The organism is Neobacillus piezotolerans (assembly GCF_003362805.1).
Classification (GTDB): domain Bacteria; phylum Bacillota; class Bacilli; order Bacillales; family Cytobacillaceae; genus Bacillus_D; species Bacillus_D piezotolerans.
The window spans coordinates 228,526-343,868 of sequence record NZ_QNQT01000001.1 but is presented as its reverse complement, the minus strand read 5'-3'; the positions used below and the strand labels follow the sequence as shown (position 1 = coordinate 343,868).

General features: G+C 44.3%; 102 protein-coding genes, 2 pseudogenes and 1 riboswitch (2 of these 105 only partly in view). Of the genes and pseudogenes, 29 read left to right on the top strand and 75 right to left on the bottom strand.

All coding sequences use genetic code 11. From position 1 onward, the window contains the following. From DRW41_RS01585 to DRW41_RS01575, 3 genes are all read right to left on the bottom strand, one after another. Positions 1 to 219 carry the start of a GntR family transcriptional regulator gene (locus DRW41_RS01585; RefSeq protein WP_115450212.1) on the bottom strand. It extends 396 nt beyond the left edge of the window, so only the first 219 of its 615 coding nucleotides appear in the window; it begins with the start codon at positions 217 to 219; its stop codon lies off the left edge, out of view. Between the two features lie 344 nt (positions 220 to 563). Continuing rightward, positions 564 to 881, bottom strand: coding sequence for a hypothetical protein (locus DRW41_RS01580; RefSeq protein ID WP_115450211.1), 318 nt, complete (start codon positions 879 to 881; stop codon positions 564 to 566). Between the two features lie 153 nt (positions 882 to 1,034). After that, the gene (locus DRW41_RS01575) at positions 1,035 to 2,246 is read right to left on the bottom strand and encodes an MFS transporter (protein WP_115450210.1); all 1,212 of its coding nucleotides are present in this window, start codon (positions 2,244 to 2,246) and stop codon (positions 1,035 to 1,037) included. A gap of 201 nt (positions 2,247 to 2,447) precedes the next feature. Between DRW41_RS01575 and DRW41_RS01570 the strand changes: the two genes are divergently transcribed. Further along, positions 2,448 to 2,753 carry a BC1872 family protein gene (locus DRW41_RS01570; protein ID WP_115450209.1) on the top strand — a complete coding sequence of 102 codons (306 nt, stop codon included), beginning with the start codon at positions 2,448 to 2,450 and terminating at the stop codon, positions 2,751 to 2,753. 83 nt (positions 2,754 to 2,836) lie between these two features. Here DRW41_RS01570 and DRW41_RS01565 read toward each other — a convergent pair whose 3' ends face one another. The 11 genes from DRW41_RS01565 to DRW41_RS01520 form a co-directional block, all read right to left on the bottom strand. Next, positions 2,837 to 3,547: a response regulator gene (locus DRW41_RS01565; RefSeq protein ID WP_115450208.1), complete on the bottom strand. Its 711-nt coding sequence runs from the start codon at positions 3,545 to 3,547 to the stop codon at positions 2,837 to 2,839. Then, the gene (locus DRW41_RS23320; RefSeq protein WP_245959307.1) at positions 3,525 to 4,106 is read right to left on the bottom strand and encodes a sensor histidine kinase; all 582 of its coding nucleotides are present in this window, start codon (positions 4,104 to 4,106) and stop codon (positions 3,525 to 3,527) included. The genes DRW41_RS01565 and DRW41_RS23320 overlap by 23 nt, the downstream gene beginning before the upstream one ends. Before the next feature lie 33 nt (positions 4,107 to 4,139). Next, the gene (locus DRW41_RS23315; protein ID WP_245959306.1) at positions 4,140 to 5,111 is read right to left on the bottom strand and encodes a PAS domain-containing protein; all 972 of its coding nucleotides are present in this window, start codon (positions 5,109 to 5,111) and stop codon (positions 4,140 to 4,142) included. A 119-nt stretch (positions 5,112 to 5,230) separates the two neighbouring features. After that, on the bottom strand, positions 5,231 to 6,757 hold the full coding sequence (locus tag DRW41_RS01555; RefSeq protein ID WP_115450207.1) for a tripartite tricarboxylate transporter permease: 1,527 nt from the start codon (positions 6,755 to 6,757) through the stop codon (positions 5,231 to 5,233). A gap of 21 nt (positions 6,758 to 6,778) precedes the next feature. Further along, complete coding sequence (locus DRW41_RS01550) at positions 6,779 to 7,231, bottom strand: tripartite tricarboxylate transporter TctB family protein (protein WP_115450206.1); 453 nt, start codon at positions 7,229 to 7,231, stop codon at positions 6,779 to 6,781. A gap of 97 nt (positions 7,232 to 7,328) precedes the next feature. Then, entirely contained in the window at positions 7,329 to 8,354 is a 1,026-nt protein-coding gene (locus DRW41_RS01545; protein ID WP_115450205.1) for a tripartite tricarboxylate transporter substrate binding protein, read from the bottom strand. A 447-nt stretch (positions 8,355 to 8,801) separates the two neighbouring features. After that, positions 8,802 to 10,424 (bottom strand): ATP-binding protein, encoded by a 1,623-nt coding sequence (locus DRW41_RS01540; RefSeq protein WP_115450204.1) that lies wholly within the window; start codon positions 10,422 to 10,424, stop codon positions 8,802 to 8,804. Between the two features lie 179 nt (positions 10,425 to 10,603). Continuing rightward, positions 10,604 to 12,403, bottom strand: a complete 1,800-nt coding sequence (locus DRW41_RS01535) for a S9 family peptidase (protein WP_115450203.1) — start codon at positions 12,401 to 12,403, stop codon at positions 10,604 to 10,606. Positions 12,404 to 12,462: 59 nt separating this feature from the next. Then, complete coding sequence (locus tag DRW41_RS01530; RefSeq protein WP_115450202.1) at positions 12,463 to 13,872, bottom strand: M20/M25/M40 family metallo-hydrolase; 1,410 nt, start codon at positions 13,870 to 13,872, stop codon at positions 12,463 to 12,465. A 167-nt stretch (positions 13,873 to 14,039) separates the two neighbouring features. Continuing rightward, positions 14,040 to 15,314: a M20/M25/M40 family metallo-hydrolase gene (locus DRW41_RS01525; protein WP_115450201.1), complete on the bottom strand. Its 1,275-nt coding sequence runs from the start codon at positions 15,312 to 15,314 to the stop codon at positions 14,040 to 14,042. 309 nt (positions 15,315 to 15,623) lie between these two features. Continuing rightward, on the bottom strand, positions 15,624 to 16,802 hold the full coding sequence (locus DRW41_RS01520; protein ID WP_115450200.1) for a M24 family metallopeptidase: 1,179 nt from the start codon (positions 16,800 to 16,802) through the stop codon (positions 15,624 to 15,626). A gap of 352 nt (positions 16,803 to 17,154) precedes the next feature. Here DRW41_RS01520 and DRW41_RS01515 point away from each other — a divergent pair, with 352 nt between their 5' ends. Continuing rightward, complete coding sequence (locus DRW41_RS01515) at positions 17,155 to 17,793, top strand: helix-turn-helix transcriptional regulator (RefSeq protein WP_115450199.1); 639 nt, start codon at positions 17,155 to 17,157, stop codon at positions 17,791 to 17,793. Positions 17,794 to 17,847: 54 nt separating this feature from the next. On the opposite strand, the gene DRW41_RS01510 is transcribed toward DRW41_RS01515, so the two are convergent. Continuing rightward, positions 17,848 to 18,459 carry a superoxide dismutase gene (locus DRW41_RS01510; RefSeq protein ID WP_115450198.1) on the bottom strand — a complete coding sequence of 204 codons (612 nt, stop codon included), beginning with the start codon at positions 18,457 to 18,459 and terminating at the stop codon, positions 17,848 to 17,850. Positions 18,460 to 18,609: 150 nt separating this feature from the next. Here DRW41_RS01510 and DRW41_RS01505 point away from each other — a divergent pair, with 150 nt between their 5' ends. Next, positions 18,610 to 19,311, top strand: a complete 702-nt coding sequence (locus DRW41_RS01505) for a YetF domain-containing protein (RefSeq protein WP_115450197.1) — start codon at positions 18,610 to 18,612, stop codon at positions 19,309 to 19,311. Between the two features lie 31 nt (positions 19,312 to 19,342). Here DRW41_RS01505 and DRW41_RS01500 read toward each other — a convergent pair whose 3' ends face one another. Further along, positions 19,343 to 20,140 (bottom strand): hypothetical protein, encoded by a 798-nt coding sequence (locus tag DRW41_RS01500; protein ID WP_115450196.1) that lies wholly within the window; start codon positions 20,138 to 20,140, stop codon positions 19,343 to 19,345. Positions 20,141 to 20,197: 57 nt separating this feature from the next. Here DRW41_RS01500 and DRW41_RS01495 point away from each other — a divergent pair, with 57 nt between their 5' ends. Then, positions 20,198 to 20,428: a hypothetical protein gene (locus tag DRW41_RS01495; protein WP_115450195.1), complete on the top strand. Its 231-nt coding sequence runs from the start codon at positions 20,198 to 20,200 to the stop codon at positions 20,426 to 20,428. Between the two features lies 1 nt (position 20,429). Here DRW41_RS01495 and DRW41_RS01490 read toward each other — a convergent pair whose 3' ends face one another. Then, positions 20,430 to 20,900 carry an Hsp20/alpha crystallin family protein gene (locus DRW41_RS01490; RefSeq protein WP_181884370.1) on the bottom strand — a complete coding sequence of 157 codons (471 nt, stop codon included), beginning with the start codon at positions 20,898 to 20,900 and terminating at the stop codon, positions 20,430 to 20,432. A gap of 99 nt (positions 20,901 to 20,999) precedes the next feature. On the opposite strand from DRW41_RS01490, the gene DRW41_RS01485 reads away from it, so the two are divergent. From DRW41_RS01485 to DRW41_RS01470, 4 genes are all read left to right on the top strand, one after another. Then, the gene (locus DRW41_RS01485) at positions 21,000 to 21,230 is read left to right on the top strand and encodes a hypothetical protein (RefSeq protein ID WP_115450867.1); all 231 of its coding nucleotides are present in this window, start codon (positions 21,000 to 21,002) and stop codon (positions 21,228 to 21,230) included. Continuing rightward, positions 21,227 to 21,460 (top strand): hypothetical protein, encoded by a 234-nt coding sequence (locus tag DRW41_RS01480; protein WP_115450193.1) that lies wholly within the window; start codon positions 21,227 to 21,229, stop codon positions 21,458 to 21,460. The genes DRW41_RS01485 and DRW41_RS01480 overlap by 4 nt, the downstream gene beginning before the upstream one ends. Positions 21,461 to 21,570: 110 nt before the next feature. Then, positions 21,571 to 22,329, top strand: coding sequence for a YqcI/YcgG family protein (locus tag DRW41_RS01475; RefSeq protein WP_115450192.1), 759 nt, complete (start codon positions 21,571 to 21,573; stop codon positions 22,327 to 22,329). Between the two features lie 83 nt (positions 22,330 to 22,412). Continuing rightward, a complete protein-coding gene (locus DRW41_RS01470; RefSeq protein ID WP_115450191.1) occupies positions 22,413 to 22,979 on the top strand; it encodes a cysteine hydrolase family protein in 567 nt (188 codons plus the stop codon). Positions 22,980 to 23,048: 69 nt separating this feature from the next. Here DRW41_RS01470 and trhO read toward each other — a convergent pair whose 3' ends face one another. Continuing rightward, entirely contained in the window at positions 23,049 to 24,029 is a 981-nt protein-coding gene (gene trhO, locus DRW41_RS01465; protein WP_115450190.1) for an oxygen-dependent tRNA uridine(34) hydroxylase TrhO, read from the bottom strand. A 188-nt stretch (positions 24,030 to 24,217) separates the two neighbouring features. Then, a complete protein-coding gene (locus DRW41_RS01460; protein WP_115450189.1) occupies positions 24,218 to 24,463 on the bottom strand; it encodes a YuzB family protein in 246 nt (81 codons plus the stop codon). Between the two features lie 247 nt (positions 24,464 to 24,710). On the opposite strand from DRW41_RS01460, the gene DRW41_RS01455 reads away from it, so the two are divergent. Beyond that, positions 24,711 to 26,240, top strand: a complete 1,530-nt coding sequence (locus DRW41_RS01455; RefSeq protein ID WP_115450188.1) for a hypothetical protein — start codon at positions 24,711 to 24,713, stop codon at positions 26,238 to 26,240. 102 nt (positions 26,241 to 26,342) lie between these two features. On the opposite strand, the gene DRW41_RS01450 is transcribed toward DRW41_RS01455, so the two are convergent. Together DRW41_RS01450 and DRW41_RS01445 are read right to left on the bottom strand one after the other, a co-directional pair. Then, positions 26,343 to 27,272, bottom strand: a complete 930-nt coding sequence (locus DRW41_RS01450) for an aldo/keto reductase (protein ID WP_115450187.1) — start codon at positions 27,270 to 27,272, stop codon at positions 26,343 to 26,345. 32 nt (positions 27,273 to 27,304) lie between these two features. Next, positions 27,305 to 27,919 (bottom strand): class I SAM-dependent methyltransferase, encoded by a 615-nt coding sequence (locus DRW41_RS01445; protein WP_142752169.1) that lies wholly within the window; start codon positions 27,917 to 27,919, stop codon positions 27,305 to 27,307. A gap of 344 nt (positions 27,920 to 28,263) precedes the next feature. Here DRW41_RS01445 and DRW41_RS01440 point away from each other — a divergent pair, with 344 nt between their 5' ends. Together DRW41_RS01440 and sstT are read left to right on the top strand one after the other, a co-directional pair. Further along, positions 28,264 to 29,469, top strand: coding sequence for a thermonuclease family protein (locus tag DRW41_RS01440; RefSeq protein WP_245959305.1), 1,206 nt, complete (start codon positions 28,264 to 28,266; stop codon positions 29,467 to 29,469). Positions 29,470 to 29,801: 332 nt separating this feature from the next. After that, entirely contained in the window at positions 29,802 to 31,040 is a 1,239-nt protein-coding gene (gene sstT / locus DRW41_RS01435) for a serine/threonine transporter SstT (RefSeq protein WP_115450185.1), read from the top strand. 84 nt (positions 31,041 to 31,124) lie between these two features. Here the strand turns inward: sstT and mgrA are convergent, their stop codons facing one another. From mgrA to DRW41_RS01340, 19 genes are all read right to left on the bottom strand, one after another. Then, on the bottom strand, positions 31,125 to 32,120 hold the full coding sequence (mgrA, locus tag DRW41_RS01430; protein ID WP_115450184.1) for an L-glyceraldehyde 3-phosphate reductase: 996 nt from the start codon (positions 32,118 to 32,120) through the stop codon (positions 31,125 to 31,127). A 96-nt stretch (positions 32,121 to 32,216) separates the two neighbouring features. Next, a complete protein-coding gene (locus DRW41_RS01425; RefSeq protein ID WP_115450183.1) occupies positions 32,217 to 34,478 on the bottom strand; it encodes an ATP-binding cassette domain-containing protein in 2,262 nt (753 codons plus the stop codon). 143 nt (positions 34,479 to 34,621) lie between these two features. Beyond that, positions 34,622 to 35,017 carry a hypothetical protein gene (locus DRW41_RS01420; RefSeq protein WP_115450182.1) on the bottom strand — a complete coding sequence of 132 codons (396 nt, stop codon included), beginning with the start codon at positions 35,015 to 35,017 and terminating at the stop codon, positions 34,622 to 34,624. A 560-nt stretch (positions 35,018 to 35,577) separates the two neighbouring features. Then, positions 35,578 to 37,491, bottom strand: coding sequence for an alpha/beta hydrolase (locus DRW41_RS01415; RefSeq protein WP_115450181.1), 1,914 nt, complete (start codon positions 37,489 to 37,491; stop codon positions 35,578 to 35,580). An 87-nt stretch (positions 37,492 to 37,578) separates the two neighbouring features. After that, positions 37,579 to 38,610 carry a LacI family DNA-binding transcriptional regulator gene (locus DRW41_RS01410; RefSeq protein WP_115450180.1) on the bottom strand — a complete coding sequence of 344 codons (1,032 nt, stop codon included), beginning with the start codon at positions 38,608 to 38,610 and terminating at the stop codon, positions 37,579 to 37,581. A gap of 85 nt (positions 38,611 to 38,695) precedes the next feature. After that, a complete protein-coding gene (locus DRW41_RS01405) occupies positions 38,696 to 40,810 on the bottom strand; it encodes an ADP-ribosylglycohydrolase family protein (RefSeq protein ID WP_115450179.1) in 2,115 nt (704 codons plus the stop codon). A gap of 9 nt (positions 40,811 to 40,819) precedes the next feature. Further along, the gene (locus DRW41_RS01400; protein ID WP_115450178.1) at positions 40,820 to 41,968 is read right to left on the bottom strand and encodes an ADP-ribosylglycohydrolase family protein; all 1,149 of its coding nucleotides are present in this window, start codon (positions 41,966 to 41,968) and stop codon (positions 40,820 to 40,822) included. A gap of 11 nt (positions 41,969 to 41,979) precedes the next feature. Continuing rightward, entirely contained in the window at positions 41,980 to 43,449 is a 1,470-nt protein-coding gene (locus tag DRW41_RS01395; RefSeq protein WP_115450177.1) for an extracellular solute-binding protein, read from the bottom strand. A gap of 88 nt (positions 43,450 to 43,537) precedes the next feature. Further along, on the bottom strand, positions 43,538 to 44,416 hold the full coding sequence (locus DRW41_RS01390; protein ID WP_115450176.1) for a carbohydrate ABC transporter permease: 879 nt from the start codon (positions 44,414 to 44,416) through the stop codon (positions 43,538 to 43,540). A gap of 10 nt (positions 44,417 to 44,426) precedes the next feature. Then, positions 44,427 to 45,320, bottom strand: a complete 894-nt coding sequence (locus DRW41_RS01385) for an ABC transporter permease (RefSeq protein WP_115450175.1) — start codon at positions 45,318 to 45,320, stop codon at positions 44,427 to 44,429. Between the two features lie 3 nt (positions 45,321 to 45,323). Beyond that, on the bottom strand, positions 45,324 to 46,220 hold the full coding sequence (rbsK, locus tag DRW41_RS01380) for a ribokinase (RefSeq protein ID WP_115450174.1): 897 nt from the start codon (positions 46,218 to 46,220) through the stop codon (positions 45,324 to 45,326). Between the two features lie 9 nt (positions 46,221 to 46,229). After that, a complete protein-coding gene (locus DRW41_RS01375; protein ID WP_115450173.1) occupies positions 46,230 to 46,541 on the bottom strand; it encodes a DUF4387 domain-containing protein in 312 nt (103 codons plus the stop codon). Continuing rightward, positions 46,541 to 47,896 carry an acyclic terpene utilization AtuA family protein gene (locus DRW41_RS01370; RefSeq protein ID WP_115450172.1) on the bottom strand — a complete coding sequence of 452 codons (1,356 nt, stop codon included), beginning with the start codon at positions 47,894 to 47,896 and terminating at the stop codon, positions 46,541 to 46,543. Before DRW41_RS01370 ends, DRW41_RS01375 begins: the two co-directional genes overlap by 1 nt. A gap of 395 nt (positions 47,897 to 48,291) precedes the next feature. Further along, positions 48,292 to 49,020 (bottom strand): gamma-glutamyl-gamma-aminobutyrate hydrolase family protein, encoded by a 729-nt coding sequence (locus DRW41_RS01365; RefSeq protein ID WP_115450171.1) that lies wholly within the window; start codon positions 49,018 to 49,020, stop codon positions 48,292 to 48,294. Positions 49,021 to 49,122: 102 nt separating this feature from the next. After that, a complete protein-coding gene (locus DRW41_RS01360) occupies positions 49,123 to 49,872 on the bottom strand; it encodes a polysaccharide deacetylase family protein (RefSeq protein WP_245959304.1) in 750 nt (249 codons plus the stop codon). A gap of 114 nt (positions 49,873 to 49,986) precedes the next feature. After that, entirely contained in the window at positions 49,987 to 50,772 is a 786-nt protein-coding gene (locus tag DRW41_RS01355; protein ID WP_115450169.1) for an SDR family oxidoreductase, read from the bottom strand. A gap of 165 nt (positions 50,773 to 50,937) precedes the next feature. Continuing rightward, complete coding sequence (locus tag DRW41_RS01350) at positions 50,938 to 52,362, bottom strand: vWA domain-containing protein (RefSeq protein WP_115450168.1); 1,425 nt, start codon at positions 52,360 to 52,362, stop codon at positions 50,938 to 50,940. Positions 52,363 to 52,588: 226 nt separating this feature from the next. Then, on the bottom strand, positions 52,589 to 53,143 hold the full coding sequence (locus DRW41_RS01345) for a GNAT family N-acetyltransferase (protein WP_115450167.1): 555 nt from the start codon (positions 53,141 to 53,143) through the stop codon (positions 52,589 to 52,591). Between the two features lie 95 nt (positions 53,144 to 53,238). After that, complete coding sequence (locus DRW41_RS01340; RefSeq protein WP_115450166.1) at positions 53,239 to 53,547, bottom strand: MTH1187 family thiamine-binding protein; 309 nt, start codon at positions 53,545 to 53,547, stop codon at positions 53,239 to 53,241. Positions 53,548 to 53,793: 246 nt separating this feature from the next. Here DRW41_RS01340 and DRW41_RS22605 point away from each other — a divergent pair, with 246 nt between their 5' ends. Next, the gene (locus DRW41_RS22605) at positions 53,794 to 54,015 is read left to right on the top strand and encodes a hypothetical protein (RefSeq protein WP_142752168.1); all 222 of its coding nucleotides are present in this window, start codon (positions 53,794 to 53,796) and stop codon (positions 54,013 to 54,015) included. A 142-nt stretch (positions 54,016 to 54,157) separates the two neighbouring features. Here the strand turns inward: DRW41_RS22605 and DRW41_RS01335 are convergent, their stop codons facing one another. Both DRW41_RS01335 and DRW41_RS01330 read right to left on the bottom strand, forming a co-directional pair. After that, positions 54,158 to 55,204, bottom strand: a complete 1,047-nt coding sequence (locus DRW41_RS01335) for a P-loop NTPase family protein (RefSeq protein ID WP_115450165.1) — start codon at positions 55,202 to 55,204, stop codon at positions 54,158 to 54,160. Between the two features lie 472 nt (positions 55,205 to 55,676). Next, positions 55,677 to 57,875: a S8 family serine peptidase gene (locus DRW41_RS01330; protein WP_115450164.1), complete on the bottom strand. Its 2,199-nt coding sequence runs from the start codon at positions 57,873 to 57,875 to the stop codon at positions 55,677 to 55,679. 443 nt (positions 57,876 to 58,318) lie between these two features. Between DRW41_RS01330 and DRW41_RS01325 the strand changes: the two genes are divergently transcribed. The 3 genes from DRW41_RS01325 (at position 58,319) to DRW41_RS01320 (ending at position 60,069) form a co-directional block, all read left to right on the top strand. Continuing rightward, positions 58,319 to 58,681, top strand: a complete 363-nt coding sequence (locus DRW41_RS01325; protein ID WP_115450163.1) for a hypothetical protein — start codon at positions 58,319 to 58,321, stop codon at positions 58,679 to 58,681. Between the two features lie 144 nt (positions 58,682 to 58,825). Next, positions 58,826 to 58,975 (top strand): hypothetical protein, encoded by a 150-nt coding sequence (locus DRW41_RS23215; RefSeq protein ID WP_222928831.1) that lies wholly within the window; start codon positions 58,826 to 58,828, stop codon positions 58,973 to 58,975. 350 nt (positions 58,976 to 59,325) lie between these two features. Beyond that, the gene (locus DRW41_RS01320) at positions 59,326 to 60,069 is read left to right on the top strand and encodes a YhcN/YlaJ family sporulation lipoprotein (protein ID WP_115450162.1); all 744 of its coding nucleotides are present in this window, start codon (positions 59,326 to 59,328) and stop codon (positions 60,067 to 60,069) included. A 76-nt stretch (positions 60,070 to 60,145) separates the two neighbouring features. Here the strand turns inward: DRW41_RS01320 and DRW41_RS22600 are convergent, their stop codons facing one another. From DRW41_RS22600 to DRW41_RS01290, 7 genes are all read right to left on the bottom strand, one after another. Continuing rightward, positions 60,146 to 60,307 carry a hypothetical protein gene (locus DRW41_RS22600; RefSeq protein WP_181884369.1) on the bottom strand — a complete coding sequence of 54 codons (162 nt, stop codon included), beginning with the start codon at positions 60,305 to 60,307 and terminating at the stop codon, positions 60,146 to 60,148. A gap of 107 nt (positions 60,308 to 60,414) precedes the next feature. Continuing rightward, positions 60,415 to 61,266 (bottom strand): amidohydrolase family protein, encoded by an 852-nt coding sequence (locus DRW41_RS01315; RefSeq protein WP_115450161.1) that lies wholly within the window; start codon positions 61,264 to 61,266, stop codon positions 60,415 to 60,417. Next, a complete protein-coding gene (locus tag DRW41_RS01310) occupies positions 61,253 to 64,333 on the bottom strand; it encodes a GNAT family N-acetyltransferase (RefSeq protein ID WP_142752166.1) in 3,081 nt (1,026 codons plus the stop codon). Before DRW41_RS01310 ends, DRW41_RS01315 begins: the two co-directional genes overlap by 14 nt. A gap of 315 nt (positions 64,334 to 64,648) precedes the next feature. Next, complete coding sequence (locus DRW41_RS01305; protein ID WP_115450159.1) at positions 64,649 to 65,500, bottom strand: DegV family protein; 852 nt, start codon at positions 65,498 to 65,500, stop codon at positions 64,649 to 64,651. Positions 65,501 to 65,663: 163 nt separating this feature from the next. Then, on the bottom strand, positions 65,664 to 66,236 hold the full coding sequence (locus tag DRW41_RS01300; protein WP_115450158.1) for a hypothetical protein: 573 nt from the start codon (positions 66,234 to 66,236) through the stop codon (positions 65,664 to 65,666). 198 nt (positions 66,237 to 66,434) lie between these two features. After that, positions 66,435 to 67,094, bottom strand: a complete 660-nt coding sequence (locus DRW41_RS01295) for a Dph6-related ATP pyrophosphatase (RefSeq protein WP_181884368.1) — start codon at positions 67,092 to 67,094, stop codon at positions 66,435 to 66,437. A gap of 226 nt (positions 67,095 to 67,320) precedes the next feature. Then, complete coding sequence (locus DRW41_RS01290; protein WP_115450156.1) at positions 67,321 to 68,745, bottom strand: purine-cytosine permease family protein; 1,425 nt, start codon at positions 68,743 to 68,745, stop codon at positions 67,321 to 67,323. 448 nt (positions 68,746 to 69,193) lie between these two features. Between DRW41_RS01290 and DRW41_RS01285 the strand changes: the two are divergent. Then, positions 69,194 to 69,356: pseudogene (locus DRW41_RS01285) on the top strand (SDR family oxidoreductase); the annotation flags it as partial. Between the two features lie 76 nt (positions 69,357 to 69,432). On the opposite strand, the gene arcC reads toward DRW41_RS01285, so the two are convergent. From arcC to DRW41_RS01235, 10 genes are all read right to left on the bottom strand, one after another. After that, the gene (gene arcC, locus DRW41_RS01280) at positions 69,433 to 70,368 is read right to left on the bottom strand and encodes a carbamate kinase (protein ID WP_115450155.1); all 936 of its coding nucleotides are present in this window, start codon (positions 70,366 to 70,368) and stop codon (positions 69,433 to 69,435) included. A gap of 148 nt (positions 70,369 to 70,516) precedes the next feature. Beyond that, entirely contained in the window at positions 70,517 to 71,791 is a 1,275-nt protein-coding gene (locus tag DRW41_RS01275; RefSeq protein ID WP_115450154.1) for a YlbE family protein, read from the bottom strand. A gap of 44 nt (positions 71,792 to 71,835) precedes the next feature. Then, positions 71,836 to 73,581 carry an acyl-CoA synthetase FdrA gene (fdrA, locus tag DRW41_RS01270; RefSeq protein WP_115450153.1) on the bottom strand — a complete coding sequence of 582 codons (1,746 nt, stop codon included), beginning with the start codon at positions 73,579 to 73,581 and terminating at the stop codon, positions 71,836 to 71,838. A gap of 119 nt (positions 73,582 to 73,700) precedes the next feature. Further along, positions 73,701 to 74,750 carry an ureidoglycolate dehydrogenase gene (allD, locus tag DRW41_RS01265; protein WP_115450152.1) on the bottom strand — a complete coding sequence of 350 codons (1,050 nt, stop codon included), beginning with the start codon at positions 74,748 to 74,750 and terminating at the stop codon, positions 73,701 to 73,703. Between the two features lie 60 nt (positions 74,751 to 74,810). After that, complete coding sequence (gene allD / locus DRW41_RS01260; RefSeq protein ID WP_115450151.1) at positions 74,811 to 75,860, bottom strand: ureidoglycolate dehydrogenase; 1,050 nt, start codon at positions 75,858 to 75,860, stop codon at positions 74,811 to 74,813. Positions 75,861 to 75,884: 24 nt separating this feature from the next. Beyond that, positions 75,885 to 76,649: a (S)-ureidoglycine aminohydrolase gene (gene allE, locus DRW41_RS01255; protein WP_115450150.1), complete on the bottom strand. Its 765-nt coding sequence runs from the start codon at positions 76,647 to 76,649 to the stop codon at positions 75,885 to 75,887. A 77-nt stretch (positions 76,650 to 76,726) separates the two neighbouring features. Then, positions 76,727 to 78,010: an allantoate deiminase gene (gene allC, locus DRW41_RS01250; protein ID WP_115450149.1), complete on the bottom strand. Its 1,284-nt coding sequence runs from the start codon at positions 78,008 to 78,010 to the stop codon at positions 76,727 to 76,729. A gap of 394 nt (positions 78,011 to 78,404) precedes the next feature. Next, the gene (locus DRW41_RS01245) at positions 78,405 to 78,653 is read right to left on the bottom strand and encodes a hypothetical protein (RefSeq protein ID WP_115450148.1); all 249 of its coding nucleotides are present in this window, start codon (positions 78,651 to 78,653) and stop codon (positions 78,405 to 78,407) included. An 18-nt stretch (positions 78,654 to 78,671) separates the two neighbouring features. Further along, positions 78,672 to 80,288 carry an L-lactate permease gene (locus DRW41_RS01240; RefSeq protein WP_115450147.1) on the bottom strand — a complete coding sequence of 539 codons (1,617 nt, stop codon included), beginning with the start codon at positions 80,286 to 80,288 and terminating at the stop codon, positions 78,672 to 78,674. A 390-nt stretch (positions 80,289 to 80,678) separates the two neighbouring features. Beyond that, positions 80,679 to 82,340 (bottom strand): PucR family transcriptional regulator, encoded by a 1,662-nt coding sequence (locus DRW41_RS01235; protein ID WP_115450146.1) that lies wholly within the window; start codon positions 82,338 to 82,340, stop codon positions 80,679 to 80,681. 417 nt (positions 82,341 to 82,757) lie between these two features. Here DRW41_RS01235 and DRW41_RS01230 point away from each other — a divergent pair, with 417 nt between their 5' ends. Next, entirely contained in the window at positions 82,758 to 83,612 is an 855-nt protein-coding gene (locus DRW41_RS01230) for an alpha/beta hydrolase (RefSeq protein WP_115450145.1), read from the top strand. Between the two features lie 63 nt (positions 83,613 to 83,675). On the opposite strand, the gene DRW41_RS01225 is transcribed toward DRW41_RS01230, so the two are convergent. Then, positions 83,676 to 84,680 (bottom strand): oxamate carbamoyltransferase subunit AllH family protein, encoded by a 1,005-nt coding sequence (locus DRW41_RS01225; RefSeq protein WP_181884367.1) that lies wholly within the window; start codon positions 84,678 to 84,680, stop codon positions 83,676 to 83,678. A 122-nt stretch (positions 84,681 to 84,802) separates the two neighbouring features. Between DRW41_RS01225 and DRW41_RS01220 the strand changes: the two genes are divergently transcribed. Continuing rightward, entirely contained in the window at positions 84,803 to 86,455 is a 1,653-nt protein-coding gene (locus DRW41_RS01220; RefSeq protein WP_115450143.1) for a PucR family transcriptional regulator, read from the top strand. 141 nt (positions 86,456 to 86,596) lie between these two features. Here DRW41_RS01220 and DRW41_RS01215 read toward each other — a convergent pair whose 3' ends face one another. The 6 genes from DRW41_RS01215 to DRW41_RS01190 all read right to left on the bottom strand — a co-directional run bounded on the left by DRW41_RS01215 (position 86,597) and on the right by DRW41_RS01190 (position 94,576). Further along, complete coding sequence (locus DRW41_RS01215; protein ID WP_115450142.1) at positions 86,597 to 87,949, bottom strand: allantoinase; 1,353 nt, start codon at positions 87,947 to 87,949, stop codon at positions 86,597 to 86,599. An 87-nt stretch (positions 87,950 to 88,036) separates the two neighbouring features. After that, positions 88,037 to 89,392, bottom strand: coding sequence for an allantoinase AllB (gene allB / locus DRW41_RS01210; protein ID WP_115450141.1), 1,356 nt, complete (start codon positions 89,390 to 89,392; stop codon positions 88,037 to 88,039). A 69-nt stretch (positions 89,393 to 89,461) separates the two neighbouring features. Continuing rightward, positions 89,462 to 90,928, bottom strand: coding sequence for an allantoin permease (allW, locus tag DRW41_RS01205; protein ID WP_222928821.1), 1,467 nt, complete (start codon positions 90,926 to 90,928; stop codon positions 89,462 to 89,464). Positions 90,929 to 91,347: 419 nt separating this feature from the next. Next, positions 91,348 to 92,739, bottom strand: coding sequence for an NCS1 family transporter (locus DRW41_RS01200; protein WP_115450139.1), 1,392 nt, complete (start codon positions 92,737 to 92,739; stop codon positions 91,348 to 91,350). A 612-nt stretch (positions 92,740 to 93,351) separates the two neighbouring features. Beyond that, complete coding sequence (locus DRW41_RS01195) at positions 93,352 to 93,732, bottom strand: RidA family protein (protein WP_181884366.1); 381 nt, start codon at positions 93,730 to 93,732, stop codon at positions 93,352 to 93,354. Positions 93,733 to 93,913: 181 nt separating this feature from the next. Continuing rightward, positions 93,914 to 94,576 carry a YczE/YyaS/YitT family protein gene (locus DRW41_RS01190; protein ID WP_115450137.1) on the bottom strand — a complete coding sequence of 221 codons (663 nt, stop codon included), beginning with the start codon at positions 94,574 to 94,576 and terminating at the stop codon, positions 93,914 to 93,916. Positions 94,577 to 94,696: 120 nt separating this feature from the next. Between DRW41_RS01190 and DRW41_RS01185 the strand changes: the two genes are divergently transcribed. Next, positions 94,697 to 95,578, top strand: a complete 882-nt coding sequence (locus DRW41_RS01185; protein ID WP_115450136.1) for a LysR family transcriptional regulator — start codon at positions 94,697 to 94,699, stop codon at positions 95,576 to 95,578. A gap of 125 nt (positions 95,579 to 95,703) precedes the next feature. Here DRW41_RS01185 and DRW41_RS01180 read toward each other — a convergent pair whose 3' ends face one another. Next, on the bottom strand, positions 95,704 to 96,183 hold the full coding sequence (locus DRW41_RS01180) for a DinB family protein (protein WP_115450135.1): 480 nt from the start codon (positions 96,181 to 96,183) through the stop codon (positions 95,704 to 95,706). A gap of 288 nt (positions 96,184 to 96,471) precedes the next feature. On the opposite strand from DRW41_RS01180, the gene DRW41_RS01175 reads away from it, so the two are divergent. Further along, on the top strand, positions 96,472 to 97,251 hold the full coding sequence (locus tag DRW41_RS01175) for a hypothetical protein (protein WP_115450134.1): 780 nt from the start codon (positions 96,472 to 96,474) through the stop codon (positions 97,249 to 97,251). Positions 97,252 to 97,271: 20 nt separating this feature from the next. Here the strand turns inward: DRW41_RS01175 and DRW41_RS01170 are convergent, their stop codons facing one another. From DRW41_RS01170 to DRW41_RS01135, 7 genes are all read right to left on the bottom strand, one after another. Further along, the gene (locus DRW41_RS01170) at positions 97,272 to 98,369 is read right to left on the bottom strand and encodes a 4Fe-4S binding protein (protein WP_115450133.1); all 1,098 of its coding nucleotides are present in this window, start codon (positions 98,367 to 98,369) and stop codon (positions 97,272 to 97,274) included. Positions 98,370 to 98,395: 26 nt separating this feature from the next. Next, entirely contained in the window at positions 98,396 to 99,202 is an 807-nt protein-coding gene (locus tag DRW41_RS01165; protein WP_115450132.1) for a dimethyl sulfoxide reductase anchor subunit family protein, read from the bottom strand. A 2-nt stretch (positions 99,203 to 99,204) separates the two neighbouring features. After that, entirely contained in the window at positions 99,205 to 99,768 is a 564-nt protein-coding gene (locus DRW41_RS01160) for a 4Fe-4S dicluster domain-containing protein (protein WP_115450131.1), read from the bottom strand. A 15-nt stretch (positions 99,769 to 99,783) separates the two neighbouring features. Beyond that, complete coding sequence (locus DRW41_RS01155) at positions 99,784 to 101,985, bottom strand: molybdopterin-dependent oxidoreductase (protein WP_115450130.1); 2,202 nt, start codon at positions 101,983 to 101,985, stop codon at positions 99,784 to 99,786. After that, on the bottom strand, positions 101,979 to 102,596 hold the full coding sequence (locus DRW41_RS01150) for a TorD/DmsD family molecular chaperone (protein WP_115450129.1): 618 nt from the start codon (positions 102,594 to 102,596) through the stop codon (positions 101,979 to 101,981). The genes DRW41_RS01155 and DRW41_RS01150 overlap by 7 nt, the downstream gene beginning before the upstream one ends. A gap of 1 nt (position 102,597) precedes the next feature. After that, the gene (locus DRW41_RS01145) at positions 102,598 to 102,819 is read right to left on the bottom strand and encodes a hypothetical protein (RefSeq protein WP_115450128.1); all 222 of its coding nucleotides are present in this window, start codon (positions 102,817 to 102,819) and stop codon (positions 102,598 to 102,600) included. 965 nt (positions 102,820 to 103,784) lie between these two features. Further along, the gene (locus tag DRW41_RS01135; RefSeq protein ID WP_115450126.1) at positions 103,785 to 104,405 is read right to left on the bottom strand and encodes an SGNH/GDSL hydrolase family protein; all 621 of its coding nucleotides are present in this window, start codon (positions 104,403 to 104,405) and stop codon (positions 103,785 to 103,787) included. A 532-nt stretch (positions 104,406 to 104,937) separates the two neighbouring features. After that, positions 104,938 to 105,045: riboswitch (SAM riboswitch) on the top strand. Positions 105,046 to 105,146: 101 nt separating this feature from the next. On the opposite strand from DRW41_RS01135, the pseudogene DRW41_RS01130 reads away from it, so the two are divergent. The 9 genes and pseudogenes from DRW41_RS01130 to DRW41_RS01090 all read left to right on the top strand — a co-directional run. Then, positions 105,147 to 106,460 (top strand): annotated as a pseudogene (locus DRW41_RS01130) (O-acetylhomoserine aminocarboxypropyltransferase/cysteine synthase family protein); the annotation flags it as partial. 8 nt (positions 106,461 to 106,468) lie between these two features. Then, positions 106,469 to 107,551, top strand: a complete 1,083-nt coding sequence (metX, locus tag DRW41_RS01125) for a homoserine O-acetyltransferase MetX (protein ID WP_115450124.1) — start codon at positions 106,469 to 106,471, stop codon at positions 107,549 to 107,551. Between the two features lie 12 nt (positions 107,552 to 107,563). Further along, complete coding sequence (locus DRW41_RS01120; protein WP_115450123.1) at positions 107,564 to 108,820, top strand: homoserine dehydrogenase; 1,257 nt, start codon at positions 107,564 to 107,566, stop codon at positions 108,818 to 108,820. A gap of 111 nt (positions 108,821 to 108,931) precedes the next feature. Continuing rightward, the gene (locus DRW41_RS01115; protein ID WP_115450122.1) at positions 108,932 to 109,714 is read left to right on the top strand and encodes an arylamine N-acetyltransferase family protein; all 783 of its coding nucleotides are present in this window, start codon (positions 108,932 to 108,934) and stop codon (positions 109,712 to 109,714) included. 293 nt (positions 109,715 to 110,007) lie between these two features. Then, positions 110,008 to 110,877 (top strand): hypothetical protein, encoded by an 870-nt coding sequence (locus tag DRW41_RS01110; RefSeq protein WP_115450121.1) that lies wholly within the window; start codon positions 110,008 to 110,010, stop codon positions 110,875 to 110,877. Between the two features lie 251 nt (positions 110,878 to 111,128). Then, positions 111,129 to 111,803, top strand: coding sequence for a response regulator transcription factor (locus tag DRW41_RS01105; RefSeq protein WP_115450120.1), 675 nt, complete (start codon positions 111,129 to 111,131; stop codon positions 111,801 to 111,803). Beyond that, positions 111,800 to 113,155 carry a HAMP domain-containing sensor histidine kinase gene (locus DRW41_RS01100; RefSeq protein WP_115450119.1) on the top strand — a complete coding sequence of 452 codons (1,356 nt, stop codon included), beginning with the start codon at positions 111,800 to 111,802 and terminating at the stop codon, positions 113,153 to 113,155. The genes DRW41_RS01105 and DRW41_RS01100 overlap by 4 nt, the downstream gene beginning before the upstream one ends. Before the next feature lie 49 nt (positions 113,156 to 113,204). Continuing rightward, a complete protein-coding gene (locus DRW41_RS01095; RefSeq protein ID WP_181884365.1) occupies positions 113,205 to 114,311 on the top strand; it encodes a hypothetical protein in 1,107 nt (368 codons plus the stop codon). Between the two features lie 16 nt (positions 114,312 to 114,327). Beyond that, positions 114,328 to 114,990 (top strand): DUF3995 domain-containing protein, encoded by a 663-nt coding sequence (locus tag DRW41_RS01090; RefSeq protein ID WP_115450117.1) that lies wholly within the window; start codon positions 114,328 to 114,330, stop codon positions 114,988 to 114,990. 78 nt (positions 114,991 to 115,068) lie between these two features. Here the strand turns inward: DRW41_RS01090 and DRW41_RS01085 are convergent, their stop codons facing one another. Then, positions 115,069 to 115,343: the 3' portion of an SRPBCC family protein gene (locus DRW41_RS01085; protein ID WP_115450116.1), read on the bottom strand. It continues 181 nt past the right edge of the window; only the last 275 of its 456 coding nucleotides appear in the window; its start codon lies beyond the right edge, outside the window — the gene reads right to left on this strand; the stop codon is at positions 115,069 to 115,071.

Sequence of the window (115,343 nt, the reverse complement as noted above, 5' to 3'; positions counted from 1 at the left end):
CCTGGAAGAGATAACAACCCCCGCGCCCTTCTCGGATTTTACAATCTCGACATCCTCAAGGATCTTGATGGCTTTCCTGACCGTTTCCGGCGAAACGTTGTATTCGCTCGCCAATGTGGATCGCCCGTGGATCTTTTCGCCGACCTTATACTTTTCATTGTAAATCCGATTCGCAATATCGATAGCTATTTGTTCATATACAGGGATTTTTGTACGCATCAAATTCTTCCTTTATTAGGTGATACTGTTTTCTTTTAAAAAAGCTGGCTCTCTGGCTCCGATTTATGGATGAACCTTCAAAAGAAACATTGCTTATAGTATACCATTTAGAAGTATTGGGGTTTACATCCTATCTTGCAATACATGCCCGGTATATCTCTTTTCTCATAAATTAAAATGAAAGCCGGCACAATACGAAGTGAATAAGCGGCTCTCTCATTAAAGAATGAATGAAATTAAATGTAGGACACACCAGATTAAATCTCCGATTGGCTCGCCTGGATAATAAGCCTGTTCAAAGCCAGATAAGGAAAGTATTTGCGGGAAGCCATCCAGGCCCGCCTTTATAAAAACAAAAACGTCCCCAAGAAGAGGCAGAGCGACCCTACCGGAATCGGGTGCTTCAAAAACGATGTAAAATATTGAAAAAGCGATTCCGTTTCATAGCTTTCCTTCCGAAAAACGCCGAGGGTAACTGCCAGGAAGACTGCAGAGGAAAACAGCAGGATGTATTGAAAAGACATAAAATGTGTGCTGATAGGGATGCGGAATGTGTAAACATAGCCCCTCTCCTGAAGCATGATGTAAACAGTATAAGCAAACAGGACTTCGACACCCAGTGTCAGCACTGCCCAAAGCCAGAATTCGATTTTTTTTCCCATACATAGCTCCTTTTAAATTACTTCACCTTATTATAAAAGGCCTGTTCCATTCCATCAATACGCCAATAATACCAATTAAATCCAACACAAAAAAAGAAGAAAGCCTGCGGGCCATCCCGTTTTCCGGGAATATGCCTGCAGGCTGCTGAAATTCTATTTTCCGTGAGCGAGAGACCTTTGCAATTTTTTGCCTTTTAGCTCTCCAGCGTTTAAATGGACAGTTGCCATTGCCGCCAAAAGCATGATGCCAGTTACAATAAAGACGATCTGTACAGGGAAAATGCCGCCTATGAATCCGCCAATCATCGGCCCAATCATTCCGCCGAGCTGGTTTGCGGTCTGGTTCATGCTGAATGCCCTGCCCCGGAAATCGTCCGGAGTTGATTTTACGACAAGGCCGTTCAATGCTGGATAAACCGCGCAGAAGAAGATGCCAAATATGAACCTGATAATCGAGAATCCCCAAATTTGCGCGAACAAAACCTGTGCCAGCATCCCTAAGCCGCCGCCGAGCAAGCCAATAAAAAGGACGCGCTGGAAACCCACTTTATCGGCCCATTTGCCCCATCGCGGGGCGAACAGGACGCTAGCGATGGCTGGAAGGGAGAAGATGACCCCAGCCAATAGCGCGGCGTTGTCAGCAGACCCGCTTAATTTTACAACATATAAAGGAAGGACAGGTTCGATTGTCATGACCGAACAGCTGACAACGAGCGTAAGGATGAGCACGAGCAGGAAGGTGTGATTATTAAGGGCGACTTTGAAGTCTTTTATGACGGAGCCCTTTTCCTTGCTCGGTTTGAAATTCTCCTCACGCACCCAGAAGATGATGAGCAAAGTCGCAAGGCCGACAATGATTCCCCCTGTCGCGAAAGCCCAACGGTTCCCAACGAGATGGGCAATCACCCCTCCAAACAGCGGGCCGGCAATCTGCCCGGCGGCTGAACCAGATGATATCAGCGAAAGGGCGTATCCCACATGTTTGCCAGGAGTATTCGTCCCCACCAGCGCGATCGCCCCAGGGATGAATCCACTCAACAACCCCTGCAGGATCCTCAATCCGAGGATTTGATATGGGTTCGTAACAAATGCCATAAGCGTATAAATAACAAAAAGGGCAATACCTGCCCTGACAATCATCGGTTTGCGGCCGTATTTATCCGCCACTCTTCCCCAAAAAGGCGAAGCGATGGCACCAGCGAAAAATGCCGAGCCGAAAATAAGCCCCGACCACATCTCTGTGTTCTCGTGAACTCCCAATTGCAGAAGGAATAACGGCAGGAACGGAACGACCATTGAAAAACTAGCGGCAGTAAAAAATACACCAACCCACAGGACCCACAAATTACGTTTCCATATTGCCATGCTATATCCATCTCCAAGCTGAAGAAAATATTGATAGTTTCATATATCGACAATTATAGCATGGAACGAAATTAATTTCACTATCGAAATATTCGATATCCGAAATATTTTATTGAAGTGCTGTAAATTTTCAAAAATTTGAAACAGGTAAGGGTTTTTAAAATGGTAAAATAGGGGCATCAGAGAAAAGGAGCGAAACCGATGGATAAAACCGAAATTATCGCGCGGAGGATTATGGGATGGAAATTAAACAGATGGAATCGCTGGTATGATCCGGAAAGGGGCGTTTTCATCCCTGTCGCTGAATTTCAGCCCGCGGCCAATCTCGGCCATGCCATGGCGATCGTGAAGCGGCTTGAGGAAGCTGGATACAAATATAAAGCCAAAGAAGGCAATGAAGTTTCCTTCAATGGCGCACGTGCGAAAGGGGAGACCTTGGCGGAAGCCATTACGGAAGCCGCCTATGCAATCGCGGACAACAGTTCAGTGGATGATGGCTGGCTTTAGTATTTTCCCGCCAATCGGCAAATCAATTCCCAAATGCCCGGCTTTAACGACGAGCCGGGCAACTCTTTGAATCTATCAGAATCCTATTTTTCCTTTACCAAATAGACTCGTTCCGGCCTGCCAACTGTCCCATACGATAAGTCCGCATCCACTTTTTCCTCGGAAACAAGGTACTCCAAATATCTCCTGCCGGTAGTTCTGCTGACTCCAATTTCCACGGCAACCAATTCAGCTGTAAGGCCGGAATCCGCTTTTGCCAGGACGTCGAGGACTTTTTCGAGTGTAAGCGGGTCAATTCCTTTAGGCAGGTGTGTTTTTTCCGCAACAAGTATGCCCGCCTCTTTCCTTAAAAGCATGTCCACCTGGTGCTGGGTCACACTTGAATACTGCCTGCCAAGATTATGGAGCTGGAAATAATAATCCCGGTACCGGACAAGCGCCTGCTTGAATCTTTCAAAAATGACCGGCTTTATAATAAAATCAAAAACTCCTATCGTGACCGCTTCCTGCACACGGTCAAATTCCTTTGTCGCCGTAATCATGATAATGTCGATTTTCTTTTTTCGCTGCTTTAGCTCCCTTAACAGGTCCATTCCATCCATATCGGGGAAATAAACATCCAACAAGACCAGGTCGGGCTCCATAATGTCGATGTAGCTTTTAGCCTCTTCATAGCTTGCGGCAATCCCGACGGTCGTAAAGCCCCCGACCTGTTCAATGAACTTCGTCTGGATTTCCGCAACCCTTAAATCGTCTTCAACAATGAGTACTTCAATGTTGTTCTGGGTGTCCATTTTTCTTCCCCCTTTTTGGCAGTGCGACGGTGAATAACGTCCCTTCTCCTTCCACAGTTGAAAAGGTAATGGTTCCGCCGAAGCTGTCCACAGCATTCTTCACAAGGCTAAGGCCAATTCCCTGGTTATTTGATGAGGCTTTCGTCGAGAAGCCCTGTTCAAAAATTTTGCAGCAATCTTTATCGCGGATTCCTTTTCCGTTATCTTCGATTTCAATAATCAAATCCTTTCCAAGGTCCGTTAAAAATAAGGAAACCTCCCTTCCCTTTTCATTGTTTTCCTTAACGGCTTCAAATGCGTTATTAATAAGGTTTCCTATGATCGTTATCAAATTGTCCCTGCTGATTGAAGCCGGCACATCCTTAAATGAGCTGGACTGGTCCACGTTGAACTTTATTTTTAATTCGCTTGCCAGGCTTGCTTTGCCGAGAATGAACCCCGCAATGATCGGGTCGGGCACTTCCCTCATTAAAAATTCGATAAAACCCTGGGCATGGTCCATCTCCTTCGAAATAAATTCGATTGCCTCTTTATAGGAACCTAGCTGAATAAGGCCCAATAGTGTGTAAAGCCTGTTGGAGTATTCATGTGTCTACGCCCGAAGCCCTTCGGCATAGGACTTGATATGGGTCAATTCCTGCAGGAGCTTGGATATTTCGGATTTATTTCTTAGGCTCGCAACCGCGCCTATTACGTTATTTTTATGGCTAATGATTGGAACGCGGTTTACAAAGAATGAATTTCCGTTAATGGTGAATTCCTGGTCATATTCAGCTTTTCCGCTTTTGACTACATGAAGGAGCTGGGAATTAGAAATAACCTCTTCGATCCTTTTTCCCCTTAGCAGGACATGGTTTGGAATGTCCAGGATTTTATGGGCAGTTTCATTGACTACCGTAATTTTCCCTTCGGTATCGATGGCGATAATCCCTTCATAGATGGATTCAAGGATTGCATGTTTTTCCTGGTACATCCAAGCAATTTCTTTTGGCTCCAGCCCCAAGATCGCTCTTTTAATATTCAGTGAGATTAATAGCGCGGCTGCCAGGCCGCCAAACAAAATGGCCATGGTCGCAATGAAAATTTTCTTCCGGATTTTCGACACTTCGCTCTCAATATCCGTCTGGAGGTATCCGACAGAAACGACGCCAATTACTTCCCCTTTATGGAAAATAGGCGCTTTCCCGCGAAGTGAAGGGCCAAGGGTTCCTATCGATTCCGAGATGACTGACTCCCCTTCAAAGACTTTGACATTGTCGCCTCCAACCATCTTTTGACCGATTCTCAAAGGATTCGGATGAGAGTAGCGAATTTCCTTCCTATTCCCTACAACAATAAATTCGGCATCGACCTTTTCCCTGATTTGCTCCGCAATAGGCTGGATTATGGCGGAGGGGTTTTCCCTGAAAAAGGCTCTCTGGATTTCCGGCATATTGGCAATGGACTGGGCTACAGAAAGGGCTTTTGTTCCTTTTTCATGTTTTAGGTTCTCTTCCATGATTGTTTTAAACGTATATTCGAATATCCCGCCAATCAGCAGGATGACCAAACTTATGCCAACCATCAACTTTGTATGTAAGCGCATAACAGCCTCCCTCTTCTTATCATAATGAATCATGAATATTCTGCCAACAGGATACTTTTTAAAAAAACAAAAAACTCCCCGAAAGGAGTTTTTGCAAATCATGCTTCTTCATTAATGACAACCGTTTTTCCTTTTAGTTTCATCAATACTGGAACGACCAGCCATAAGATGGTCATCAAGATGAAAACTAGCGAAAGGGGACGGGTAAAAAATGGTGTGAAATCTCCGTTTGAAATGGTCAAGGCCCTCCGTAAATTGTTTTCCAGCATTGGCCCCAAAACAAGTCCAAGGACGAGCGGGGCGATCGGGTAATCATTTTTCCCAAGGAAGTAGCCCGCAAGCCCGCAGAATATTAGAAGCAGCAAATCATTGACCGATACCTGTACCGCGTAAACGCCAAAGATAGATATGGCAATAATGATTGGTATTAGGTACTTCTTTGGGGTCTGGATAATTTTCGCGAATACTCTTACAAGCGGGAGGTTCAGCACCAGAAGCATCACGTTACCAACAAACATGCTCGCGATCAGCCCCCAGGCTACCTGGGGGTGGCTTTCAAAAAGGAGCGGCCCCGGCTGCACATTGTACATCATAAACGCCCCCATCAGGATGGCGGTCGTACCCGAGCCCGGAATTCCGAGTGTCAAGAGAGGAATCATCGCGCCGCCTGATGCCGCATTGTTAGCAGATTCTGGAGCGGCAACCCCCTCAATCGCACCTTTCCCAAATTTTTCAGGATTCTTCGAAATCCTTTTTTCAAAAAGATAGGAGAAAAAGGATGCTAGAGTCGCCCCCGCCCCTGGCAGGATTCCGATAAAAAAGCCAAGCAGTGACCCCCTTGCGATCGGGCCGGCTGATTGCTTCAGCTCTGCTTTCGTCGGATACAGGTTTTTAATGGCGGCGGCTTGGGTATCTTCCGAATCCTTTTCCAAAATTGTCTTAAACACTTCTCCAAGAGCAAAAAGTCCGACAGCGATTGTCAGGAACTCAATTCCTTGATAAAGCCATGGCTGGTTGAATGTAAACCGGGCAATTCCCGACACACTGTCAATCCCGATGGTTCCCAGCAAAAGCCCCATAATCGTCATAATCAAGGCTTTTGTCACTGACTTTCCCGCCAGCCCGCTAACAGCTCCAAGGCCTAGGAGCATCAATGAGAAATACTCGGCGGGCCCAAACTTAAGCGCAACGTTTGACAGTGGTGTTGCCAGCGCAACAAGTGCGATCAAGGTGAATATCCCTGCGACAAACGAGCCTATTGCCGCAATGGACAAAGCGCTCCCGGCTCTGCCCTTTTTGGCCATCTGGTAGCCATCAAGGGTTGTAACGACCGATGAAGATTCTCCAGGGGTATTTAACAAAATCGACGTTGTCGATCCACCGTACATCGCCCCATAATAAACGCCAGCCAAAAGGATAATCGCGCTTGTCGCAGCCTGCTCGGGAGGCAGGTTCCCAGTAATAGAGGCTGTAACCGGAATCAGAAGCGCCACCCCGCTCATAGGCCCGATGCCGGGCAAAACCCCGACGGCCGTGCCAATTAAAACCCCGACAAAAGCAAATATCAGATTGTACCATAATAATGCCGTACCAAATCCATCCAACAAATACTGTATAACGTCCACTTTACCTTCCCCTTCCCTTATCTAAAACCAAACCGGCCAGCCGGGAAGCGTTCCTTTAAGCACTTCGACAAACATAAAATAAACCCCATATGAAAAAATGGCTGAAATGATTAAAGAAGCCACCCATTTGGAACGCTCCATTACCTGGAAGCAAACAAAGAGAAACACAAATGTCGTGATGACATAGCCGACTTTCTCCAAGGTCAATGCGTAAATGATGGTCGCTGCGAAAATGATAAGGAATGGTTTATAGTGGAGTTTTTCCTTTTTATCCCCGCTGCTTTTCCTTTTAAAAGTCTCATAGAAAAGCCGTATGCTCAAAAGGATAAGCAATACGCCCAAAGAGAAAGGAAATATATCGGGGCCAACACTGCTTCCGTAGGCCGTCGCGGAAAGTTTTTTGCTCCCGATCGAAAATGCGAGGCCAACTGCCAGAAAGAGTACCGATGCTGCCCGATCAAACTTGTTATCCATTGCAATTCCCCCTAATGCCCTGAAGTTTTCATATCAACTTCAGATTTGGGCCAAAATTTAAAATCGGGAAGGAGAAGAACCTCCTTCCCTCCTTATCCTATTTTTGCATTCCGAGTGCTTCAAGAAGCTTCTGTACCTGGCCTTCCTGATCCTTCAAAAACTTTTTGAAATCATCGATGTTTTTGTATTCCATTTCCCACCCCTGGGTTTCAACTTCTGATTTCCATTCAGGTGTCTCAACAAGTTTGGCGATTGCATCATCCCAATATGCCTTTGCTTCATCAGACATTTTCTCAGGTCCAAACACGCCGCGCCAAATTGTAAATTCAGCGTTTACACCCTGTTCCTTCGCGGTTGGAACATCCGCATAGTCCCCTCCAAGTCGTTCAGAAGAAGTGACAGCAAGAACCTTTACTTTCCCGGCCTTCACGAATTCCTTAACGCTTGAGGCGTCGGTTCCAATGACGTCGGCATTGCCTCCAAGAAGAGCGGTTATCGCTTCGCCGCCGCCATCATAGGAAACATATTTTACCTTTGTCGGGTCGATTCCATATTCAAATGCAGGCATGATGGAAATCAAGTGGTCCATCGAACCAGGTGCGGAGCCCCCCGCGAATGTCAGCTTGGCAGGGTCCTTTTTCACCTCATCCAACACGGATTTCAAATCAGTAAATTTGGAATCCGCCTTAACGACAATCGCCCCATAATCACGTGTCAATTGCGCCAATGGCGTCGTGTTTGCATACCCGTACGGGCTGTTTCCTTCCTTTTTAAGATTGTTGATGATAATTGGCGGTGAATTAACAAACAGCATTTGGTTGTTTGATGCATGCTGGGTTGCGTACTCAGCCATGAAGACCGCACCGCCGCCGCCAGGCTTATTTTCGACTGTCATTGGCTGCTTGACCAATTTGGTTTCGGCAAGAATCTTTGTAAACGAGCGCGCAGTTAAATCCCATCCACCACCCGCGCCGGATGGAGCAACTACTGTTATAGCTTTGTTTGGATAATCAGAACCGCTTTTTTTCTTTCCCCCCGCAGATTCCTTTTCACTGCATGCCCCCAGACTTAAAGCGAGTACCCCCGCCGCAGCCAGCAGTGTAAATTTCCTTAATGCTTTCATAAAAATCCCCCTCGTCAAAATGAAAACGTTTTCTTAATTTTATTAAAGATTTAGAAAATTGAAATATTATACAATTAAAACACATTAAAAACTTTAACTGATTTTTGTTCATTTTGTTCACAAGCCAGGATCGCCCCTTCAATGAAAAAATTTATTGATCAGAAAAAGCCGCCTGAAAATCAGGCAGCTTTTCTAGTATGCGAATCCTATGGTCCGTTACCTTCTTAAAGGTATTTTCATTTCTTCGCCAACCTCAAGGATTACATCCGAACGGTCCTTCAGTGGCGCGAAGAACATGATGAATCAAGAGGGCCTCGTACCTCGCCTTTGCTGAAGATAGGATCGACCCTTTCGCCGGCGGATTTCAGGAAGACGCATGATTTTCCTTCATCAACAATATAGCCGTATTCCTTGTCAATTTTCCGGATTTTTTTTAAGGCGGCGTTGTCATCCCGCCAGCGGGATCGTGATGGTGATTAGCGTCCCTTCATTCAGACGGCTCTGATAGACAATGCTCCCATGATGCTGCTTAATAATTTTATGGCAAATCATCAAGCCGAGGCCCGTCCCTTTTTCCTTGAGGGTATAAAAAGGCTCGCCAAGCCGGGGAAGGATATCCTCAGGAATGCCGCAGCCCTGGTCCTGTACTGTAATGATACATTCTCCTGCTGGACTTCTTTTAAGGGCGATTTGGATTTCCCCTCCGTCCCCCATCGCTTCCATCGCATTTTTGAATATATTCAGGAACACCTGCTTTATTTGATTCTTTTCACATTTAATCATGTATTCGGGTTCTTCATACAAGAAGGTGAATTGGACGCCTTTCAAATGAGCCTCAGGGGAAAGGATGTCAATTGTATTTTCAATTATGTCCGTTATATTCGCCTGCTCCAGGGTAATTGCCTGGGGTTTGCCGAGGGACAGCATTTCGCTTGTGATTGTTTCGATCCGGTTCAGTTCACCTAAAATCAAATCATTAAACTTGAACTCAGGATTTTCCGCTTTATAAAGCTGGACAAATCCTTTAATTGTCGTCAGGGGATTGCGGATTTCGTGGGCCACACCGGCGGCCAACTCGCCAACAACTGACAGCTTCTCTGTCCGCAAGAGGATTTCCTCAGCTTTTTTCCGTTCGGATATATCCCTGCTCACGATGACAATGTGCTCAAGTGAACCGTTCGATTCCAAAACGGGCATGCAGCGGGATTCAAATTCAATCCACCGGCCATCCTTATGGTGCAATCTCAGTTCAACCGAAATCGTTTCTTTTTTATGAAAAACCTCTTCAATCGCCCTTCGGCAGGGATCAAAATCATCCGGGTGGATTGTACTCAATATTCCCATTTCGTCAATCTCCCGGGAACTGTAGCCAAGAGCGGTTCCATGGGAAGGGGAAATATAGTTGAAGAATCGATCCTTGCCCATAACGGCAATAAGATCGGAAGTATTTTCGGCTATAAGACGGTACTTTCCCTCGCTCTCCGTCAAACTCTCCTTCATAGCGTTCTTTTCCGAAATGGTCCTATGGAGTTTTTCATACGACTCAATAAGGAGGGCGCCAAGCAAGACTCCAAAAAAGATAAAGACCAGGTATTGGATGTGGAATAGAGGATCATTCCTAAAGACGCCGAAGACAAACGGTATCATGACACTGTAAATGACTGAATAGGATCCGTAAAGGATGACGCACATAAGCGCAGGACGCACATGGTTATATTTCCTATGAATTAAAGTAAACGCTGAAATAATCACAAACCAGCCTCCAACGGCTGGAAACCAGTGCGGGCTTTCCAGCAGCCTGGCACTTAGGGCAATGCCCCCTGCAAGCAAACCTGGAAGCGGCCCAAGATAAGCAAAAACGAGGATTAGCACCGCATACCGGATATCGTATAAATATCCCTGCTCGTTAATGGATAGCCGCACGAGTATGGAGGAAACAATTCCGGCATACAGACCGGCAAAAAGGCGAAAATGTTTAATAGGATTAGGTTTCATGAACGAACGAATAACCAACGGAGTATTTACCATCAATGAAAAAATGGATAGGTTCAAAACATAATCCAGTAACATCCCCACACCTCCGGTTAAATAGATAGAAAAGGTATTTCTAATTTGAGTAAACCACAACTTTCACCATTTTTATACATTTTTTTAAAAAATAAACAACCCCGCTCTGCTTGAACGGGGTTTCTTTTCATCGGCAAAGAGCGTTAATCCCTCTCCCTTTTGCCAATATTCACGCGCTTGATCTACAGTACGGCTGTAACGGCTTTTCCGATATGTTCGTCAAGGAAATCGGCGACGCCTGTATAAGCCGTTATGTTGTTTTGCAATTTTACAAAGAAATGACCTTCGTCCTCGAAACGGATGTAATGGACTGGATGGTTCCTGGCTTTCAGGTCGTTGACCATCTGCTCGGTTTCCTCGATTGGCACACGCGGGTCGTTCGCCCCATGCAGCATCATGACAGGGCACTCGATATCCTTCGTCCGGTGAAGCGGGTCAATTTCGTCGAAGAAATCGCCATCCGCTTCGATGCTGCCGTATTCGGCTTCCCTTAGCTTGCGGCGCCAAACACTCGTGTTTTCAAGGAAGGTCTTGAAGCTTGAAATGCCGACGATATCGATTGCGGCAGCCCACAGCTTCGGATAGTGGGTGATGGCGGCAAGAACCATGAATCCGCCATAGCTCCGGCCCATGACCGCGATTTTATCAGGATCGGCGTTTCCGTTCTCCTTCAGCCAATCGACAAGGGACACAAGGTCCTTAACCGAATCCATCCGTTTCCGGACATCATCGAGGTGGGAATAGCTCTTTCCGTATCCCGTGCTCCCCCTCACATTCGGAGTGCACACAGCATAGCCCCTGCTTAGGAAATATTGCAGGAACGGATTATAAACGGCGCGGATTTGCGACTCTGGCCCGCCATGGACAAATACAACAACCGGCAGCTTTCCTTCAGCGTTTTTCGGCCTGTAATAAAAAGCAGGCACCTCAAGTCCGTCAAACGAATTGAAGGTGATCAGTTCCGGTTCAACAAGCTGCTCTTCAACAACCGGCAGGCTCGAAACAAAGGTCAGCCTTTTCGTGTTTTTCGTGGCAACATCAAGCTCCCAAATGTCCGATGGCTGGGTGGAACCATTCAGTACATAAGCCAGCTTTTTGCTGTCAGGGGAGAAAGAAAGTTCGGAAATCACACCGGCAGGCGTCTCCCATGTTTCGATGGAACCATCAGCAAGGTGATAAAGCACGCCTTTTGATATTCCGCCGGCATTGACTGTATAAGCTAGCATGTTCTTATCCTTGCTCATCGCCAGCCCTTCCAGGTCCCATTCCCTTTCATCGAGCCATGCCATTTCCTTCGTTGCAACCGTAATGGCAGCCAAGCCGGAAAACTCACGGCCCTTGTTTGTCAAAACGTAAATTGTGCCCCCATCCTTGCTGAACTCTGGGTCTTCAAACTTGGCTTCCCCCTCATGGAGGGTCAGCCAGGAAACTTCCCCGCTTTCAAGATTGAGCAGGCCGAGGTCGTTATCCAGATTGGTATTCACCCTGTCTACAAGCAAGGTTTGGCCGTCAGGCGACCATTTTCCCGCATGGTACATGCCATCCCCATCGAAAACCTTTTTAAATTCAACCGTTTCGAGGTTTTGGATGTATATATCAAATTGGGCTGCATTCCTCCTGTTGCTCGCCCACGCGATCCATTTGCCATCAGGGGAGCTTCCGCCGTATTGATGGATATGGTCGGGCGAATCGGTAAGCGGAACAAGAGTCCCATCGTCATTCAAAAGGAATAGCTGCTGCTTTTCGTTCACCCCGGCGTCCATTCCGATAATCCGTTTTGATGTACCTGCTATGTAGCTGACGAACATGATTCTTTCTTCGGTAAATGAATTTTGCGCTGGCCAGCCGCCTTTCAGGCTGAGTTCCCACACTTGAGGCAGGCCGGTATAATCGGTGATGAAGCTAATTTTATTGCCGTCTGGATGGTAAATCGGCTTCTTCGCTGTCCGAACATGCAAAAATGGCTGAATTCCTATTGTCATTTTGAGTTGGTCCTTTCTTTTAAAAAATATGCTTAATTAATGTGTTCGAATTTAATAAATCACGCCTCGACTTTTTCTGCGGCGAGTTTAAGGGCTTCAGGGAAACCTGCGAGCATATGGGCCATATGGACAATTCCCTGCTCGAAGTCTTCAAGTCTGATTGATTCATTTGGCGCATGTGCCTTTGATTTTACCCAGCCGACTCCGGTGCTGACGATCGGCAGCTGAAGCAGTTCCCCAAAAATAAACATTGGTCCCGTACCGGCGGAATTCGGTGCCAGCACACATCCGGCTTCGTATACATCATTCGCGGTGGCGACAACGTGTTGGATGAACGGATGGCTGTAATCCGAGCGGTATGCTTTCTGTCCGTTCAACGACGTGGCTTTTACATCATGAAAACCGTGCTTTTCCAAATGCCTTTCAACGCATTGGAGGATATGGTCCGGATCCTGGCCTGGTACTAGCCTGCAATCAATCTTCGCCTTCGCGCTTTTCGGCAGGACGGTTTTCGAACCCTCGCCGGTATATCCGCTGACCATACCGCAAATTGTCATCGTCGGATGGAAGACCATAGCCTCGCGCGGATCCTCACCTTTGGCGGCCGTAATGAGCGGACGCTTCAGGCCATAAAGGGCCGCGGTTCCCTCTTCATTGAATGGGAGCGCACGGACAGCTTCCAATTCTTCTTCCGTTGGCGGAATCATGCCGTCGTAAAAGCCTTCGACTAAAATCTCGTTTCGCTCATTCCTCATTGTGGCAAGAGCCTGAACAAGCCGCCAAGCCGCGTTATCCACATAGGCGCCAACCGAAGAGTGCATATCTATCTCGGCCCCGATGCAGGTAAGTTCGAGGTACGCCATCCCTTTTATGCCGGCGACCATATTAATCCTTTCCTCGGCATCCTTTCCTCCGAACTCCCAAATGCAGGCATCCGCCGCGAACAAGTCCTTGTATTGTTCCAAATAAGGTGCAAGATTCGGGCTGCCGATTTCCTCTTCGCCTTCGATAAGGAATTTGATATTGCATGGCAGGCCGCCTTCCGCTTTTTGAAGCACTTTTATGGCGGCGAGCCTTGCTACAAGGTCTCCCTTATTATCCGCTACCCCGCGTGCAAACAGGATGCCGTCTGTGATGACTGGGTTGAACGGATCCGAATGCCACTCCTCAAGAGGCTCAGGCGGCTGGACATCATAATGGTTATAGAATAATAGTGTCTTTTCCGAATCTCCGCCTTCCCCAGCCGGGAAAAACGAGTAAACGACCGGATTTCCGCCAAGCCCATCGAGAACCTGGGCCTCCCCGCCAGCTTCCCGGACCATGTTCACGACAAAAGCTACTGTTTCCGGAATCGCTGTATTTTGGGCGGAAATCGTCGGCAGCCTTAAATACTCCTTTAAAATCTCGATTGCCCCTGGCATATGCTCCTTCGCATACTGTTTCAAATCTTCCAACTGCAACCTCGCCATAAACCTGCCCCCTTTTTGAAATAAGTCCAGATAATATTTCGACACCCGAAGAACCAATCCCTCCTATTTTCAAAATATTCTTTTAAAAAAGAATTTGTTGGGTGGATGATCCATAGGCTTATGCTGGAAAAAGGAGAGGCGGCAATTAAACCGTCTCCCCCTAAATATCACCGCTTTGGCAAAAGAGGCTGGCTTACCCCTTCGACGCCAACAAGACCGAGCATCGTTAAAAAGATATTTTGCACCCCTTGATATGCGCCGGCTGGGTCGTAATATTCCTCGAGGGTGTGGCAGCCGCCGAACGCTCCTCCCCCGCCAAGTGTAACAGCCGGGATTCCAAGACTTATCGGAACATTGGAATCTGTGCTCACTGGCCCATTCAGTACTGGCTCAAACCCTAATGTTGCGGATGAAGCCATTGCCGCCTGGACGATCATGCTGTCCTCACGCTGGGAGCCCGCGGGCCTGTCCCCGACAAGCTTGATATCCACCTTGATTGCATCCGTGTCCCAACGCTTATTTTCCGAATCGGCCGCTTCACTCATAATGCTCAACGCCTTTTCCTCAAGCTTGGATAAGGCATCCGGTGAAACGGAACGTAAGTCAAGGAGCATTTCGGCACTCGCTGAAATCGTATTGACCGATGTCCCGCCTTTTATCGTCCCGACAGTAAAAGTCGTTTTTGGTTCTGCAGGCGTTTCGATATCACTAATCCCCGCGATCGCCCGGCCCAAGGCATGGATTGCGCTCGGCTTTCCAAAATCCCCGAAGCTGTGTCCGCCCGGACCAGTATAAGTAACATGATACCGCCGGCTTCCAGTGCCAAGATAGGTAATCCGTTCCGGACTGCCCGGTTCGATCGAAATAAAGCCATCAATATCGTTGTTATTTTCAAACAGCGCTTTGACGCCGTTCAGGTCCCCAAGGCCTTCTTCCCCGACGGTGGCGCCGAACAGGATGTCCCCGACTGTATGTATGCCTGATTTTTCAAAAGCACGGAGCAGTGTCAGGACAGCGGCGAGACCGCGTCCATCATCGGCAATGCCTGGCGCATAAATCCTTCCATCCTTCTGTTTTGCCTTCACATCGGTTCCTTCAGGAAAAACAGTGTCAAGATGGGCGCACACAACCAGCGTTGGCCCGTTGCCACTCCCTCTCCTGATTCCAAATACGTTTCCTTGGCGGTCGGCCGTGACATTTTGAAGTCCGTAACCGATTAATCTCCTTTTATAATCCGTTCCACGGACCGATTCATCGTACGTAGGCGCCGGAATCTCGGTGATTGCAATTTGCTCGCTCGTTGTATAATCATTATCCTGCTCCAGGAAATCCAACCCCTGCTGTACGAATGCATCTTTTACAAGTACTTCATAAATACTTTTTACATGTTCGGAAATAAGCGCAACTGGATTTTCCTCGGCCTGCTTCAACTCTTTTGCCATTTTTCCTACCTCCCGTGTTGTCATAGGCTATCAACTTCAACTATACTCCGATAATTCAGAAAATTAAACAACAATGCATTCTGGCACGGTATTGTTTTTATAAACGTCTTATTGTTCAACGTGGTTTGAGTGACTTCCTTTCTGGATTTTCTCTAATCAATGTCACTCAACGGGAAATGGTCCGACCCCCGGGATTTCGACTATTCTTTGTCACTCAGTATTGCGCCTAACTAATTTCAAAAAAGTTTACTAGCCAAAAAGAAAGAGAGTAATCTTCAAGATCGATCCTCTCCTCCACAAAAATATAGTTTAATAGCAGATCATCGATGCGAAGTCCCTCGGATAATACGTCAGCATTTCCATCCCATTTTCCGTTACGAGGACTGTGTCGGAATGCCTGAATCCCCCGAGGCCCCTGACATAAATTCCAGGTTCCACTGTAAACACCATTCCTGGCTGCATAATTGTCTGATCCCCTAGATCGAAAAACGGTGCCTCGTGGCCGAGAAGGCCAATCGCGTGCCCAGTATGGTGCTGGACAAGATGCTCGACTCCCGTTTCCTTCCAGAATCTTTGCACGGCCTGCTCGACAACGGAACACGGTTCGCCAGGCTTGATTGCGGCGAAAGCGGCCTCCTGGGCATCATACATAATATGAAAATACTTTTCCTGTTCCTTACTCGCTTCCTGGACAAACATCGTCCTTTCCAATTCGCTGTGGTAGCCCCATACATCCGCCGCAGCTCCGGTAACGAGTGTATCGCCTTTTTTCAAAATAAGATTTTGGGTCACGGCGTGAGGGAATGCGGACATTTCCCCTATCTGGCCGCGGAAGATTGCATAGGCAGTCCTTCCATGCGGGCGGTAATCTTTCCCTAGCGTTTCAATCATTGCCATAGTTGCTTCGGTGGAGGCCTTGCTCGTAATCTCGATTTCACTCAATCCGGCCTTTGAATATTTTTGGAGAAGGCGGTGGGCGAGATTCCCCCAGCGGCAAGATTCCTTGATCAATTCTATTTCGGCCGGGGACTTGATGAACCTCAATTCTTCCACAAGCCCTTTCAAGGAGACAAATTCCGCTTCGAGGAAATCGCTCACAGCAGGGCCGCGATATCCCATCGATGATCCATAGCCATTCGCATCAAAGCCTACAGTCTTTCCTGAAAAACCAGCTTCTACAAGGGCATCCTTCAAATATTCCATTGGATGCCGAAGACCCGGATATTCCGGATACGAATGGACATGGTCAACGACAGCAAACTCCTCCGCATGCTCATGCTCAAGCGCCGGGACAAACAGATGCGTCTTATGCGACGGATCCACAAAAAAGCCAATCGGCCTCTCGGTTGGGTGGAAATGGAAGTTCGTCAAATAAAAGATATCCGTCACGCTGAACAAGATCGCACAATCCGCTTTCCTTTGGCCAAACTGCGAAATAAACTTCCGTTGCCTTTCAAGAATCTCCGATTTCAAAATGGTTAAAAGCATTCATTCTCATCTCCCTTGTCTTTTTAACAACAGCCTTTTTACATTTACAAAAGGAGTCAGGAATTTTCACACCAACAATGAGCAAATACAAAGAAGCCACCGCGGATAAATTTCCGAATTATTCCCCTTTTCTGAAATTTAATAAACGTTCTTCCATTTGTCAATGATAGTTCGACTGTCTAAACAATTAACTTCCGATAATCAATTACCGTTGGCCTAAAAATGCCCACGATGAAAGACACGCTTAATTTCCCATTCCCTTTCCATTATTTATACTTTATTGTATAATTAGTTGATTTTAACCGAACTCCCCAAGCCGTTCAGCGGGTTTTAACAGGAAGAGGTGATGAGGATGGCGGAGCCAAGAAAACCAACAAAGGAAAGAATTCTTGAATTGTTAAAGAAGGAAGCCAGCGTGACGGTCGCTTCTCTGACAAACCATCTGAATATTACCCATATGGCTATCCGGAAACATTTGAACGCGCTCGAAACAGACGGCCTGGTTGCATCCCGTGAGGCCAGGCAGCCGATGGGGAGGCCGCTGCAAATTTATTCGCTGACTACGAAAGGGGAAGCTTTGTTCCCAAAAAATTATGAAGGAATAACCCTTGAATTCCTTCAGGATATACAGGATTTATACGGCGAAGGAGCGGTCAATGAGCTTTTTCAAAAAAGGGAGAAGCGCCTGACTGAGGAGTATTCGCGGAAAATGGCTGAAAAGCCGAATCAGGATAAAATTGAGGAAATCGTCAGCCTCCAGAACGAAAAGGGCTATATGGCAGCCGCCACGAAAATTGACAATTATACCTATGAACTGGTTGAATACAACTGCCCTATCCTAGCAATTGCCAACCATTACAAAACAGCGTGCAAGTGTGAAACGCAAATGCTGAAAAATGTCCTAAAAACCGAAGACATTAGCCGCGTCAGCTGCAAGGCCGACGAGGATGACCATTGCCGCTTTAGAATCGCATTTAACGCAAATAAATAAAAAAACACTTTTAGCCGGGGATACCCCTTCCTAAAAGTGTTTTTTTGTCGTTATTTATTTCGCCGCTGAATAAAGTTTGTTTACTTCATCCCAGTTGATCACATTGAAGAATGCTCCGATGTAATCAGGGCGCTTGTTTTGATATTTCAGGTAATATGCATGCTCCCAAACGTCAAGGCCAAGGATTGGAGTCTTGCCTTCCATCAGCGGGCTGTCCTGGTTTGGCGTGCTTGTCACCGCCAATTTGCCGTTGTCTACAATTAGCCATGCCCAGCCAGAACCGAATCGGGTTGTTGCAGCTTTCGTGAACTCTTCCTTGAATTTGTCATAGCTTCCGAAAGCTTCGTTGATCGCGTCCGCGACTTCGCCAGTTGGAGCGCCGCCGCCATTTGGCGAAAGAAGTGTCCAGAACAAGCTGTGGTTAGCGTGGCCGCCGCCATTGTTGCGTACAGCCGTGCGGATGTTTTCCGGAATCGCATCAAGGTTCGCGATAAGTTCTTCGATTGTTTTTCCGGAAAGATCGTCATGGCCCTCAAGCGCCGCGTTCAGGTTGTTCACATATGTCGCATGGTGGCGGTCATGATGGATTTCCATTGTTTGCGCGTCGATATGAGGCTCAAGCGCGTCGTTTGCATAAGGCAATGCAGGCAGTTCGTATTTAGCCATTTTTTCTATCCCCTTTTATGTAATTTGAATACGATTTGATTATAAAACTGTCTCCTTACTTTTTCAACTAAAACGTATAAAAACCAGATTAGACACATACCCCCTTACTCAAATGGAATAATACGATTAAAAAAGCAAAGGAGCTCCGGGATGCAACTAACAGACTTGATCGCCCGCCTTGCCTTATCGTATTTTACCCTACTCGTGCTTATGAGAATCACCGGAAGGAAAGAAATTTCCCAAATGACGGTCTTTAATTTTGTTTCAGCAATTTCCATCGGTACAATCGGCGCATCGCTCGCCATCGATTCTTCCATAAGCATTAGGAATGGGCTGATTGCTTTGGCAGCATGGACCCTGTTTACAGTTTTAACTGGATTTCTCGATATTAAATCAAGAACCGCACGAGGCATTGTCACCGGAGAGCCCATCATCGTAATTAAACATGGGAACATAATGGAAGAGGCACTTAGGAAATCCAGGCTGGATGTGGATTCTTTAAGAGCTTTGCTGCGAAAAAAAGACGTATTTTCCTTCTCCGAGGTGGATTATGCGATTTTTGAAAAGGATGGCACCCTGTCTGTTTTAAAAAAGGAAGGCGAACATCCCCTTACAAAAAACGCATTGAAGCAAACCACTGCCGCGCCAAAATTGATTCCGATGCCAACAGCGGTCATTTCCGACGGCCAAATTATCGAGGAAAACTTGCGGAAATACAATTTGGACCTGGAATGGCTGGACAGTGAGCTGCGGTCCTCTGGCGTAAGTGGCCTGGAAGATGTTTTTTACGCGGAAATTGAAACAGATGGAACGCTGTATGTCGATTGGAGGCGTGACCGTCCGCTTCACTGAAAATTGGCGGCGGCACATCTGCTTGGGGCTCTCAAGAAGATTCCCCTGACTCCTCTTCCGTACCTGGATCCATATTTTCCGGGCATTCATCTTTTACTAGAGCGCCCATGCCTCCCATTTCCGGCGGGCGATTGACGCCGTAAGTCGCCCCAATATTCAGTTGCCCGCCAAGTTCCTTGATGCCCAATTGGCCAATCGTATTGTTCAGCTCATATTTATCGACAATTACTTTTTCGATTTTGTATTCCTGGTAAATGACCGGGGGAGGCTGCACGGCGCTTGCCGTTTTTTCTTTGGCGAGGTCTGATTTTAGGCGCTGCTTTTCGGCCTCCTCCAATTCTAAGATCCTTCTACTTTGATTAACCATCACACCTTGCATTTCTGCCATCAGGAGCCCCATTTGCTCGATCTTTAGGAGAAGTTCTGCCGTTTCGCGCGCTTCATTCCGGGCCGGATTTTCCCTTGCAAGCTTCACCCGCTTCGGAATCTCCCTTTTCCTTTCATTCCTCTCCTGGGCCAGGTTATCAATCAGCCCATTCAACCGCCGGAGTTCCGCGAAAAAAGGCTGAAGTTCTCTGGCGACTAGCTGCCTGATCGCCTTTTCGGATTCCTTTCCCTCCCCGGCTTTCCTCTCTTTTACCGGATTGGCAGAAGGGCCGCCTGGCTCCTTCTTTTTTAAAAGCGGGGCCAAATCCCGTTCCCATTGCAAAAACCGTTTAATATGCACATCCAGGGTGTTGATTTTTCTAATGTTTTTCTCCAATTCGGCGAGTCTGCTTTTTATCGCATCATTTTCTTCACCGTTTGTGAATAGTCCTTTAAGAGACATGATTACACCACACTTTACCTGGACATTTTAAAGGACTTTTGAATGGGAGTTGATGGATTGGCAATTGGAAGAATTACAATTAACATTAATGGATGCAAAATCAATTCGATGGAAAATGGTTCGGTCGTTTCGCTAAAAGGGACTGTCCAAAAACGGAAAACGAATTCCTATAAAGAATCATTCGGCTATGGTTATCAAAACGGTGACGGCGTTTTTATACATGGGGAAGCAAGCGCCATACTCGACCAGGACATTGTGGATTCGATCAGGAGGAAAGGAAGCCTTTGATCTATTTGATGGGGATGCTCTCTTCGGGCGTCCCCATAAATTCATACACGATTGTCAGGACTCCGTTTTGGAATGATGCTTCAAGCTTGTTGTCCTTCGCAAGCCTCGGCAGACTGATCACCCTCTCAAACTCACCTGACTTGATTTCCTTTTTAATCTCCTTTAAGCCAATGAACGGGCTGGCGATCCGGCCCCTGATGACAAGCTTGTCTCCCTGCAGCGCCAGAAAAACATCCTCCCTTTGAATGCCCGGCAGCGCGGCTAGCAAGTAAATCCTATCCGCGGATTCAAAAATATCAATTGGGGGGAAAGCGCCTTCCATTCCCGGCCCCATATCATTGAATCCGGAAAAGATCGTATTCGAGTTCATATGCTCTCTCGCGAATTCCTCATCGAAAATCTGCCCCCAAAAGTTTCCGCCCTGTACTTTTTGCGCTATCTCCATCCATTTCTTTAACTTGTCCATATCCATCGAATCACCCTCCAACTCATATAGATAGCTTCTTAAGCATATATTTTTCCAAAAGGGGGGAGACATTTGGCTGTACCAGCTATTAATATAAATATTTTTATGATAAAAATTAATTCCTTTGAAAACGCGTCGGCCGTAAATATCGGACAAAATCTCCTTGCCGAATGGCAGAATTCGGACAAAAGGAACCAGGGCTACGGCCAAAATTATGGGGACGACGCCGCCTTTGTCGGAAACAGGAATATGGTTGACGATAGGGACGCGATCGACTCGCCGGCATCCTTTGACTCGTGCCTGCCTGGAAACATTAATGGGGGATTGGTTCCATGATCTTTCTGCCCTCCATCGCGAATGTCCTCAACTTCAAAGTTAACGTCCTTGACCGCCATTCCCAAATCGCGTTCGGATCCATTCAGCAGGCGGACGTCTTCCTCTCGACAAAAAGGAATATGGGCTTCGGTGAACAAAATGGGGACATCTCCCTCATCAACATCCCGATTAACTTCATTAACGACTCCGATGTGACAGATGGAAATTCAATTAAAAACAGCGTGATATAATCCCACAGAGCTATCTCCGTTTTTAGGGGAAGGCTCTTTTTTTGAAAAAATACTGCCGACTCACCCGGGAACGGTCCTTGAATACTCTAATGGGGAGAGGAGGACCGTGTATGGTTTTGTATAAAGAGGAAGAAGTTGCCCAACAGGACCTTGAAGAGTGGAAAAAAGACGCAGTGCGAAATTTTTCGGAAAAGCTGAGGGACAGGGAAAAGCCGTTTCCCTGCATACCGGCAACGATTGGCCGCCAGCTAGGGCACTTCAGGTTTGCTTTCCTCCCGCACCCATCAGACGCCGATTCAGCGGTACAGCTTGCTGGCGCGCTTGATGAATATGCAAAGAATTACAGGGGGTATGGAAACTATACTTCGCTTGTTCTTTTTTATGATGATACCGGCCGGGACCGTTTAAGTGTGGTACAGTATGAGGAACTCTTTTGGTCACAGTTGAAAGCGTGCGCCAGCCTTGACCCCGCCAAATGGCCGGGCCATATACCTGGGGATGCGGACAATCCACTATGGGAATACTGTTTCAGTGCGGAGCAGTTTTTCGTATACTGCGGAACGCCAGTGCATGAACGGAGGCAAAGCCGGCATTTTCCATATCTGATGCTTGCCATCACTCCAAGGTCCGTTCTTGTGGAATTTAATTCAACGGAGGCCCGAGCCGGGAAAATCAAGGCGGATATCCGTAAACGGCTTGCAGCCTATGATTCAGCACCAATCCATCCGGATTTAAATACGTACGGAAATGAAGACAATTACGAATGGAAACAATATTTCCTAAGGGATGACGAAACAAGTAGGGGCTGCTGTCCGTTCCATCGTTTTATTAGAAGCGGCGGCAGAGCGAAGAATGAAGATGAGGAGTAAAGTTCAGCATGCCTTATTGGCATGTTTTTTTAAGGTCGGAGGAAACCTATATTCAAGAGAACCATCAATAAGGAGGAACTTTTTTGCCACAACTATTCGATAAACCGGGACTCCTCATCCTGGACGTCCAAAAAGGTTTTGACGACCCATATTGGGGTGCGCGAAACAACCCGGAAGCGGAGGACAACATTTATAAGCTTCTGGAGGAATGGAGGAAGCGGGAATGGATTGTCGTTTACTCGCAGCACCTCTCCCTGCTTCCCGACTCGCCGCTGAACTACAAAAATGGGGTTAATATTGAAATCAAAGATCCCTTACGCCCGCTTGCCGGGGAATCTGTCTTTACGAAAAATGTCAACAGCGCGTTCATCGGGACCCCTTTGGATGAATTTTTAAAAGGGCATCAGGTGAAGACGCTTGTAATCACCGGCTTTTCGACGCAGCATTGCGTTTCGACAACCACAAGGATGGCGGGCAATCTTGGGTATACGAACTTCCTCGTTTCAGATGCCACCGCGGCTTTCGAAATTACCGGCCCAGATAACGTGAAGCATCCCGCTGAAGAAATTCATAAAATTGAGCTGGCGATGCTTCATAAGGAATTTGCGACCATTGCCACAACTGCCGATATTTTGGAATCAATTGGATGAGGGGACATAATACTAGCTCTTTCAATATAAAAAAGGGACAAACCCATTAAGGTTCGTCCCTTCGTCTTTTTATTCTCCAGCATGGTAGACCGGCGCTTCTTCGCCTAGCTCTTTTAGGCGCACGGCAACTTCCGCTTCCGTCAACCCTTGTTCTTTTACATAGAGGTTCCGTGGATGGACACGGCATTCATGCGTGCATCCGCGCAAATACTTGTGTTCGTTTTCCTCGGAACAAAGAATTTGCTTGTTGCATTCAGGGTTGGCACAGTTCACGTAGCGCTCGCACGGTTCGCCTGTAAAATAATCCTTCCCGACAACAACGTGTTCGACTTGGTTAATCGGCACGGAAATCCTTTCGTCAAAGACATACATTTTTCCGTCCCACAGCTGGCCCTTAACCTCCGGATCCTTCCCATAGGTCGCGATCCCGCCGTGCAACTGGCTGACATCTTCAAAGCCTTCTTTCTTCAGCCAGCCGGAGAATTTCTCGCAGCGAATCCCGCCTGTACAATAAGTAAGGATTTTCTTGCCTTCAAACTGATCCTTGTTTTCCCTGATCCAGTCAGGAAGCTCGCGGAACGCCTTGATATCCGGACGGATGGCGCCTCGGAAATGGCCAAGATCGTACTCGTAATCATTCCGTGCATCAATCACAACCGCATTCGGATCCTGCATTGCATTAAAAAATTCCTTTGGCTCCAAATAGTTGCCTGTCAGTTCATTTGGATCGACATCATCCTCAAGCCTCAGGGTAACGAGTTCATTGCGCGGGCGGACATGCATTTTTTTAAACGCATGGGTATCCGATACGTCGATTTTGAAAACCATATCGGCAAAGCGCGCGTCATCCCTCATTGCCTTCATATACGCATCTGTTTGCTCAACCGTTCCGGAAACGGTACCGTTAATGCCTTCTTCGGCAACGAGGATGCGGCCCTTCAACCCAAGCTCCTTGCAAAACGCAAGGTGCTGATCGGCAAATTCCTCCGGATTATCAATGTGCACATATTTATAATAGAGCAAAACTCTATATGGATGTGTAGTTGCCATTTTCCTTGCTCCAATCTAAAAGTAGTGTTTCTATACGGCGTCAGTTTTCAACACCGGAATATTTTTATACCAAAAGGCATAAAAACATTGTATAAAAAAATCCGTTATTTTTCAATATGGCCCATAAACCATTCAGGAAATGCGCGTTCTTTTCCTGTCACAAGTGAATTTAGCCGAACAATGGGCAGTCATTCATAAAATGCGAGTTCCTTTTCAATCTGCCTCCTGATTTTTTCAAGGCATTCCTCTGGCGTCTTGGCGAATACCCGTTTTCCATTCACGATGGCAAATGGACTTCTCGCGCACATCCCGCAAAACGAAAGGCACTCATTTTGGAGAACGGACACTTCCGGGTATTCCGATTCAAGGATCGCTTCAATATCATACACGTTGATGCTGTTGCTCTGGCAAATATCCACGATGACAATACCCATTGGCCCCTCCCCCTTTTGTAAAAAACTATATGAATAGTATACCCGTGATTTGGCATGGATATTGGGATTTTGCCTTCAGCGACGGAGGTTGTGAAGAATTTTGATTGCTGCAGGATATGTTTTGTCAAAATTCCTCAAAAAGGCGCGAATATTTTTTCCATAAAAAAGATTTTTTTCACAGATTTACCCACAAAAAGAAATTACACCCACCGTAACGTATGGTAAATTCAGTTAGGGGGTTTTACATTTGAAAAAGTCATTGAAAATTGCAGCGCCAGCCCTTGCTCTTGGATTGGTATTTTCTTCAGCAGCAAACGTGTCCGCGAGCACCGCCGGACATAAATCCGATGCCAAGAAGGTGACCGTTTCCGTCTCAGTCAAGGCGGCTGCCAAGGATAAAGAGGCAAAAAAACGCCTGGAATCAATCCTTAAAAATATCTCCAAGGTAGATTCGAGCACAAGCAAGCTGGCCAAAGCGACGGCCGAATTGTACGCAAAAGCCGGAACCGGAAACCTTTCCGTAAAAGCCGAAGCCGATTTCTACAAGAGTACTTCCGGCAAATTGAAGGCAAACAGCAACCAGCTGAAAGCCTACAAAGGACAGGTTGACCAGGTTGCCAAAAAGTACGGAAAAACCGAATCGGTGAACGCCGCCTATGCTAAAATTACCGCGTTAAATAATGTTATCTCTCAACGACAGAAGAAGCTTGCAGACTTGCATAATCAGTTTGTCCAAGCACAGAAATCAAAAGATGCATCCAAACTATTGGCTGCCATTCAGGAAAGCGTTGTAAAGGCTGAGGCAAAAAACGCCGCCCTATCGAAGGCAACAGCCGAGTTTTATGCGAAAGCGGCAACCACCCCAGTAACGGCAGCGGCAGAGATGGAATTTTACAAGAAAACTGCAGCTGATTTGGGCTCCGTATCGAAAGACCTTGCAAATGTGAAAAACCAATTGGATGGATTAGTGAAGTATTATGGAAAAACGGATGTGACAACTGCCTTGTATGCGCGGATTTCTTTGCAGAATGAAGCGGTCGCGGTTGTGAAAAAGAGCCTCGACAATTTGCATAACCAATACCTTCAGAAAGCTGCGGTAAATCAGCTTGCCTTAATCACTGAAGCAGTACTGAAGGCTGAAGCCAACATGGCAGCCACTTCGAAGGCTATCGCCGATTATTATGCCAGCGCGGCAACCACTCCTGTTACTGTAAATGCAGAAGCGGAGTTTTACAAAAAGGCCACGGGTGAAATTAACGCGCATGCCAGCCAGCTGTCTTCCTTAAAAAAGCAGCTTGACGCGCAGGTAAAAGTTTCCGGCCAGAGCGACGCGGCAAAAGCGTTATATGCAAAGATTGCCGTTCAAACAGAAGCAAACGCTGCTCTGAAAAAGAAGCTGAATGATTTGCACAGCCAGTACATGAAGGCTGAAGCCGCGAAACAAGTAGCAGTAGTTGCCGGCGAGGTGGCGAAAGTCGAGGCAAGGGTGGCTGCCGCCGCGAAAGCAACAGCAGAGTTTTATGCAAAAGCCGCAACTACTCCTGTGACGGCGAAAGCAGAGGCGGAGTTTTATGTGGGCATGACAGGCGAGCTTGCCGCAAGCTCCATTCAGCTTGCCGGAGTGAAAAAGCAGCTCGACGAACTCGTCAAAAAACAGGGGAATACAGAAGCATCAATTGCTGTTTACGCGAAAATAACCGCGCAGAACCAGGCTATTGCCGCGGCTAGCAAGACTTTGCTCGAATTGCATATTAATTTCAAGCCGGCATCAGCTTGATTTTTAAGGAAGGCCTTGTGGATAAGGCCTTCCTTTTTCGTTGCCTGGCCGAATTGGCTGAGATATGAACCAGGACAATATCTTTAGTTCCTGCGGGTTAACTTATTGCCGGAACGCCAAGTCGATTTCGCGAATTTCTTCTTCGGACAAGTTAACTTCAAGCGTTTTCAGGTTATTCAGTACTTGTTCCGGCCGTTTGGCGCCAGGAATGATCGCATCAATGACGTCGCGCGTCAAATACCAGGCGAGAACAACATGGGCGACATCGGCTCCTTTTTGCTCGGCGATTTCCTTTAGCTTTTCTACTTTCTTCAAAGCTCTCTCAAACGTTTCCTTTTCGAAAAATTTCCCGCGCTTTCCTTCAAGGTTTGAGTTCCGATCATATTTCCCTGTCAAAAGGCCTTTGGCGAGCGGGAAATAAGGGATAAACGAAATATTGTTTTCACGGAAATAAGGGAACAATTCCTGTTCGGCACTTCGATTCAGCAAATTGTATTCGCCCTGGTAAACATCGATATGGCCGTCCTTGTTCGCTTCCTTCAACTGCTCCAGCGAAAAATTGGAAACACCGATCGCGCGGATTTTCCCTTCGTCTTTCAACCGTTTCAACGCGCCGACCGCCTCGTCTTTGGGCGTATCCTTGTCCGGAAAATGGATATAGAACAGATCAATATAATCGGACTGAAGACGTTTCAGGCTCTCTTCGACGGAAAGCGTCAAAAATGCCGGGTCATTGTTGTGGACAACTTCCTGGCCGGCGAATGTATAGGAAGCTTTTGTCGCGATAACCGTTTCCGCGCGTTTCCCGGCCTCCTTAACAACCTGGCCGATGATTTCCTCGGATCGCCCCAACCCGTAATAATAGGCTGTATCAAAGAAATTCAACCCATTTTCCAAGCCTGACCGGATCATTTCAAAGCTTGCCTCTTCATCGATATTCGGGTAAATATTGTGCCCTCCGACCGCATTGGTCCCCATTCCAATCGGGTTTACTTCTAAATCGGTCCTTCCAAGCCGCACCTTTTTTATCATTCCAACCAGCCTCCCATTTTTTAGTACCTTTATCATATCAAACCGGGCTTTCGGCAAAAAACGATTTGCCGCCCTTCCTGTTCGTTTTCTTCGAAAAAAAGAATCGTCCATTCCCGGAACTCCTCGAGCAATTCATTTGGCTTAAGGAGGAATTGCTTTGAAACCTTGCCTTCTTTTGGCGAATCATAATAGGTTTCCATAAAGAAATAGCCACCGTCTTTTAAAAGGCCCTTTACATACGGAAACAGCGAGCGGTCCAAGTAATAGGCGATCAGGATGAGATCATAGGCCCCTATCTTATATGGCAAATTCTCCAAATCCGCCAGGTCCATGGCCGAGGCATGGACCTCTAGTTCCCTTTTTTGAGCATGCTCCCGCAAAAAATGAATAGCTGTCTCCGAAATGTCGGCGGCATCGACTTCGTAGCCACGCTCCGCCAAAAACAGGCTGTTCCCGCCAAGTCCGCATGCCAGGTCAAGCGCTTTTTCCCCATTCAGATAGGAGGAAAGGCGCACCAGACGCTCGTTCGGAAGCGGTTCCTCCATCTCTGCCAGCCGTTCCTGATGCTTTTTGTTCCATTTCTCTTTCATTCGTTCTTCGTTCCCCATTTGTTTTCCATCCTCCCTTCCAAGAACTGCTCTATTCATTAAGTTCCACACATTACATTAACAACCTTTCTTTTTTTAAAAAAAGTAGTTTTTTGCCGGATTCTATGTTGGTATAAAGCTTTCTCCAGTGGATGTCTGGCATAACGCGGTTGGAGGATTTGTCCAAAAGGTGACAGTTTTCGATAAATGCCTTAAAACTTTCGATATCCATCCTAAAATTTTCCATATAATTAAAAATTTTCGATAACGGCACGAAATCTTTCGATATATAACCATTTTCTTAAAAAGCCTAGTTCCTCCATCAATTCCACTAAATACCAACATTTAGAACTTAAAAATATTGGTATAATTGGAATCGAAAGAAAATTAGGGGGAAAGAAAAGTTGAAGCTTCTTAAAACAATTTTCATGACTTTGCTGCTGTTGTTCTTGTTGATCCTATCGACCGCGGCACCTATCGCTCTTATTGGCGTAGCTTTTTATGTGGCCGGTTTTTGGCTGAGCCACCAGAAGTCAAAGGGCAGGATTTATTTTAAAAAACCGTGGATCCTCTTGACGGCGGGAGTGCTTTCGACGTTTGTTCTCGTCGGAACATTCGCTGATGCGGCTGAAAGCCAGGCCTCTTCAAAACAGGATGTCAAAATTGACAAGCAAGCCGCCCAAGAAAAAGATAAGGTGGATGACACTGCAAAGGCAGCTTTAGCAAAGAAAGCCGCTGTGGAAAAAGCGAAGGCTGACGAAAAGGCAAAAGCTGAAGCAGAATCTAAAAAGCAAGCTGAGGAAAAAGAAAAAGCGGAGGCCGAAGCCAAAAAGCAAGCGGAAGCTAAACAAAAGGCCGAAGCAGAAGCGAAGGCTGAGCAGCAAGCAAATACAAACGCTCTTATTGCTGCCCTTGGCCTTGAGAAAGTCACCGTTGGCCGCGTAGTTGACGGGGATACAATCCAGACATCGGACGGCCGAAAAATCCGCTTTGTAGGGGTGAATACCCCGGAATCAACGACAAGGCATGAAACGTACGGCAAGGAAGCTAGCGATTATACGAAGTCGCGGCTAACCGGAAAACAAATCTGGATCCAAAAGGATGTAAGCAACACTGACCGGTACGGGCGCCAGCTCCGCATCATCTGGCTTGCTGTCCCATCGGATGATCTAAATGAAAAGGAAATCCGCGCGAAGATGTTTAATGCGGAACTCGTCCTGAACGGATATGCAGAACCATCAACCTATCCGCCGGACGTTAAATACAGTGATTACTTCGTAAAATTTGCGCGTGAGGCACGCGAGCAAAACAAAGGGCTCTGGGCATATGGTCCGAATGGAACAACGAAAGGCGACCTAGACCCGAAAACATCGGCGCAAAAGCCCGCCCAAAGCAAACCAGCCGCATCCCAGCCGGCAAAATCACCTTCAGCGGGCACTTCGACCGCTTCGAAACCGGCTGCAACAGCCCCTGCTCCATCAACGCAAACTGAAATTTTCGCAAACTGCACAGAACTCAGGGTAAAGTATCCAAACGGGGTTCCATCGACACATCCTGCTTACCAGGCAAAAATGGACCGCGACAAAGACAACTATGCTTGTGAAAGATAAAAAAGAAGCCCAAGCGGCTTCTTTTTTTCTTCATTTCCGATTATGCTGGAATAATAAAAAGGGTAAAACTTTTTTGTCATGCGAATCCTTAAAAAAGGCTTTATTTTTAATGAATTCTTGAATTTATTTTTGGTTTTTTATTCAAACACTGGAAAATTAAGGGCCAACTCCCTCTTTATTTTTTTAGAAAGTGACATACGTCGTTGTAATATATCTAAATATTCAATATAATACTTTTATATTTATTGTTATTGGTGGATAGCATTTAAAGTGCGGCCGCCGAAGAGATACTCTAAATACAGCAAGTCAATATGCACAAACGGGGGGAGAATATGAAAGATTTATTCAAAAAATGGAATCAATTAAGCCTGGTCAAGCAAATTATCATTGGTTTGGTGGTTGGCATCTTCCTGGCTGTTGCGATTCCGGCTGCAGCGAAACCTCTAGTTATTTTTGGATCTTTATTTGTAGGCGCCCTGAAAGGCATCGCACCTGTCTTGGTACTGTTCCTGGTCATGTCTGCCATCGCGCAGCACAAGAGCGGACAGCAAACGAATATGAAAGCAATTATTATCCTCTATTTATTAGGCACTTTTTTGGCTGGATTAATCGCCGTTATTGTCAGCTTCGCATTCCCTGTCAGCCTGACGCTTGTTAAAGGAGCGGAGGGAGTAACGGCTCCAGGCGGAGTTGTTGAAGTCCTGAAAACGTTGCTCCTGAACGTTGTCGATAATCCTGTAAAAGCCATTTTCAATGCAAACTATATCGGCATTCTTGCTTGGGCAGTCGTTCTCGGCATCGCGCTAAGGAATGCCCCGGACACAACAAAAACAATGATTTCAAATTTTTCCGATGCCATTTCAAAAATGGTTACATGGGTCATCCGGTTTGCGCCGCTCGGCATCATGGGCCTTGTTATTGAGTCAATCACAACAAACGGCCTTGAGTCGCTGTTAAGCTACGGTAAACTGCTCGCCGTTTTGATTGGTTGCATGCTGTTTGTTGCATTCGTGGTCAATCCGGCAATCGTCTTTTTCACGACACGCCAAAACCCATACCCGCTCGTATTGCGATGTGTAAGGGAAAGCGGAATCACCGCCTTCTTTACGAGAAGCTCCGCCGCCAACATTCCTGTCAACATGAGGCTTTGCGAAAAGCTTGGATTGGACAAGGATACGTATTCCGTCTCCATTCCACTTGGCGCGACCATCAACATGGCAGGCGCGGCTGTAACAATTTCTGTTTTGACTTTGGCGGCTGTCCATACGCTTGGCATCGAGGTTGACATCCCGACAGCTATCATTCTAAGCGTACTTTCAGCTGTTTGCGCTTGTGGCGCATCCGGAGTAGCGGGCGGATCGTTGTTGCTTATTCCACTCGCAGCTAGCTTGTTCGGAATTCCAAACGATGTCGCAATGCAAATCGTTGGCGTTGGCTTCATCATCGGCGTCCTTCAGGATTCCTTCGAAACAGCGCTTAACTCTTCGACAGACGTCCTGTTCACGGCTGCCGCTGAATACAGGAACCGCCGCAAAGAAGGAAAGAGCATCAACATGAAACAAGCCGTCTAAATAAATTTGAGGCAGGGGACAACTCCCCTGCCTCATTTTATTTGTGAGCGTGAAGCAAGGGACGTACCCTTTGCTTCAAAACCTCTATTCAATTTCCAAAATATCATTTATCCGTTCAAGTTCGTCAGTACTAAACTGCAATTTTTCCAGTGCGGCTATATTTTCTTCGATTTGGCTTACCTTACTTGCGCCAATCAAGGCGGAAGTAACGACTTTATCACGTAAAACCCAGGAAAGTGACATCTGGGCTAAAGATTGGCCCCGTTCCGTCGCCAATCTGTCCAATTGGGTGACTTTAGATAAAACCTCCGGTGTTACATCATTTTTATTTAAGAATGTATTTTCTTTTGCAGCCCTTGAATCCAGGGGGAAACCAGCAAGGTATTTGTTCGTTAGCAACCCTTGGGCCAAAGGAGTGAAAGCGATGCAGCCCGCTCCTTCTTCAGACAAAACAGGCAAGAGTTCAGCTTCCACCCATCTGTCAAGCATAGAATACTCTGCCTGGTGAATGACAAATGGAGTCTTTTGCTCCTTAAGAATTGCAATGGCCCTTTTTGTTTCTTCCGCATTGTAGTTTGAAATCCCGACATACAATGCTTTCCCCTGCCTGACGATCAAATCAAGGGCAGCCATCGTTTCATCAAGAGGAGTATTAGGATCCGGCCGGTGGTGGTAAAAAATATCCACATAATCAAGACCCATTCTTTTTAGGCTTTGGTCGAGGCTTGCAACAAGGTACTTCTTTGAACCATAATCTCCATAAGGCCCTGGCCACATATAATATCCTGCTTTAGTGGAAATGATCATTTCATCCCGATATCCCAAAAAGTCCTGTTTAAGGATTTTCCCAAAAGTCTCCTCGGCTGAACCTGGAGGCGGCCCATAATTATTGGCCAGGTCAAAATGCGTAATCCCTAAATCAAATGCCCTGCGGACCATTGCCCTTCCATTTTCATACGAATCTTTTCCCCCGAAATTATGCCATAACCCTAGTGAAATCGCTGGCAGCTTTAACCCAGAGTTCCCAACCCTGTTATAAATCATCCCATCATATCGTTTACTGTTTGGCAGATAATCCATTACCGATTCCCCTTCCAACTAAAATACGTATCTGCTAAAAATTCACATACAAGTCTGTATCGGCAGCGTTCAATGACCGATTTCACAGATTAAATCTTAGCCTTTAATATGCTTCATTAAATATGTTCCAGTAATCGACTGTTCCGAATGAATGATTTGCGCAGGTATGCCCTCAAAAACTACCTGGCCGCCCTTGCTGCCTCCATCCGGTCCCATATCAATGATCCAATCCGCTTGGCTGATCACATCCAGGTTATGTTCAATGACAACTACTGTATTTCCGGCTTCAACAAGGCGGTTCATGATTTCGAGTAGATGACCGATATCCGACATATGCAGGCCGGTCGTAGGCTCGTCCATCACATAGATGATGCCCTTCTTATGAAGCTCGCTTGCCAGCTTGATACGCTGGCATTCCCCGCCCGAGAGCGTGCTGAGCGGCTGGCCGAGTGTGAGATAATTCAGCCCAACATCACTCATCGCCTGAAGTTTCCTCATAACCTCTTTTATCTGAAAGAAATCCAATGCTTGCTCCACAGTCATCTCCAATACATCCGCGATCGACTTGCCGTTCAGCTTATATGCGAGTACTTCCTCCTTGAACCGCCTGCCCCCGCATACTTCACATGGCACCTCTACCCTGTCAAGGTAGGCAAGGTCAATGTACACAACTCCCAGCCCTTGGCAGTTCTCGCAAGCACCCTTGGAGTTGAAACTGAACAAACCTTGGTTGACCTTGTTTGCGGAAGCAAACGCCTTACGCACATCATCCATAATGCCTGTGTAGGTCGCGGGATTGGAGCGTGTTGACACTCCTACCGCCGATTGGTCGATGACAATCGCATCTGGATGCTGGCTTAGGAACACTTCGTTAATTAGCGTACTCTTGCCAGAGCCAGCGACACCCGTAACAACAGTAAGCACCCCGGTAGGAATATCCACACTTATGTTCCGAAGGTTGTGCAATGTGGCATCCTTTATGGACAGCTTGCCGGATGGCTTCCGGGCTGCCCGCTTCAGCTGGATCGGCCGGTTCAAATAAGTGCCTGTCAGAGTAGCTGCCTCCAGCAGGCCATGGTAGGTGCCTTCATACACGATAGTACCGCCGTGGCTGCCAGCGTGTGGCCCGACGTCAACGATATGATCGGCCACCTTGATAACATCAGGATCATGCTCGACGACAATCACGGTATTCCCCTTGTCACGCAACTTCTGCAGCAATCCATTTAACCGGTGCACATCCCGTGGGTGCAAGCCAATACTTGGCTCATCAAAGATGTATGTGGCATCAACCAGGCTGCCGCTGAGGTGCTTTACCATCTTGACGCGCTGGGACTCTCCGCCAGACAATGTATCCGTCTCGCGGTCCAGTGTTAAATAGTCGAGTCCGATTTCCACCAAATGCTGCAGCCTTTCCGTGAGCGACTTGACGATTGGTTCGGCACCAACGTCCTCAATCTTTCGAATAACCTGGATAAGGCTGCCGACTTCCATGGAAGACAACTCGGCAATATTGAGCCCATTGATCCTGCAGTTAAGCACAGCCTGACTAAGTCTTGCACCACGGCAGCTTGTGCAGGGACCTTCGGAGATAAACGGCCCTACAGTTTGTTGCGTGCGATCAGAATACGTCTTCAAGTCCTTTTTAATATACTTGTTCGTGAACTTCTCGATGGCGCCTTCCACTGTAATATTCACTGTCTTACCGCCAAACTGCATCGCCACTTTCCTAGCTTTGCCATACAGTAGTAGTTCCAGTTCCTCCTCCGAATAGTCACTTAGCTTCTTGCTAGGATCGAATGAACCCGACTCCACGATCACATTCCAATCCATGCTGTTCACCGAATAGCCCGGCAGCAAAATCGCTCCTTCATTTAAAGACTTTGACTTGTCCAGTGCCTTGCTCATATCAACGGTCATCCTCCGGCCAGTGCCATGGCACTCCGGACACATGCCTTGGGGATCGTTAAACGAGAAACTTGACGCTGGGCCGACATATGGCTGACCCAGCCTTGTGTAAAGAAGGCGAAGAAGTGGCGAGATATCTGTAATCGTCCCCATCGTGGAATGGGAACCGCCGCCCAAGCGTTTCTGGTCGACGATTACAGCCATACTTAGGTTTTCAATCGCATCTGCATCCGGTTGCGGAACTCTCGGCAGGAAGGTTCTGACGAACGTACTGAAATTTTCGTTCAGCAGACGCTGGGATTCAGCGGCAACGGTATCAAAAACGATTGACGATTTTCCGGAACCCGATACTCCGGTAAAAATAGTGATTTTACGCTTGGGAATTCGCAAGGAAACATCTTTAAGATTATTCTCCCGGGCACCACGGATTACTATATATTCCTGGGTCATATATATCTTCCTTTACTCGTACTAAGTTCATTATAAATAAAGTAACACAAGATAGCGGTCTAGACAGAATCGATTTTCCGCTCAATAAGAATGGACAACAAAAAGCAGCCACATCCGCACATTTGGCTGCTTTATTAGTCGGCCTATAGATTAAACCCGGCCGGAATTTTAATCAATGTATAGTCCGCTGTCCATTTTTGAGTTGAAACAATGAGGGTTTCTTCCTGTTTTTTAAAAAACAGCCCGCTGCCTTCCTTTTGAAAAAAAGTCCAGCCGTAGCTCGTGATAAGCTCCTTAATGGCCTCGTCGGTTATTTCCATATTCCGTTCATTGCTAATATACCAGGCATAATTGTTTTCAAATGATAATTTTACAATCTGGCCATTTGTGCCATGGGCTTTTTCGAAAACTTCCTTCTTGCTCAAATGTTTAATCGGAAGCGGAGGGTAATACATTTTGCTGTAGAACAAGATTACTCCCGCAGCAAAAAGGGCCAGCAACCCTGCCAGCACTTTTTTCACATTGTACTTTTTAGCCATTTGCCGTCAGTGTCTTTTTTTCCAGATTAATGCTCCCGCAGCGAAAACATACTTTTGACGAATTGGTAAGAACCGTTTTGCATTTGATGCACCTTTTAATTTTCTCCTTCATCCCTGTCCCCTCCCAGAGAGTTAATGTAGAGCAGCCACACATATGTCCAAGAGAAAAATGGAATCGCCAAGTAAATCGGAAACCGCAAGACAGCCAACCTGGCATGTCTGATAAATGTCTTTCCAGCATAACCACTTTATTTAATTGATTCAAATTTTGGTAAAAAGGTTACGCCTACGGAACCGCCATCATTTAATAAACTTCTATATTCATTCTACTTTGAAGAAGGAAAATCCTCTGTTTTACACTAAAAAAATACCGAACAATCAGAAAATTAACAACTTAAAGTTGGCCCGACAAAGCATGGAATGTATATTCTCCATCACTTTTGCATAGGAAGCCATAGTCCGACTGAAAATTGAGACAGGTATTCTGCTTAAGCATTTTTCTCTCAATGGTAATGCTAACTCAAGAAAGCCTGTTGATTGGCGTATTTCAGATAAAAACATTATTTGACAGAGCTCAAACCATTCTGGAACATATATTGCAGTCCTTCTTCAAAACCTTTCCCCCAAACATGTGAACTATGTCCTCCATTTACAATTCTAAGCTCAGCAGGACTTCCAGGGACGTCTTCCCACTTTTCAAAACCCTCGTTAAAAATGTTCGACCTGTGAAGATACTGGTACAAAGAAACAGCTTGGACTTCCATATTGTATTTATTTGCATCAGGCGGAAGATCTTCTTTTTCGCTTAAATGATTCCAGTCATCGTCACCTGCATAAATAAACATAGGAACTTTGTATTGTTGCTTGCTATATATTTTTAGGGCTGATGGATAATTTAGTTTCTCCCAAATTTCCGGGTCAAATGGCTCCCCAAATGATCCGCGCTCAACCGCTCCGGAAGTCGCTGGTGCCTCACCGTCCTGAATTGCAGGGCTTAATAGTGTCGTTGCAGCAAACTTTTCAGGGTATATTAGAGAGTAACGTAATGCACCATATCCTCCCATTGAATAGCCTGCTAGCCCTCTGCCTTCTCTCGAAGCGATAGTATTAAAGTTTGTATCAATTTCCCTTATTAAATCATTCACAACAGAAGTCTCCACAGCACCGTACTTGGCGGAATCGACCCAATAGCTGTTTCCTGTAATAGGAGCAACGGCAATTACAGGTCCTATAACTTTATCATCAATCATTTTATCAAGGATTGGCCAATACCTATCCCAGCTGCTCGCCGTACCCCCGCTGCCATGCAGAAGATAGATAACGGGATATTTTTCCACCTCCGCTGCATGGTAACCATTTGGCAAATAAATGTTATAGGATAATGTTTTTTCAGTTTGACTGTGGTCTTTACCCAATGTTTCAGAAACAAAGGTACGTAGATGGACAGTACCTTTATGTGGCGTTTCATAATTTGCAGCAAGATAGGAAGGAGAAAAATCATCTTTTTCTTTCTTGCCGAACACGTATTTCAGACCTTCCTCAAAGCCTTGGAGCCAAACGTCCATCCCATGCCCCCCGTCAATAATCCTGAGTTCGGCCGGATTGGAAGGAACGTCTTCCCACTTGTCAAAATCCTTGCTAAAAAGGTTTTTCCGATGAAGTTCTTGATAAAGTTCTACAGCCTGGACTTCCATATTGTACTTATAAGCATCAAGAGGAAGATCCTCTTTTTCACTAAGGTGATTCCAGTCATCATCACCTGTGACGATATAGAAAGGTACCCGGAACGGTTGTTTTACATATGATTCCAATGCGGCAGGATAGTTCAATTGCTCCCAGCGATTTGGATTGAACGGGGTCCCGAAGCTCCCCCTTTCAACTGCCCCGGAAGTTATAGGCGGCAATCCTTTTTGAATCGCCGGGCTTAATAGAATTGCACCGGAAAACAGTTCCGGATATACAAGCGAGTATCGTAAGGCACCATATCCCCCCATTGAAAATCCGGAAATAAACCTGCTCTCTCGCTCAGATTTTGTGTTGTACTTTTTATCGATATGAGGAATGAGGTCGTTTATCATGGATTCTTCATAATGGCCAAACTTTTCAGAGTCAACCCAATAACTGTTCCCTGTAGAAGGGACGACTGCAATAACAGGTTCAACAATTCCTTCTTCAATCATGTTGTCGAGTGTGGCCCAAAATCCATCCCAGCTATTTTCATTTCCCGAACTTCCATGCAAAAGATAGATGACCGGATACCCATCCTCTCTTTTTGAATCGTATCCTTTTGGCAAATATATCTTGTAAGTTAGCTTATTCTGTTTAGGGGTATCATCATGAACCAAGGCTTGGGACGTGATTGATTCAACAATTTTCACGCTCGAATCCCTCCCCTTTTCTTTTGCTTCTACGATCGAATTTGACAATGGTGCAAGAAGAAGAACAACCAAAACAACAATCATAAGTTTTTTCAATACATCAGCCTCCGATACATTTGATTTGTTATTGTTTAACTTATATAACTCATTCGGTTTTGGGAGGGATCCCCTTTAACCAAATCTTTAACTTGATTCACACTTTTTTTTCTTAAAACCTAGCGTCGATTCCCTCTTCACCAAACGGACATCCAGCTGGACCTCTTCATCGGTGGCATGAACGTTTTCAATCATATCGATTAGCCTGGAGGTTGCAACGACCCCAATATCATAAATCGGCTGCTCAATCGTACTGATTTCGGGGTCTACCATCTCTACGAGTTTTATACCATCAAATCCTATAATGGCGATATCCTCAGGCACTTTTATTCCAAGCTGTTTTAAAATCTTTAATGAACCAATTGCCATCATATCATTTGCCAAAAAAATGCCATCGACATCAGGATGTTCATATAATAGTTTATCAGTTAATGTTTTTCCGCTTTCAAGTGAAAAGTCTCCTTCCAATATGATTGGCAGGTAACTTACGCCCTTTTCGGCAAGCTCATCTTTATAACCTCTGATCCTTTCAAGAGATGGCTGAAAATTCGGCGGGCCGCATATATGGGCTATTTTCCTGCAGCCAATTTCAAACAAATGGTTGACCGCTAGCTTCGCTCCCTTATAATTATCAATTCCTATTGAATCGGTTGAACTTTTATCAGCAGCCCTGTCAATCCTTACAAACGGAATATTCATGGCATTCAATTCTTTCAATACCGAGTCCTTGAACTGAAACGAGGCAAGAATGAGACCGTCTGTATAGCGGCTTTCAAGACTTCTCCAGAAAGTACTTGAACGGATACTGTCTTCATCGGAATTGATTAAAATGAGACGGTATCCTTTCTCCTTGGCCACCTTTTCAATGGAGACAACCAGCTCTGGGAAGAATGGATTTGTAATATCCGGAATAACCAATGCGATTGTATTTGTTCGTTTCCTGGCAAGGCCCCGTGCAATTTCATTTGGATGATAATTAAGTACTTCCATAACGTGTTTTATCTTATTTAGCGTGTTTTCACTGACATAGCCATTGTTATTAATATATCTGGAAACAGTCGCCACAGAGACGCCTGCTTCCCTTGCCACATCCCTAATTGTTGCAGTTCCTTTTTTCAAAATGAAAATCCTTCCCGCAAAGTAGCCGTTTTAGCTAAAAAGCCCGAAAAAGATTCAACAAGTCAAATCCATTTCGGGCTGATTCTCAGATGTTTTCTTTAACCAATAATGAATGGTAGAGTGTTTCGCCAGGAGTGATTGCACCAAATCCAATCATCCCATAAGTGAATGTTTCATCATCATGAACCAAAACTTCTTTTTCATCAATAAAGAAACGAAGAGCGTTATCCTTAAACATTACTTTCAATTTATATTTTTGTTTATACTGCCATGGGAAATTTACCGTTTTAATACGGGTGAAGCCAAAATTGTTCAAAATCAATGAAACCTGGCCAGCGCCATCAAGCCCAATAAAATAACCTCTTTCGGCACCCTGCGCACGGAATGCGATGCAATGGCTCTCGCCTTCAACAGGTTCAATGACAGATTCTACAATTCCATCACGCATAAAGTAATTTCCTGTGTAGGAAGCACAGTTTTCACTTGCCTTACAGCGGATAGCGTTCCCTTCAGAATTCCATTCCCCTCTGTTATGTGAGAAAGGCATAAGGCTAATGAACTCTTCTTTTAGCAGTGAAAAGTCAATCCTATAATCTGACTTCCCATACACATGGAAGTTTTTGAAGTATAGTGAGCCAAACGCCCGGTTATCAAGAGTGGAGCGACTCTCAATCAGGTAGCCGACTTCATCAAAAATATCTCCCCCAGAAGGCGGAAGTGTAAATACAATCTCTGTCCAGACACCGTGTTTAAGAATCCTTTTTTCCATAAAGACATCTTGCTTCGAGGATGTCTTCCTCACAAAAGGTGCAAGTGTAATTTCAGAACCTCTCCACTGGTCAAGGAAAACGTCAACCTTCACAGTTTGCCCGCTTAAAGCCTGCGGGGAAAATACGGGCTTATACTTTTCATCATTGAAATCTTCCCGGCGGTAATATGGCTTATAGAATACCTTGCTTTTGTCCCCGTTAACCATCCGGTCGATTACTACCTGAAGAGCCCCGTCACCTATCACAGGATTATGCCTGATGACTGGAGTTTTGAAAGTGTTGCTTACTCTGAAACCGTGGGTTGATCCAGGGAAGCTAAAATCAAAGTACAATTCTCCCCTTTTAATGGAATCCTCCAGTCCGGCAGGCGGATCCTCTCCATTCAATTGATAGCCGAGGAGGGCAACTTCTTTTGAAAAGGTAGGCATATCCACTATATTCAAATATCCAGAAATACTTGAAGTGATTACGCTATCGTTCATTGGCTTCCTGTAATGTTCTGGAATTCCAGTAAGGCCGTTCATAACGCCTACAATTGTTCCAACATTCCCGGCATTGCAATCTGTATCCCAGCCGCACATTGTCGCGATTTCAATCGTTCTTGCAAAATCGCCCTTCCCGTAAAGAAGTGAAAGGATGCAGACTCCCGCATTTGGGATGATGTGGCATATTCCCGGATATTTATCATAGCCCCAATCCCTATGAAGGAAATCAAGACAATCCCTGAAATTTTCAGGATTATTTTCATGGAATTCAATAACTGCCCTTGTAACCCGGGCATAGGTGGAATCATCGGGAATGAGCGTTAGCCCCTGATCAATGATTTCACGGATATCGTCCGAAACGAAGGCCTGGGCAATGCAACCAGCAATGAACCTTGCTCCATAAAGCCCGTTCTTATCATGGGATACACTTGCGGCAACTTCGGCAAAATGGGCTGCCTTCTCAGGTTTGCCAGGATACATCAACCCCCAAGAATCAATGAATATCTGGCCGCCAATCTGTTCAGCCTGAACAATCCCATTTTGCTCGGCCGAACCGGATCTTGGCGCTTTAATCCCTTTTTTTAGGTTGTTATATGCTTTATGCTCGGTACTCGCGTCCTCGCCGCCCCACCAAATCATGCCAATCCCGTCGCGGCAATAGTTAAGCCAGGCCCGGCCGACATCCTGGGGCTGCAGTTCCCTGTCCTTTGCATCATCGTAATGAGCCCTGATAAAAAAGACCGGCCCGTTTACATCATCATCAGCAGAAAAAGTGTTGTAATCTTTCACATACCCTTTAATATCACCATATACAGAAAGAATCTTATCGGCAGTCCATTCGGTGGGCTCAACAGGCGCCCCCAGGCGGATTCCTGCGTTCATCCCAAGAAAGCCAGCGTATACCTTCTCGATATAGTCAGTTGAAAACAAAGAGTTCACATCCATTCATTGCAGTTAAAATAGCTTTTTCCTCTCTTCATTTAACCTTAAATCGGCTTCAATGATTTCACGCGCTGTTTTTGCAAAATCATCCGCTGTTTGAAGAAGGTTCATTTTATTCGTTGATTCAAGAAGGTCGATGTCAGCTCTCGTAATGGCTTGGTTTCCATACATGCTCCCAAGGATGGCACCAATCATGACCCCGATTGAATCGGTGTCTCGTCCCGAGTTAATTCCATCATAGATCGACTTATAATATTCCCCCTTATTTAGGACTATGAAAGCAAGGGCAAGCGGAAGCTCCTCAATCGAGAATAATCTGCTCGGAGTATAGTGATTCGATGGAATGCCGACTTTTTCGATTTTGCGGTGAACATTATCTTTCATCGGAGAATACTTTGCGATTACAGAATGCAGTGTTTCCACCACTTCATCCATATCGCTGTTCTTTTCCCGCAGTTCCTTTGCTGCCGAAGTTAAATCAATGATGGCATTTCGGGTTCCATCTTTCGAAAGGGAAATAGCCGTGTCGACAATGTCATCGACAGTAACCCCCGGAGTGAAAGCCCTGGCTATACAAGCTGCCAGGACTCCCGCTGCCTCAAGTCCATAACTGCTTTGGTGGCCCATCGCAAAAAGGATTGCTTCATCATAAGCCGCCTTCGGGTTTCCGGCATTAACAATCCCGATTGGCGTAATGTACATTGCCGCCCCGCAATTGATCATGTTGCCAATTCCGCCTTCCCGCGGTTCACAGTTGGCCAGGACATGCCTGACGAAAATATACTTTTCAGGATAGAACAGCCGGTCGATGATTAGCGCTTCGTTCTGGAATTCAGGGATATACGTTTTTCGGAAGGCAATTTCCTTGATAAATTCTTTCCCCATGTCGTACGCGTCAAGATGGCGTTTTTCCTTCAAATACACATTGATGAGCGCTTTCGTCATCAAGGTATCATCGGTTACGATTCCATTTCCGCGGTGCCTGCCAAGATTAACCTCGGGCGGGGCGTCCTCCTTGTACCACTTTGTCCTGAGGCTTTCCACCCGGCCGTACTTATCCTTGATTTCCTGGTAGCTTAGCTTTTCAATCGGCGCTCCCAGAGCATCACCAAGTGCAACTGAGAGTACAGCCCCTCTTACTTTATCCTGAAAAGTTATCATGGCTAAACTCCTTACTTAATGTTTTTGTTTGCGTATTCCGTAATTTCTTTACCTCCGGCTTTTTCCCATTCAGCTACAAACTTATCGAACTCGCTAATTGGCTTTTTGCCGGTTATGATGTCTGTTGCATACTCCTTATAAAGGTTTTCCATTGCATCCCAGTTGGCTGCATATTCCTCAGGAATAATGAAGGCATTATCTTCTTTGTAGAATTGGTTAGCCAAATCTCTGGATTTCTGGGCCGGCTCGCTCAATAACGGAGTATTCAACGGTTTTTCCATCTTAAACTCGCTAGGCTCCCAGAATCGGGCATACCATTCAGCATAGTATTTGTCAGTCAGCTCAATGCCGCTGTCGGTAACATTGTAGTGTTCACCTTCAAAACCAATACGGTCAAGCAATTGACCTTTTTCACTTGCAAGGTAATCAAGTACCGCGAATACAGTATCTTTGTGTTTGGACTGAGAGCTAATGGCGATACCCCTGGATTCTTTTGTTATATCAGTAGAAGTGAAGCCCTGATCTTCACCTTTCGCAGGAGGAAGAACAACTACTTCTGATTGTTCACCATTAACCTGAGTCATCTTGCCGTTATAAATGTCAATTATTTTCCCATTTGTTCCGACAATGACACCTGCTTCGCCATCATAGAATGCTTTTTCTTTTGTATCCCATTGTTTAGTCAGGTATTGCGGGTCAAGCAAGCCATCTTTATAGAGTTTTTGATAGAATTCAAGCTTTGCCTTTTCGTTATCTGAAACCTTGCCATAAACATAGTTGCCGTCTTTTTCAAGCCAAGTTTGAGATAGGCCGAAAGCCCTCTTGAAGATAAAATCAATTTCCACGATGTCCCCTGCTGCTGTAAGCGCGTAGGTTGGCTTCTTGGCTCCTCCCGGAGGATTGGATACCATTTCTTTAAAAAATGAATAATAATTATCGACTGTCGGCTCATCAAGTAAAGCTTGGGAGGTTGATAGTTTTTCAAACCAGTCTTTCCTCATGACAGGAACCTTTGAGTCAAGCGGTTTAATCCAAAGGAGATAAGGATAGTTTTCGAGCCTTTTCTTGTTGTGCGGCTCCAGAATATTTTTGATATTCTTTGATTTTTCGATATAAGGGGTTAGGTCTTCTAGAAGCCCTTGCTGAGAAATCTGCAAGTCTCCACCCTGGAAGTAAATCATATCGGGAATGTCACCTGATAGTAGAAGCAGGTTCAATTTTTCCGCGTAATTTCCTTGTGGCATTTCTACAAGTTCAAATGTTACATCCAAGTTTTCATCTTCTTTTAGCGCTTTGGAAAGGCTTTCAAAATATTGCTTGGCTACAGGGTTTGAAGGGCCTTCATCTTTATAAACAACCTTAAGCGTGACAGGACCCTCTTTTTTATTGTTGTCTTTTTCATCAGTAGAAGACTTCTTATCAGAACAGGCAGTAGTCAGCATTAATAACATTGCGAAAAGTACGATCAGCAACTTCTTCATCAAAATTCCTCCCATAGGGTTTAATGTTTTCCATTCTCTATCAATTTCTGCTGGTACTACAAATTAAATAGAATTGAAGCGGGAAATATTAGTCTTTAACCCCCCCTTCAAGAGCTCCTTTGGCGTAATACTTTAGGATTAAAGGATAGAAAAGCAGGAGCGGTACAATGGATATAATGATAGTGCCTGCCTGAAGGGATGCAAAATCAAGGCTGGCAATCTGATCATACGAAAGTACGTTTTGTGCCCCAAGAAGCGTGGTATTATCCCGTTCTACAACAAATTGCCTTAGAACAACCTGTAGAGGCCATTTGTTAGGATCTGTTAAATAGATGGTAGCCCGGAAATATTCGTTCCAATGGAAAACCCCATAAAACAGGCCCAGTGTGGCTAAGGCTGGTTTGGAAAGCGGAAGCATTATACTGGTGAAGATTCTAAAATGGCCAGCTCCATCAATCCTAGCGGCCTCAAGGATACTATCAGGAATATCCTCAAAAAACCTCATCATAATAAACAGATAGAATACATTAATCGCCTTATATAGAATCAAGGACCAATATGTATTCAATAAACCAAGGTTCTTGACAAGCAGATATTCCGGGATGAGTCCCGGCTCAAAAACCATGATGATAATCAACAGCAGGATCACTAGCCTTTTACCAACAAAATTTGTCCTGGCAAGCACATAAGCTGCCATGGCTGTTAAAAACAGATTGAGTGCCGTTCCAATTACGGTGATAAAAATACTATTGAAAATACTCTTAACTATTAAAGGATTTGAAAACAGGACTTTATAATTTATTAATGAAAAACCTTTCGGAAAAATGCCCAGCCCTTTTAACTCGTGGACCTTTAACGGGTCGGATATGGACATGGCCAGCAGGTTAAGTATTGGGACTAGCACCGTTAAGGAAGACAGAAAGAGAATTGAATAAATGAGCAAAATCGGGAAATTAAGTTTACGCATACTCCACCTCCTACCAGACTCCCTTTCCACTTACTCTTTTAGCAATAAAGTGGGTGGAAAGTATCAATATTACGCCGATGACTCCCTTGAACAAACTCGCTGCTGTCGCATATGCATACTGGCCATTTAAAATACCTATCCTGTAGACATAAGTATCCAAAATATCAATGACAGAAATAACGGAGTGATTGATCATATTGAAAACCTGGTCGAAACCCGCATTCATGAAAAAGCCGAGATTCAGGATAAAAACGGTAATAATCGTCCCTTTCAATTCCGGGAGCGTTATGTACCTCATTTGCTGAAGATGGGAAGCCCCGTCAATTTTCGCCGCTTCGTAAAGAGACGGGCTGATTTTCATAATGGCCGCCAGGTAAATGATAGAATCCCAACCCGCGCTGCGCCACATTTCCTGAAACACCAGCACCCAACGGATATGATCCTTGCTTGTCATGAAATCAAGGGAAGGCAAGTTGAAAAAATTCCTTATAACATTGATTCCACCATCCCCTGGATTCAGGAAGCTTATCCAAATCCCCGCAATAACTACCCAAGATAAAAAGTGCGGCAGATAAATAATAGATTGGACATATTTTCGGAATGGTCCGTTCCTGACTTCATTTATGATGATAGAAAGTATAATTGGCACCGGAAAAAAGAAAACCATTTTCATTGTTGAAAGAATTACAGTATTTTTGAGGACATCCATAAAGGCCGGTGAACTAAACAAAATCTTAAAGTGTTTCAGCCCCACCCAGACGTTATCGCCGATTATCCGATAATCCTGGAACGCAAGCTTCATTCCAATCAGAGGAATGACATTGAAAAGTCCAAAATACAAAAGCGCAGGCAACAGCATCACATACAAAACCCAATCTTTTCTTATTCGCTGCAATATTCCCATTCCCTATACAAGCTCCTCTTTAATGAAATGCTCCATTTCCTTCCTCGTTGGCATTCCAGTCTGCGCGCCTTTTTTCCTTACTGAGAGCCCTGCTGCGATAGTACCAAATCTTATGCTCTCTTCAATTGTCCTCCCTTCAGAAAGTGCTAAAGTAAATGCGCCGGAAAAAGTATCTCCCGCACCTGTAGTATCCACAGCTTCAACCTGAATAGCCGGGACCTTGATTAATCCTTTTCCCTCATGGAAGTATACTCCTCGTGATCCACATGTCACGATTACTTTGTTAGGATGCTTTTCAAGGGTTTCCTTAAGCTCTCCCTTTTCATTAAGGACCAATGGATACTCATGCTCATTTGGCGTAAGAAAAGTGACGTTCGCAATCAATTCACTGCTTAGCTGGCAGGCTGGCGCGGGATTCAAGATAATTGTCTTTCCTTCTTTTGCAAGAATCGGAATAATATACTCTATCATTGAAAGAGGAGTCTCCAGCTGAAACAGGATAATGTCATGCTCCAACAACCGATCCTGAATTCTATTAATATATTGAATATTAGTATGCTGATTGGCGCCGGAAATAACGAGGATCCGGTTTTCCGAGTTGCAAATTTCTATGAATGCCACTCCAGTATTGCTTCCCTCTACCTTGTTAAGGTGACTGACATTCACTCCTTCTTTTTCCATTTTTCCGATTAAGAGCTTGCCATTATCATCATTCCCAACAGAGCCAAACATGGATACTTTACCTCCAAGGCGCGCTGCGGCAACAGCCTGATTGGCCCCCTTCCCCCCAACTGACATGAAAAATCCTTTCCCCATAATTGTCTCCCCTGTTGAAGGGAAAATATCAGTTTCCACGAAATAATCAATGTTCAGGCTGCCTACAACAGCAATCTTTTTCATGTTCATCACCTAGTCTATTAAGATATTCATCAAAGGGGCATGTTGCTGTGCTCCGTATACGTCCCTGTCCCCGATGGTGCCGGAGGAAACTTCCCTCAAAAGGGTGATTTTAATGCCCAGCGCCTGGTCAAAAAACACCAGATGTCTAATCGACTCAATCTCGACGTGGTATAGTACGCTTACGGATTCAGCTGTCAATTTGCCGGAGTTTTTAACATGGTCATATTTTTCTTTATCGTCAAAAAGGATATCGAGAGTAAGCTCGAACGGTCCTGAATTCTTGCTTCGGAGCACTTTCGCCAATTCGTATAGTTTTTCCACTACAACCCCTCCCCAGTGTATTCAATAGCAAAAGGGCTCTCGGTAATTTCCATCAAGTGGTAGACGGAAAATTCATAGACCGGCCCGAATTCAATGTCACTCGGGGCAAATGGAAAGGCGAGGTTACCTGCGGTGGACTTCCTTTTTTCATGTCCAAAATGAAGAAATGTAGATCGTACAGTTGCACAAAGTGAATTTGCCAACTCCTGTGTCTTTGCATTGACCTCTATTAGAACCCCGATTTCGTGACCGGTGAATACCTCTGTTTCTCTAGGTCCCAAGACGGCATTTATACCGTAATTGTTAAATCGAATGCTATATTCGCCCTGTGAGATTTCTTGATAATATTCTCTAACCTGCTCCTCAACCCTTTGCTCAATGTTATCGATGTTAGCAAGCAATATCGGATCTCTTATTCCAGCAAACACAATTGTCCGGTAAGCAATTTTTCTTGCTCCTTCAAGTTTTATATTATAATTGTCGGCTTCAATGTAATGGCTGTTTTCCACTTCTACAACACCATTGCCAATATCATTGAACGTACATTTGCTGAGGTCGAGAGTAAAACCTGGACCATGGAGGATATAAGGATGTTCTTTTTCATAGAAAGTATGTGCTGCTACAGATAGTGGAGTGCACTTTCTTACAGGATTGAGGGATTTAACCGTAAAAGATGAATCTTTTATAGTTCCAAGAATAGAATCCTTAGTGGTCCCTGGTTCTGCACAAAGCGCGCCACACTCCAATATTTTTCCAAGATGATAGGATAAGCCTGGATCTTTGCCATGGAAGATTCCAACTGCCGCAAAGGGAGAAGGATCATAAGCACGGCCGCATATGATAATATCGGCCTGACTTTGAAGTGCTTCAAGTATTGGTGTATGGCCCATTTGGGCGACTATACCGTTTGTTTCTTCTATTACATTGAAATCCAGCTCAGGAACGTTTGGGCTTAAAGGTGTCAGTTTCCCTTTCTCCAAAGCAGAAATAACCATTTCCTTTTCTATGTCTGCCCATATAATGGCCATCGAAGCTGACAATTTCTTCTCATTGAGAATCTCTTTTATGATCTCAATGGTTGATTCCACATGGACTCTAGCCCCGGCTCCGCCGGCGGATCCTATAATAATAGGAATCTCTCTCTGTAAGCCGTTTGTTATCATAATTTGTAAATCTTTCTTTAAAGCCCTTCGGCTGACTATCGATACTCCAGCTCCCAATTTATGAGGTCCCGCATCAGTTGATCCAGCGTCAACCACGATTGCATGAGGGTTCTCATCCATTCCCCTTAAGAAGGATTCTTCCGGAAAACCATAACCCAGCATTCCGCATGGAGCTAGTATTTTGATATCCATAAATTTTCACCTCTATTAGTTTCAACTATCCATAAAGTGTAACCGGTCACTTATTAAGCAAACCATGTATGTAACCGGTCACTTATTAAGCAAACCATGTATGTAACTGGTCACTTATTAAGGTACATTCTTGGAATCGATCATATAATGATGGTTATGTAACCGGTCCCATCTTAAAAGAAGATATTGAAAACATATACACATTTTCATTTTTTTGGATATGTAAACGGTTACTTATCATATTACTTATCTGTATATGATTGTGTCAAGGTAATTTTTAAAATTTTCGAACTTTTCTATTCCCACTTTTCATTTTTTGAGACTACTAATTTTTCCGCAAAATTAAAAACAGGAAACGGCGCGATACCATCTCCTGTGATTTCGGATTCACTTTTTTATATAACGGGGACCATTGCGCTGCTTGCAATGAATTCCTTGAACAATCGGTTCATGGCTTCATCATTTGGAGCGAGCGATTCAGGGTGCCACTGGACGCCAACCGTGAATCTGGATGGTTTGGCGTATTCAACCGCTTCGACAATGCCATCAGCTGAACGCGCAACTACGCGCAAATCGTCCGCTACCTTGTCCAATGCCTGATGGTGGATGCTGTTCACGCGAACACGGTCAGTGCCCAAAATTTGATGCAGCTTGCTGTCCGGTGATATTGAAACCCAATGGGAGTCCTTATTCCTTGCAACTTTTTGGGTATGCTGGATGGATTCCGGAGCCTGGCTCGGAATGTCCTGAATCAATGTCCCGCCAAGTGCGACATTCAGAATTTGGCTGCCTCTGCAGATGCCCAGCAGTGGAGTATCATGTTCAATCGCATACTTCGCGATTGCAATTTCAACTAAATCCCTTTCCAAAATAGTCCGGCCCAGATTGCGTTGCGGATCCTGGCCGTACAAATTTGGATCGACATCCTCCCCGCCGCTAAGAATGACCGCATCAACCAACCCGAGCATTTCAAACGCCATTTCCGGGTTGATGTATGGAAGAATGATTGGAATTCCTCCATTGGCGGCCACTGTCTTGTGATAATCATGATGGACATAGACGCCTTCCATATTTTCGTTATGCTTTACATAAGCAGCAGTAATTCCAATTACAGGCTTTCTCATCCCTGTTTCCCCCAGCATTAAATTTTAGTCTATATATCCAAAATATAACACAAACGTTAAGGGGAACAAGTGAGAAAAATACCTTTTTATATAGGAATTACGTTAAGGATTTAGTAATAAGACGGGCACTACCGAACTCGAATGGGAAAGCAGTTCGGAAACGGTTACACATTTATAGCCTTTTTTGTACAGGCCTTCCAAGATATACTCGACCGCTTTCACCGTTTGGGATCTGTCACCCCCTGCATCATGAAGAATGACAATGTCTCCGGGTTTTGAATTGAAAAGGACAGTTTTCGCGATTCTTTTGGCACCCGGCTTCTTCCAGTCCCTCGTATCTTGATGCCATGTCCAAAGTACAACATAATAGCCGCTTCCTAGCGATGTCTCAATGATTTGTCTGTCATAATATCCGGCGATTGGACGAAACAACGTCGGGGCCTTGCCGGTTATTCTTTTGATCAGGTCGCTATTTTTCCGTAGTTCCGCTTTAAGGACATCGGGATTTTTCATATCCCTAAATGTATGCCGGTACGTATGATTGGCAATTTCATGGCCCTCTTTTGTCTGGCGCTTTAGTATTTCGGGAAATCGCTCCGCTTCTTTTCCAATGACAAAAAAGGTTCCTTTCGCATCGTATTTTTTCATCATATTCAGAATTTGGGTTGTATAAAGCGGATCTGGCCCATCGTCGAAGGTTAGCGCAATCAGCTTTTCTTTCGTATCCGCTTTCCAGAAAACAAGGCCGGTTTTCTCGAACTTCCACCGTTTTATTTCATTCGCCAGCGATGGTTTTGCCATCGTCATGGCAAGGATGAGCAGGGAACAAATAGCTATCAGCGTTTTTTTCATCATTGCCACTCCCATAGTGTTGGTTGTACCCTATTTTCTGCTTAAACAGCAAGATATATGTTTTTTAAAAAAGAAAGCCCATGCAAAGCACGGGCTCCATTTCGAAAAATATAATTAAATCTCTTTCTCCCACCACTTTTTTTCCGTTTCCTTCATTTGCTTTTCAGTTTCCTCGGGATAGGCGGTCCCGAATGGATGCGTGTCCGCCGGAATGACTTCAACCATTTTTTCAATCATATCCTGTGGATCAAATTGGTTTTTCAATCCTTCTTCCGCCTTTAACAGATCCTCTTTCTTCGTAAAATTCTTCTCTTCATCGTACCATTTCCATAGTTCTTCGGCGGCGCGGTCGTTAAAGCCTGTGTTAAAAGCTCCCGGATTAATGGTCGCAACCTTCACTCCGAAACCTTCAAGCTCCTGCTTCAGTGTTTGCGCAATGGCCTCGATCGCATGTTTCGTGGCTGCGTAAGGGCCGCCATAAGGAGACGCCATGATTCCCGCCATGGAACTCATGAACACAATTTTCCCATTTCCTAATTCAACTAGCTTTTTTACTGCCAACTGGACCGTTTCAAGCGTTGCGAAAACATTTACTTCGAAAATCTCCCGGAAGCGGTCCATCGGCACTTCAGCGAGTGGCCCCCTTTCATTTATGGCTGCATTGGCGACAAACACGTCAAAGTCATATTTGAGAATCTCATTACGATCCCTTGCATTTGTAATATCGAGTTTGAACACATCGATATCCAAACCCAGATCCATAGCTTCCCGCAGCAAGTCAGTTTTTTGGGAAGTCAATTCGGTGGTCGCGATAACCCGGTGCCCTTTCCTTGCCAAGCCAATCGCCGCACCTCTCCCTAGCCCGCTTCCGGCTCCTGTAATAAAAATGGTCTTGCCCATTTGGAATCCCTCCTATAGTATGGCATGCCAATTTCCTGTTCCCATTGCAGCCTTCGGAGAAACATTGGTATGTAAAATCGAGAGGTGCACTCCGTTGTAATTCCCCATGAAAAAAGACCCTAATTCGGGTCTTAAAAATGTCACCAAGCCGTACTCCCAAAGTGGTTAAAGTCCAACCTGCTTCTCGATTGCGTCCAATTTTTTCGATAAATTTTCCGATTTGGCTTTGATTTCGTCACTTTTCTTTTTATCCAAATCCGAGAAGTACGTATTGATTTTATCATTCCGATCCCAAAGCCACTTGGAAACGGAATTTTTCTTTTCAGCATCAATCTTGCCTTCTTTTTCAAGCCGGTCCAGCAATTCCTTGAAACGATTTTCTTCGTTTTTCCTAAGCATGTAGGATTTACCCATCAGCGAATCTACTGCGTTGTTGTGGTCCAGCGTCGTCCACACATTGTCGGCAAAGCGGTGGATCGCCCACCATCTCCATGTATTGATGTTGATTTTTTCTTTCCACACATTCTTTATTTCCTCAAGCTGCTGTTTTGTTTTAACAGAGGAATATTCACCGCCGCCAGCCTCCGCTACAAGTTTGAGCTGCTGGTCAGCAGCATCATCGACATCGAATCCAATGATATTGATTTTGACATTTGTATTGTCCAGGACCGCTTTTTTTGCCGCGGCAACCGGGTCGCCATCACATGTCTCGATTCCGTCACTGACAACATAAATAAAGTTTTCCGTGTTTTCACCCTTTTCAGAGGACAATTGCTCGTTTGCCATCGTAATCGCGGCCGCCAGCGGAGTCCAGCCCATTGCATCAAACTTTTTCAAGGAATTCCCGAAGGCTGTCCCATCAACTGTGTTCAACGGATACATCGTTTCCACTGCATTGCATGATTTCGCCTTATCCGCATTGCTGCCCGTTCCCTGATGGCCAAATGCTATGACAGATACCTTTACGGACTCGGGAAGATCTTTTGCCAGGCTTTCGATACTTTTTTTGGCGAGTGCCATCTTGGCCTCCCCATCCACCTTCGCCTTCATGCTGCCGCTCGAATCAATGGCCATGACAACATTCACTTTTTTATCTTCATCCTTCGTCACTTCGTCCATGGTGAGGTCCTCGAGCAGACGGCCGTCCGGCAACCTCAGTTTTTTGTAAACGACAGGATAGTTTTCCAGCTCTTCTGCAACTTCTTTATAGCTTGTTCGCAGGGCATCCGTGATGGATTTCGTCCACTTTTTCTGGTCCCATTTCTTCGTATTCTTCTTTCCAACTTCCTGTATGTAAGCATCAAGGGCGTCTGAAGTTGCTTTTTCAAGTTTTTCCTTGTCATCGGTAAATTCGTTGCCTTCTATGAACTTCTGATAAAGGTTCCCTATGTCTTCCTGTATGTATTCTTCGCCCGTAGTTGCCGGAAGCTCTACTTCGTCAGGTTGTGAAACAGCAATCGCTTTCCCTGGAACAATTCCTTCCTCTTTTGAATCCCGTTTTTTAGAACCGCCGCCTTCGTCCTTTCCCTGGCAGCCAAACAACACTACCATTGTGAAAAATAAAGCAACAACTAGTTTCGTTTTTTCCATCCTAATCCCCTTTCAGTTCTATTTTTCTAATTCGCAAACCCTGTATAATGGAAATAATAGAAGGATTTGCCAAATAACCATTTCGTCCTTTACCCTAATTGAAGGAAAGTATGCATGTAAAAATAAAAAAACCTGTCGAATTCTAGTTCCTAATTTGTCCTAATCGTTTACTCAATGATAAAAGGCTGCCTTGGCAGACAGCCCTATCTAAAAAGTTACCACTATATTAAGCTTGCTCATAAGGATTAATAATCCCGTATAAATTAAGGTCTTCAAAGGTCCCGTTCTTAAAAACATGGTCTTTGAGTGTGCCTTCGTACACCATCCCGCATTTTTGCATGATTCTTCCTGAAGCAGGGTTGGATGTAAAGTATCTGGCGTAAACACGATGGTAGCCCTTTTCTTTAAAAACAAATTTGATCACCGCATTCGCGGCTTCCGTTCCATAGCCATTTCCCCAATATTCTTCGCCAATCCAGTAGGCGAGTTCGCCGTGTTTGTGCTGTTTTTTATTCGATATCCCAATGGCCCCATACAATTGGCCGTTTACTTTGTCCGTAACAGCGAATTCATACATACGGTCAGAATTGAAATTTCCCTCATGGCTGGCTATCCAGGAAACCGCGCATTCCAACGGATACGGAAACGGCAGCGTCAACGTGCTTTTGTAAATATTAAAATTATTGCACATCCTGCTGACTTCGTTGGCGTCCCCCTCGTTAAACAGGCGCAAAAGCAGCCGATCCGTTTCGATTGTTCTCTCTGTCTTGTTGTAAATCATTTCCTTCCCCCCTACCTAAATGTTGAAAATGAAAAGTGGATACGTGACATGATTCATTGTTTCCTTTTCAGGGATCCGTCCCTTACATCATCTAGTCAATTCGCCAGTTTTTCGTTTACGGCTCTGAGTTTTCCTTCCATCGTGCTTTCCTTGTCACGACGGTCGTCGATTCGGATATTGGTGGCGACTCGCTGAATTCCCTTTTGAAAAGGGACCTCATGGATTTCACCCACAACAACAAGCAATTCTTTCAAGTCGCCTTCAATCAATGTACTCATCGGCGTCAATTGGTACTTAACTTTCCCTTCGTACTTTTTCAGGACTTTATGTATATCGGCCACATACTCACTTACGCTAGGCGTTTCCGTCCCGATTGGAATTACTGTAATATCCATGATTGCCATCTTTATGCCTCCTGTTTTCTGTATTTTTTCCATAATATCATAATTACCCAATTGGAAAGAACATACAATGTATTGCAAAATAAATAGAAACGTATACAAATTGATAGGAAGTTGGTTCATTCATTGGGCGAAAGATATAAAGTAATTACATTGGCGGCAGTAACAGGGATGAGGAAATCTACCACTCTTTTATAAAGGTTATGAACCTCGTCGAACCAGCAATAATTTTATTAAGACCAGGCATTCTTGGACCCTGCTGAAAAGCCGTGGCAAGTGGCAATAGAAAAAAGCTTGTTGATTTCAACATTAATCAAGCTTTTCTATCAAAAAATTTCCCGGGACATTAAACAATCCCGCCCATGGCAGCCTTTTCCGCCGCCAGTTTTTGGTCATTTACTTCAAGGTTCGACCGGGGATGCCTGTCTATGGCAGATTTTACTTGCTTGCATTTCCCTCGATTTTGAATAAAGAGCGAAAGCCTCATACTATATTGGCAAATTCGAATTAGTCACGCTCAAATGACAAAGACCAGACTTGTGAACGTCTGGTCTTTTTTATACAGCTGGCTGTTCAAGTCTTTAACTCTATCCGCGGTTGCAGAGCAGCCGGCCTATAGCTTTCCTACAAACGACAGTTCAGCCGGCTCCTTGGAGTCATAAGCCCCATCAATGATTTTACGGACATCCTCGATTGTTTCCTTCAGCTCGACATCGACGCCCTTTTGGCCTGTAAAAGCCTCCGCAACGTAAAACGGCTGCGTTAGATAAGCCTCGAGCCTTTCACCGCGGTGGTATGTTTGCATTTCGGCATCAGGAATACCCGCAATGCCCTTAACGTTCACGAGTGAACGAAGCTCCCTGTACCGGCGCAACAGTTTTTGGGCCCTTTGCTTTACTGTAATGTGGCTTTGGTCAAGATAAGCCCCTTCAAGAATCGAAGAGGTCGATGAGATTGGATTGACTGCGGGAAACCTGAACCTTGCAGCAAGATCAGCATCGAAGTTCCATACCGTTTCAAGCGGCCCGTACGGAAGTTCCTCGTCTACCGCCTCCCCTTTCAAATCGAGCAGGAAGGTGGTGACAGTCCGGATTGCTTCATCCTGCAATTTTTCCTGCAATTCGAAGATTTCCCCTGTTAAAACATGCGACCTATCTGCCGCAAAAATGATGTCGCGGTCTTTTCCAAGCTCGGAAATCTTTTTTAACGCGTCGGCGATTGAGGTAACGATAACATCAACATGTTCATTCAAATCCTCCAGCCCCGGATAGCCTTCCGCTTCCGGCTGTAGCACAAAGCTGAGATACCCTTCTTTCTTTAGCCTAAAGAACAATTCAGAAAGGACCACTAATTGCCCCATCCCCGGCCTCGCCACCAGGCCAATCGTCCCGCCTTTTACAATTGGAGCGAATAAATCAAGCGTTTTAATCTTCGTTTCAATCATTTCAAACGCCTCCCCTTTTAAAATCAATTCATCCAGGCTGCATTGTGCCAGCGATGCGAGAGCAGCCAATGTCCGTACCTCCGCACGCCCAATCGGAATCTTTCCCGTGCATAAATTTGAGACCGTCGCCGGCCGGAGCCCAATCGACTTTGCCGCACTCGTTAAATTCGGCACCCGTTTTCGGAGCAATGAAACATTCAACCTTAAATCTTCCATCTTTTTCCCCTCCTTACTTTAAGTGTAATTTATTTTACGTTTGAAAGCAATAATTCGTTACTCTTAAAAGTAAATATTTTTACTTTTAATTGATGTGTCAGTACATTTAAGGATGTGCGAAGTTAGGGATTTAAAAGTTGGGGAACTACTGACTCGATGGGGGCATAATCCTGAAAAGCTGTCAGAAGTTTGGGGTAATTCCGACTCGATGAGGGCAAAATCCTGAAAAGCTGTCGGAAGTTAGAGGTTCTTTTGACTCGATGAGGGCGAAATCCTGAAAAGCTGTCGGAAGTTAGAGGTTCTTCTGACTCGATTTAGGTAAAATCCCGGATAGGTGTCAGAAGTTGGGTTAGCAACAAACTAGCTGTACCTATAATGAACTGTTACCTGGATTCACCGTTGCCATAATTACAATTTTAAAAAATAAAATCCCCTTTTGGCCTAAAAGCCAGAAGGGGATTCCCCAAAAAGCTTAACGATTATAATCAATCACATACATATAAGGGATACGGATATCGCCAGCACTGGATGTTACAGTAATGTACCCACTCTGGAAATCACCGGTTCCATTATTTCCACCCGAATGGGTTCCCCTGTTTACAACATCCACTTTAAATTCCGCCTTGCCCTTTCCGGCAATTGAAACGCCGGATTTGCTAAGCTTCAGATTATCATCCCCGGAAAAACTGTAATCCAGTTGCTGGTCAGTCGGATTCACCAAAGTGACCGTCATTTGATAAGATTGGTTTCCAGTCGGACGGACGAGCCCAAAGCTTAAGGAAGACGGGAATGCCATTGCCGGCGCCTTCATTGCCCTGCCAAGATCAATAGTGCCCGCGCCCACCTTTAAAGGACCTGAACCTTCAATATCAGGAAGGACGGATCCGTCTACATTTCGCGCTGTTCCCATCAGGGCCGCTTTTACTTCCGCTGGCCCCCAGCCCAGTTTCTCTTGCTTGCTATAAGCAAGAAGAACGGCTGCTGACCCGGCAACGTGAGGCGATGCCATGGATGTACCTTGATACAACTCGTAACCGCCGCCGACAACCGAGGAATAAATATTCACCCCAGGCGCCGCTACATCAGGCTTCAGCGTGTAATTAGGCGTTGGCCCCCATGAGCTGAAGTCCGAAAGAAGATTCGGAACAGTTTCATATTCAACAGGCGGATAGGCAAACGTAACATTCCTGTCCCCTTGCCATTCTTCAAGTAGATTCCCAGCTTCTAGGTTAATCATTACAGCAGGAACGCTCGCACCATCCGTTGACATTGGAATCGGATCAGCAGCACTGTTCTGGTATACAATGACCCCTACTGCCCCGGCCGATGCCGCGTTATTAATTTTTTCAGTAAACGTACAGGAGCCTCGCTGAATCACCGCGATTTTGCCTTCCAGGTGTTTTTTGGCTTCTGGTACTGGAGTACAAGCAAGTTTATCCCCGCCTGTTGCTTCGCTCCAAAGCGCATATTCACCAGCAAGCTGTTTTTTCACCTCGCCGCCCTGGGTACCAGTTGTGGCTACAGTCTCGCCGCTTTCAAAAGCAGCTGATTTTAACTTCATTGCAAACGTGCGGCTGTTGGTGATTGCGGCAACAGTGATAACCTTATCCGCTGTTCCTGGAGAACCGACTGTGTATTTCCCAGGCCCTTCATTGCCCGCGGAAATTGCAACAACAACGCCTGCGTCAACCGCGGCATTAACGGCCATATCAAGTAGGTCTGCGCCTTTATGAGGCGTCCCGCCAAGACTAAGGTTGAGGACGTCCATTCCATCTTCTACTGCTTCTTCAACCGCTTTCGCAATGAACAAGCTTTTCGCATCTGCTACATCACCCGGGAAAACATTATAGTTCCCAAGATAGGCTCCAGGAGCGACGCCGCTCATAGGTTTGCTGCCTAGAGTCGGCATAGTTCCCGCTTTTCCAGCGATCGTACCGCTTACATGCGTACCGTGGCTGTCAACCGCTTCCGCACTCAGCTTTGGATTCTGGTTGAAAACCTTTGCAACAATGACTTTAGCGCTTGTAAATTTAGTATCCCCTTTTGGGAATCCTTCAGGCGCTGTCATACCCTCATTCGGCTGGAGGAAAGGATGATTTTGGTCAATTCCGGAATCGATGACGCCTACTTTCATTCCTTGTCCAGCATTGGCCTGTCCGCCAAGCCCTGTCCAAAGCTCTCCTGCATTAATAAGGGCTGTGCTTTCGCTCATCGTCTTCCGGTACGTGCCACTGACTCCGGCTTTAACTACTCCCGGCCCGCGGCTAATGTCCTTGAGCGATGCGCCGTTAAGCTTCAGGCCAATCCCATTGTAGGTAACATCATATTCGGTGACGACTTCCACCTTTGGAAGCTGCTTCGCGAGCCACTTTTTATAGTTTTCGCGCTGTGACTCAAGCCTTTTTCCGTACTTTTTGGCAGCGGGGGAATTCAGATTAACCTTCTGCCCTTTGGCTGGCATTGTCTTTTCATAACCTGAAATCGACCCATCATAAGATGCAATTGGCGCATCACCGAATTGCACGAAAACGTACTCTTGATCCTCTCCGGCCAAATTCACCGGGCTGTCGTCATTTTTGACAATCGCCTCCGCAGGAATTCCCGCGTTCAAAATCAGCAGAAGGATCAACGAAATCCCAAACACATTCCTGAGCTTCTTAAAGAACTTCAAACTTTTCCCCCTCCTAAAGTATCTCTGGCAAAGGGTTTTCCCTCACCAGGACAAGATTAACAACACAATTTTACTATACTGCGAATTCAATTTTTGTAATATTGGGAAAATGTTTTTGCCGTAAAAGAGGAGAAGAAAGGGAATTATGTCGAAGTTAGAAGATTTTCAAGCCTGCTAATACCTATGAGAAATATCTGGCCACTAAAACTTGGGAAAATTAAGGCCTTTTTTTTAAAAAAACAGTCGGCTTTTCTTCCATGGGACAACCTTATCCAGACCATTATTCGTATGTCTTTGACAGAGGGCAAGTACCATCTCAATATCCCAGGTTATATGTACGATTATCCAATCAATATATTCATGCTAATAATGGTATAATCAGTTAAAACAACAGTCCCATTGAACGTTTGGATAAAAAGAGCGATTGGAGTTGAATTTGGAAATTGAGCACAGCCCTTACCTATCTGGCCTCCCTGGTGGTAATTGTCATTTCTGTCATGGTCACGCTTTATTTCAAAGCGGAACTGGAGCGGATGTTCCGGGAAAAGAGCGGTGTATTCGCCTTCCATGTATGCAACGTGCTGATTATCTTAATGGCTTCTTTCGCCGTGCACGCTGTCATGGATTTTATGCTCAAAAAGGGTATCAATTATTTGCAGCAAATGGCCATCCTTTTGGCCATTATCATACCAATCTATATAGCAGGCCACTTCGCCTATGAAAAATACAAATTCCTAAACCGCAAATACCTCAAAACCGAAAACGGCAAAGTACTCATTATCAACGAAAAATACCTTCGGCGATAGATTGAACCGTGGAAAGGATTTTTGCTCATTCGTGCAACGACGGACGAGTATCCGCCCCATCCGTTACGTTACAACCAACCCCGGCCTCGTTAAGCAAGGGGCCGAACCGGTGTATTATAACGTTGAAAGCGTTACAAACTAAGTTTGTTTTTAACAAACGCGGTTGGTGAGTTCATGGCGAAGAAAAACGATAAGGAAAGCAAAAAGGCTATGCCAAAAGCGGATGTAGAATTCGCGGATAACGGGCTTGAAAGAGTCGCGCTCAAGGACCAAAAGACGAAACAAAATAAGTAATGGAAAGCCCGCTGCCTACTATCTGCAGCCAACTAAAATCAAGTACTAAAAACAACCTGGGATGAATTAGTTCCCGGGTTGTTTTGCGTTGGTGCCAATGCTTGTAAATGGGGAGCACGGTTCTTCGCTCTTAACTGAGTGGTCGCCAGTCCGGGAAGATGTCAGCAAGGACAATGCCGGCTAGGCTATTTGAATTTTTAAAAAGAACAATCAGAAATGCCTCCCCCCTGCACCAGCTATAAATCATCACAAATTCAAGCACGTATCAGACGCAAACCACCAGATAATGGATAGTTCTTCTCTTTAAAACCCACACTATAGACAAAACGCCAGGAAGGGAGGGGTATTTTGTGAAAAAAACATTGAAAATCACACTGACAATCTTGCTTCTTTTCGTATTAAGCAGCTGCGGGATCGGCAATAACGACAACGGCGGCAGGGCTAGAATTAACCGGGTGAACACCAATTCGGCTGGAGGGAATGGTGCATTAAGGGTTTCCATGGAGGCGTCCCGTTCGGTGGAAAGCCTGGTTGAAGTCCAAAGCGCCCTTGTCGCCATCATCAATCAAGACGCATATGTGGCCGTAAGGTTGGACGGAAGCGAGAATATGAGGGCGCAAGGGTATGAAACAAATACGAAGGATCATCGCGGCGAAAAGACAGACACGTTTGGCAATCCCGGCTACCGCGGATATGGAGTAGGCACCCAGACTGGCGATTACAGCGGTACGGGAATCGGCGGTGGCAGCATCGATGGACTCGCTCTCACGGACCATTCCGAAAGAGGAAAAAGCTTCAGAGCCGGAAACAGCACTAATGACAACATACATTCGGGGTTCGGAAGCCCTGCCATTGTGTTGGACTCATCCTACTCCGGCATCTCGGCTTCTTTCAAAAAAGATATTGCCAAACAGGTTTTACAAGCTGAACCTACGATTCAAAGGGTTTATATTTCATTTAACCGATCTTTTTTTATAAGGATGAACCGGCTCGCAGATGACCTGAGCAATGGCCGCGATGATGTAAACGGCGATTTTAGGAGACTTGTCGACGGGGCCTTCGCCCATCGGCAGCCATTGAACCCAGCGCAGTGAGGACAAAAAAAGCCGGCATGGAGGATGGCTCCATATCGGCTTCTTTTCAAATTTCTTCAAACAAGTCAGAATCGCTTCAGTTGCAATTGCATATGCTCATCTGGTTCAAAACCGGCAATTTGCAATAGAATAGTTCTTTTTTCGCATGTTCGGCATCCCGTTGGGTGAATTCCACTTTACGAAATTCCTGTTCACGGTACTGCATCGTTTTTTCAATCATGTAAATTTCCTCATACATGGGTTCCAACTCCCTTGCTCTTGTTATCTTCATCTTACAAGGCTGCACTTTTTTACACATTGGCCTTTATAATGGAAATAACTAAGACTTTGGGAGTAGACAATTAATTACAAAAACCCCTTAATCTTCGGAAAAACCTTCAGCGCCGTTTCATAAAATACGGCTTCGTGATGTTCCTTTGGGATAATGTCCGCGATAAATTCGATGTACGGCTTGATTGGCGTAAGCGGCCAGTCGGTCCCGAACAGGAACTTCTCATAATTATTCGTAAATGTTAGCGCATGGAGCAAATGGTCGAAGAACCTTGTTTGCTGAAGCTTCCTGATGTCCCCGTCTTCCCCGACAACCAATCCGCACAAATCCGCATACACATTGCGGTTTTTATACACTACCTCCGCGGCGTCTAGCACCCACGGATCACCAAAGTGCGCCATCATAATCGTCATGTCACGGTGCTTTACGGCGACTTCATCAATCGCAAGCGGATGAGAAAACCTCAGCCTGCCCCGCTCGGAATAAGTATCCCCGGTATGATAGACGACCGGAACCCCATACTCCTTCGCAATCCGGTACACCGGCTCATACACCTCGTCATACGCATAAAATGGATAATAGCCGAGATAGATTTTAATTCCGACACAATCAGGCTTCTGCACATCCTGCTCAAGCCGGGCAAGCGCCGCCGCGTCCAGATTAAACGGATTGACTCCGGCGCAATACACGATATTTTTCGGAATGTCCGGCGTCAGATCGATACCCATTGGGGTTTCGGCAGCCGAGTCGGGAAACCCCTCCCCGGCTGTTTCCGTCACGCCCATCGCAATCCCAAGCACTACGCCATTTTCAGCGAACTCCTTTTGGATTCCCTCATATGAATAGTCGACCTTCGAAATGTTCCGGGCAGTTTCATGAAAACTCCCGATTTCGGAGTAATGGATATGAGCGTCAATAATTTTCATTGCTTACCTCTTTAAATGTCAATTTTTTCAGGCCTTTCACTTCACCTTCGGAAAGCACACGGTCTGCGGCAACTGTGAACGACGGAGCGGACAGCCATTCGGAACCGTGGGCAAGGTCGATGGAGCGGTCCAAGCCAATCAGCATAACTTCCTTGTTCATGTAGGTTTCCATGCCCTTTGATTCCCGGTCTGCAATCACCTGGAGAAACTCGGCGCAATCGTCCGAACCAATGACCGCATGGCCCGATAGGTAGGTCATGATTTCCGATTTCCCCGCCAGATACGAACGCGTACCTCCTGCGTTTTTCAACCAGCCTTTTTTAAAAAATATTTGGCTGAACCAGTTTTTATTATGGAAATACGTTCCGCTATTCTGGCTGAATTTCGTCACGTTCACAAGAACCGGAACGCCCGGCAGCATGCAAAAATACTGATGGATGCCAAGCCCCTTCCACATCTCGTTCTTTTCAAAAACAGTCGAAACCCTGAGCCCGCGCCACTCGCGGCCTTCATCATCAAGAAGTGCCGCGGCGCCAACGCGCGTTTCTTCCTTCGCGAACGACTTCGTGTTGATGCCTTCAATACCGGTCACCATCCCGCCGCTCCATGGATTCCACCACGCTTTCGGCGCAAGCGAAGGGAAGGACGAGTCCAGCCATTCACGGCCAGAAACTTCAAGTGAGAACAGCGACGGATAAAAACTCTTCGAAGCCGCGATCGACAGCATGCCATTTCCCGCTCTCCAAACCGTCAAGCCTTCCCGCTCCTCTTCTCGGATTGCAACAGTCTCTTCTGTTGGGTTTAGGACGAGCACATCCATCCTGTCACTAATTCCGTTGATTTCGTATGCCGCCGACACAATCGAAAGCGGCGTGGCACCACTCTCGGCAAACGCCGATGCCTCCCGCCTTTTTTCGTCAAGAGCAAGCCCTGTTTTATAAAATTCCCATCCATCACGTTCGAAACTCATTTCTCCATCGAAAAAACTTGTTTTCCGGCCGGAAAGAATAATTTCCTCGGAGCCGTCCTCCCGGTTGGCTACTTGAACTTCCACCGGTTCCACGGCAATTTCCTTCCGATGCTTCCTTCTCGTCGCAAACTCCCGGAACTCCTCCCAGCTTTGATACGCCCCGAACGACAGCGCGACCGGCTCCGTCCTCAGCTCGCCGCCAGCCGGAATATGGCCAAGTTCATGCTCCACATACATATACCAAGACTCGTAATTCACGGTCGCACCTTCAGGCCACGCGACCCCTTGGGCATACGGCTCATGCCGCGAGAACAGCCAGTTTTCCGAAAGACGGCTGCTGTCCCAAAGCCCGTATTCTGCATCCGCCTTCTCATCGAATGCCACGATTTCCCCATCCATCGCAAAAACAGGCCGGTTCAATTCATGGTAAATCGGTTGATACACACTAATTGGCGAATCCGTCTCCGATTCGGCTATGTTTCGGATGATGTACCACTGCTCAAGCAAGCCCTCCCCGTACAGTTTAGACTCGCTGACAAACACAAGCCCCTTGAAATCATCCGATTCATAAACCGCAGACATCACAATCGCCGCGCCTTCTTCCCTGTACTCGACGCGGACAGGCTTCCGCTTCGAAAACTCGCTTGAATACGGCTTCCCGATTTTCGGATACATGCCCATCGTTTTCTGCGCGCCCTTCGTCAGCCTGCCTGGAACAACCCAGTTGTTGAACTTCCGCAAATACGTATGATATAAACCATTGTAAATATGCCAGTAATCCTCACACTCACCACTGAAACGCGCACCTGGCCCCTTAAAGCCAAGACCCAGCTTTTTGGTAAAAGTGGACAACGTCCCGCTTTCGGCGGCCGCGTCAATTTTCAGCTCCGGTGCATAAAAACCGTAGCCACTCAATACATACGGAATCGCAATCGACGTTTTCCCTCTCGCGCCAAGTTTAACAGTGAATGTTTTCTCCGGCAGCTGCACAAACCCGTTTTCCGGAAACTGAATCGTGAACGCAGCCGGTTCACTGAAGTTGTTTTCCACGTCAAGATAGAAAACCGCTTCTTCATGAAGGTAGCTTTGCGAACCAGGAACGGTCCCGGCCACTTTCGCCGGCTGCTTCGGCAGGACGCCGACACCGAACTTCGCTTCCTTCCCATTGATCAATACCCTGGTAACGACGGATGGGTGGGTGCGCCAGTTGCTCTGCTCCTCATCCGGATCGCCGAGCATGAACTTTGCTTCGACGGTTGTTTCATCTTCAACTGCCAAACCCTTTTTGAAATTAAACGTGACAGCCTTATGGTCCACGCCTTCAAGCTCGACATGAAGCGGTTTTCCGGACTTATTTTTTATATCGTAAGTGACCGTGTATTCCGACCCGCAAACAAGCTTGAAATCCTCAACCGCCACAGAAATATGGTAGTCGTCCGTTTCAATCAGCCGTAACCCCCGGCCGGTCCGCTCGAATTCCATCCGCAGGCTGCCTGCGCCAGACTTCCAGCTATACTCGTAATAGGAGAAGTCGTTGTCCTTCCTGCCATCCGGCGTCACTTCAATGATTCTCGTGCTGTCCGCATACCAATCCGCCTCAGCGAAAAAGCCCTGGACGGCTTCAGTATTCAGGACCGTCGGCAAAAAATTCATCAGATGCGTCGTATCATCCCGGTCCTCCCAGAAGAATCCGCATTTCTTGTAAAGCGGAACAGCTTTCGTGTTGCTTGGCCACGTATACAGGTCAAGCCGCGGCCAGCCGAGTTCAACTGTCCGTTCGAGCGCCCTCAGGACAAGCATTTTGCCTATTTTCTTTCCATGATAATCGGTACGGACGTTCAGGAGCGGAATATACAGCGCCCCTTCATCCTCCCGATACTCGCAAAGCCCGCAATAGCCGACAACCTTGTCCCCGTCCATCGCGAGGAAAAGGTTCAGGTTGCCGGAGTTCGCTTCCTGGACGCGGACCTTTTCGGCGGTCGTAACCTGCGCATCCCCGCCCCAGCCCTCTCGGCTTAGGTTCCACATTTCCGCAACACCCGCGGCAAGCCCTTCGTGGTATTCTACAATTTTAATTTCTTCCTTTGTTAAATTCATAAAAAATTTTCCTCCGTTCCAAATCCCAGCCCCGCTAGGTTTCCAGTTTCCTATTTTCTTCAATACCCTTTCCTTTGCAAACAGTACATTTCATCAACATTCCGCTCTCCTCCTTAGTAAAATTTGGTTTTGCAACCACCCTTCTACTATATAGCAGGCCAAACAAGGCAGTAAAGGAATTCCCCTCAATTTACTGAAACTTCAAACTAAAAACCTGCCTGGCATGCCAGGGAAATAAATAGCCTTCCCGGCTAATATGTCGAGAAGGCTTTCTAATTTGAGCACTAATGTTCTTTTATCAGCATCACAGTTAAACTATACTTCCAACCCCGCAACGCCAAACCCGCCAGGCCCGGCATGGGTGGAAATCATCGCTCCGGCCTGAATCCACCGGACATTCCTGAACCCGGCCTCCTTTGCAATTTCATCCATCCGCTGTTTAATGCTTTCATCAAGACCAAGTGAATACAGGAGATAAAGCTGCTCTCTATCAATATTGTATTCACTTAAATATTCGGACATAAGTTTCTCGGAAACCGCGCTCATTTTGCCGCGGTACTTTTTAGTGGACACTAGCTTCCCGTCGATCAATTCGATGACTGGTTTAATTTTTAATAAAGCACCGCCGAGATAGGCAATATTGCTGACCCGTCCACCTGCCCGTAAAAAATCGAGGCTGCCTGGGATGAATGCAAGCCGTGATTTCGGAACGATCGCTTCTATTTTATCAATTAACCGTTCAGGCTCAATGGAAGGCTCCTCTTCAAGCACTTTTACAGCATACATAACAATGGCCGCCAATCCACCTGTAACATTCAAGGCATCTATAAGATACAAATTGTCGATATCCTCGGAGGCAATCACTGCGCTTTGAAAAGAGACAGACGCCTTCGATGTATACCCAATGTGCACAATGGTGCATCCAGGGAAATCCCGTTTTATTTTCGCAAAAAACTCCTGATATTCATGAACGTTCGTGGCAGCGGTTGAAGGTATTTTTTTCGTCCGGTCATAATATTCGTAAATATCCTCCACTGGCAGGTCTCCATCCAAATAATCCTTCCCATCCATGATGACATGCATCGGGACCACCTGGACCGCATGCTTCCGTGCCAAGTCCTCTGGTAAATCCGCGCCGCTCTCCGTTGTTAAAATAATTCGCTTCATCGTATGTCCCCTTCCATATAGCCAGTACTATTGAAACCTTACCCTAACTATACATGAGAAGGGAAAAACATACATTAACTATTGAATTTTCCTGCTGGCCTAATTAATAAGAGCCCCAACCCGTTTCAGCGGATTGGAGCGAATCATTCGTTTTAGCAGGTTTTTACCTTCCGCCGTATAACGCCGTTTTGTTGTACTTTTCTTTCCAAAGCACCCATCCAAGCCAGAGGATTGCAACGCCAGCAAGGGGCTGTGCTACATAGGATCCATACGGGATAAAATCCAGGATTGGAACGATTGCTAAAATGATGCCAGCCCACTTCGGAAGAATCCCTTTCAGGGCAAGAAACAAGCCGAATAAGAGAAGCCCGATAAAAAATGGATAGAGTGACAATGATACTCCCATCATTAGTAATGACGGCGGCTTATCAAGGATTGCCGGAGCGCTTTTCTCAAGGACAGGCACGACAAACGCGTTCACCCAGCTGTGCCCGGTCCACATCGCCGCTCCAAAAAAGGTTAATAAGAAGATGCCGAAACCCGTTTTCCCGAAACTTTTCGCATTGACGAGATAAATCCCAATAAGTGCAAGAAGGAGAAACAGCATGCCAATCAAATCAACATACGAACCGAATGCTTCCATTGAAATGTTGTACCAGACCGACAGCGAAACGGTCAGAAGCCCCGCGATAATCCCACACAAACCAGTGAAACGGATAAAGCTTGAATACGCCATACAACCCACCACCCGTTTTGAAGTATGGAAAACTGTCCATAGGTTTTGAGGCCCTCCCAAAAAGATGGAGTTACTCTAGGTATATTAACGGGCAAGACATTTATGTATAGTACAAATGATGTAAATTTCCAGGTAAAAGGGACGGCTGATATCATGAATAATAGCAGCGCCCATTCCTTTGCGTATTTTTCTGAGCGGCTATCGCAAATCACAAAAATGAAATCGGCCTTTGTCCACTCTGTTACCTATTGTTATATCCAATTTCCGATTAAAAATCGGCCCGGCAAAACAAAACGTATGGAATTCCCCGTTTTCACCGCACGGGTCGACATCTGGCGGAAGCTCATCCAGGAATCCACCTTCTACCACTCTCCCAAGAAACGGGGCGGACAGCTTTTCCGAATCAATACACGTTGTGATTGTTTTGAAACCAAGAGATAAAAAGTCCCGAATGAGGGTATTCGTATTCTGTCCCCAAATTGGAAAAACCCCCTTCAGGCCATGTTCCCGAACCTGATTTTCCCGATAGGACTTCACATCCTCCAGCAATATATCGCCGAACATCACCGCCGTAACGCCGGCTTTTTTGAGTGATTCCATTATTCCATCCATTCTTTCCTGGTAGATTTCATTTGAACATTCGGCGGGTATGTATACTTTCTTTAACGGGAAACCGAGGCTATCCGCCTGCTTTTCCAAGAGGCTTTCCCTCACGCCGTGGATGCTGACCCGGCTGTACTCTTCGGTGATTGTTGTAAAAAGGGAATCAACAATGTATTCATCACTTTGCAAAAGCTGATAAAGCGCGAAACAGCTGTCCTTTCCCCCACTCCATGATATTGCGATTCGTTCTTTCATTTTTTCTCCCCCAAAAAACAAATTGGATTCCGGTAAAACTTTCAAAATACAGGCAACCATTCGCCATCACATGGCTACATAAACAGCCTTATATTCTCAATTATACAATCATTGATTTGGTGAGTTGCTTTTTTCATGTTGTACTTGGCAGAACATTATTTATAACAAAAAAATAAGGACGGCTCTCATTTCCCAGCAGGGCAAACAAGAACCGTCCCCAAATTGATCAAGTGGTCTTTTCTCTTGGAGTGGTGTACATTTTACTTTCTTTTTTAACTCGTACATCCCTTGTGTTAGCGTGATTTTTACTGTAGTATTTGCCTTTCGTAAAGAACGCTATGGCTATGGTAAGGATTGAGGCTAATACGGCACCAAAGAAAGTCGCCGTGTTTTGCAGGAACGTACCCATGTATCCTAATGCCGCAATTGTTCCAATCACACTTGAGATTAGGAGAGGAACAACCCCGGCTGGATTCCATTTATACAATTTTTCCTGTCTTGCTTCATATTCTTTCGGAACAATTTTTAACAACTTCTTCACGACTAATGCATCTGTTACTAGGATTGCGGCCCACGCCATCAGGAGAACTCCCTGGAACGTCATCGCGCTGGCTAAATGATCGAGAATTCCGCCAAGCATTAACGCCATTGAAACGACAGCCGAGAAAACAACCCAAAAACGCCGATCGGGTTTGAAATGAAATACATTCTCAAAAAAATTGGACAATGACAGGGAAGCACTATAAATATTTGTAATGTTAATACGCAATTGCGTTAGCATCGTAAAAACGACTCCACCTAGTCCAAGAAGTGTGACAATGTAGACACCCGGATTCGATTCACCTAAGCGGACTCCAAACCAGATTCCAAGCAAGCCCATGACCCCGAAACAGAATACCTGTGGTACAAATCCAATCATAATGGACCCAAGTTTAATATCTTTAGGCTTAAGGAAACGCGCGTAGTCCGACGCGATTAAAGCTGTCAGTCCCATAATGCCATGCTGCATTCCTATACATAAAAGCAAGGCTGTTCCGCCAATCTGCACGCCATCCGGCAGATATGTCCAAAAGTGCCCACCGAACTTTGATGGGGTATTGAACGCAACGATTATTGTGGTAATTAAGAAGATACCGAAGATCGGTAATGACCATTTCTGCAGCTTGTCTAATTGTTTAATTCCGAACCAATTCAGTGGGATGACAATTGATCCAAACACGACAATTAGAAGCCATAGCGGAATTGCGGGGAAATATGCATGTACAGCGGTAACGAGAATCATACCTTCGAATGCACAATACATGATGAAATTGGATGCGTAAATTAAGGAGGTTAACGAAGCACCAATATATCCAAAACCCTGTCTAGACATAAGATTTACGTTCATCCCTGATTTCGCGGATAAATAGGCAATGACTGTACCTAAGACTCCGGCAATCACGATGGCATAAATGGCTGAAATAATGGCGTTCATTGCGCCAAACTGAAGTGCCATAACACTACCTGTTTGAAAATAGAAAATTGCGGTGGCAATGCCAAACGTTATGTTGGTTACACTAAACCAACCCATGTTCCGTTTTTCTACCGGAACCCTATCAAATGAATAATCGTCCTTTTCTACTGTGAGATCTGTTGTCTGGTTTACACTCATGCAATCATCCTTTCAAAGTGCTCTACACAGACTGTCTCCTTCATTCGTTTAATTGTTCACATTCCACTCTACCCTCCCAAAAAAGAATGCTGTTTTTTGAAGGATCACAGAATGTGTTTCTATTGGCTTATTTTATTTTTAAAAAAACCACTTACTCCCCCTTCTTCATTAAAAATTTTTCCGCAATAATAATAGTATAACATAATATCTGACTTACGGCGATACTTGACTGCATTCAGATGTGAACTACCCACATTTACCTTGATTAAAAGAACCAATTGTATGGAACATTTCAATTAGAATGGAAGAAAAAGTCCAGGTATCAAAAATTAAAATCCTGCAAAAAGGTTGTTTATAAAACACGGATAGGCATTTTGTTTGAATAGACAGAAAATTAAGGCTTATACTTAAACTGTATTCTAGAATACTAATCTTCAACTTGCGAACCGAAAAAAGTGAAGCATTTAAAAAGTTTACACAAGGCATTGCGCTCGGCCGCCCTCAAACTCCAGAAGATGTAGCCAATCTAGTATCATTCCTGGCTTCACCAAACTCTGATTACATCACAGGGCAAAATAATTCTGACTGATGGTGGCAGGGTATTCAATTAACGAACGATCAAAAGCCCGCAAGAGGATATCCTCTTGCGGGCTTTTGTAGACACTCCGAAGAATTGTCTTGTTGAAATTATAATGTTATACGTGTGCCAGTTTTACCTTCCAGCGCATCTTGAAGCTTATCCATGGATGTAATAATGACGTTTTTGCCGCCTTTTTTCAAGAACAGGATTGCAGCTTCGATTTTCGGTCCCATGCTTCCTTTAGGGAAATGGCCTTCTTCCATGTAACGCAATGCTTCGTCAATCGTCATTTCAAACAGATTTTTTTGTTCTGGTGTTCCAAAGTGGATCGCAACCTGCTCAACACCAGTAAGGATGAATAGATAATCCGCATTGATTTCAGCAGCCAGAAGCGCACTTGCGAAATCCTTATCAATGACAGCATTTGTTCCTTGTAGCTTCCCGTTTTCCTCGATAACAGGGATGCCGCCGCCGCCAGCTGTGATGACTGTGATTTCTTTGTCAAGCAACGCCTGAATTGCTTCTTTTTCAACAATTGTAACTGGCTTTGGAGAAGCAACGACACGCCTGTATCCCCTGCCGCTGTCCTCAATGTAGGAAATTTCTTCAGTTTCAAGGACCTTGTCCAGCTCTTCTTTTGTATAGAATGGCCCAATTGGTTTAGTCGGGTTGGAGAAAGCTGGGTCGTCTTTGGAAACAACCGCTTGTGTAACAACTGTCGCAACTGTTTTCTGGATATTGCGTTCAACCATTTTATTCCTGAATGCTTGCTGAATTAAATATCCCAAATTACCTTGAGTCTCCGCATCTAAAACGTCAAGCGGATAAGCCGGTACCACTGATTCAGCCATTTGGTTTTTAATCAATGAGTTTCCAACTTGCGGCCCATTGCCATGAGTTATTACAACTGTATTTCCCTGCTCAATCAGTGCAAGAACAGGTTCACAGCTTTCATCAATATTTTTTTGCTGCTCTTCAAGAGTACCCTTTTGTCCTTCTTTGATAATTGCATTTCCGCCGATGGCTAAAACAATTTTGCTCATTGTCATATCTCTCCTGTAAATTTACTTAGTTGCCTCAACTTAGTTTGATCTTAATGGAAGCATTTAATCCAAATTTTCAAAAAAATTGCTCGTTTTCATAAAAGGAGGAGAGGAATTGTTTTTCGTTTCCTCTCCAACTAAAATTTCATTATTGAGCTTCAATTAGGCCAAGCTTTACAGCATAAGCATCGATTGCTTTTTCGAAGCAAGCCATTGGCGCGCGGACAGTACCCGCACCGATTTGCCCAACTCCTGCTTCTTTATGTGCAATACCAGTGTTGATGATTGGTTCGATACCTAATTCAACTACCTTTCTTGCGTCGATTCCAAGGGCAGCCCCTTTGAAATCCCAAGTAGGAATTGAGAAGTTCGGGTTATGGTCAATACAAATTTCCATCATTTCATTACTTGTATTAACTGCATCGTCCATACCGCCAGCGCCTACGAAGCGCGTAACACCTGGTGCAGCAATCATTGCAAAGCCGCCTATCCCGAATGTTTCAGTAATGGCGCTGTCACCCATGTCAGGGCAAGCCAGGCTTTGATCATAACCTGTAAAGAACAAACCTTGAGGCGTATTTACAGGTGCTGTAAACCATTGGTCACCCATACCGGCAATACGGATACCGAATTCATAACCGTTACGGCACATTGCTGTTACAACTGTTCCATGCTGGATTTTACGTGCAGTGTCCATTACAGCCTTAGTTGTTGCCATCGCAATATTCAAGAAGAACTGGTCTGTATCAGCAAGGAATTGAATAACGTCCTCTTTATCCTTTTCAGATGCATCTGTTTTTAAAATATACGGAGTGATTTCTTTTAGGAAAATAAGCGATCCAGCAATATTACGTTGGTGGAACTCATCACCCATTGTGATTGCTTTCGCCATCATAACGTTAATGTTTAATCCGTCACCTTTAACTTTTAGCGCTTTAGCTATTGTTGGGCCAAGTACATCCCTAAACCATTGCAATCGGTTGATTACTTCATCGGAATACGCACCGAAACGCAGAACCGCACCAATACCTTCATTCATTGTGCAGTATGCTTGATTATCGCCGTCACGATTCTCTACAACAAAAACTGGCATATTGCCGGATGTAATCCCGCCCATTGGGCCGACAGCATTAACATGGTGGCATGGGATAAATTCAACTTCATTATTCTCGAAAAGTTTAAATGCTTCTTCGGAATTAGCCGCCCATCCTTCAAATAAAGCAGCTCCTATACAAGATCCTTGCATCGGGCTTGTCATGTTTTCCCATTTGATTGGCGGTCCTGCATGAAGCAGAACCTTACCGTTTAATTCTTTAATGACAGATTTTGCAGGCACTACATCTACCAAGAAAGGTGCACTTGATACAACTTTATCGATTACTGCGCGGTTTGCTTCATCAATTGTTTTAAATTGTCCGTACATTTTACTTCCTCCTGATTTTCACGTTAGTGTAATTTGCGATTGGATTAACGAAGGACACTTAGAACTTTACGCATTCTCTCGTTACCGCCAGCAACTGGACGCCAATCGAACTGAACAGCCCTGCCGCCGTTTTCTGTAATAGCAGAAACGAATTTCTTCAGGCCAACGTTGACAACATTCGGTTTCTCGTTCAATAATTTCTCGATGGCAGGAGAAACGTTGATTTCTGCTTTTGCAGCTGCTTTGCCAGAAACCAATTCCTTATCCTTCTCTTCAATCCGGATATCAAGCATAGCAAGAGCCGTGCGGATTGCTTGGTTATTGCTGTCTCGTAAAATTACACCCGCTTGTTCAAGTTTTGACTTTTGCTCATGAATGTTTTGCGGGTCTTGCTCCGTACCGCAAACAGTCGCAACAAAGTAAATGTTTTTGCCGTTTTCACGCGCATTGCTTTGGATTTTTTGGATAGCAGGAATCAACGCGCCAGCCATGTCCTCATGTGAACCGTAACCAAGTACAACATCAAATAGAATGATCGCTGTAGACTCATCCTCTGCGGCCTTTTGGAAGAATTTCACTCGTGTATCAGGGTCGATCATTGGATGCGGCTTTCCTTGAGTATAAATATCGTCACCCAAGTCAGCGACTTCATAGCCGTTTGTTTTTAACAAGTAACCTTCCTCATGGGAGTCACTCTTGCCAAGGCCAATGCCTCTGCTAATGAGGGTTGCTGCTTCATATCCAAGTGTACCGCCGGAATAAAGGCCTTTAATCGTTTTTTGTTCTGGTTTCAATTCAACTGAAGGTACTTCACCAACAAGTTTGTTATAGTTTCCTTTTACAGGATTTCCTTTTGCAAGATCTACGGCAATTGCTGCTGTTTCTTCAAGGGTATTCGCATAATAGATATTACCTTCATGATTGTGCGGCTCTTCACCAAGGAAGATAGCGACAACCGGTTTAGATAGGCTTTGAAGCAATTCTACTACCTGGTCGCGTACTTCTTTTGCAGGTGGCTTGGAGACAATCCCAATCACTTCGGTTTGCTTATGTGCTTCAAGGCCTTTAATCGCATCGATCATTGTGATTGCGCCAATCTTATCAGATAGGTCACGGCCGCCTGTTCCGATTGCATGAGTTACACCGCCGCCAAGCCGGTCGATTTGGACGGTAACTTCCTGAATACCTGTTCCGGAAGCACCAACAAGTCCGATGTTTCCTTGCTTAACCACATTCGCGAACGCAAGCGGTACGCCAGACAAAATTTCTGTTCCACAGTCAGGTCCCATTACAAGAAGGCCTTTTTCATGAGCTTTTTCTTTAAGGCGGCGTTCATCTTCAATCGTTACGTTGTCACTGAAGATAAGGACATGCAAATCGTTGTCAAGCGCCCTGTCCGCTTCTTCTGCTGCGTATTGGCCCGGTGTCGAGATCAAAGCGATATTCGCACTTGGCAAAGCCTTAAGCGCCTTATCCCATGTACGTACAGATTCAAATTCCTCTTTACTGCTGCTGATTGCCTGATTGTTTAAATAATTATCGACTTCATCAAGTACTTCCTGAATTTTTTCTTCCTGGTCGGTATCGATTACAAGACACATGTCATTTGCAGCCGCTTTTTCAAGCTCTTCAGTGTAAAGGCCTGAGCTTTTGAAAATATCTTTATTGGCTGGAGTTCCCATCATGATTTGGACCTTGTTAATTCCATCCATTGTCGAGATTTTATTAGTAAGAAGCATTAAGTTAACAGAATCCTGGTAGGAATTCTCTTTTATAATGGTGTATAGCATTGGTTCACGCACCTCTTCTTGTAATTTTTCTTGTTGAAAAAAAGCTGCCTAATTAAGCTAGTTATCCCCATGTAAGAAGGGTGGCATCTCGTATGAGACCACCCTTCCTTTTTATGATTTTACTTTGCAAAAGGACTTTTATTGTCATACGCATTGTTGTGGACCACGTCGGACTTTAAATACTCGTAGATATGGTCAACAATTTCAATGCCGTCCTCTTCATATTTCTTCTCCCTTTCAGCACTTCTTTGGCCAGGATAAGAAACTTGATCAAAGCCAGGAGCGGGCTTAATGCTATTAAGGTCCTTCATTGTCGTTGCAATGCCTTCCTGGAATGCATGAAGGTTTGTGAAAAATTCAGGATTAATAACAATATGGAGCTGTCCAAGATTCCGATATTCAGTTAGATCATGGTACATTGAGGAAACCTTGTTTCCAAACGGAAGGCCAAGTAATATACCGGATAAAACATCAACCATCATCATGAGCCCGTAACCTTTTGGACCGGCTATAGGCAATAATGCATTTACTTTAAATGGATCGGTTGTTGGTTCTCCGTTGCTATCAACAGCCCATGTATCTGGAATGGGTTCATTTTTCGATCTGGCATGAAGAATTTTTCCCCAGGCCTGTACGGTTGTCGCCATATCGAACGTAATATGCTTACCGTCCTTGCCAGGTGCGGCAAACGCAATTGGATTTGTTCCGTAATAAGGCTCAGATCCGCCAAAAGGAACAACCATCGGATCGGATTGGCACACGGAAATTCCAATCAAATTCTCATTGACCGCCTGTTGAACAAAATAGGAAAGCGCGCCGCTATGGCCAATTCGCCTGACCCCCACGACAGCGACTCCATTTTCCTTAGCCATTTTAATGGCTTCATCCATAGCGACCTTTGCCGCAACATGCCCTGCCCCATTATCACCGTCAAAAACTGCTGTACATGGACCCGTTTTTTCAAACGTAAAGTCCGGGTTATTATTGATTCCACCCTTAGCAATTCTTTCGGCATAATATTCCACGCGCATGGCGCCGTGAGAGTGGACGCCTCTGGCATCGGCATGAGCAAGCACATCTGCCACAACGGCAGCATGCTCTTCAGTTAGTCCAGCCTTTTGGAGCTTTGTCGAGATTAAATTCTTCAATTGCTCTTTAGACAATCTCATTCCTACTCACCCCTAACATCGTTAAACCTTCCCAGTTTATCCTCGTATCAAACCTGATGCTTATTTAGCAAACGGGTCTTTATGATCATATTGGTTGTTATGAATGACATCCGAGGTTAAATATTCATGGATATCATCTACGATTTCAATCCCGTTTTCCTTATAATCCGCTATGACAAGATCGTTATTCTGTCCAGGGAAAAGAACCTTTGAAAAACCTGGGGCAGGTTTGATTTGATTCAAGTCATCCATTGTTTGCGTAATATCTTTCTTGAAGCCAGTTATACCTGTAAAGAATGCCGGGTTAATGACAATATGGAGTTGTCCCAACTTCCGGTATGCAGTCAAATCTTCGTACATAGAAGTAACTTTATTTCCGAACGGGAGGCCTAAAAGGATTCCAGACAATACATCGACCATCATTGCAAGGCCATAGCCCTTAGGGCCGGCAATTGGCAATAATGCGTTGACACTGAACGGATCAGTTGTCGGTTCTCCGTTTTTATCTACTGCCCATGTATCCGGGATAGACTCATTCTTAGATCTGGCATGAAGGATTTTCCCCCAGGCCTGGACAGTTGTTGCCATATCCAATGTAATCTTTCTCCCATCGCTGCCTGGAGCGGCAAAGGCAATTGGGTTCGTACCATAATAAGGCTCAGCACCTCCGAATGGAACTACCATCGGATCGGATTGGCATACCGAAATACCAATCATATCCTGGTCCGCTGCCTGGTGAGTAAAATAGGATATTGCACCGCTATGGGAAATATCTCTGACACCAACAATCGCAGCGCCATTTTCTTTTGCCATTTTAATGGCTTCGTCCATAGCCATCTTCGCTGCAGCATGGCCATTCCCGCCATCGCCATGGAAGATGCCCGTACTTGGGCCGGTTTTCTCGAACTTAAAGTCAGGATTTGTATTAATCCCGCCCTTTGCAATTCTTTCAGCATAATATTCCACACGCATGGCTCCGTGGGAATGAATTCCTCTTTCGTCTGCAAACACAAGGACGTCCGCCGCTATTTCGGCGTGGTCCTCGTTTAAGCCTGCCTTGTGAAGCTTATTTTGGATTAGACTTTTTAAGTCTTCTCTTGTTACTCTCATGGTGACACCTCTTCGTTGGGAATATTATAATGACGCATCCCGATTACAATCTTTAGAGTAAACATATGTCAATGGTTCTCTTCCAACTGCATAAGCAGCTTGATGGACATAAGGGCCCATAAAAATGTAATCGCCTTTCTTAACCGGAATCCATTCGTTATCAAGATTATACATACCTTCTCCGGACAGCAGGTACGCACCATGCTCCTGGACGTGTGTTTCAATAAATGGATGGCTTGCTGCTGGATCGAACGAAAGGATATGGAAGTTCATATCGAAATCAAGCTCCATCGGCAATAGGTCTTTGATATGAACGTTATGCATTTCATCGTAGTCCCTATATTCGATATCATTTGAATGGCCGGAAACAACCCATGGCTTGCGGCCTTCTAGTGGCTTATATTTCTGTTTGTAAAGGAATAGGCGGGAATCCCCGGATTCAACATTTTCCAAATACATTTTCACTCCTGGCGGGCAATAAAGATAGCCGCTTTCCTTTAATATGTACTCCTGGCCATCAGCAGTTGCCTTCACCTTTCCACCTAGAACGTAGACAAACGACTCAACATCTTCCTGTCCACAAAATCCTTCACTATTCTTGCCGCCTTCGTGCATTGTGATGATGTAATCCACGAAGCTTGCACCCAATTTCGGTGAACCTAAAATGGACATTGTGCAATTTTCAAAACCAGGGACAACGTTATTAACTAAGCCCTCTGGTGCAATAAGAGCATATAAGCCGTGTTTAATAATAGACCTGCTTGAAAGTAAATCCTTTGGATAACCCATCTTTAACATTCTCCTTTTTACAAATAGTATTATAAATGGCTTAAAACATTTTAATAACTAGTTGCAATGCACATTGATTACTCTTTATAACCCAATTCATACAGGGCTCCAATCAGTGCTTTGACGCCTTCCGCCAAATCAGCCGGCTCGGTAAATTCTGCCGGATTGTGGCTGATTCCCTTTAAGCTTGGCACAAAAAGCATTGCTGTAGGCACAACCGGGGCGAAAATTTGCGAGTCATGCCCGGCACCGCTGTGCATTAACTTATAATTAAGCCCATTTTCTTTGCATTGTTTTTCGATTAGTTCCACAACCGTTTGATCCATTGGGACTGGATCAGCATCCATCCACATATCAATTGCCGTTTCAACTACATGCTCTTTTGAAATGTCATTCATCCTGGCAGTCATTTTTTCCGTGAAGGATACAATGGCTTCTTTGTCAGTATGGCGAACATCAATAGTGAAAATCGCCTTTCCTGGCACGACATTGACAATGTTTGGCTGAACCTCGATTTTACCAACTGTAGCGACAAGCGGATCTCCAGCTTCCTTTGCCATGGTGATAATTTCAACGATCATTTGGCTTGCCGCAAAAACCGCGTCTTTTCTGTATCCCATTGGCGTTGTCCCAGCATGATTTGCTTCGCCTGTAATTTCAACGGTGTACCGTCTCTGGCCGACGATGCTATGGACAACCCCGACTGATTTCTTTTCAGTTTCGAGGACGCTTCCTTGTTCTACATGGACTTCGACAAACGCCTTTAAGTCATTGCGCGTCCCTTTTGATTCATCCCTGAAACCAAAGCCGGCATTGGACATCGCTTCGACAAATGGGACACCGTCAAAATCTGTAATTGTTTCGACATCTTCACGTTTCGCTGAACCTACAATGTTTTTGGAACCCCAAAACGTGTAAGGGAAACGGCTTCCTTCTTCTTCGGCCATTGAAACAACTTCAATGTTGCGAAGTGGCTGGCCGAATTGTTCTTTCAAGTATTTTAGCGCCAATATACCAGCGACGATTCCATATGCCCCGTCATAGCGGCCGCCATTTTTCACTGTATCGACATGCGAACCAGTCAGGATTGTTTCGTCAGTGTTTTTCCCTTGCAGTGTACCGAAAAGATTTCCGACTTCATCAAAGCGAGCTTCGAGGCCTTCGTTTTCCATCCATTCTTTCAGGGCGTTCTGGCCGTCGACCCATTCTTTGGAATAAAGCAGACGTGAAACACCACCTTCGGAATCTTTCCCGAATCCGCCTAGCCAATCAAGCTTCTGGGCTGTTTCTTCCGCCAATGCATCAAGCTGTTTACCTGTTGCTTTTAGTATGTTCCCCAACTTCCATCTACCTTTCCTCATTATGTAAAATAGTTCAATTTAGGAACTGTTTTCAAAACATCCCTCTTATTGTTCCAAATCCCGCTAATACTAACCATATGGACAAAGCTTCAATCCAGACAGGTCCGGACCTCTTGTCCCCCTATAATTGTAAGCGTATTGAACAGTATAGTCTTTATGACGAATGGATAAAGATGAGTTATCATTTTTATCTAAAGTGGATAAACAAAATCCTTGCAGGCATTCATTTCCACGATTTATCTCCAATGGATAAAAAAACAGGCGCATGGAACGTTTCATGCGCCTCAAACTAATTCATTCATTCGGATCATGGTTCCCGATTTCTCCATGATGACCCGCGCATATCATTGTTTCCTGTTCTTTGTCAGATAGCATTCAGTAACGAAAGGTATGCCTAACTTTCGCTGTCCCGAAGTTTCGAGGATGCTTTTATCTTTGTTCCTTCTTTTTTCTGCTCATTTTTTGCATGGCTGAACCCTATTGCTGGAACAGCCAGCATTCCCCCAAGCATGAGGATGATTCCGACAATCAATACTCCGTTATTATGCTGAGTCCCTCCAACATAAAGGAACAGGAAGGAAAATAGCGTAACGAGTGTCGCTATTGTTTGTTGCCCAATTTTGGTTGAAAAAAAATCTCTCATTTCTTATCACCACTCGATCTAAATAAACTGTGTAGCAATCGTTAATATTATTCCCATCAAAATAGCGATGATGATGACAACAGGCAATATCTTTTTCAAGACAAGACCTTCTTGGCCAAGAATTCCAGCTGTTGTCGTCCCAAGGATGATTTTACTTGGCGACAGAACCGAACCAAGCGCTCCTCCCCCTGTATGAGCCCCCAATATTGCAGCTTCATTTATATTCAACAGCTGGGAAGTCGCTTGTTGGAACCCACCTAATAAAATATTCGAGGACATATTACTTGCAGTCATAAAGGATCCAAGAACGCCAATAGCTGGTGCCAACATTACGTAAGTCTGGCCCATAACTCCCGCGGTCCCCATGGCAAGTTCGGTTGTTTGGCCAGATCCACCCATGATCTTGGACATTATTATCAGTCCGATTACGGCAATCGTTGAAGGTATCGATTTTTCAATAGTTCTCCTGATAGCCCGTACTCCTCCGCCTTTTTCAATTTTCCCTTTACTTTTGAAATAGACAAAACCAAGGATTGCGGCAAGAAGCAGGAATAACCCCGAATTCGTTAATGGCATAACAGGCGAATATACGTCATAAGCATGATTCACCACCCCATAACCGGTCGATGTCTCAGGATAGCTAAGGCCTAACTGCCACTTATTGAGGAAGTTCTTTAGTGGATTAATCAGTAATACGAGCAAAGTAATAGCAGTTAATACGTAAAAAGGGAAAAAAGCTTGATTCATCGTAAGCAATCCTTCTGCCTTCATATCGGATTGCTGCTTATTTTCCTCTTCCTGGCGAAGCATCATTTTGCTATCCTGGATGCTCCATGAATTTCTGTACATTTTAAGTTTACCAATGAAAAGAATAGCAACGAGTGACAGTAAAGATGGAATAAATGCTGCTAGAGATGGATTTGCTTGAGATAAAACCATTTGCCCTCCACCTTGGATGAGCGATATGATCGCGACCGCCGGCAGACCTTTCTTTACAGCTTCCATGCGGCCATAGGCCCAGCAAATAATAATTCCTGTCGCAAAATTGATAATCCAGATGAAAATGGAAGCCCAGATGGCAGCCTCAACTAATGTAGTGCCCTGAATACCTGTTTGGGCAACTAGCGCATCCCAAGCTACAGCCAGAGTTCCAAACGTATTTCCCCAGGCCTGCCCAAACAAAGAAATGACGACAGCCCATAGCGGCCTTACTCCGAGTCCGACTAGTAATGGAGCACAAACCGCGATTGGAACTCCAAAACCAGTTATCCCTTGCAAAAAGCTGGCAAACACCCAACCGATGGCCATAATTTGAAGTAGTTCATTTGAAGTAAACTTTTTTAATCCATTCCGGATAGAGTCAAATGCTTTCGCTTCAGTGGTTACTTCATATATCAGAATCGCAGGCAAAATAATCGCGATTACTGTTAGTGAAGTCCATATCCCTTTTGCACTTTCCAATCCGATCAACTCTAGATCAGATTTATAAAAAACGATTGATATGATTAATGCCGTTAATAGTCCAATTGGTGCAGCTTCGGCAGCTCCCCAATGGAATTTAACCATTAGTAATATAAGTACTGCTATAGGTAAAACCGCCATTACCCACATCAATATGTTCACAGGTAATTCCAATTCCTGCTCTCCTCCTTTTTATGGCATAAAATGAAACTTCTCACGGTTGCAGAAATTTCACTCACAAATAAAAACAATTACTTTTTGAAAATAACTGTTTACTCACAAAGTATAATGTACAACTTTCTCATGCTTCTTTCAATTTGCAAAGTGTACAAAAACACCATAAATTTTTGTGCACTATCTACAACAAGCAAAACAAATTATCACAAAACGAAATGATGGCAGAGCGGGATTCCATGGACTTATGATGCCAATGGAGCGCCAAGCTTATCCTCCGCTAGCCTGGGATTTAGACAAAAAAATAGTAAGCTTCGCTGCTTACTATTTTACCCATCCAATATTTGGTTTTATTAATCAAATCTATATGAGAAAATGATTTTGGCGAATTCAGTCAATATACATCCTTTTTCGTTCAAGAAGATTGATAATTTTTAATCCTACTTGAACGGATAACATCTCCTCCGAATCATCAAAGTTCATCCCGGTTATCTCCTTAATTCTTTCGAGACGATAGACCGCGGTTTTATGGTGTATGAAGAGAACTTGAGATACTTTAGTGGCATTTTGGTTACACTCTAAAAAGATTTTTAAAGTTTCCAACAAATCATTTTTATTCGCCTGCGGGTAACTCAATAACTTGTTGAGCGAAGGCGGGATAAACGTATTTAAAAGGGATGGATCTTCAAATTCGCATAAAAGCTTATAAATCCCTAATTCAGAATACGCTGTAATGGCTTCCTTTCCATTTAGAACCTCTCCAAGTTCAAGTGCTTCTTGAGCCTTCTTATAGCTTTCCCCAACATCCATTATTCCATTTGCCAAACTCCCCAAACCAACTTGGACAACGATATTATTGTTTTGTTTTTTAAGAAATTGCTGAATTCTGGATGCCGTTTCTTTTATCTGGTCCATCCACAAATTATCATTTTTATCATCCTCGGCTATTTTCCAAAGTACGACAACTAAGCCGCTTTTACTGCCGACAATACAATCTGGCATGTGTTTCTGAATAGCCTCATACAGCAACGTCTCATTTCGATTTGATATACCGCGTTTAATCTGTTCCTTGGAGAGCAGTTCATTATTCTTGCTTATTTTGAACAAAACAGCCGCAAACGAACCTTCAATATCCCAGCCAATTAAATTGGCATTTTGGAAAAAGTCCGTTGATCGGCTTTTCCCCTCAATTAACTCTTCAAGTAAATCATTTTTAAATCTTTTATCTACTTCAGCTACAGCAAATTGTTTCACTAATTCAAGCGAGAGCGCGGTTGCCGCATTTTCCACAGCAATGAAATCGAGCTCTCCCAAAGGTTTATTCATTTCACTTATTAATAGATATGTTCTGATATTATTAACCGTTTCAATTGGAACAACTATTTGATAACCTTTTTGACCATCAAGTTCTGGATATTCAACAATTTGCCGGTAGTGCGGAAACTTAATTTCCTCCGTTTTATTATAATAAGGGACTTTTTCAACAATCTTAAATCTCGTTAGGGATGGCTCTGTTGATGTAATACAATGGAAGTTGCGGTCAAATAAAGTAACAGAATTCCCAATTAACCCTTCCAATGTCTCTATTATTTTTTCAGGGCCTTTGTCTGCTAAAGATAATGCCGTAAACTGATCATGGATGTTTTTATAATATCGGAGCTTCTTTACTTGATTATTCATTATCTCCCCCATGACCGGGTACATTACATCTATATAAGCAACCTCTTTAGGCAGCTGGATAATTGGCAGTCCACTCTTCTCACCCGCTCTAATAATAATCTCCGGGATCCCTGACACGTTTTTAATCAATAGGGCATTTACCCTCTTTTCGGCCAATCGAAAAATGAATTGCTCTTTTTGGCTATCATTAAAATATCGGATGGGGTAAAGACTCGTTAAAATTAATTCCCCGCCTTTCAACCAATCTGCAATATCGGGTGTTTCCATGATCGTAGCTCCTGTTAACACTTTATCCAAATTTTCTTTTCCGCTGAGTATCACAGCATCTTTTAAGGAGGCAACCTTCAACAAATCTTTCACTTTAAATTCCATGGTCAGTACGAACCTTTCTGCATTAAATAGTCAGTCTGTCTAGCAAAAAAGGACTAAAAGAAAAACTCATAGTCCTTTTACCTCCTGTGAATGACGGATGAACAAACCCTTTCACCAGTTTTATAAACAGTTTTGCAATTATAATCGTGATCATTGATTTTTCCATGTATATAACAACCAGAATCTTTGGCTCTTTCAAAAAACTATGCATATCCACTATATTAACCCATAATCCGGCACCTTTTTAAAGGACCAATTTCTATTTTAACAGGAATTTATCCCCAGTGCCGAGGGACGGCTACTTTCATTGGCAGTTGTCCGGCAACCCGAATCAAACGAAAAAGTTAGTAACCATATTTATTTATGCTATAGTATATTAACGTAAAAAACTTTATTGGAAAGAAAGTGAACATCATGATGCCAACAACAATCATTTACAAAAAAGACCCCCATTTTGAGGTAAAAGGAGATTTTTATCCTGCTTCCCAATCAATGCGTCCAGTCATTATCTTTATTCATGGCGGCGGGCTCGTATGGGGATCGAGGGAAGACATAAAAACCGAACAACTTGAATTTTATCATCGCGCTGGTTTTAACGTATTCTCAATTGATTATCGCCTTGCACCAGAAACGAAGCTGCCGGAAATACTATCCGACATTGCCGATGCTCTATCTTGGATTGAGAATAAGGGTGTCAAGCAATTTAACTATGATCCAAAAAAGGTAGCTGTTATTGGAAGCTCTGCTGGCGCCTATCTTGCCCTGATGACTGGAACCTTGAAGAACAAGCCTAAGGCAATCGTTTCTTTTTATGGCTACGGGGATATTACGGGTGATTGGGCGTTAAAACCAAGCCCACACTATCAAAGGATGACAACGGTACCCGGCGAACTCGCAAATATGCTGGTTTCTGACGAAGTAATTACAGTCGGCCCTATCCACAAACGATATGCAATCTATATGCATGGTCGGCAAACGGGTGCTTGGATTGAGAAAATTACCGGAGGAAAGGATGGACTTTCCCAGTTTAGCCCTATAAACTTTGTAAGCGCCGATTTTCCGCCTACACTGCTTCTCCATGGAACAATGGATGAGGATGTCCCATACGAACAATCAGTAGTGATGGCCGAAGCATTAAACAAGGCCGGAGCGAAGAGCCAGTTAATTACGATTCCAAACGGCAAGCATGTATTTGATGAAGAGTGGCAAAATCCGATTGTCCAAAAAGCTTTTGATGAGGTTATTGCTTTCTTAAATTTACATTTAAATTAAACAAAAGGGCTTGAGAGGATTCTCAGCCCTTTTCTCGTTTTTGGTTTATGGCAATCTGCCTTTCTAACCATCTGTGGCTTTTATTCCTACCAGAATGCCTATAATGGTATCTGCGCCGGAAGTGTGGCCTATTTTTCTCATGTCTTCGAGAGCAGCCAAAAACTCTAGCCCACGAGGTTTATCCATTACAGAACACATCTGAATAAGATGCGAGTGAAATTTGCTATTAGTTGCATATAAAAGGTATTCCAACGCAATATGTGTTGTCCTTTTCCTTCCGTTTTCCACTAAGTAGGATTTCAACTGCTGCTGAAAAGCTTCATTTGTTCCTTTTAAGGCAGAAAGGATTGCACATATCCCGGTAATGACATCGTCCCCGCTAGGAGTCAGCCCAAGGCCTCTACCGATCCAATAATTAAATACGTTTTCGGCTGCTACAGTAGGATCTCCATGGGCAAGCCTTTTTAGATTGTCCAACTCCTTTAGAGTCGGATTATCCTTTTGATCAAACACATGGTCAAGCAAATACTTGACTATCGTCCTTTTATCATCAATCGTTTCTGCCAGGCCTGTCCTCCACTCCTCCTGCAGCAGCCTGTCGGCAACAAATAAAAAATTCTCTTTTAAATATTGGCGGTTGTACAAATGACCAAATAGGGTATGATTTGTCAATTCTGCCCGTTGTAACGAAATGGAAGCTCCTTCTGAAAATTCAATCGTTTTTGATGCCACATCCCAAACCGCTTCCTGTTTATTGCTTATGCGCCTTATAAGCTGCAGCACGTGGTTTCGATCCATTCCAATTCCGAATGGGGATAATCCATTTTCCACGGGACCCACATGAATTAAATATTTATCAAAAGCTAAGTTAAAACTATTGTTAAAAATACTATGGACACAGCCGATGGGATTACTCTTTAGGATTTTATATACTTCTTCACTGGAAGCGTTGGCAGGCCAGCTGCTGTTATCATGATTTTTTCTTTCCATTGAATAAATCAACCAATTCACCCCAAACTGAAAATAGTTCCTTGAAGAAATTTCTATAAATATTTTGTTTACCTTCACTATAATTGTAAGATACAATAGGACTACTGTCATTGTTCAAAATAACTAAAATTCGCATGAAATTTGTATGTTCCTTACATAAGTTAACGAATTAATAGGTAGTAAATGAGGGATGAACAACCATGAAAACAATAAACGATTTATTTATTTTAGAAGGCATGAAGGAAAGTGCCGTACTGGCTGGCCACAGAGGACTTACCCGAAACGTCCAATTCGTCAATATATCAGACACCCCTGATGTTATTAAATTTTTAGACAGCAATCATCTACTTCTCACAACCGGGTATGCTTTTAAAGACGATATTCAGCAAATGTGTGAGTTGATTAAACACATGCATGCGCTAAATTGTTCAGGAATGGTTATTAAAATTAATCGTTTTTTGAAGGAGTTGCCAACTGAAGTTAAATTGCTTGCCGATGACTTGGCTTTTCCTATTATCGATTTACCTACAAAACATACATTGGGAGAAGTATCCCGCCACATTTTAAACTACTTAAATGATGACGAAACCGAGCAACTTTATTATGCCCTCCATGTTCAAAAAGAGTTTTCAAAAATGATGATAAAAGGGTACAGCATGAGTGCGCTAATCGAACAATTAGGCCATTTTTTGGCCCGGCCGACTCTTTTATTAAATCACAGAGGAGAAAAAATCGCCTCCAGCCATCATTTTGGAATGGAATCAATGAAAACAGTCGAACGGGAAATCATTCAAAAAGTTAAAGAAGATTTAGTATCTTCCCGGCAAGGCAGGACATTTACAATCCCACTGCGAGACAATCAATCCATCACTACATTTCCTGTACAAACAAAACGGCTGTTTCCAAGTATGTTGGTTATCTTTGATTCATTAACCTTGCCCTACCCCTCTTCACAAATGGCCATTGAACAGGCTGGCAACGTCATTTCATTCACACTCATCAAAGAACAGGCTATCGAAGAAAATTCCAGATTGTTAAAAAATAATTTCTTCGATGAATTAATCGAAATGAGGATTGGCTCTGAGGAAGAGATTTTAAGCCGTGGAAATTATTACGGATTGAAAGAAAACATGGATAATATTTGCATGGTTTGCACTGTAGACCAAAAAGGGCAAAATTACGAATCGCTGCAACTGTATGAAAAAAAGGTCGGAGAGTTATACAATAGTATTTACGATCAGCTCGAAGACGAAATCATTCAGAATGATATTGAGGCAATTTTATTTACAAAAGAAAAATACTTCGTCATGATTCTCCAATTCCCCAAGTTCGGGGAAGTAGATTCCGATACTCTAACCAATTTTATAAATAATTGCCAAACTAACATACAGGGTGATTTTTCCATTTCATTCGGTGTGAGTAATCCAGTCTTCTCGATTAAGGATATCACTACTGCCTATCACGAAGCGGTGGAAGCATTACTCACCGGATATGAAATGAACAAGCTGGGATTCGTAAATTTCTATAAACCGAAGGAGCTTGAAGAATTACTAAGCTCCGTTCCTAAAAAGGATTTAAAAGCATTATACGAAAATACATTAAAGTCTCTTGCTTATCCTAAGACAAAGGAAGAACAGGAATTAGTTAAAACCATCCAAGTCTACCTTGATTCCCAATGTGAAATTTCCGAGACATCAAGGAAATTGTTTATCCACAGAAATACGGTTAAATACCGTATCGAGAAAACAGAAGAAATGCTAAACTGTTCATTTCGTGATCCTGTTGATTCATTGCGCATGCGTGTTGCTTTAATTATCGGCTCCATCCTAAAAGAAAACGAAAGCAACGCATAAGATTATCGTAAGCGTATAGGCTATCGGCATCGAAGGTAACGCTTTTCCTTCACGGGATATCCATGCCGCTGAAGCATCCCCCCTGAATCTCGACAATAAAAAAACCAAAACCCTTTTACAACCGGGTTTTGGTTTTTTTACTTATGCTTTAACTTCTGCTTTTCCATCAACAATGATTTTTCCGTTTTCAAAGACAATTTCACCATTGACAATCGTTGTTTTGACTTTCCCTTTAAATGTCATGCCAACATATGGTGAATGCTTATGGCGATAGAACAAGTCTTCTTTCTTTAGCTCAAAGCTTTCGTTTAGGTTAACAATGGCCAGGTCGGCATCGTAGCCTTCGGCGATTGTTCCTTTCGTTGCCAGACCGAACAATTTAGCCGGGTTTGTCGCTGTCAGTTCAACGATTTTTTCTAATGGAAGATTCCGTTTGAAGTGCCCTTCAGTCAACAGAATATTCAATGTCGATTGAGCACCAGAGATACCGCCCCAACCTTCAAAATAGTTGTCAGTAATGGTCTTCATGGACGCCGGGGCAGGTGAATGGTCTGAACCAATCACAGTAATTTCACCGTTAGCAACAGCCGCCCAAAGATCTTCTACTTCTTCTTCATCCCTTAACGGAGGAGCGCATTTCGCCAAAGCTCCTTTTTCTTCTAAATCCTTAACGGTCAAAGATAGGTAGTGCGGGCATGTTTCGACTGTTACATCCACGCCCCTTTGTTGAGCCTCTTTAATAACCTCGACTACTTTTCTGCTGCTCGCATGGACAATATGGAGTTTACATCCAGTTGCTTCAGCATAAGAGATTACTCTTCGAACTGCTTCGATTTCAGAAATAATCGGCCGTGATTCAACAAAATCCCTTGCGCTTGTTTTTCCCTGGCTTTGCTTTTCTTTTGCCAGCTGATCGCAAATAACCGTACTTTCCGCATGGACAGCTAAAAGTGAGCCAAAGGAAGCAATTTCTTTCATGCCCTTAAAAAGTGATTCATCATCAACATTGTCGAAATCAGCAATCCCGCTTGGTGACATGAATGCCTTGAATCCGATGACGCCGTTTTCGTAAAGTTCCTTTAAATCGGCAATATTTTCCGGCACTAGCCCGCCCCAGAAACGCGGATTAACAATCGATTTTTCATCAGCAAGTGAACTTTTCAGCTCCAAATTCGCTTTGTTGATGGTCGGAGGCGTACTATTCAAAGGCATATCAAAGAATGTTGTTACACCGCCTGCAGCCAAACTCCTGCTTCCTGTTGCGAGCCCTTCCCATTCCGTTCTGCCTGGTTCATTAAAATGGACGTGTGTATCGATTAAACCTGGAAGGATATGAAGCCCTTCAGCGTTAATCTCTTTATCGGCTGTTGCCTCGAGTGATTTGCCCACAGATACTTCCTTAATCTTGCCATCCTTAATGGCAATGTCACCTTGAACCGTTGACTCAGAAGTGACAATATTCCCGTTTCTAATAATCAGATCATATGTAGCCATGTTTCATACCTCCTGCCATTTAGTAACCCTTTGCCATTGTCAAACGCTGACAACGGCAAAGAGATACTTGGTTCGTTTTAATGCTGATTATTTAGCAGTCATCAGCTTTCCTACAGGACCTCCAACAATCCCTTTTTCCAAATCGAAAACGACATTCCCGCGAACGATTGTTTTCGTTACACGGCAGTCAATCTTCCTGCCTTCATATGCACTGTGCTTATTTTTATAGTAAAGATCTTCTCTTTTCACAGTATAAGATTGGTTAGGATCCACTAAAATAATATCCGCGTCCTTTGAAACGGCAATTTCGCCTTTATGAGGCAAATTAAATCGTGCAGCTGGATGTGTTGCAATCAAATCAACGAACTTATTGACTGCGAGTCCGCGTTGTTTCACAGCCAGGTCGAACATGAGGTCGACGTTGTTCTGGGCGCCGCTTATTCCGCCCCATGCTTCCCATAGGTTTCCTTGCTTTAAATCCTCGGTACAAGGTGAATGGTCTGATGTTATCCAATCAATATTCCCGTCCAGAAGCTCGTCCCATAGTTTTGCCTGGATTTTTGCTGGCCTGATTGGCGGCTGGCACTTTGCTCTTGGGCCGATTTCATCCACTTCCTCAGCTGTGAAGGCAAAATAATGAGGGCAGGATTCAACCGTTACATCAACACCTTCTTGCTTGGCCTTTTGAATTACTTGAACAGCCTCTGATGTACTGATGTGCACTAAATGCAATTTACAGCCAGTTTCTTTTGCAAACAGAATGGCGCGTTGGACGGCATCCACTTCTGTAAAAACAGGGCGGGATTCCGCATATTCTACGCCGGAATTTTTGCCTGCTTTAGCAAATTCTTTGGCAAGCCCGGATGTAACTGATGGATTTTCAGCATGGATGCACAGCAGCTGATCCAGTTCCGCCAATTTCTGCATCCCTTTATACAAAGTATAATCATCGACATTTGTGAAATCTCCAGGGATGTCACTTGTAATATCAGACATGAAGCACTTAAAGGCAAGGACTCCCGCATCAGCCAATTCTTCCAGCTTGTCCAGGTTTTCTGGTACAAGACCGCCATAGAAGGCATAATCGACATAGTTTTGAGTTTTTGCCGCTTCAAGCTTAAGATCCAGTGCGTCTTTATTGATTGTTGCAGGGAGCGCGTTCAATGGCATTTCCACATAACTCGTCGTACCGCCGGCCGCCAATGCTTTCGACCCTGTTTCAAAGCCTTCCCATTCTGTACGTCCTGGTTCGCTGATGTGAACATGTGTATCAATCATACCCGGCATAACATATTGTCCGCTCGCATCGATTACTTCTTTTGCCTCATCGTTAATTTGTTCCGCGATGCAGGAGATTTTTTCATCTTTAATTCCGATATCAACCTTATATACGCCATCCCGTAATACAACATTTCCGCCTTTAATAACTAAATCAAATGCCATGTGAAATACCCCTTTCAGGACCAAGTTTTTTTATTGACTTAAGAATTTTTAGTTTTGCCATTTCTTTATTTAACTATTTTCTTCATGTAATTTGGGCTTCTTTTCAAGCAAAGTACCTTTTGAATTCTGCCACTCAATCAATGTATAAATAATAAACGCCGAAATGATTCCGACAAACCAGGACATATCGTAGAGCGGCTTCAGAAGCGGAAGGAAATTACCACCCAAACACAGGATGCCTGCGATAATCATTGTGATGATGGCAATTATATTAAAACCATTTTTATAATTGTATTTGCCCTTTGGTGCATATAGTTCATTCAGGTCAATGTTGGTTTTTGAAATGATGAAATACTGCGCTAACATAATTCCGGTTACTGGAGCTAAAATTCCGCCAACAATATTTAGGAAAGTGAAAATACTTGTTGCGTTTTCCATCAACTTCCACGGCATGACAAGAATTCCAATAAATGCTGCAATCAATGCACCGGACTTGAAAGTAATTTTTTTTGGAAATAAGGATGCCAACTGGTAACCTGCAGGAACAATATTTCCTGTAACATTTACAGATAATGTTGTTAAGCATAGTGTAAGTACTGATATACCGATTGCAAAAGTACTATCAAACCGTGCAACTACATCCAGTACGTTCCAAATTGGTGTACCAAAGGCAATTTCGGAGCCCACAATAATTGAAATACTAGCAACCGCAAATAGTAAAAATGCCACTACAATGCCAATTGTTTGTCCGATTGCTTGGTCCTTAGTAGACTTCGCCATCCTTGTGAAATCCGAAACATTTACAAACAGTGTAGCCCAGGCAGCAATAACTGCTGTCACAGCAGCGATAAAGATTATCATTTTATTTCCTGCAACACCTGATCCGGTATAAGCTAATATTGGTCCTATACCACCTGCTAAGTTAATGGCCCAAATTGCCATTCCTCCAAAAACTATGTAAACAAGCGGTGAAAGGATATTTGAAAATTTCCCTAAGAACCCCATACCTCCATAAATTAAGGCAACATTCAATAGCCAAAAAATCAAAAAGGATAGTAATGCAGGCAATGATAAACCTAAAAGGCTCCAATCTCCGCCCATCGTTAAATACGAAGGCCAAAGTTTTCCGATTAAAATGGATAATGCTTGGCTTCCGGCGTAGGTCTGAAAACCGAACCACATGATCGCCGCAATTACTCCCCTTAATACTCCTGGAATCATTGCGCCTTTCGTTCCAAAGGACAAACGGAGCAGCATCGCAAATGGCAATCCATACTTTGAGCCCGCGTGGCCATTAAGAACGAGCATTGCAGCTATTATTAGGGAGGCAACCATAATGGCAGCAAAAACCTGACCAACTGACAATCCTAAGGCAAAAAGTCCGCCGATTGCAATATAGTTAGGTATATTATGGACAGCACCCATCCATATAGAAGCAAAATTCCCAATGTTCCATTTTCTTTCTTCTTCTCTTGTCGGCAAAACGTCTTCACTAAATCCAGCAGCTTTTAATTCCTCTCTATTAAAACGACTCAATTCTCTCCTCCTTGGGTAACTCCAATAATCATCGAAGCTTTTGTTCAAGGTCATCATTCCTTGAACTTATGATTCACGTATGCAATAAAAAAATGCAATGAGGTTCATGGTTTCATGTCCAAAAACATTTTTTTATTTATTTCCGCCATTACTATTATACAATAGTATCCCGTTTCACTTCTTTAGTTTCATTAAACAAAACAAACAACACTTCTTATGCATTGTGCATAATGTATTTTATATTCATATTCACTTCAAATAAACGAAAGTGCAACTTGCACAGTTATAATTGGCGAATTGTGTAAAACATTTAAAAGTCCTTTATCCTCAAGGTTCAATTTTATAAATCCCAAAGGTTCCCGATACATAAAAAATACTTTGCAGAGCCTCCTCTGCAAAGTATTTTTTGAAGCTTCTCTTTATTTTTCAAAAATCGTCCCTTTTTTGAAGCTTGAATCTTTAAAGGCGAACTTTGTTAGAAGATAATAAGCGATGCCTGCTACTACTACACCGATTATCCATGCTAGCTCCACCTTAATGAAAGCGGCACCTGCACCGATGAACATTGCAATCAAGCCTGCTGGATTAAACCCAGCAAAAGGACCATCTTCCTTATACAAGTCTGCAGTACTTACTCTCTGCTTCCTTATAATATAATATTCGACCAATAATATTGAAATAACCGGTCCTAAAAATGCGGAATAAATCAGAATGAACAAATTAAGACCCTTAGACGATGATTCCTGGATAAGCAACCAAGGAAATGCGCCTAATGCAAGCAATCCTGTTACCGTTACAGATGCTTTATACTTTAACTTTGTCAGCAATGAAATTACATAAGTTGGCGGGATGATGTTAGCAACCATATTTGTTGCAATAACCGCAACTACAATAAACGCAGATACAAAAACCGAAATATAAGGATTATCGATGACAATCGGGAGTGCATGCGCGGGATTCGTTACCCCAGTTGCAGCAGCCAGCATTACCCCGATTACAAGAACAAAACCATATGATAAGGTAATTGGGATAAAGTATAATGATCCGCGTTTTCCATCACTCAAACCAGTTTTAAGCTCCCTGGAATAGTCAGCGGCACTAACGAAAATACCTGCATAATTCCCCAAAAAGACCATAATGAGCGCGAAGAACGGCAGGCCCCATGTGCCTTTTGCGTGAATCCAGTTTTGCGCGATTTCAGTGCTATGTGATGTTACAAGAATTCCGAAAACATAAATAAGTGCTATCATAAATACAACAGATGCAACAGTCTCAACCCATTTAATTGCATGGAAACCAAATAAAGAAAGAACAATCTGAAATAATTGCAGCGCTACAAAGCAAACAAAAACGTTATCAAAACTTCCGCCTGTAACAATCCTGGCAATTTCATTTAAGGCAGTTCCTCCAATCCAGCTTTGAATCCCATACCAAACGATGGCTGGTATCCCCCGCAGAAGTGACGATATCACAGTCCCTTTAATCCCAAAGGACATTCTGAGCTGTACAACATATGGAATTCCTTCTTTGTAGCCAAGACGATCATTCAATGCAAAAACAGTTGAAATGATCGCAATTGCGATAAGCGCTGCTACAATTGTTTGGAAGATGTTTAATGTCGCAACACCTGCCACAACAACACTAGCCCCCAGCGTCATATTACCTAAATTAACGCCGTCGCCAATCCACATGAAAATATAGTCTCTCGCGCTGACTGTCCTTCCCTTAGCGGTTTTAGGATATAATGATTCATCCACACCCGCGACACGTTCAATCTCTTTTGTATCGTGACTTTCAATTGTTGTAGCCATTTTTCATACCCCTTTTCATCGTATGCCGTATTTAAAACCCCGTTTGATTCGACCATTTAGCAAAAGTTTAACCTAATTACTGTAAAATTATTTTTCTAAGGCTAGAGGCTGCTTTGGAAATACAACTTTCTTTATATATATCGGTACTCCAATCAGTTAAATAATTTTGAGGTCCATAATGGACATTAGGCCAAACAATTAAACCTCCTTGGACACGTTTTCTTTGTTAACAAGGCTTATTATACATAGCTTTTTCAATTAGGTCTTTATGTCTATTAAACAAAATGAACAAACGACACCTATTTATACTGCATAAATAATTTCAAAATAACACCGAGATGAACAAACGCTTGTACACTTTGAACAATAAAAAAGGCTTAGTTTTACCTTTTGTATAAAGTGAAACTTCATTTAGTGGGTTTTCTTCCTTCCTTCCCCACTGATTATAAGTTCCGTTCTACTTTGGATAATTCGCCAAATGAAATTCAACACAACTATAGTTTGTATATGTTGAACGATTATGAAATGGACCCTTTAACATCTGAAAATAGCACAAATTAAAAAGGTGCGATCGTTTACGTAAACAATCACACCCTTTTATTCATTCTGAAATTATTTTCCTCGTTTGGCAATCATTTCGATTTCAACTTCAGCACCTAATGGCAAAGCTAACACAGCTACGCATGTCCGAGCAGGAAACGGGCTTGAGAATTTTGTTTCATATACTTCGTTCATGGCAGCAAAATTATTCATATCCGTTAAATATACATTCACTTTTACAACATCATCAGGGGTAAGCCCAGCTACATCCAATACTTCAAATAAATTATTGAAACACCGCTCTGTTTGCTTGCCGATATCCCCTTTCAGGTTTTCCGCTGAAATTGAATTCATTGCTGTTTGACCCGAGAAATAAACAAATTCTCCTGCATCCACCGCATGTGAATATGGGCCGGATACAGTTGCGTTCTTTGCCTCATAAGCCTTCCTCATTGTGATGATTCTCCCTTTTTATTATATCAATATAACCCCCATATTACTGGATTGTAATTGAACATTCAAATAAAGTTGCTTTTGATTTTATTTGAATTCTAACTAAAAAGGCATTGGGAGCGAAATCTTCCCAATGCCTTTTTCTTTTCTTCGTAGTTTTGAACCCGTTCAAAAACCCACTCTAGGCTTCAACTTGACTATCACTTTTAAATACCCACTGTCCAAATATTCGTTCGTAATTTGCAAGCATCCATCCAAGAATTTTTCCGTTGAAATATGCAGCAATCAGTGTGCCAATTCCAATAGACCCCAGGGATTGTATGAAAATTAGACATACCAAACCAGCCACTACAACATTTATAAGGTCACTCGTAATTTTTGCTCTGCTGAATTTTAATCTGAATCGTTCACTTATCACATACGTTAACGCGTCGTATGGCATCAGAGGAAGTTTTGCTTTGAAATAACCACACAAGCCTGCCGGTAAAATGAATAAACTTACGATTAAATAGAGTACACGGACAACAATGGTTTCAGGGGTGGGAAGAAGTTGAACGATGAATAGCGTGACATCCATAAAGAATCCGAACAAGAATGCAACCATTAATTGAACTGCAAATTCCCTTATTTCTATGCGTTTGTTTAAAATAACTTGAACAATAATAAACAGAACATTTGCAAGCACTGTTGTAGCACCTACAGATATGCCAGTCGTAAGAGAACCAGCAACCGGCAGCGAGGACACTGGCGATACGCCCAGCCCTGCTTGGATTGAAATGCTAACTCCTAGCGATAAAAAAAATAAGCCCATACAGTACAAGGCGAGTCGTTTCGTAATATTCATTTGAGTCAAAACATCCTTCTTTTCAAAATCATAAAAATAAATATAACATTGAATTCAACATATTAATAATATATATTTAATAAACCAGTCATATTAAGAAGGATATAACGGGGTTGTGAAATGGATATTCGGCATCTATATTACTTTAAGGAAATAGTAACGCAGGGAAGTATTTCAAAAGCTGCAGAGGTGCTGCATATGGCGCAGCCGCCGCTGAGCCAATTGCTGAAAAAGCTTGAAACGGAGCTGGGAACCACGCTGATCCAGCGGTATCGCCAGAAATGGGAGCTTACTGAAACGGGGAAACTTTTATATCAATATGCAGAGCAAATGTTGATTCAAATGGAAGATGTGAAACAGCGAATCCAAGAAATTGAACAAGGTACAGCTGGAACCGTGCGATTAGGTGTTTCGTCTGCATGTTCGAATATGGCCATCGACTATATCGGCTCGCTCAGAGCGCAGTTTCCAAATGTGAAAATCACAATTATTACAGGCAATTCGGAGGAATTACTAACAAAACTGGAACAGAGGCAAATCGATATCGCGTTGCTGCTACGGTCTGGAAAAAGTGAAAAGTATAGTATGAAAACACTTAAAAAGCAGCCAGCCGCCGTGATTGTCCCATCTGGTTGGTCGTCGTCCTTTTCAGAACGCGCCTCATTGGAGGAAATTGTCCAATACCCGTTGATATTGTTAGGTGCGATGGAAGGATATTCCTTCACTGAAAACATCCTTAACGCTTTTGATCAAAGAGGCCTTAAGCCAAATGTTATGATTGAGTCGAAAGATATTTCAATGGTTGTCTCACTAGTAAGCAGAGGCTTGGGCTTATCGATTATTCCCAGAATGGATTATGTATCTCCTTTTTTAGGGCACACCATGCTTTTCGAACTAGAACAACTGGATTTTAGTGTTGAACCAGTCTTTGTAAAGTTAAAAGATGAACCAATCTCAAAAGCAGCCCATCATTTTTGGGAAATCGTAAATGAGAAGATGTGAAAATTGTAATTGGGTTTGGCGCAGACATTAAAACGCACCAATGTGAAAATAGCCGCATTTGCAAATATAAAGGCTGTCCCAAAAATCGCCGGATTGCGAATTTAATGGGACAGCCTTTTATGTACTTACTTCATTTGATCTTCTACAGTTGGACCCATGATGCCAGGAACTTTCAATCCTGCTTGACGAAGAAGTACGGTCATTTGCCCGCGATGGTGGGTCTGATGGTCGATAAACAGTCTTAGTGTAGCACCTCTTGGCATTAACTGGCCAAGTGACTCAACTGCTTCAACAATTTTCTCGTCGGTTAGGTTGGTTTCCACTTCTTTTTTCAATTCCTCGGATGCCTTTTTATATGCATCCACAATCTCGCTTGCTTTGTCCGGAACTGATTTTACATCCCCTGGAAACGATACATTCAGGCCTACCTGCCCGGCAAAGAACGGAATGCTCGCTGCCAAATGCCAGCCTAACCATCCAAGTGAACTATGGCCTTCCACAATCGACTGGTTTAATTTTTCATCTGTTAAAGACTCCAATACGCTGATCGTTCCACTTGCTGCACGGGACCACTCAGCCAAAAAGTCATTTACTGTTCTGTACATAAACTCACTCCTCTTAAACTGTATAAAACCTATTATTAGCATAATTACTTTTTATTTTCATTTTTTTGGCTCGGTATCAGGGAAAGACGAATATGGATACCTTACTGGAATGGAACGCCGCTTGCATGCTCTTGTGAAAACGAGCGGCGGATCTCCTATCTATTAATTATGAATTAGAAGAGCGAATGCGGCACATTTTCGGGATTTCTGGGGAATCTTTGTCGCTTAACGGAACTTGCGCGACACTTTTTTTCAGGATTTTGCCCAATCTTTGTTACTCAACAGTATTTGAGTGACTTCCTTTTCGAATTTTGCCCAAACAAAGTCACTCAACGGGATTTGAGTGACTTCCTTTCCGGCTTTTGCTCAAACAAAGTCACTCAACGGGATTTGAGTGACTTCCTTTCAGAAATTTGCCCAAACAATGTCACTCAACGGGATTGGAATGACTTCCTTTCCGGCTTTTGCTCAAATAAAGTCACTCAACGGGATTTGAGTGACTTCCTTTCAGAAATTTGCCCAAACAAAGTCACTCAAAGGGATTTGAGTGACTTCCTTTCCGGCTTTTGCCCAAACAAAGTCACTCAACGGGATTTGAGTGACTTCCTTTCCGGCTTTTGCTCAAACAAAGTCACTCAACGGAATTTGAGTGACTTCCTTTCCGGCTTTTGCTCAAACAAAGTCACTCAACGGGATTTGAGTGACTTCCTTTCCGGCTTTTGCTCAAATAAAGTCACTCAACGGGATTTGAGTGACTTCCTTTCAGAAATTTGCCCAAACAAAGTCACTCAAAGGGATTTGAGTGACTTCCTTTCCGGCTTTTGCCCAAACAAAGTCACTCAACGGGATTTGAGTGACTTCCTTTCCGGCTTTTGCTCAAACAAAGTCACTCAACCGAATTTGAGTGACTTCCTTTCCGGCTTTTGCTCAAACAAAGTCACTCAACGGGATTTGAGTGACTTCCTTTCCGGCTTTTGCTCAAATAAAGTCACTCAACCGAATTTGAGTGACTTCCTTTCCGGCTTTCGCCCAAACAAAGTCACTCAACCTGATTTGAGCAGACCGTGATCTGATTGAGATAGCTTTGTTTATAAGCCCTGCCCGTGCTTCTCTACTAATGTAATTTCATTTTCCAGAAGTGTTAGGTTTTGGGCTCGTTGTAATTGGATGTTCTTTGTGTAGCAAATTTGTTCACATAAAGAGCAGTCCACGCATTTATACGGTTGTACTGTAATTGTTTGCTGGCCGTGTTCAGTTTTCATTGCCAAGGCTTCCGTCGGACAAAGAATCGCACATGCACCGCAGAAATGGCAATCTTCGTTTATTTGTGGCAAACGAATGTCCTCTTGATAAAGCAGCGTTTCATTTTCCTGTAATTCCGCCAAAAAGAGTGATCGCTTATTCATATATGGATATACGGATTCATTTGTCATTTTTTCAACAAGCTGACTGCCTACTTCGTTCCATTCTTTTTTTAGTTTTGACAGGGAGTCCCCTTGTTGTTTCTCTTGGTACGTTGGAACTTTGTTAGAGCCGCACAGCATTTCTTTGATTGCCAGTTTATTTGTTGATTTCATTTCCTTAAAGACAGCAGAAAGAAAATCTCTTCGTTCAACATTATAGTTGACGCTTTCCTTACAACCGCTTATTTTGGAGGAAATACTCATCCTTTGGCAACTAATCGCTTCCCCGGCTTTAAGTTCCCTTCTCCACAATTCTTCTCCCGTGCTGATTTCACAGTCACCACATGCCTGTTCAGGCTGATAGATCGATAGATTTTTACATTTATTCAATAATGTTACCCATGCTTCTTTTGGAATCATTCCGAGGCATGGCACCGCAACCATTGTTGCATGGCTTTTTGAAACTATCGTCCGTTCACAATGGAGATACACTTTTTCATGCCGCTCGCTTTTATGGATGGCTTCTTGAACAAATTGGGTGAGAGGGGGCTGGTTCATTGTTATGGCGCCTGTTGGGCATACCGTCCCGCAAAGGCCGCAATCCACACAGCTGTCAGCGATAACAATATCCTTATTTGCGAAGGAAATGCTATTTTTGGGACAATGATCGACACAGCCCGTACAGGTGCTTTTTGGAGAAATCAATTTCGTACAAAGATTCGCCTCCACACTCAATCCTGTCATTTTTTTATCGATGACATTTACCCAGGTTAATAGATTCATTTCCTTCCCCCCCTCTCTTGTTCTACTTACAAATGGATCGCTGTTTCATAAAATAAAAACCTGCCCAAACATTCACTGGCCAGAAGGACTGCGAAAGCGGCCGAATAGATTTTCACATTCCGAAATTTGCTAATTTTATACGATAAAACCATTAGCGCCGAGGCTGCAATGAATGTTACGACCCTCACCCAGAAGAAGGCATGCATGAATGTTAATTTCGCTGTTTCCACAGCTTCAGGCAGACCTGCGAGCAAGGTGGAAAAATAGACAACCCCGACAATGGCTGCCGCGACTAGCGCTGGAATTGAAAGGCGTGAAATATTGACCGCCTTCTCCCTTCTGATTGCTAAACAAGCGGCCACATACAATGGTCCAAGCAAAAGCGCTGTTAAAAAGAAGGCAAACAATGTATTTGCACTATCCCAAGCTGGAATCGCCGGAATCATATAAATTTTTGCCGATGAAAAGATTGCGATGACTCCAATAACGGAACCAATCCATCCGATTATGTCCCTCTTTGCGGCATCCTCTTTGTACCAAAACCATGTGTAAAGGAGGATGAATCCAAGGAAGGCTCCGTAAAACACAATCTCTCTGCTCAACCAGGAGACGCCGAAATTCAAGATCGCACGGTACGCATGCAGCGGCTGGCCTAAATGGAGCATCGATACCAAAAGTGAAATGCCCCCTAGAACAAGGAGCGAAAGCAAAATCAGCAGCCCTGTATGTTTCGAAATGCCGCCTTTTGTTCGTTCAAGCCACCAAAAAGCCACAAACCCGCCTAAAAGAAGCTGCGAAATTACAGTGAAGATGACAAGTGGAAGATCATGCATCGTTAGGCCCTCCTAAACTGCTTGCCCGGTTTTGGCAAAATAAATTGTGTGGTTGGATGTGTAATGGACGGATCTGCAAATGTCGGAACCACGCTTACCGCACCTGCCGGCTGGACTTCATTGTAATCGACGATTTCAATTGCCTCCATCGGGCATTTTGAAACGCAAATCGGAGATTCACCTACATCAAGCCGGTCATAGCACATGCTGCACTTGTCCATTTTCTTTTTAACGGGATTGTATTGCGGTACGCCATATGGACATGCCTTTCCGCACATTTGGCAGCCGATGCAAAGCTCCTGGTTATGGACAACAATGCCATCCTCCTCGCGCTTTGTATAAGCGCCAACCGGACAAGCTGCTTTACAGGCAGGCTCATCACAATGGTTGCATGCTGTCGATACAAATGCACGGACGGGAGAACCGACCAGGTCCTCAGGCAGCTCCCTTACCGTTCTCCTTCTCATCTGCGGTTCAAGCTGATAAAAGCTTTTACAAGAAATTTCACAGGCGTGGCAGCCGATACAACGATCAATATTGACTAAAAAACCTAATCTTTTGGCCATTGGCTCCCCTCCTCCTTACGCTTTTTCGATTTTGACAAAGTTATCATGGAAGGCGATTCCGCGCTGTCCTTTGCTATAGTCGCCCATATCCGATGGGATTGCCTTCACATTGAAGTTTTCCGTATAATTCACATCTTTCCACCAGCCCTCATACATGACGACCGTATCAGATGGAACTGTTTTCGTTAATTTGGCCGGAAGTGTCAAATACCCAGCCTCATTTTTCACATGAACCAAATCATTGTTTTTAATCCCATGCTTCTTCGCCAAATCAGGATGCATTTCGACAACCGGATGGCTGTGGATGGCATCAAGCCAGTCAATATGCTGGAATTGGCTATGAATGCCTAGCTTCCAGTGCGGGGAAATAGAGCGAATTGGATAATTTTCAGGAGCTTTATATTCCTCGACAAATACCGGAAGCGGATGATGGCCATATTCAGCTGCTTTTTTCGAATAAAACTCATACTTCCCGGATGGGGTCCTGAATTTTAAGTCATTCCAAGCGACCGTCACCTTATCCTTCGCCTTCACGGTTCCACCGTTTTTGCGCAGATCGTCCCAGCTTTTAACGCCAAACAACTCCCTGATGCCATCGTTAAATTCCTTTTCGACCCACTCTTCAAGCGAGCCGGAAACTGGGAATGTGCAGGAGCCCGGTGCGAGCTCATTTAATTTCTTCGAGAGGCCCATGGCAATTTCGAGGTCACTCTTTGTTTCATAAAGCGGTTTAATCGCCTGCTCATTCGCATTCATCCAGTAATGCCAGTAGCTGACATTAACTCCTACCGTCTCAAACGGTGTTGTGACAGGAAGAACAATATCGGAAAGCTCAACCGTTTGGTTCATATACAAATCAGCGGTTACAATCAAATCCATTTTCTCGAATGCCTTTTTGACGACATTTGGCTCAGGATCCTGGGCGATCGGGTTCCGGCAGGCAATCCACATCATTTTGATTGGCGGGTCATTGGCATCGAGAACCTGCGCGCCAAAGTTGTTCATGTTTACATAACGGTCAGCTTCGCCCTTTGTTCCCTCAGGCACCCCGAAGCCCATCGTGTGGTAGTTAAAGCCCCATGTTTCTCCGCCGATATAGTTAACGCCGCCGCCTCTTTTTCCAACATTGCCAGTCATTGCAGCAAGAGCATCAATCGCCCGGACCATTGAACCGCCATTTGTATGGCGCTGCATGCCGAAGCCAATCCAAATATTCGCCGGTTTCGCTGTCGCATATTCACGGGCAATCCGCTCAATCACTGGTTTTGGCACGCCTGTTTTTTCGGAGGCCCATTCAACAGTAATATTCTTTTTTACATACGAGACAAATTCATTAAATCCAATGGAATGATTACGAACCCACGTTTCATTGTAAAGTTGATGATCGATAATATACCGAATCATCCCAAGTGCAAACGCGCCATCCGTACTAGTATTAATCTGGATATACTCATCCGCCTTCGAAGCCGTTTGGGTAATGAGCGGATCGATAACGACAAGCTTAGTCCCCTTTTCCTTCGCCTGCTCGATAAAGTACATTGAATGTGCGGACGTCCAGGCCGGATTTGCTCCCCAAAGGATGATATAGTCGGCATCTAGGAATTGTTCAGGGTCGTTGTTATAGGCTGCTCCCATATCAAATGTTTGCGCGTCCGAACCGGCCGGGTCGCATGGTGTGCCCTGGGCTCTTGTTGTATAACCGATACTCGATAGCATGCCTTCTGTTGCATAGTTGAGAATGTTAAAGTTTCCGGAATACTTATTCAGGCATATTGGCAGCGTGCTCCCGTACTCCTTTTTAATCTCGAGAATTTTCTGCGCAATAATCGTATACGCCTCATCCCAGCTAATCCGTTCCCAATTGCCCGAACCCCGCCCCTTTTGCCTCATTGGGTATTTAATCCGGTCCGGTGAGTACACAACACGTGGATACGTATTCCCTTTTACACACAGGCGCCCTTTCGTATACTTGTTGTTTTCATTGCCTGTTATAAACGTAATTCTTCCGTCTTCGACTGTAGTCACAATTGAACATGTATCATAACAATTTCGCGGGCAGGCATTGTAAAATTGCTGTTTGTTGCCTGTCGTTTTTGCTTTGGCGGTTGGGACAAGCCCCCGAACCGCTTGATTCCCAATTGCTCCAAGGCCCAACAAAGAACTTAGGGCCGCGGAACCTTTTAAAAACGTCCTGCGGGAAAAGTTTTCAGTCAACATCTATCTTCACCTTCGATCATCTTTTTTTCGGAACGCAAAAATTCTTTTAATAAAATGCCCATCGTACGGGTGAGAGGATTACTGCTATTTTTGATAATCCCCGCGCAGTGTTCGAAAGCCCATTGCAGAAGATGCTTTTCCAAAAATAACTTATAAAGTTGGTCATCGCGTTCATTTAAGAGATGCAGAATCAGCTCCAATTCAAATTGGATGTGGTCATCTGGCATCTGCCCTTCTTCGGCTACCTGAAGTCCGGCATGATAGTAAAAGTTGCGTACCATCAATGTTTCCTGCTGCAAAACAGTTCCCTCGAAGTTTCGGTAACTCGATTCATACGGAGACGCCAGCAATTTTGTCGGGCCAACAAATAAACGGTTATAGTCGTATTCAAACATTTGGATGGCATCAGCATCGGCTTCTTCAAGGCATTGTATCGCCTTGCCCGCTTCGCCATTTATCCTTGCAAGCTTGTATTCTCTTAAAATGTTTCCAAGTTGTTTCCACTCAGCTGAGCCAAAATGGAGCATATCTCCTTGATAGTAATGGCAAAACAACTGATAATATAACAACCGTTCTTCTAATGTCATCACTGTTTCTTTTATGGCAGCCATATCATTCGGCCTCTTTTTCCGCTTGGATTTCCTTTTGCAGCTTCTCAAAATCGGCTTTTTCTTCGTCCGTTAATTTCACTTCCTTGTTTACTTCCGGGGATGGGTCGCCAACATACTCCTCGTTTGGAACGAAATTAATTTTATCTTTCATACTGTTGTCTGCTTGTTGCTCACAACCCAGCAGTGTAACGGACATCACAATCAGGAATAAAATATATTTCATATTTCATTCACTCCCTTCAGCTTCTTACTTAAATAGCATCTTGTTCAAGATTGAGCAAAAGTAAAAGTGTAAACAGACTTTTCACTCTCATGGCGTAAAAATGGTCATTAAGAGATTTGTTTTTTTGTGAAATATTTCACAATAGCTTATACAAATACCTCTTTAAAAATGGCTATTGGCATAATAAACGATAACTCTCTAAAAATCACTACCTAAGGGAAAAGGATCATCTAAAGATTTATCTTTTTGGTTCATTCATATCATCAGATTTTCATTATCCTCGTCTATATGTTTAAACCCATTTGCCCTATCCGCCAGTAAACATGCGGTAGTTAACATACGTTTGTCTAGTCCGTAACATTCTCCTTCCACCGCAAAAATTTGATAAATATCCCATTTCTCACGATTATTACAGTGTTATTCTTATATAACGAGTATAGTAGAGAAACCCACATTTTTTAGAAGGAATCTATGTCGAAAGAGTGAAGGTTTTATGAAACAATTTGGTCTTTTTGTTCATATTTAAAAATGATTGGGACGCGGATTATTCACCTGGATCCGGGCGGGGATTTGATGGCAGCGGGGCTTGCTGTCCGTTTTTCAGGAAAACACATTCCATAAAACGGATGAATTGTGACAGATCTGGTAATATACCTGAATTCATGGATATCCATTCGAAAATCCTGGATATATTTTAAAAATCCTCGATATCTGTCCGAATGTCCTGGATATATTCCCCACTCTCTTAAAAAGCGTTCATTTGGGTGTTTTATGATGGTGTGTATCTGGGTAATTTTCGCTAAAATAACCCAGAAATCCCTGGTTCCCCTTAAAATTGATTTCCGAAAAGAAAAAACGGCCCTTTTTTCACAAAAAGGACCGTTAACCAATACATATTATAATTGTCTCCTCCTTTCCGAAACGGAAAGAAGGATGACCTCGCACTATTCAAACGCATTTTTAGTTCAGGAGTTGAATAATCCCCCAACCGCCTGTATCCACGTCTTAGCCATAAGCATATCCCCCATGCTGTTCATATGGACGCCATCAGTTGTCAAGGGATGGACGCCGCCCTTTTTCAAATAGCCGATAAACGCCTGATGGGTGGGCACAAGTGTCGCGCCATGGCGGGCAGCCAATTTATGTACAATCTCAACATACGGGATGAGCTTCCTGTTCCCTTCACTCTCGATATCTTCCTCAATCACTGTAGGTTCCATTAAAACGATGGCTGCGTTTGTTTTCAGCTTCAAATCGGCAAGGATCGTTTCATAAATTTCTTCAAACTGCTCCGGGTAAATTTGTTCCATTTCCGGAGAATCAAGCTGCCGCCACACATCATTGATACCGATTGAAATCGACACTAAATCTGGCAGCAATGTTAGGACGTCCTGCTCCCAACGCGCGGCTAGGTTGTTCACACGGTTTCCACTTATGCCTTTATTAAAAATATCCAGGCTGCGTTCCGGATAAGTTACCTTCAAGTAATCGTGAAGCAAACGCACATAGCCAGTACCGATGGGATCGGTTTCAGTTTTTCCCGAAAACGTAATGCTGTCGCCAATAAAAACGATTCGCTGTTTCATATTCCGCCTCCAACTATTGAATTGACAAAACTATCGTAACATTTTCCAAAGACCCAATAATACTAGTTTACTATTTTCCCCCCTTTCCTCCCAATTGCAAATGACTTTCGTTGGGGGGATTTCGGTAAAACACAAAAGTTACGATCCGGACTGGAAGTTTCACTGAGGGGGCCTTCTGTAAAACAGTCTCAATCTGATGTAAATTAAAAAGGTCCGAAACCATATCCTTTTGAGGACAAGGTTTCGCACCTTTTTCTGTGTAGTTGAATAAGTAATTGGGGAGTTTCTAAGGAATCTTGTTGGAGATATTAACCGAGCCAATAGCAAAGTAAATTTTGCAAATTAACTCCCCCTCTCACTCAGTTCATTCACGAATCGGCCCCTGAGCTGGAACGGCTATAACCCATTCTTCTTAAAATAAAAAAAGAAAAAATTTTGAATTTTCGGTTGACTTTTGAGATTCCCCTCACTTATAATCCTCTATAACACACGGCAGTTAAAATGACATGAATTTAAAAACTTTATATGCAATCTCTTATCCAGAGTGACGGAGGGTCAGGCCCTATGAAGTCCGGCAACCTTCAGGCGAAAGCTTGAAAAGGTGCTAATTCCTGCAGGCATTTTGCCTGGAAGATAAGAGGAGGAACCCCCTCTTCTTATGGAGAGGGGGTTTTTATTTTTAGAAGAATCCCATTAACTGCCCAAATCATTTAGGAACTACCATTTGGAGGGAAAGACAAAATGACAAATCAAAATGAAAACTTCGGCCTTGAAACACTATTATTGCATGGCGGGCAAACCCCCGATCCCGTAACCGGATCCCGCGCAGTACCTATTTACCAGACCACTTCTTATGTTTTTGAAAGCACCGACCATGCCCAAAACCTTTTCTCGCTCGCTGAGTCCGGAAATATTTACACCCGGATCATGAACCCGACAACCGATGTTTTGGAAAAAAGGATTGCCCTTCTGGAAGGTGGCGCGGCCGCGCTCGCCGTTTCATCCGGCATGGCCGCGATTGCCCTGACAATCATGAACATCGCGGAGGCTGGCGATGAAATTGTTGCCGCGGCAAACCTGTACGGCGGGACATACAACTTATTCGCCGTTACCCTCCCGAAGTTCGGCATCAAAGTCCGTTTTGTCGACTCGACGAATCCTGAAAACTTCCGCGAAGCCCTCACACCTAAAACAAAGGCTGTGTTTGGCGAAATCATTGGCAACCCAAGCCTGAATGTATTCGATGTCGAAGCAGTGGCAAAAATCGCCCATGAAAATGGCATTCCACTCATCATCGACAATACATTTGCTTCTCCGTACGCATGCAGGCCAATCGAATGGGGCGCGGATATCGTTGTCCATTCAGCGACAAAATGGATTGGAGGGCACGGGACAACGATCGGCGGCCTTGTCGTGGATGCAGGCAGGTTCGATTGGAACAGTGAGAGGTTTCCAGGCTTCACCCAGCCTGACGCAAGCTATAACGGCATTCGCTTTGCCCAGGATGTCGGACAGCTCGCATTTATCATTAAACTTCGCGTCCAGCTATTGAGGGACTTTGGCTCATCGTTAAGCCCCCACAGCGCATTCCTTTTGCTTCAGGGACTCGAGACACTGCACTTGAGGATTCAAAAGCATAATGAGAATGCACTTGAAATTGCCCAATACTTGAAAAACCATCCAGCCGTCGATTGGGTTTCCTACCCAGGGCTTGAGAATCACCCAAGCCATGAGCTTGCGAAAAAATACCTTGGCGGCGGTTTTGGATCGATTATTGTTTTTGGCATAAAAGGCGGCCGTGACGCTGGTAAAAAAGTAATCGACAACATCAATTTGTGGTCGCATGTTGCGAATGTCGGCGATGCAAAATCACTGATCATCCACCCTGCTTCCACAACACATCAGCAATTGAGTAAAGAAGACCTTGTTAAAAGCGGCGTGACAGAGGAACTGATTAGGCTTTCCGTCGGGCTTGAATCGCTCAAGGATTTAAAAGACGATCTAGACCAGGCATTCTTTCAGGCTACCGGTAAATCAGCAAGGCCTGAAGAGCAGCTTCAGCAATGAAAGCCGAGGATTTATCAATAAGTGTTGAACCGGCGCCACCTCCGGAATACGGAAAGATACACGTTGGAGACCTACAGCTTGAATCAGGCGAGGTCCTCCCTGACTTGGAACTCGCATTCGAGCGGGCGGGAAAAATAGGCGGTCCCACAATTCTTGTCTGCCATGCCCTTACAGGCAACCAGTATACAGTCGGCACGCAAAATCAGCCCGGCTGGTGGCATGGCCTGATCGGCCCAGGAATGTATATTGATACAAACAAATACGAAGTCATAACAGTCAATGTACTCGGAGGCTGTTCGGGATCAACCGGCCCGACCAGCCTGAACCCTTTGACAAATCAGCCATATCAGTACGATTTTCCAAAAATAACAATCCGGGACATTGTCGATTCGCAAGTTTTGGCGCTCCGGAAACTTGGCATCGACAAAATCAAAGCGGCAATCGGAGGGTCGCTTGGCGGTATGCAGGTGCTTGAATTGGCCACCGCCTACCCTGATTTCGCGGAGCTGATCATTCCCATGGCAGTCACCCCTTCCCTCAGCGATTACGGAATTGCTTTTAACGCAATCGGAAGAAATGCGATCATGCGGGACCCTGCCTGGAATGGCGGCTTTTATTCAGATGGCACACAGATTTCGGGGTTGGAAATCGCGAGGATGGTCGGAATGGTCACCTACCGGACGGGCGAGCTGTTCAATAAGAGATTTAATAGGGAACTTAAGGACGGGGATACCTTTCAGGTAGAATCCTATTTGAAATACCAGGGCCAAAAGCTTTCTGCACGTTTTGATGCCAACAGCTATTTGTACCTGCTCGGGGCGATGGACTCCCATGACATAGGCAGGGGCAGGCAGGGTTGGAAAAATGCGATCGGGCGGATATCCGCCAAAACCGTGCTGTTAGGCTATACAGGCGATCTGCTGTATCCTCCCGAAAAGGTGAAAGAAATTGCGGAAGCCCTCCAAGAGGCAGGGAAAGAAGCGGATTATGTTGAAGTGAGCACTGATTTTGGGCACGATGGGTTCCTTGCCGAGTTTTCAAAATGGGGAGGAATCCCGCAGGCTGCCCTGTCAATCTAAGGAGGAGATCATGTGGCGGACATCCATGTGGCCCTATTGGGCTTTGGCACAGTCGGCAAAGGAGTTTACGAAACAATAAAAGCCCATCAATCAAGGCTAAGAGCAATCCTCGGCAAAAATGTTAAGGTAGCAGGCATTCTAGTGAGAAACATTGAAAAACACACTCTCCCAGAAGATGACATCCTACTTACATCAAATTTCGAAGACATTTTAAACCTGCCAAAGCTTGATGTAGTCATTGAAGCAATCGTGGGCAGGGAACCAGGTTTCTCGTATTTGAAGAAATCAATCGAAAGAGGCTGCCACATCATTACCGCGAATAAGGAAATGTTTGCTTACCATGGAAATGAACTGCTTGAACTTGCCTCACAAAAAAATGTTGCCTGCGGATTTGAAGCGACTGTCGCCGGAGGAATACCGGCAATCCAAACGCTGAGGACCCTATTGAATGTGAATAAAATCGAACGGATTGAAGGAATCGTCAACGGGACCTCCAATTATATTCTGACCAAAATGCGGGAGGATGGCGTTGCATTCCAAGAGGCACTTCAAGCAGCACAAGAGAAAGGATATGCCGAAGAAGACCCTACCAATGATATTGAAGGATACGACGCTTTTTATAAAGCGATGGTGTTAAGCCAAATCGCGTTTGGGGAACAACCCGAATGGCAAACAGTAAGGAGGAAAGGCATCTCATCGGTCTCCAACTCCGAAATCGGCTTATTTTCAGAATGGGGGCTCCGCGTAAAGCATGTGATCTCGCTTGAAAAAGGGGTGCGAGGGCTAAGCTGCTCCGTTAAACCTGTCCTTGTTGGCCCATCCCACCCGTTGTACTCCGTCGAGGGCGTCCAAAACGCCGTTTCAATCGACGCGGATATCGTTGGAAACATCACACTGCAAGGGCCAGGCGCCGGAAAGTTTCCAACAGCAAGCGCCATTGTCGAAGATCTGATACAGCTTAATGTCAACCATGGCTGTTATTATGAACAGGAAAAAAATGTTCGTTTTAAAAAAGACCTCCATCATGATTGGGTTGTTTTAACCAACCAAACGCACGTATTCCTTCCTGATTCCATTGAAGTGGCCGGACGGGTGAAGGAGGCCCTTTTTGTAAATGCGAAAGAAAAGGATATTGAAAGGCTGCTTGAAGTATACCCGGGATTAAACATTTACCAGCTTTATGGACAAATGAACAAGGAATTTTTCAAAAATATTCTTCTTAGCGAAACACGCCCGGAAAGAAAGGTTGCCTCCCCAAAAGGCATATAACCTTACTTGCCATGAGGCTGTTAATGAGGATCGATCGATTAAAAAGAGGGCTTCGCATTCGCGCCGCCCTCTTTTTCCTATTATACTAAGTGCTGTATGGAGGTGCGTCAGATGACTGCGATGAATAAAATGTTCCGCAAAAGAATTGGGTTTCCTAGGGATGAACCAATAGACTTTAATAACCTGGATACGATACTTGAAAAGGCCGCGCTGACGCTTCCCTTTGAAAATGTACGCATTATGAATGGCAGTACGACTGAATTTACGGAGGAATCGCTGAAGGAAAAGATACTCGACCGGAATGAGGGCGGCCTTTGTTATGACCTCAATTCCCTCCTCTATTTGTTCCTTTTGGACAACGGCTTTGATGCCAGGTTAATCCGAGGGGTTGTTTTTAACCAAGCGCAGCAGAAGTGGAGCGAAACTGGAAAAACACATGTAGCCATCCTCCTTCGGGATAACCGCCGGCAATACCTTGTGGATACCGGGTTTGGCATCAACATTCCTCTAAAACCCGTCCCACTGGACGGAGACACCGTTTCATCAAGAAACGGCGAATTTAAGGTTCAAAAAGAAGCAAGTGAACATGGGGATTATTGCTTGTACATGAAGCTAAAGCATAAGGATAAAGAGTGGAAAAAGGGCTATGCCTTTAATTCCATGGATACAGTCACCAATCTACCTGACTTAAACGAAATCCAGCAGATTATTGCCAGCCACCCAGCTTCCGGTTTCAATAAACGGCTGTTAATCACCAGGCTAACCGATAAAGGAAGCATCACATTGGCGGGGAATTCGGCCACAATATGGACTGATGGAAGGATGGAAAAAGAAGAAATCAATGCGGACCAATTTAAAAAATTGGCCAAGGATGTATTTGGATTTATGCTATAACGGTAGCTGGTACACCTAGAAATTTGTCGAATAGTTTCATTTTTATAAAAGCCCAGGTCTCCGGCACCTGGGCCAAAATCTCTTTTCAGAGCTATTTGGGTTCCGGGCAGAGTTAATACCACTATTACTTCGTATGTGGATATGGTTCATTGTCACAAAACCGCCAAGTGTCACACTAAAATCATCTTCCAGAATTTAGTGTTTTACTGGTATAATGGACTTGCCACGTACTCCACAATTCCTCTCCCCACCTTCAGGCTAAAATCCCTTTGGAAAGCAGGTTGAAAAACAGTATGAGAAAAAGGCCGTTATGCAGCTGCGGAAGCAGATTAGCCGCGGAACATTGCTGCGAAAAATTGCAGGTCCACCAATTTGCCATCCCCCTAACCGAGACCGAAACACGCGAAAAATTCCTTAAAAAACTCCAAATCGGTTCCGCATTTAAAATGAGAAACCGCGCGATTGCCCTCTTTTATGGAGACGATCTTATTGCCTACAAAATCGGCAAGCCGAAAGACCCCATCCGGAATGAATTTCTCTTCCACTTCTCAAATTATCTCACTGATTATCTTGAAGATTTATGCCCCCCTTCCTGGAAGGCATGTACCCCGCTCTTCTGGGAAGAATTCCTCACGACCCATCTCTCAAGCAGAATTCCGATATCAAAAACCGGGCGTGAAACTGAAAAACTTCTTTCAGAACTTCAAACCTTTGTCCACTGGCTTGACCGCAAGGCGGGAACGGACTGGTTCCCTATTGTGAAGGAATATATCGAAATTTATAAGTCCGATATAAAAATCGGGGAAACCGCAATAAATGCCCTTATTCTCCTCCATTTCCCACATATCCATGATCCCGATTTCAGTTTTCAAGATGATTTTGAAGCGTACCAAAAACAGCATCGGGCATTCGACCTCTATTTCGACACCGTGTTTGAGGTACAGGCAGTGATAGAAGGCGTGTTTGTCCTAAACGACTTGGAAGATGGAAGGACCTATCACACCAAAGGGCTTCCTGGGAGTATTTTGCCAGGATTGCTGCTAAATGGCGCGATTGGCAAAAACAATAATGACTTCTTTTGGAAATGGTGCGCAACAGGCGCGGTATTCCCTAAATGCGCAAAACGGTTTCTGGAAACCGATGAAGCGGTTATTATTTTATAAGGAAAGATCTTGCCCTGCCCCCCTTCGGATGCGGGGCTTCTATATGTAGTTCAAAAAATAAATAGAGCAAATAGGACTCTACTACGTGGCAGGCACTTTTCTAAAAGAAGAAGGAAAATGCCATGATAGAGTAGAATCGAATACTTATAGACTATTTCGACAAAAATCTCGGCTAAATCAAAATTTCATTATTTAATGAACAAATTAAGTTAACTTGATCCCCAATAAAAATTAAACAAAAGGTAGGAATCATGAAAAATAAACTCTTGTATATTGAAGACGATAAGGAAATCGGCGCCTGGGTCAGCGAGGATTTAACTAGACGGGGCTACCTTGTGACCTGGCTTACTTCGGGTGATGGCGCGGCAAATTATATGGAGGGAATCGATTTGGCCATCCTTGATATCATGCTTCCTGGATTGGATGGATTCTCGATTGGCCAAAGGCTAAAGAAGGAACATCCAGAAACGCCTATTCTTATGCTTTCAGCCAGGACCTCAATTGATGATAAATTGCAGGGCCTTCATTTCGCCGATGATTATGTGACGAAACCATTTCATCCAGATGAACTGGCGGCCCGAGTGGAAGTGCTGTTAAGGCGGTTTGGAAAGATTTCAGTGCAGCACCTTCAATTATCACATCTTAGCATTTATTTAGACCAAAACCGCATTGTCGATACGAGATCGAATAATGAAATCATCCTGACGGCAAAGCAGTTTCAAATTTTCACTTATTTGCTCCGGCATCCAAACCAAATTCTTACTAAAGAGCAAATTTTCGAAGCGATATGGGAAACTCCCTATATGGCCGGGGATAAAACGTTGATGGTCCATATTCGCCACTTACGTGAAAAAATAGAAGAAAATCCGAGCGACCCGCAAATCATTGAAACCATCCGGGGAATCGGATATAGGGTGAAGCAATGAAATTCAGGCATTCTCTCTTGGCAAAATATCTGCTGATCATTATTGTGGCGTTAATCATATGGCCGTTTGTTTTACCTGCCTATTTACTGCCGTCCTATATTCTGGACAAGGACTTTCAACAAAAAACCGAGTATATGGATAGAAACAAATTAAAGAAAATGTGGCATGGGGAAGCAGCTAAACTGGATGGCGCCGCTCCAGAAAAGATAGACCAGAAGCTCCGCACAGTAAAGGAACAATATCCACTCGCTTGGATGTTCTGGGTGGACGGGTCCGGTAAAACCCAACTAATCCTTTCTGACAAAAAAAATATTCCGGGTCAATGGACATTGGAAAACAGTATTGAGTTTATGAATAAAAGCGATGAAGATCCGATTACGTTTATGTCTTATATTGGCAGTGACAAGAGCAACGGGTTCATGGTTTTCCAAATACCTCCCTCCGTTGCGGAGCTTCCAACATTATCTCCTTTAGACGACAAATATTTGGCGCTCTACGCTTTTCTCGTATTTGGCCTTTTTCTTTTTATCTCTTGGTTATTTTTCTTCAATATACGCAAACGGCTTGTTCTTCTTCAAACCGCAATGACAGAAACGAAGGATAATGGAATTCCTGAAAAAATAGCAGTCAATAAAACAGACGAAATTAGTCAGCTGGGCACTGCGTTTAATCATATGATTGATGAATTGATAAATAGCAGGAAACACGAACAGGAGGAAGAAGCGCTGCGAAAACAGCTGATTGCGAGCATATCCCACGACTTGCGGACGCCTCTCACAGCGATTCGCGGGCATGCCTATTCATTGCAAAAAGAACTCTTATCGTCCAATGGAAAACATTCACTTCATTTAATTGAAAGCAAGGTGGAGCTATTAAGCCAGTTGCTCGATAATCTCCTGTCCTACACACTTTTATCAGCCGGAAAATACACTTTGCAAAGAAAAGAAACAGATATGATCCGGTTCGTTCGGGAATCATTGGCTGGATGGTATCCGGTTTTTGAAAAAGAGGGCTTTCAAGTAAATATTGATCTGCCCGATAATGCATTAATCTGGAATATCGATCCGCATTGGTTCATGCGCATTCTCGACAATCTTTATCAAAATGTCATAAGACATGCTAAATCCGGACTATATATCGGAGTCCGAATCGTGGATTACGAAGGAACATCAGCCATTTTGATTGAAGACAAAGGACCCGGTATGGAGGTTGCAACAGAAAATAAAGGCGCTGGCATCGGCCTTTCCATCGTGTCGCTCATGCTTCAGGAAATGCAAGTAGATTGGAAAATAACAAGCTCCCCAAAGGGCACGGAAATCTATCTGTACGAAAAAAAGAAGCTACCGAATTAAACAAAATTTAAACGAAGCCTCACCTTCATTTTAACCTTTCCGGATTAGGATGAAAGTGAGGTTATTTGTTTTTAAAAAAGAAAGGATGATTACGTTGAAACTTACATCGCCTCTACTCAATTATGAAGCAAAAACAATCGTTAACCGCTGGCCCTCATGGATTGGCCATGCAGCCATATTATGGTCGGTACTGTATGGGGCAATTCATCTCTATTGGTTATTGGATGGCGCCGGATATCCGTATAAAAATGACGGTATGGGATTGTTCACGGCCATGGTTACCCATCTTCATCCAAAAGTTGGCGGTATTGTTTTTGCCACTCTATGCCTTTTTAGCGTTGTTTTAGGCCATGCCATTCAAAAACGGCAATTAAATGTTTTTTATCGCCGTTTTGCTATTGCCTATTTATGGGGATTTGCTGTTGCGCTGCTCCTGTTTATTCCTGATACGATGTTAATTTCCGCAATGGCTTATGCATTTTTATTTAAATTCGGGTTTAACTGGCAAATGTTGAATCAAATTTTTTGTATAATAGGCGCGCTGCTTTGGATGATGGCCGCTGTTATTTACCAAAGAGAAACCCGCCAAGCATGTAAATTTTGCGGGCGGACCGATGGCGGAGAAGTTCCCGCATTGGTACGGTGGGGAAAATGGCTGACTATGATTGCAGTATTTGCTCCCATTCCTTACGCGTTAACCCGCTTTGCGTGGGCACTCGATATTCCTTTAGGAGTTGATCCGCAGTTCCTTAAGGAGTTCTCGAGCGCGAATCCGATGGCACATGTGACGGAATTGGTTTTTGGCTCCTTATGCATAACCGGAGGTATCCTTACACTCGGTTTGATCCAAAAATGGGGTGAAGTTTTTCCGCGCTGGTTCCCGTTCATTGGCGGAAAAAGAGTCCCCATCATGCTTGCGGTCATTCCAGCCTCCATTGTTGCCATAGCTATAACAGCTGCAGGATTTGTCTTTACATCTGGCATTTTCGCAATGGCATTTCATCTCACGTCGATGGAAAATAGTTTACACAGTCAAGGCTGGGGACCTATGGGGCCAATGATTTTTTGGGTGCCATGGGGAGTGGCTCTTGGGCTGGCCGCGATCGCCTACTATTATCGCCGGCGCGGCCAATGTTCCACTTGTGGAAGAGGTTAAAAAGGAGGAATATATGATGAATGAAAAAATGTACAATTTGGACACTCAAACCGATAGTCTGAATGCCTTTGAACAATGGTCGAAGAAAGCAGTATGGCCAGCTTACATCGGGTGCTTATGGGCAGTCATGTATGCCGTTTTTGTCCGATTTTATCAAGCTGCCGGCGGAACGATAGGCCTTCCGGGACAGTATGAGAATCCCGAAGCATTGCAAATGGCAAGTTACGTTGCCGGGGTATTGATCATGGCCTGTGGGTTCATTTTAATTTCCCTTGTGAAGCCATTGGGAAGAGTTGTCCCAAATCGGGTGCCGTTCATTGGAGGGAAAAACATCCACCCCCTTTTCATACTAATCCCTACCCTTTTTTGTACTGCTATTTTAATCGTACATGGAATCAGTGGGATGATTACAAAATCCCTACACCTGGCGGGTATTATTACCATTCAATTCACAGATTGGACTTCCCTTGATGTCCATAGTCTGGCGTTATGGTCCCTCTTGTTTTATGAGCCATGGTTTTTGATCATGGGCATTTTGTCCGGATTAACAGCTTCCCATTACGCTCTCGCTTCCGGAATTTCACTGCGTGTATTTAGACGAAGCATGTTGGCCTATTTAATTTTCGTTTGTCTATTATCGATATATTACGTATTCGCTATCATTCTTAAACTCGCATAACTGGGTGAGAATCTGCCGCAGGTAATATTCTTTGGTTCATTCTATATAAGATTTAATTCAGCTCCACCAAGCTTGAAATTAGGCGCTGGGATTTTGAATTTCCAAAATTTTATTCGCGACGGCAGTTGTAAGTTCTTCAGTAGTTTGTGGTACAAAATTTTTTAAAATGCTGTTGGCCATTGGCCCTTTTATTCCGTATGCTGTAATGTTCAGGCAGCCGGTCATTCGGGTGGAAGTGCCGTTCAGCTTTTCCGCTTTAAAATAGCCGTTTCCGGCAAAGTTATCAGAAAGGCCTGTTAGGTCAAAGTTGACTCTGACAGGCTCTTCCCACCTTGTAATCTCAACTTTCATTT

Bases quoted from the DNA above. Each gene is read 5' to 3' on its own strand.
- DRW41_RS01420 (WP_115450182.1), bottom strand. From the start codon at position 35,017: ATGGCTAAAAAGTACAATGTGAAAAAAGTGCTGGCAGGGTTGCTGGCC.
- DRW41_RS01505 (WP_115450197.1), top strand. From the start codon at position 18,610: ATGCAACTAACAGACTTGATCGCCCGCCTTGCCTTATCGTATTTTACC.
- allD (WP_115450151.1), bottom strand. From the start codon at position 75,860: ATGAGAGTAACAAGAGAAGACTTAAAAAGTCTAATCCAAAATAAGCTT.
- DRW41_RS01220 (WP_115450143.1), top strand. From the start codon at position 84,803: ATGAAAACAATAAACGATTTATTTATTTTAGAAGGCATGAAGGAAAGT.
- DRW41_RS01390 (WP_115450176.1), bottom strand. From the start codon at position 44,416: ATGCGTAAACTTAATTTCCCGATTTTGCTCATTTATTCAATTCTCTTT.
- DRW41_RS01180 (WP_115450135.1), bottom strand. From the start codon at position 96,183: ATGTACAGAACAGTAAATGACTTTTTGGCTGAGTGGTCCCGTGCAGCA.
- DRW41_RS01370 (WP_115450172.1), bottom strand. From the start codon at position 47,896: ATGGATATCAAAATACTAGCTCCATGCGGAATGCTGGGTTATGGTTTT.
- DRW41_RS01275 (WP_115450154.1), bottom strand. From the start codon at position 71,791: ATGTACGGACAATTTAAAACAATTGATGAAGCAAACCGCGCAGTAATC.
- DRW41_RS01170 (WP_115450133.1), bottom strand. From the start codon at position 98,369: ATGAATCTATTAACCTGGGTAAATGTCATCGATAAAAAAATGACAGGA.
- DRW41_RS01150 (WP_115450129.1), bottom strand. From the start codon at position 102,596: ATGGCTGCCATAAAAGAAACAGTGATGACATTAGAAGAACGGTTGTTA.
- DRW41_RS01160 (WP_115450131.1), bottom strand. From the start codon at position 99,768: ATGGCCAAAAGATTAGGTTTTTTAGTCAATATTGATCGTTGTATCGGC.
- DRW41_RS01100 (WP_115450119.1), top strand. From the start codon at position 111,800: ATGAAATTCAGGCATTCTCTCTTGGCAAAATATCTGCTGATCATTATT.
- DRW41_RS01365 (WP_115450171.1), bottom strand. From the start codon at position 49,020: ATGAGAAAGCCTGTAATTGGAATTACTGCTGCTTATGTAAAGCATAAC.
- DRW41_RS01395 (WP_115450177.1), bottom strand. From the start codon at position 43,449: ATGAAGAAGTTGCTGATCGTACTTTTCGCAATGTTATTAATGCTGACT.
- DRW41_RS01460 (WP_115450189.1), bottom strand. From the start codon at position 24,463: ATGGGTATTGTCATCGTGGATATTTGCCAGAGCAACAGCATCAACGTG.
- DRW41_RS01540 (WP_115450204.1), bottom strand. From the start codon at position 10,424: ATGTTACTGGATTATGTTTTGAACCTATCCATTTTTTCATTGATGGTA.
- DRW41_RS01110 (WP_115450121.1), top strand. From the start codon at position 110,008: ATGAGAAAAAGGCCGTTATGCAGCTGCGGAAGCAGATTAGCCGCGGAA.
- DRW41_RS01145 (WP_115450128.1), bottom strand. From the start codon at position 102,819: ATGAAATATATTTTATTCCTGATTGTGATGTCCGTTACACTGCTGGGT.
- DRW41_RS01490 (WP_181884370.1), bottom strand. From the start codon at position 20,900: ATGGATATGGACAAGTTAAAGAAATGGATGGAGATAGCGCAAAAAGTA.
- DRW41_RS01580 (WP_115450211.1), bottom strand. From the start codon at position 881: ATGGGAAAAAAAATCGAATTCTGGCTTTGGGCAGTGCTGACACTGGGT.
- DRW41_RS01230 (WP_115450145.1), top strand. From the start codon at position 82,758: ATGCCAACAACAATCATTTACAAAAAAGACCCCCATTTTGAGGTAAAA.
- DRW41_RS01450 (WP_115450187.1), bottom strand. From the start codon at position 27,272: ATGATAAAAAAGGTGCGGCTTGGAAGGACCGATTTAGAAGTAAACCCG.
- DRW41_RS01355 (WP_115450169.1), bottom strand. From the start codon at position 50,772: ATGGGCAAGACCATTTTTATTACAGGAGCCGGAAGCGGGCTAGGGAGA.
- allE (WP_115450150.1), bottom strand. From the start codon at position 76,649: ATGGGTTATCCAAAGGATTTACTTTCAAGCAGGTCTATTATTAAACAC.
- DRW41_RS01290 (WP_115450156.1), bottom strand. From the start codon at position 68,745: ATGAGTGTAAACCAGACAACAGATCTCACAGTAGAAAAGGACGATTAT.
- mgrA (WP_115450184.1), bottom strand. From the start codon at position 32,120: ATGGATTATCTGCCAAACAGTAAACGATATGATGGGATGATTTATAAC.
- DRW41_RS01360 (WP_245959304.1), bottom strand. From the start codon at position 49,872: ATGAAAAAAACGCTGATAGCTATTTGTTCCCTGCTCATCCTTGCCATG.
- DRW41_RS01235 (WP_115450146.1), bottom strand. From the start codon at position 82,340: ATGGAATTTAAAGTGAAAGATTTGTTGAAGGTTGCCTCCTTAAAAGAT.
- rbsK (WP_115450174.1), bottom strand. From the start codon at position 46,220: ATGAAAAAGATTGCTGTTGTAGGCAGCCTGAACATTGATTATTTCGTG.
- DRW41_RS01520 (WP_115450200.1), bottom strand. From the start codon at position 16,802: ATGCTTTTAACCATTTTGAAATCGGAGATTCTTGAAAGGCAACGGAAG.
- DRW41_RS01305 (WP_115450159.1), bottom strand. From the start codon at position 65,500: ATGAAGCGAATTATTTTAACAACGGAGAGCGGCGCGGATTTACCAGAG.
- DRW41_RS01550 (WP_115450206.1), bottom strand. From the start codon at position 7,231: ATGGATAACAAGTTTGATCGGGCAGCATCGGTACTCTTTCTGGCAGTT.
- DRW41_RS01385 (WP_115450175.1), bottom strand. From the start codon at position 45,320: ATGGGAATATTGCAGCGAATAAGAAAAGATTGGGTTTTGTATGTGATG.
- DRW41_RS01535 (WP_115450203.1), bottom strand. From the start codon at position 12,403: ATGACAATAGGAATTCAGCCATTTTTGCATGTTCGGACAGCGAAGAAG.
- DRW41_RS23315 (WP_245959306.1), bottom strand. From the start codon at position 5,111: ATGGTTGGCATAAGTTTGGTCATCCTGCTGATTGGCGGGATATTCGAA.
- DRW41_RS01510 (WP_115450198.1), bottom strand. From the start codon at position 18,459: ATGGCTAAATACGAACTGCCTGCATTGCCTTATGCAAACGACGCGCTT.
- DRW41_RS01530 (WP_115450202.1), bottom strand. From the start codon at position 13,872: ATGGCGAGGTTGCAGTTGGAAGATTTGAAACAGTATGCGAAGGAGCAT.
- DRW41_RS01480 (WP_115450193.1), top strand. From the start codon at position 21,227: ATGATCTTTCTGCCCTCCATCGCGAATGTCCTCAACTTCAAAGTTAAC.
- DRW41_RS01310 (WP_142752166.1), bottom strand. From the start codon at position 64,333: ATGAATTTAACAAAGGAAGAAATTAAAATTGTAGAATACCACGAAGGG.
- DRW41_RS01165 (WP_115450132.1), bottom strand. From the start codon at position 99,202: ATGCATGATCTTCCACTTGTCATCTTCACTGTAATTTCGCAGCTTCTT.
- DRW41_RS01445 (WP_142752169.1), bottom strand. From the start codon at position 27,919: ATGAATAGAGCAGTTCTTGGAAGGGAGGATGGAAAACAAATGGGGAAC.
- DRW41_RS01095 (WP_181884365.1), top strand. From the start codon at position 113,205: ATGAAAGTGAGGTTATTTGTTTTTAAAAAAGAAAGGATGATTACGTTG.
- DRW41_RS01200 (WP_115450139.1), bottom strand. From the start codon at position 92,739: ATGGCTACAACAATTGAAAGTCACGATACAAAAGAGATTGAACGTGTC.
- DRW41_RS01295 (WP_181884368.1), bottom strand. From the start codon at position 67,094: ATGAAAGAACGAATCGCAATATCATGGAGTGGGGGAAAGGACAGCTGT.
- DRW41_RS01315 (WP_115450161.1), bottom strand. From the start codon at position 61,266: ATGAAAATTATTGACGCTCATATCCATTACTCCGAAATCGGGAGTTTT.
- trhO (WP_115450190.1), bottom strand. From the start codon at position 24,029: ATGGCAACTACACATCCATATAGAGTTTTGCTCTATTATAAATATGTG.
- DRW41_RS01350 (WP_115450168.1), bottom strand. From the start codon at position 52,362: ATGGAAAAAACGAAACTAGTTGTTGCTTTATTTTTCACAATGGTAGTG.
- allD (WP_115450152.1), bottom strand. From the start codon at position 74,750: ATGAGATTGTCTAAAGAGCAATTGAAGAATTTAATCTCGACAAAGCTC.
- DRW41_RS01300 (WP_115450158.1), bottom strand. From the start codon at position 66,236: ATGGCGTATTCAAGCTTTATCCGTTTCACTGGTTTGTGTGGGATTATC.
- DRW41_RS01105 (WP_115450120.1), top strand. From the start codon at position 111,129: ATGAAAAATAAACTCTTGTATATTGAAGACGATAAGGAAATCGGCGCC.
- DRW41_RS01135 (WP_115450126.1), bottom strand. From the start codon at position 104,405: ATGAAACAGCGAATCGTTTTTATTGGCGACAGCATTACGTTTTCGGGA.
- DRW41_RS01400 (WP_115450178.1), bottom strand. From the start codon at position 41,968: ATGATAACTTTTCAGGATAAAGTAAGAGGGGCTGTACTCTCAGTTGCA.
- DRW41_RS01115 (WP_115450122.1), top strand. From the start codon at position 108,932: ATGACTGCGATGAATAAAATGTTCCGCAAAAGAATTGGGTTTCCTAGG.
- DRW41_RS01515 (WP_115450199.1), top strand. From the start codon at position 17,155: ATGGCGGAGCCAAGAAAACCAACAAAGGAAAGAATTCTTGAATTGTTA.
- arcC (WP_115450155.1), bottom strand. From the start codon at position 70,368: ATGAGCAAAATTGTTTTAGCCATCGGCGGAAATGCAATTATCAAAGAA.
- DRW41_RS01570 (WP_115450209.1), top strand. From the start codon at position 2,448: ATGGATAAAACCGAAATTATCGCGCGGAGGATTATGGGATGGAAATTA.
- DRW41_RS01215 (WP_115450142.1), bottom strand. From the start codon at position 87,949: ATGGCTACATATGATCTGATTATTAGAAACGGGAATATTGTCACTTCT.
- DRW41_RS01475 (WP_115450192.1), top strand. From the start codon at position 21,571: ATGGTTTTGTATAAAGAGGAAGAAGTTGCCCAACAGGACCTTGAAGAG.
- DRW41_RS01565 (WP_115450208.1), bottom strand. From the start codon at position 3,547: ATGGACACCCAGAACAACATTGAAGTACTCATTGTTGAAGACGATTTA.
- sstT (WP_115450185.1), top strand. From the start codon at position 29,802: ATGAAAGATTTATTCAAAAAATGGAATCAATTAAGCCTGGTCAAGCAA.
- DRW41_RS01185 (WP_115450136.1), top strand. From the start codon at position 94,697: ATGGATATTCGGCATCTATATTACTTTAAGGAAATAGTAACGCAGGGA.
- DRW41_RS01335 (WP_115450165.1), bottom strand. From the start codon at position 55,204: ATGGAAGATTTAAGGTTGAATGTTTCATTGCTCCGAAAACGGGTGCCG.
- DRW41_RS01090 (WP_115450117.1), top strand. From the start codon at position 114,328: ATGAATGAAAAAATGTACAATTTGGACACTCAAACCGATAGTCTGAAT.
- DRW41_RS01525 (WP_115450201.1), bottom strand. From the start codon at position 15,314: ATGGCAAAAGAGTTGAAGCAGGCCGAGGAAAATCCAGTTGCGCTTATT.
- metX (WP_115450124.1), top strand. From the start codon at position 106,469: ATGAAAGCCGAGGATTTATCAATAAGTGTTGAACCGGCGCCACCTCCG.
- allC (WP_115450149.1), bottom strand. From the start codon at position 78,010: ATGAGGAAAGGTAGATGGAAGTTGGGGAACATACTAAAAGCAACAGGT.
- fdrA (WP_115450153.1), bottom strand. From the start codon at position 73,581: ATGCTATACACCATTATAAAAGAGAATTCCTACCAGGATTCTGTTAAC.
- DRW41_RS01340 (WP_115450166.1), bottom strand. From the start codon at position 53,547: ATGGCAATCATGGATATTACAGTAATTCCAATCGGGACGGAAACGCCT.
- DRW41_RS01195 (WP_181884366.1), bottom strand. From the start codon at position 93,732: ATGAGGAAGGCTTATGAGGCAAAGAACGCAACTGTATCCGGCCCATAT.
- DRW41_RS01155 (WP_115450130.1), bottom strand. From the start codon at position 101,985: ATGTTGACTGAAAACTTTTCCCGCAGGACGTTTTTAAAAGGTTCCGCG.
- DRW41_RS01190 (WP_115450137.1), bottom strand. From the start codon at position 94,576: ATGAATATTACGAAACGACTCGCCTTGTACTGTATGGGCTTATTTTTT.
- DRW41_RS01425 (WP_115450183.1), bottom strand. From the start codon at position 34,478: ATGACCCAGGAATATATAGTAATCCGTGGTGCCCGGGAGAATAATCTT.
- DRW41_RS01545 (WP_115450205.1), bottom strand. From the start codon at position 8,354: ATGAAAGCATTAAGGAAATTTACACTGCTGGCTGCGGCGGGGGTACTC.
- DRW41_RS01245 (WP_115450148.1), bottom strand. From the start codon at position 78,653: ATGAGAGATTTTTTTTCAACCAAAATTGGGCAACAAACAATAGCGACA.
- allB (WP_115450141.1), bottom strand. From the start codon at position 89,392: ATGGCATTTGATTTAGTTATTAAAGGCGGAAATGTTGTATTACGGGAT.
- DRW41_RS01345 (WP_115450167.1), bottom strand. From the start codon at position 53,143: ATGATTTACAACAAGACAGAGAGAACAATCGAAACGGATCGGCTGCTT.
- DRW41_RS22600 (WP_181884369.1), bottom strand. From the start codon at position 60,307: ATGTATGAGGAAATTTACATGATTGAAAAAACGATGCAGTACCGTGAA.
- DRW41_RS01500 (WP_115450196.1), bottom strand. From the start codon at position 20,140: ATGTCTCTTAAAGGACTATTCACAAACGGTGAAGAAAATGATGCGATA.
- DRW41_RS01575 (WP_115450210.1), bottom strand. From the start codon at position 2,246: ATGGCAATATGGAAACGTAATTTGTGGGTCCTGTGGGTTGGTGTATTT.
- DRW41_RS01405 (WP_115450179.1), bottom strand. From the start codon at position 40,810: ATGGATGTGAACTCTTTGTTTTCAACTGACTATATCGAGAAGGTATAC.
- DRW41_RS01485 (WP_115450867.1), top strand. From the start codon at position 21,000: ATGATAAAAATTAATTCCTTTGAAAACGCGTCGGCCGTAAATATCGGA.